The organism is Allohoeflea poritis, assembly GCF_027889715.1.
In the GTDB taxonomy this organism is placed as follows: Bacteria; Pseudomonadota; Alphaproteobacteria; order Rhizobiales; family Rhizobiaceae; genus Hoeflea_A; species Hoeflea_A poritis.
This window is the reverse complement of sequence record NZ_JAPJZH010000017.1, coordinates 1-107772: the sequence shown is the minus strand read 5'-3', so window position 1 is coordinate 107772 and position 107772 is coordinate 1. Positions and strand designations below refer to the sequence as shown.

The 107772-nt window shown below is 60.8% G+C and carries 99 protein-coding genes; 55 read left to right on the top strand and 44 right to left on the bottom strand.

All coding sequences use genetic code 11. From position 1 onward, the window contains the following. Positions 1-607 precede the first annotated feature (607 nt). Positions 608-2143 carry a globin-coupled sensor protein gene (locus OOZ53_RS21775; protein WP_271091850.1) on the top strand — a complete coding sequence of 512 codons (1536 nt, stop codon included), beginning with the start codon at positions 608-610 and terminating at the stop codon, positions 2141-2143. Positions 2144-2275: 132 nt separating this feature from the next. Here OOZ53_RS21775 and asnB read toward each other — a convergent pair whose 3' ends face one another. Together asnB and OOZ53_RS21765 are read right to left on the bottom strand one after the other, a co-directional pair. Next, entirely contained in the window at positions 2276-4138 is a 1863-nt protein-coding gene (gene asnB / locus OOZ53_RS21770) for an asparagine synthase (glutamine-hydrolyzing) (protein ID WP_271091849.1), read from the bottom strand. Positions 4139-4162: 24 nt separating this feature from the next. Further along, positions 4163-5221 (bottom strand): sugar-transfer associated ATP-grasp domain-containing protein, encoded by a 1059-nt coding sequence (locus OOZ53_RS21765; protein WP_271091848.1) that lies wholly within the window; start codon positions 5219-5221, stop codon positions 4163-4165. A 161-nt stretch (positions 5222-5382) separates the two neighbouring features. Here OOZ53_RS21765 and OOZ53_RS21760 point away from each other — a divergent pair, with 161 nt between their 5' ends. The 3 genes from OOZ53_RS21760 to OOZ53_RS21750 are packed head-to-tail and all read left to right on the top strand — an operon-like array spanning position 5383 to position 8850. Continuing rightward, positions 5383-6558, top strand: coding sequence for a hypothetical protein (locus tag OOZ53_RS21760; protein ID WP_271091847.1), 1176 nt, complete (start codon positions 5383-5385; stop codon positions 6556-6558). Next, positions 6555-7784 (top strand): ATP-grasp domain-containing protein, encoded by a 1230-nt coding sequence (locus tag OOZ53_RS21755; RefSeq protein ID WP_271091846.1) that lies wholly within the window; start codon positions 6555-6557, stop codon positions 7782-7784. The genes OOZ53_RS21760 and OOZ53_RS21755 overlap by 4 nt, the downstream gene beginning before the upstream one ends. A 13-nt stretch (positions 7785-7797) precedes the next feature. Continuing rightward, positions 7798-8850, top strand: a complete 1053-nt coding sequence (locus tag OOZ53_RS21750; RefSeq protein WP_271091845.1) for a GNAT family N-acetyltransferase — start codon at positions 7798-7800, stop codon at positions 8848-8850. Positions 8851-8868: 18 nt separating this feature from the next. Here the strand turns inward: OOZ53_RS21750 and OOZ53_RS21745 are convergent, their stop codons facing one another. Next, positions 8869-9927: a hypothetical protein gene (locus OOZ53_RS21745; RefSeq protein WP_271091844.1), complete on the bottom strand. Its 1059-nt coding sequence runs from the start codon at positions 9925-9927 to the stop codon at positions 8869-8871. 292 nt (positions 9928-10219) lie between these two features. On the opposite strand from OOZ53_RS21745, the gene OOZ53_RS21740 reads away from it, so the two are divergent. Continuing rightward, entirely contained in the window at positions 10220-11392 is a 1173-nt protein-coding gene (locus tag OOZ53_RS21740; protein ID WP_271091843.1) for a Mur ligase family protein, read from the top strand. On the opposite strand, the gene OOZ53_RS21735 is transcribed toward OOZ53_RS21740, so the two are convergent. Beyond that, positions 11383-12366, bottom strand: a complete 984-nt coding sequence (locus OOZ53_RS21735; RefSeq protein WP_271091854.1) for a formyltransferase family protein — start codon at positions 12364-12366, stop codon at positions 11383-11385. The genes OOZ53_RS21740 and OOZ53_RS21735 overlap by 10 nt on opposite strands. Here OOZ53_RS21735 and OOZ53_RS21730 point away from each other — a divergent pair. Further along, positions 12345-13202, top strand: coding sequence for a glycosyltransferase family 25 protein (locus tag OOZ53_RS21730; RefSeq protein WP_271091842.1), 858 nt, complete (start codon positions 12345-12347; stop codon positions 13200-13202). The two genes, OOZ53_RS21735 and OOZ53_RS21730, sit on opposite strands and share 22 nt — an antisense overlap. Before the next feature lie 15 nt (positions 13203-13217). On the opposite strand, the gene OOZ53_RS21725 is transcribed toward OOZ53_RS21730, so the two are convergent. From OOZ53_RS21725 to OOZ53_RS21715, 3 genes are all read right to left on the bottom strand, one after another. Next, positions 13218-14135, bottom strand: a complete 918-nt coding sequence (locus OOZ53_RS21725) for a polysaccharide pyruvyl transferase family protein (protein ID WP_271091841.1) — start codon at positions 14133-14135, stop codon at positions 13218-13220. A gap of 403 nt (positions 14136-14538) precedes the next feature. Continuing rightward, the gene (locus OOZ53_RS21720; protein WP_271091839.1) at positions 14539-15831 is read right to left on the bottom strand and encodes a lamin tail domain-containing protein; all 1293 of its coding nucleotides are present in this window, start codon (positions 15829-15831) and stop codon (positions 14539-14541) included. 161 nt (positions 15832-15992) lie between these two features. Then, positions 15993-18203 carry a CHASE2 domain-containing protein gene (locus OOZ53_RS21715; RefSeq protein ID WP_271091837.1) on the bottom strand — a complete coding sequence of 737 codons (2211 nt, stop codon included), beginning with the start codon at positions 18201-18203 and terminating at the stop codon, positions 15993-15995. A 150-nt stretch (positions 18204-18353) separates the two neighbouring features. Between OOZ53_RS21715 and OOZ53_RS21710 the strand changes: the two genes are divergently transcribed. Together OOZ53_RS21710 and OOZ53_RS21705 are read left to right on the top strand one after the other, a co-directional pair. Continuing rightward, complete coding sequence (locus tag OOZ53_RS21710) at positions 18354-19628, top strand: tetratricopeptide repeat protein (RefSeq protein WP_271091836.1); 1275 nt, start codon at positions 18354-18356, stop codon at positions 19626-19628. Positions 19629-19658: 30 nt separating this feature from the next. Continuing rightward, a complete protein-coding gene (locus OOZ53_RS21705) occupies positions 19659-20600 on the top strand; it encodes a FecR family protein (protein WP_271091835.1) in 942 nt (313 codons plus the stop codon). Between the two features lie 87 nt (positions 20601-20687). Here the strand turns inward: OOZ53_RS21705 and OOZ53_RS21700 are convergent, their stop codons facing one another. From OOZ53_RS21700 to OOZ53_RS21690, 3 genes are read right to left on the bottom strand one after another with little or no spacing between them, the layout of a single operon-like run. Then, on the bottom strand, positions 20688-21413 hold the full coding sequence (locus OOZ53_RS21700) for a copper homeostasis protein CutC (RefSeq protein ID WP_271091834.1): 726 nt from the start codon (positions 21411-21413) through the stop codon (positions 20688-20690). Then, on the bottom strand, positions 21410-22351 hold the full coding sequence (locus OOZ53_RS21695) for an ROK family protein (RefSeq protein WP_271091833.1): 942 nt from the start codon (positions 22349-22351) through the stop codon (positions 21410-21412). Before OOZ53_RS21695 ends, OOZ53_RS21700 begins: the two co-directional genes overlap by 4 nt. A gap of 11 nt (positions 22352-22362) precedes the next feature. Then, entirely contained in the window at positions 22363-22935 is a 573-nt protein-coding gene (locus tag OOZ53_RS21690; RefSeq protein WP_271091832.1) for a LuxR C-terminal-related transcriptional regulator, read from the bottom strand. Between the two features lie 362 nt (positions 22936-23297). Here OOZ53_RS21690 and OOZ53_RS21685 point away from each other — a divergent pair, with 362 nt between their 5' ends. The 6 genes from OOZ53_RS21685 to OOZ53_RS21660 all read left to right on the top strand — a co-directional run bounded on the left by OOZ53_RS21685 (position 23298) and on the right by OOZ53_RS21660 (position 29079). Beyond that, positions 23298-24500 carry a substrate-binding domain-containing protein gene (locus tag OOZ53_RS21685; RefSeq protein ID WP_271091831.1) on the top strand — a complete coding sequence of 401 codons (1203 nt, stop codon included), beginning with the start codon at positions 23298-23300 and terminating at the stop codon, positions 24498-24500. Positions 24501-24641: 141 nt separating this feature from the next. Continuing rightward, a complete protein-coding gene (locus tag OOZ53_RS21680; protein ID WP_271091830.1) occupies positions 24642-25409 on the top strand; it encodes an ABC transporter ATP-binding protein in 768 nt (255 codons plus the stop codon). Then, positions 25406-26128: an ABC transporter ATP-binding protein gene (locus tag OOZ53_RS21675; protein ID WP_271091829.1), complete on the top strand. Its 723-nt coding sequence runs from the start codon at positions 25406-25408 to the stop codon at positions 26126-26128. The genes OOZ53_RS21680 and OOZ53_RS21675 overlap by 4 nt, the downstream gene beginning before the upstream one ends. Positions 26129-26137: 9 nt before the next feature. Beyond that, positions 26138-27130, top strand: a complete 993-nt coding sequence (locus tag OOZ53_RS21670) for a branched-chain amino acid ABC transporter permease (RefSeq protein WP_271091828.1) — start codon at positions 26138-26140, stop codon at positions 27128-27130. A 9-nt stretch (positions 27131-27139) separates the two neighbouring features. Continuing rightward, positions 27140-28243 (top strand): branched-chain amino acid ABC transporter permease, encoded by a 1104-nt coding sequence (locus OOZ53_RS21665; RefSeq protein ID WP_271091827.1) that lies wholly within the window; start codon positions 27140-27142, stop codon positions 28241-28243. Next, a complete protein-coding gene (locus tag OOZ53_RS21660) occupies positions 28240-29079 on the top strand; it encodes an alpha/beta fold hydrolase (protein WP_271091826.1) in 840 nt (279 codons plus the stop codon). Before OOZ53_RS21665 ends, OOZ53_RS21660 begins: the two co-directional genes overlap by 4 nt. Here the strand turns inward: OOZ53_RS21660 and OOZ53_RS21655 are convergent, their stop codons facing one another. After that, complete coding sequence (locus OOZ53_RS21655) at positions 29080-29922, bottom strand: alpha/beta fold hydrolase (RefSeq protein WP_271091825.1); 843 nt, start codon at positions 29920-29922, stop codon at positions 29080-29082. 95 nt (positions 29923-30017) lie between these two features. Next, positions 30018-30599 (bottom strand): TetR/AcrR family transcriptional regulator, encoded by a 582-nt coding sequence (locus OOZ53_RS21650; protein WP_271091824.1) that lies wholly within the window; start codon positions 30597-30599, stop codon positions 30018-30020. 87 nt (positions 30600-30686) lie between these two features. Between OOZ53_RS21650 and OOZ53_RS21645 the strand changes: the two genes are divergently transcribed. Genes OOZ53_RS21645 through OOZ53_RS21635 form a run of 3 tightly spaced genes read left to right on the top strand, consistent with a single transcriptional unit; the run spans position 30687 to position 33169 of the window. Then, a complete protein-coding gene (locus OOZ53_RS21645) occupies positions 30687-30941 on the top strand; it encodes a hypothetical protein (RefSeq protein ID WP_271091823.1) in 255 nt (84 codons plus the stop codon). Positions 30942-30953: 12 nt separating this feature from the next. Continuing rightward, entirely contained in the window at positions 30954-32111 is a 1158-nt protein-coding gene (locus OOZ53_RS21640) for an aromatic ring-hydroxylating oxygenase subunit alpha (RefSeq protein ID WP_271091822.1), read from the top strand. Then, positions 32111-33169 (top strand): ferredoxin--NADP reductase, encoded by a 1059-nt coding sequence (locus OOZ53_RS21635; protein WP_271091821.1) that lies wholly within the window; start codon positions 32111-32113, stop codon positions 33167-33169. The genes OOZ53_RS21640 and OOZ53_RS21635 overlap by 1 nt, the downstream gene beginning before the upstream one ends. Positions 33170-33488: 319 nt before the next feature. On the opposite strand, the gene OOZ53_RS21630 is transcribed toward OOZ53_RS21635, so the two are convergent. Further along, the gene (locus OOZ53_RS21630; RefSeq protein WP_271091820.1) at positions 33489-34367 is read right to left on the bottom strand and encodes a LysR substrate-binding domain-containing protein; all 879 of its coding nucleotides are present in this window, start codon (positions 34365-34367) and stop codon (positions 33489-33491) included. Positions 34368-34439: 72 nt separating this feature from the next. On the opposite strand from OOZ53_RS21630, the gene OOZ53_RS21625 reads away from it, so the two are divergent. The 4 genes from OOZ53_RS21625 (at position 34440) to OOZ53_RS21610 (ending at position 40315) form a co-directional block, all read left to right on the top strand. Continuing rightward, positions 34440-36044, top strand: coding sequence for a trimethylamine methyltransferase family protein (locus OOZ53_RS21625; RefSeq protein WP_425499211.1), 1605 nt, complete (start codon positions 34440-34442; stop codon positions 36042-36044). A gap of 16 nt (positions 36045-36060) precedes the next feature. After that, on the top strand, positions 36061-37158 hold the full coding sequence (locus OOZ53_RS21620) for an aminomethyl transferase family protein (protein ID WP_271091818.1): 1098 nt from the start codon (positions 36061-36063) through the stop codon (positions 37156-37158). Positions 37159-37239: 81 nt separating this feature from the next. Next, on the top strand, positions 37240-39912 hold the full coding sequence (locus tag OOZ53_RS21615; protein ID WP_271091817.1) for a tetratricopeptide repeat protein: 2673 nt from the start codon (positions 37240-37242) through the stop codon (positions 39910-39912). Further along, positions 39899-40315, top strand: coding sequence for a hypothetical protein (locus OOZ53_RS21610; RefSeq protein ID WP_271091816.1), 417 nt, complete (start codon positions 39899-39901; stop codon positions 40313-40315). Before OOZ53_RS21615 ends, OOZ53_RS21610 begins: the two co-directional genes overlap by 14 nt. A 44-nt stretch (positions 40316-40359) precedes the next feature. Here the strand turns inward: OOZ53_RS21610 and OOZ53_RS21605 are convergent, their stop codons facing one another. Further along, entirely contained in the window at positions 40360-41259 is a 900-nt protein-coding gene (locus OOZ53_RS21605; RefSeq protein ID WP_271091815.1) for a LysR substrate-binding domain-containing protein, read from the bottom strand. 124 nt (positions 41260-41383) lie between these two features. Here OOZ53_RS21605 and OOZ53_RS21600 point away from each other — a divergent pair, with 124 nt between their 5' ends. From OOZ53_RS21600 to OOZ53_RS21585, 4 genes are all read left to right on the top strand, one after another. Next, entirely contained in the window at positions 41384-42895 is a 1512-nt protein-coding gene (locus tag OOZ53_RS21600; protein WP_271091814.1) for a trimethylamine methyltransferase family protein, read from the top strand. A gap of 24 nt (positions 42896-42919) precedes the next feature. Then, a complete protein-coding gene (locus OOZ53_RS21595) occupies positions 42920-45337 on the top strand; it encodes a GcvT family protein (RefSeq protein ID WP_271091813.1) in 2418 nt (805 codons plus the stop codon). An 11-nt stretch (positions 45338-45348) separates the two neighbouring features. Next, positions 45349-45573, top strand: a complete 225-nt coding sequence (locus OOZ53_RS21590; protein WP_271091812.1) for a hypothetical protein — start codon at positions 45349-45351, stop codon at positions 45571-45573. A gap of 288 nt (positions 45574-45861) precedes the next feature. Beyond that, positions 45862-46452 carry a Fic/DOC family protein gene (locus OOZ53_RS21585; protein WP_271091811.1) on the top strand — a complete coding sequence of 197 codons (591 nt, stop codon included), beginning with the start codon at positions 45862-45864 and terminating at the stop codon, positions 46450-46452. A gap of 16 nt (positions 46453-46468) precedes the next feature. Here OOZ53_RS21585 and OOZ53_RS21580 read toward each other — a convergent pair whose 3' ends face one another. Next, entirely contained in the window at positions 46469-47395 is a 927-nt protein-coding gene (locus tag OOZ53_RS21580; protein WP_271091810.1) for a LysR substrate-binding domain-containing protein, read from the bottom strand. A 303-nt stretch (positions 47396-47698) separates the two neighbouring features. On the opposite strand from OOZ53_RS21580, the gene katG reads away from it, so the two are divergent. Then, a complete protein-coding gene (gene katG / locus OOZ53_RS21575) occupies positions 47699-49900 on the top strand; it encodes a catalase/peroxidase HPI (RefSeq protein WP_271091809.1) in 2202 nt (733 codons plus the stop codon). Positions 49901-50013: 113 nt separating this feature from the next. Here the strand turns inward: katG and OOZ53_RS21570 are convergent, their stop codons facing one another. After that, entirely contained in the window at positions 50014-50628 is a 615-nt protein-coding gene (locus OOZ53_RS21570) for a hypothetical protein (RefSeq protein WP_271091808.1), read from the bottom strand. 51 nt (positions 50629-50679) lie between these two features. Beyond that, positions 50680-51081 (bottom strand): RidA family protein, encoded by a 402-nt coding sequence (locus OOZ53_RS21565; protein WP_271091807.1) that lies wholly within the window; start codon positions 51079-51081, stop codon positions 50680-50682. A gap of 311 nt (positions 51082-51392) precedes the next feature. Here OOZ53_RS21565 and OOZ53_RS21560 point away from each other — a divergent pair, with 311 nt between their 5' ends. Continuing rightward, the gene (locus tag OOZ53_RS21560; RefSeq protein ID WP_271091806.1) at positions 51393-51650 is read left to right on the top strand and encodes a hypothetical protein; all 258 of its coding nucleotides are present in this window, start codon (positions 51393-51395) and stop codon (positions 51648-51650) included. Between the two features lie 17 nt (positions 51651-51667). Here OOZ53_RS21560 and OOZ53_RS21555 read toward each other — a convergent pair whose 3' ends face one another. Genes OOZ53_RS21555 through OOZ53_RS21540 form a run of 4 tightly spaced genes read right to left on the bottom strand, consistent with a single transcriptional unit; the run spans position 51668 to position 54635 of the window. Further along, positions 51668-52780, bottom strand: coding sequence for a pyridoxal phosphate-dependent aminotransferase (locus OOZ53_RS21555; protein ID WP_271091805.1), 1113 nt, complete (start codon positions 52778-52780; stop codon positions 51668-51670). A 34-nt stretch (positions 52781-52814) separates the two neighbouring features. Continuing rightward, the gene (locus OOZ53_RS21550) at positions 52815-53027 is read right to left on the bottom strand and encodes a SlyX family protein (protein ID WP_271091804.1); all 213 of its coding nucleotides are present in this window, start codon (positions 53025-53027) and stop codon (positions 52815-52817) included. Further along, entirely contained in the window at positions 53024-53458 is a 435-nt protein-coding gene (locus tag OOZ53_RS21545) for an acyl-CoA thioesterase (protein ID WP_271091803.1), read from the bottom strand. Before OOZ53_RS21545 ends, OOZ53_RS21550 begins: the two co-directional genes overlap by 4 nt. 4 nt (positions 53459-53462) lie before the next feature. Next, positions 53463-54635, bottom strand: a complete 1173-nt coding sequence (locus tag OOZ53_RS21540) for an iron-containing alcohol dehydrogenase (RefSeq protein WP_271091802.1) — start codon at positions 54633-54635, stop codon at positions 53463-53465. Positions 54636-54808: 173 nt separating this feature from the next. On the opposite strand from OOZ53_RS21540, the gene OOZ53_RS21535 reads away from it, so the two are divergent. The 6 genes from OOZ53_RS21535 to deoA all read left to right on the top strand — a co-directional run bounded on the left by OOZ53_RS21535 (position 54809) and on the right by deoA (position 61164). Beyond that, on the top strand, positions 54809-56344 hold the full coding sequence (locus tag OOZ53_RS21535) for an ABC transporter ATP-binding protein (protein ID WP_271091801.1): 1536 nt from the start codon (positions 54809-54811) through the stop codon (positions 56342-56344). Next, on the top strand, positions 56341-57477 hold the full coding sequence (locus OOZ53_RS21530; RefSeq protein WP_271091800.1) for an ABC transporter permease: 1137 nt from the start codon (positions 56341-56343) through the stop codon (positions 57475-57477). The genes OOZ53_RS21535 and OOZ53_RS21530 overlap by 4 nt, the downstream gene beginning before the upstream one ends. A gap of 4 nt (positions 57478-57481) precedes the next feature. Next, the gene (locus OOZ53_RS21525) at positions 57482-58453 is read left to right on the top strand and encodes an ABC transporter permease (RefSeq protein ID WP_271091799.1); all 972 of its coding nucleotides are present in this window, start codon (positions 57482-57484) and stop codon (positions 58451-58453) included. A gap of 182 nt (positions 58454-58635) precedes the next feature. After that, positions 58636-59028: a cytidine deaminase gene (locus OOZ53_RS21520; protein ID WP_271091798.1), complete on the top strand. Its 393-nt coding sequence runs from the start codon at positions 58636-58638 to the stop codon at positions 59026-59028. Beyond that, positions 59025-59816, top strand: a complete 792-nt coding sequence (locus OOZ53_RS21515; RefSeq protein ID WP_271091797.1) for a purine-nucleoside phosphorylase — start codon at positions 59025-59027, stop codon at positions 59814-59816. Before OOZ53_RS21520 ends, OOZ53_RS21515 begins: the two co-directional genes overlap by 4 nt. A gap of 28 nt (positions 59817-59844) precedes the next feature. After that, the gene (deoA, locus tag OOZ53_RS21510) at positions 59845-61164 is read left to right on the top strand and encodes a thymidine phosphorylase (protein ID WP_271091796.1); all 1320 of its coding nucleotides are present in this window, start codon (positions 59845-59847) and stop codon (positions 61162-61164) included. A gap of 31 nt (positions 61165-61195) precedes the next feature. On the opposite strand, the gene OOZ53_RS21505 is transcribed toward deoA, so the two are convergent. From OOZ53_RS21505 to OOZ53_RS21475, 7 genes are all read right to left on the bottom strand, one after another. Next, complete coding sequence (locus OOZ53_RS21505) at positions 61196-61726, bottom strand: TIGR02281 family clan AA aspartic protease (protein WP_271091795.1); 531 nt, start codon at positions 61724-61726, stop codon at positions 61196-61198. 161 nt (positions 61727-61887) lie between these two features. Next, a complete protein-coding gene (gene upp / locus OOZ53_RS21500) occupies positions 61888-62517 on the bottom strand; it encodes a uracil phosphoribosyltransferase (protein ID WP_271091794.1) in 630 nt (209 codons plus the stop codon). A gap of 97 nt (positions 62518-62614) precedes the next feature. Beyond that, a complete protein-coding gene (locus OOZ53_RS21495; RefSeq protein WP_271091793.1) occupies positions 62615-63583 on the bottom strand; it encodes an adenosine deaminase in 969 nt (322 codons plus the stop codon). Beyond that, the gene (locus tag OOZ53_RS21490; RefSeq protein WP_271091792.1) at positions 63580-64800 is read right to left on the bottom strand and encodes a phosphopentomutase; all 1221 of its coding nucleotides are present in this window, start codon (positions 64798-64800) and stop codon (positions 63580-63582) included. The genes OOZ53_RS21495 and OOZ53_RS21490 overlap by 4 nt, the downstream gene beginning before the upstream one ends. Before the next feature lie 204 nt (positions 64801-65004). Continuing rightward, positions 65005-65613: a TadE/TadG family type IV pilus assembly protein gene (locus tag OOZ53_RS21485; RefSeq protein ID WP_271091791.1), complete on the bottom strand. Its 609-nt coding sequence runs from the start codon at positions 65611-65613 to the stop codon at positions 65005-65007. 36 nt (positions 65614-65649) lie between these two features. Next, positions 65650-66216 carry a TadE/TadG family type IV pilus assembly protein gene (locus OOZ53_RS21480; RefSeq protein WP_271091790.1) on the bottom strand — a complete coding sequence of 189 codons (567 nt, stop codon included), beginning with the start codon at positions 66214-66216 and terminating at the stop codon, positions 65650-65652. Between the two features lie 183 nt (positions 66217-66399). Next, positions 66400-66786 carry a pilus assembly protein N-terminal domain-containing protein gene (locus tag OOZ53_RS21475; protein ID WP_425499213.1) on the bottom strand — a complete coding sequence of 129 codons (387 nt, stop codon included), beginning with the start codon at positions 66784-66786 and terminating at the stop codon, positions 66400-66402. 434 nt (positions 66787-67220) lie between these two features. Here OOZ53_RS21475 and OOZ53_RS21470 point away from each other — a divergent pair, with 434 nt between their 5' ends. The 9 genes from OOZ53_RS21470 (at position 67221) to OOZ53_RS21430 (ending at position 76267) form a co-directional block, all read left to right on the top strand. Next, the gene (locus OOZ53_RS21470; RefSeq protein ID WP_271091788.1) at positions 67221-67385 is read left to right on the top strand and encodes a Flp family type IVb pilin; all 165 of its coding nucleotides are present in this window, start codon (positions 67221-67223) and stop codon (positions 67383-67385) included. Between the two features lie 162 nt (positions 67386-67547). Continuing rightward, a complete protein-coding gene (locus tag OOZ53_RS21465; protein ID WP_271091787.1) occupies positions 67548-68057 on the top strand; it encodes an A24 family peptidase in 510 nt (169 codons plus the stop codon). Positions 68058-68272: 215 nt separating this feature from the next. Further along, on the top strand, positions 68273-69067 hold the full coding sequence (gene cpaB / locus OOZ53_RS21460; protein WP_271091786.1) for a Flp pilus assembly protein CpaB: 795 nt from the start codon (positions 68273-68275) through the stop codon (positions 69065-69067). A gap of 15 nt (positions 69068-69082) precedes the next feature. Then, positions 69083-70621: a type II and III secretion system protein family protein gene (locus OOZ53_RS21455; RefSeq protein WP_425499209.1), complete on the top strand. Its 1539-nt coding sequence runs from the start codon at positions 69083-69085 to the stop codon at positions 70619-70621. 56 nt (positions 70622-70677) lie between these two features. Continuing rightward, positions 70678-71358: a CpaD family pilus assembly protein gene (locus OOZ53_RS21450; protein WP_425499212.1), complete on the top strand. Its 681-nt coding sequence runs from the start codon at positions 70678-70680 to the stop codon at positions 71356-71358. Between the two features lie 45 nt (positions 71359-71403). Next, the gene (locus tag OOZ53_RS21445) at positions 71404-72684 is read left to right on the top strand and encodes an AAA family ATPase (protein ID WP_271091785.1); all 1281 of its coding nucleotides are present in this window, start codon (positions 71404-71406) and stop codon (positions 72682-72684) included. A 34-nt stretch (positions 72685-72718) separates the two neighbouring features. After that, positions 72719-74200 carry a TadA family conjugal transfer-associated ATPase gene (locus tag OOZ53_RS21440; protein ID WP_271091784.1) on the top strand — a complete coding sequence of 494 codons (1482 nt, stop codon included), beginning with the start codon at positions 72719-72721 and terminating at the stop codon, positions 74198-74200. 44 nt (positions 74201-74244) lie between these two features. After that, complete coding sequence (locus OOZ53_RS21435) at positions 74245-75255, top strand: type II secretion system F family protein (RefSeq protein ID WP_271091783.1); 1011 nt, start codon at positions 74245-74247, stop codon at positions 75253-75255. A gap of 40 nt (positions 75256-75295) precedes the next feature. Beyond that, the gene (locus tag OOZ53_RS21430; protein ID WP_271091782.1) at positions 75296-76267 is read left to right on the top strand and encodes a type II secretion system F family protein; all 972 of its coding nucleotides are present in this window, start codon (positions 75296-75298) and stop codon (positions 76265-76267) included. An 80-nt stretch (positions 76268-76347) separates the two neighbouring features. On the opposite strand, the gene OOZ53_RS21425 is transcribed toward OOZ53_RS21430, so the two are convergent. Beyond that, positions 76348-77145 carry a tetratricopeptide repeat protein gene (locus OOZ53_RS21425; RefSeq protein WP_271091781.1) on the bottom strand — a complete coding sequence of 266 codons (798 nt, stop codon included), beginning with the start codon at positions 77143-77145 and terminating at the stop codon, positions 76348-76350. Positions 77146-77327: 182 nt separating this feature from the next. Between OOZ53_RS21425 and OOZ53_RS21420 the strand changes: the two genes are divergently transcribed. From OOZ53_RS21420 to OOZ53_RS21410, 3 genes are all read left to right on the top strand, one after another. Further along, positions 77328-78701, top strand: a complete 1374-nt coding sequence (locus tag OOZ53_RS21420; protein WP_271091780.1) for a leucyl aminopeptidase family protein — start codon at positions 77328-77330, stop codon at positions 78699-78701. A gap of 92 nt (positions 78702-78793) precedes the next feature. Further along, positions 78794-79144, top strand: coding sequence for a MarR family winged helix-turn-helix transcriptional regulator (locus OOZ53_RS21415; RefSeq protein WP_271091779.1), 351 nt, complete (start codon positions 78794-78796; stop codon positions 79142-79144). Then, complete coding sequence (locus OOZ53_RS21410) at positions 79141-80004, top strand: C40 family peptidase (RefSeq protein WP_271091778.1); 864 nt, start codon at positions 79141-79143, stop codon at positions 80002-80004. The genes OOZ53_RS21415 and OOZ53_RS21410 overlap by 4 nt, the downstream gene beginning before the upstream one ends. An 8-nt stretch (positions 80005-80012) precedes the next feature. Here OOZ53_RS21410 and OOZ53_RS21405 read toward each other — a convergent pair whose 3' ends face one another. The 9 genes from OOZ53_RS21405 to OOZ53_RS21365 all read right to left on the bottom strand — a co-directional run bounded on the left by OOZ53_RS21405 (position 80013) and on the right by OOZ53_RS21365 (position 93923). After that, positions 80013-82421 (bottom strand): fatty acid cis/trans isomerase, encoded by a 2409-nt coding sequence (locus OOZ53_RS21405; protein ID WP_271091777.1) that lies wholly within the window; start codon positions 82419-82421, stop codon positions 80013-80015. A 64-nt stretch (positions 82422-82485) separates the two neighbouring features. Further along, complete coding sequence (locus OOZ53_RS21400; protein WP_271091776.1) at positions 82486-84183, bottom strand: adenylate/guanylate cyclase domain-containing protein; 1698 nt, start codon at positions 84181-84183, stop codon at positions 82486-82488. Positions 84184-84238: 55 nt separating this feature from the next. Beyond that, positions 84239-85183: an oxidoreductase gene (locus OOZ53_RS21395; RefSeq protein WP_271091775.1), complete on the bottom strand. Its 945-nt coding sequence runs from the start codon at positions 85181-85183 to the stop codon at positions 84239-84241. A 115-nt stretch (positions 85184-85298) separates the two neighbouring features. Then, positions 85299-86927, bottom strand: a complete 1629-nt coding sequence (locus OOZ53_RS21390; RefSeq protein WP_271091774.1) for an ABC transporter ATP-binding protein — start codon at positions 86925-86927, stop codon at positions 85299-85301. Continuing rightward, a complete protein-coding gene (locus OOZ53_RS21385; RefSeq protein ID WP_271091773.1) occupies positions 86924-88069 on the bottom strand; it encodes an ABC transporter permease in 1146 nt (381 codons plus the stop codon). The genes OOZ53_RS21390 and OOZ53_RS21385 overlap by 4 nt, the downstream gene beginning before the upstream one ends. Before the next feature lies 1 nt (position 88070). Further along, positions 88071-89168 (bottom strand): microcin C ABC transporter permease YejB, encoded by a 1098-nt coding sequence (locus tag OOZ53_RS21380; RefSeq protein ID WP_271091772.1) that lies wholly within the window; start codon positions 89166-89168, stop codon positions 88071-88073. A gap of 39 nt (positions 89169-89207) precedes the next feature. Further along, positions 89208-91091 (bottom strand): extracellular solute-binding protein, encoded by a 1884-nt coding sequence (locus OOZ53_RS21375; RefSeq protein WP_271091771.1) that lies wholly within the window; start codon positions 91089-91091, stop codon positions 89208-89210. Between the two features lie 12 nt (positions 91092-91103). After that, positions 91104-92996, bottom strand: a complete 1893-nt coding sequence (locus OOZ53_RS21370; RefSeq protein ID WP_271091851.1) for an extracellular solute-binding protein — start codon at positions 92994-92996, stop codon at positions 91104-91106. 159 nt (positions 92997-93155) lie between these two features. Further along, positions 93156-93923, bottom strand: a complete 768-nt coding sequence (locus tag OOZ53_RS21365; protein ID WP_271091770.1) for a c-type cytochrome — start codon at positions 93921-93923, stop codon at positions 93156-93158. A gap of 152 nt (positions 93924-94075) precedes the next feature. Between OOZ53_RS21365 and OOZ53_RS21360 the strand changes: the two genes are divergently transcribed. Both OOZ53_RS21360 and OOZ53_RS21355 read left to right on the top strand, forming a co-directional pair. After that, positions 94076-94813: a 3-deoxy-manno-octulosonate cytidylyltransferase gene (locus OOZ53_RS21360; protein ID WP_271091769.1), complete on the top strand. Its 738-nt coding sequence runs from the start codon at positions 94076-94078 to the stop codon at positions 94811-94813. 34 nt (positions 94814-94847) lie between these two features. Next, a complete protein-coding gene (locus OOZ53_RS21355; RefSeq protein WP_271091768.1) occupies positions 94848-95714 on the top strand; it encodes a prephenate dehydratase in 867 nt (288 codons plus the stop codon). On the opposite strand, the gene OOZ53_RS21350 is transcribed toward OOZ53_RS21355, so the two are convergent. After that, positions 95696-96190 (bottom strand): DUF123 domain-containing protein, encoded by a 495-nt coding sequence (locus OOZ53_RS21350; RefSeq protein WP_271091767.1) that lies wholly within the window; start codon positions 96188-96190, stop codon positions 95696-95698. The two genes, OOZ53_RS21355 and OOZ53_RS21350, sit on opposite strands and share 19 nt — an antisense overlap. 118 nt (positions 96191-96308) lie before the next feature. Here OOZ53_RS21350 and OOZ53_RS21345 point away from each other — a divergent pair, with 118 nt between their 5' ends. Next, positions 96309-96773, top strand: a complete 465-nt coding sequence (locus OOZ53_RS21345) for a DUF302 domain-containing protein (RefSeq protein ID WP_271091766.1) — start codon at positions 96309-96311, stop codon at positions 96771-96773. Between the two features lie 9 nt (positions 96774-96782). Here the strand turns inward: OOZ53_RS21345 and OOZ53_RS21340 are convergent, their stop codons facing one another. The 3 genes from OOZ53_RS21340 to OOZ53_RS21330 all read right to left on the bottom strand — a co-directional run bounded on the left by OOZ53_RS21340 (position 96783) and on the right by OOZ53_RS21330 (position 99899). After that, positions 96783-98099, bottom strand: coding sequence for an adenylate/guanylate cyclase domain-containing protein (locus OOZ53_RS21340; protein WP_271091765.1), 1317 nt, complete (start codon positions 98097-98099; stop codon positions 96783-96785). Between the two features lie 40 nt (positions 98100-98139). Next, a complete protein-coding gene (locus tag OOZ53_RS21335) occupies positions 98140-99351 on the bottom strand; it encodes an MFS transporter (protein WP_271091764.1) in 1212 nt (403 codons plus the stop codon). 77 nt (positions 99352-99428) lie between these two features. After that, positions 99429-99899: a 2TM domain-containing protein gene (locus OOZ53_RS21330; RefSeq protein ID WP_271091763.1), complete on the bottom strand. Its 471-nt coding sequence runs from the start codon at positions 99897-99899 to the stop codon at positions 99429-99431. Positions 99900-100030: 131 nt separating this feature from the next. On the opposite strand from OOZ53_RS21330, the gene OOZ53_RS21325 reads away from it, so the two are divergent. Together OOZ53_RS21325 and bfr are read left to right on the top strand one after the other, a co-directional pair. Beyond that, positions 100031-100726 carry a DUF2161 domain-containing phosphodiesterase gene (locus OOZ53_RS21325; protein WP_271091762.1) on the top strand — a complete coding sequence of 232 codons (696 nt, stop codon included), beginning with the start codon at positions 100031-100033 and terminating at the stop codon, positions 100724-100726. A 378-nt stretch (positions 100727-101104) separates the two neighbouring features. Then, positions 101105-101590: a bacterioferritin gene (gene bfr / locus OOZ53_RS21320; RefSeq protein ID WP_271091761.1), complete on the top strand. Its 486-nt coding sequence runs from the start codon at positions 101105-101107 to the stop codon at positions 101588-101590. A gap of 234 nt (positions 101591-101824) precedes the next feature. On the opposite strand, the gene OOZ53_RS21315 is transcribed toward bfr, so the two are convergent. Next, the gene (locus tag OOZ53_RS21315; protein WP_271091760.1) at positions 101825-102292 is read right to left on the bottom strand and encodes a hypothetical protein; all 468 of its coding nucleotides are present in this window, start codon (positions 102290-102292) and stop codon (positions 101825-101827) included. 56 nt (positions 102293-102348) lie between these two features. Then, a complete protein-coding gene (gene recR / locus OOZ53_RS21310; RefSeq protein WP_271091759.1) occupies positions 102349-102957 on the bottom strand; it encodes a recombination mediator RecR in 609 nt (202 codons plus the stop codon). A gap of 129 nt (positions 102958-103086) precedes the next feature. On the opposite strand from recR, the gene gshB reads away from it, so the two are divergent. The 5 genes from gshB (at position 103087) to OOZ53_RS21285 (ending at position 107686) form a co-directional block, all read left to right on the top strand. Further along, positions 103087-104031, top strand: a complete 945-nt coding sequence (gene gshB, locus OOZ53_RS21305; RefSeq protein WP_271091758.1) for a glutathione synthase — start codon at positions 103087-103089, stop codon at positions 104029-104031. Positions 104032-104173: 142 nt separating this feature from the next. Then, positions 104174-104722, top strand: a complete 549-nt coding sequence (locus tag OOZ53_RS21300) for a MarR family winged helix-turn-helix transcriptional regulator (protein ID WP_271091757.1) — start codon at positions 104174-104176, stop codon at positions 104720-104722. Beyond that, complete coding sequence (locus OOZ53_RS21295; protein WP_271091756.1) at positions 104719-105681, top strand: tripartite tricarboxylate transporter substrate binding protein; 963 nt, start codon at positions 104719-104721, stop codon at positions 105679-105681. Before OOZ53_RS21300 ends, OOZ53_RS21295 begins: the two co-directional genes overlap by 4 nt. 52 nt (positions 105682-105733) lie before the next feature. Further along, positions 105734-106159, top strand: a complete 426-nt coding sequence (locus tag OOZ53_RS21290; protein ID WP_271091755.1) for a tripartite tricarboxylate transporter TctB family protein — start codon at positions 105734-105736, stop codon at positions 106157-106159. Between the two features lie 12 nt (positions 106160-106171). Beyond that, the gene (locus OOZ53_RS21285; protein WP_271091753.1) at positions 106172-107686 is read left to right on the top strand and encodes a tripartite tricarboxylate transporter permease; all 1515 of its coding nucleotides are present in this window, start codon (positions 106172-106174) and stop codon (positions 107684-107686) included. Positions 107687-107772: the final 86 nt, after the last annotated feature.

Genomic DNA, 107772 nt, shown 5'->3' with positions numbered 1-107772 from the left:
GACACCTCACGCAAAAGCGAAAAGTGTTACCTATGTGTCCGGTACGTTTTGTTACCTATCTCTCAGGCCGGGCAATGGCTCGCAAAGGCCAAATCAGTTTTCCAGAAAAGTTCCGGAAGCACGGGAGCCGTGGTCAGGACCGCGTCGGCGGTGCTCGCCCGCATGGAGGATGACAGGAACGTCGCCTGAACCGCCGGTAAGAGGTACGTGCGTTCCGGACTTCTCCCGCCCTGAAAGATCCCGGAAAAATATAGAAAAGTATAATTTGTAACTGAATATTTGTAATAGTTTCATCTATAGATTGAATTTGTTGAAAATCGTCATAAAGCCGACGTCCATTGGTTGTGTACAAATAATACTAAATTTTCTTTTAGTATTTGTTTACCATGGCTACGCAACATGAATGCGAATTTGCCGACTTGTCTTTCTGATGGTCGGCACCGGCGCCAGAATCGGTTGGCGACTATGGGTGCACCCGAATTATGATGACGGCGGTGTGCCGTGACCTGACGGTAGTTGAGGGTACGTTACGACGCGCCACGGCCTGACGCGGTGGCTGTTGTTCGCGCGACTGCGTGTCCTGATCACCGGCTATGCGGGAATTCTGATGGACAATTCGGCACACGATAACGGTTTGCAAGAGAGAATGGCGTTCATGGGCCTGGACGACGAGGCTTGCGCGCGCATTCGCGATCTCAAGCCGGTTGTTGACAGGGAACTCGGACGCGGTCTCGACAAATTCTATGAAAAGCTTCGCGAAACGCCGGACGTCAGGCGGTTCTTCTCGTCGGAAGATCAGATGCGGCGGGCAAAGGGCGCGCAGGAAGGGCACTGGAACAGCATTGCCCGCGGAAGTTTCGACAATGACTACATGGCCAAGGTCAAGACCATCGGATCGGTCCACGCGAAAATCGGCCTGGAGCCGCAATGGTATATCGGCGGCTACGCCATTCTGGTTGAACATCTCGTCAAATCGGTGATCAAGGAGCACTGGCCGCGGCAGGTTCTGGGCCGGCGCACCAAGTTGGACGCGGACACATTTGCCGACGCGCTCGCGGCGCTGATCAAAGGTGTTCTGCTCGATATGGATCTTGCCATTTCAGTCTACATCGACGAGGCCGAAGCGGCGCGCGAGGCGGCCCAGGAGGCCGGGATCGCCAAGGAGCGCGATCTGGTCACCGGCATATTCGGACAGGCGCTGTCTCACCTGTCGCAAAAGGATCTGAGCTTCGCGGTGAGCGATGACATTCCCGACGCCTACAGCGCCCTAAGGAGCGATTTCAACAATTCGGCTGAAACGCTTTCAACCGCGCTCCGGCAGGTTGGTCAGGCCGCCGGCGCGATCAAGGCGGGTTCGTCGGAGATAAGTGCCTCGGCGAGTGCTCTTTCGAAGCGCTCCGAGCAACAGGCCGTTTCCGTCGAGGAGACGGCATCTGCTGTTGAAGAGATCACGGCAACGGTCGAGTCGACCGCCAAGCGCGCCGAGGAAGCCAGCAGCCTGATCAGGCAGACGCGCGAAAACGCGGAACAATCCGGCGATGTGGTCAAACGGACCGTCGCAGCGATGAGCGAGATCGAGAAATCCTCCGACCAGATCGACAACATCATCGGCGTGATTGACGACATAGCCTTTCAAACAAACCTTCTTGCATTGAATGCCGGGGTCGAAGCCGCGCGTGCCGGCGAGGCCGGAAAAGGCTTTGCCGTCGTCGCGCAGGAGGTTCGCGAACTGGCGCAGCGTTCCGCCGTCGCGGCCAGGGAGATCAAGGAGCTGATCAGCAATTCGGGCAATCAGGTTCGCTCCGGTGTCGCCCTTGTCGCGGAAACCGGCGAGGCGCTGGAAGCGATAATCGGCGGGATCGGCGAGATCAGCGATCATGCAGCAACGATCCTTCAGAATGCCCGCGAGCAATCCAACGGGCTCAAGGAAATCAACCAGGCGGTCAACATGATCGACCAGAGCACCCAGCAGAACGTTACCATGGTGGAAGAATCGTCCACGGCGTCGGATGAGCTGGCAGCGCAAGCGTCGTCGCTCGCTGCGCTGCTCGACCAGTTCACCCTGAGCGGAAATTCCGCGGACCATGCGACCGCTGAATTTGATGCCATGCTGCCTGTCGAAGACAACAGATCCGTCGCATAGCGAAACCGGTATTTGCCAAGGCCATGGTTCGCGCTCCCAAGCGCGAACCGTGTCTGCGGCATCCCGGCCGCGCTACGAAATTGGCGGCGGGCAAAGGTGCACCGCGAATGTGCCGGATCGTAAGCCGCGAATCTAAGGCGTAGCGGCGCCGATCAGCCTTTCGCCCATTTCCTCGGCGGTGACGCCTGATGCATAAATGCGGACAAAGACTTCATGACCGACCAGGCGTGCGCGCAGAAAGGCATTTTGCCTGCACATTTCGACAAGGCGACCTGTTTCCACCGCGCTCCATCCCATCAACTCGCGCAGCACGCCCCCGTTCAGGAGCGTTTCGGTCCCAACAAAATAGTCGTTTGTTATCGGGAAGCCCCTTTTCCGGGCGAGAATGTTTTGCTTCGGCAGGTAGTTGGCCGCTACCTGCTTCAGAAGCCACTTTCCCTGCCGTTGACGGTATTTGAGCATGGGTGGAAGGTTCAGGGCAAAGTCGATGACGCGGTTCTCCAGAAATGGCACGCGCAACTCGACCGACGATGCCATGGAAACGCGATCATGGCGATGGATGATGCCTTGCATATGCCCGTAAAGATCGAAGATACCATTACCGGCATAAACGCGTTCGGATATCGGCCGCAGGTCCTGAAGCGCTTCCATGATATCGTTCTGGCGGAAGCTGTAGGCTGCCGAAAGGGACGATGCGAACTGCAAGGCTGCTCCTGACGCCAGTCCGCCCATGGCGTTGACGAAGGCGGAACCGATCAGGCGGTCCATCCGCCGCTCGCGTGCGTTGCGTGTGGGGCCGAGCACGGCAAGCAGGAAAGCATGGAATGCGCGCCGAGCCGAACGGGCGTGCCAATCATAGCCGCCAAACAGTTCGTCGGATCCTTCGCCGGTCAGCAGAACCTTTATGCCGTCTTCCTTGCAGCGCCTGGTCAGTGCGAGAAGCGCCGGTGTAGCGTTGCTGAGATTGCCATTCTCGACATGGCGGATTGAGTCTGCCGCCAGCCGCAAATACTGGTCTCGGTTCAGTGCAATTCGATTCAATGGCACACCCAGCCGGGAGCACGTGCGCTGCGAGTCTTCCGCTTCGCTGACGCCGGTATCGGGATCGATGACATAGGCGTGAAACGGCTTGACGAAGTCACGGGTCAAAGCCGTGACCAAGCCGGAATCAACGCCGCCGGAACAGGCGGTCGCAAGCGCTGCATCGGACTGGCAATGCATGCCGACACTCTCGCGCAGCAAGGTCTCAAGTTGTGACCTTGCTTGATCGACATCCGGCCGGCGATTGCCCAGCCGCTGCATATCGAGTGCTCTGAGCGCATGCCAGAACGAGCCTTCGTGCACGCCTTTATCGTCAATCCGCCAACAGGCGCCCGGCGGCAGCCTCCTTACGTCCTGGAATGAAGACAGATGCGAGTCGATGCTCTGAAATGCCAGGGCCAGGGTCAGGGATCGCGGGTCGATGCGCGTACCAAATCCGGACGCGCGGAGCACAGCCTTGTCTTCGGAGGCAAAAACATAGCGGTCGCCGGCAGCGGCAAAGGAAAGCGCCTTGATGCCCAGCCGGTCGCGGCATAGCCACATGGCCTTCTTGCGCCTGTCGAAATAGGCGAAGGCGAACATTCCGGTAAAGCGCTGCAGCGCCTCTTCCACGCCCCATTGGTGCAGTGCATGCAAAACGACCTCGGTGTCGCTTTCGCTGACGAAGCCGATACCGGTCTCTTCCAGTTCGGCGCGCAATTGCCGGAAATTGTAGACCTCGCCATTGTAGACGAGCACCCCTTTTTCGTCGGGTGTGATCGCCGGCTGCAAACCCCGGTCGGAAGGATCGAGAATAGCCAGGCGGCAGTGCCCCAGCGTCAGGCGCTCGTCAGACCAGAAGCCCTCGCCATCGGGTCCGCGATGGGCGATTGCGCTGATCATGGCGCGTATGTCGGCTGTATCGGCATCGGTCACGCGACCTGTGCGCCGCCAGATTCCGGCTATCCCACACATTCGGTTGCCCCTGTTTCCTGCGCCCTAAACCATGCGGAATTCAGCAAGAATGTCCCGCTTGGCTTCGGTGTCGAGCAGCGGGCTGGCACTCTGCACGGCATCGATCCCCGGCAGCGTATTCATCTCGACAACGGTGATTCCCTCCTCCCGCAGCGCGATATCCCAGCCCACCAGTCCAGGGCGCGGTAGGATGCCGGACAGTTCTGCGACCGTCTTGTGGATCAATGGCCAATGCGGCAAGGTTTCGCCCGCCACCAATGTCCCGGTTTCCGGATGCCTGTCGGATGTTATGCGTGCGAACTTCGCTTCATCAAAAGAGACACAGGGGCCGAGAACGCCGGAATCAAGGTCTACGCTTGATATCGTGCCCCCTTGTGCGACCAGGAAATTGTCCGTTGGTGCCGACCGGCTGGTTCCGCATTTAAGGACGGCGGCCAGAACGACCACCCTATAGTCCACTGACGAGGTCGCCGTCATCACACGGACGGTATTGACGGCACCGGGAAACAGTCGGCGCGCCCAGGCGGATTGATCGATAATATCGGAGATCATGAAATCCAGCGGAAGGGCGGCGATCTGGTCTTCCAGGCCCGATCTGTCCAGATATTGACCATTGACACGGAAACCAACTTCCTCGCGTTCTACCTGGTACGCTCCGGCGCCCTTGCCCGAATCTGCCGGTTTGATGAAGATCGCACGGCCCGACTCCAGCAGCGTTGGCACCTGTGACCGTTCGGTGATCTCCATTGCCCGATCATCGACTGTGACAACCCGGTTTCCGGCAACATAGTGGGTCACCGGCGGTGAAACCTCCGGGCGTATCTTGTCGAGCCACAGTTTTTGCGAAATCTTGTTGTGCAACGCCGCGTACAGCATACGATTGTAGTAGGCGCGCCTTCTGTAGAATTTGGTCTGGCAAATGTACTTCCCTGAACGGCGGAGGTCCGGTGGAAGAAGTGCAATTGATCGAGACGAATGGCCGGAGACAATTGACCGGATGCGCCATATGGGATGTGGTACATGATGCCTGAATTCTTCGGCAACAAGGTCAGAAAACACATTAAGACGAGTAGCTATCCCCATCCCCGACTTAAATCACAAGTATTGCGGCCGATCAATCGTTCCCCTATCTTGCGCAAATACTTGGAATGCCTTCGACATTCTGCCCCAATGACTGGTCCGGTCTCCCATGGTGAATGCGGCTGTTCGGCCTGTTGCCGATCGACATGAATGAAAGTGGCCGGATGGAGAAACCCGAACACCTGTCATTGTCCTATGTACAGTGCGAGGCTGAAAACCGGGACGGCGCATCTTCGCTCGCCATACGGTTTTCTGCCGGCAGTTATGTGCGTCATGCCCGTTTTTCCAGTCAGGGTGCGCCGCTTGCGGCGACTGGCGATGCGCTTCTTTGCCTGGGTTTGCCCCCGGCAATGGAACTGGGGCTGGATCTGCATATCGACGCCGAGGTCGATGCCGGCCTGATAGGCCAATCAGCCGACATACAAAGGCTCCTGTGTGAATGGTACGCCGGCTATAAACCGGTTTCTGTGAAAGCCGGCACGACCCGGCGTGAATATCTGCCGGACAGAGGCGCGGGTTTGTATTTTTCGGGGGGTGTCGATTCCTGTTTTTCGCTGGCAGCCGCACACAACGACCTTGCCGGCCTTGTCACGGTCATTGGAGCCGATGTCGATCCGGATGACCGGGACCGGGTCGAGCGGCTGAAATCCATCACCGGCGATGTCGCCGTTCATTACGCGTTGAAGACGGTTTTCGTGACCACCGACATCCGGCAGACCTCGGACCCGCTGATTGGCTGGGTTGAATATCACGGCGCTGTGCTTGCCGCGATCAGGCACATGCTGGCCGGTGAATTCGAGAACCAGCTTATCGCATCGTCCGCGGACGAATCATCCTGGAATCGGCGATGGGGTTCGCACCCTGCGCTCGACAGTCTTTGGGCGACGGCGGGCGCTCGCATCGAGCACCATGGATTGGTCGACAGGCTTGCAAAGATCGAAAGGCTGGCTCGTGAGCCCGCGCTGATGCGTCACCTCAGGGTCTGCAATCTCGCCTTCGACAATTGCGGAAAATGCGACAAGTGCCTCTTCATGCTGGCGGCGTTCGAGCTGCTGGACATGGGCGGTTCTGCACCGACATTTGCCGGCGATTTGCCCGCCTCGCCATCTTTGCGGGTAACCGGAGAAGGCTCGCTGTCCGATCTTGTGAAGATGCGGGAATACGCGCTGGAAAAAGGGGGGCATGACGATATCGTGGCGGCCATCGACAAGGGTTTGCGGAACTACAGGCTGAAAAAAAGCTTCAACCGTCTTGTGCCGGTCGCGGAGGCCAAGCGGCGTTTCAAGAGGCTCAAGCGGAAATTTCGATTCAAACGGGCAACCGCGGAGATGGGGGCATGAGCTTGCCGGCGCTCAGTACGATCTATCGGCCGGGCACATTCCTGGCACCGCGGCTGGAGGATGCATCGGCCCAATGGGTGCCGTCGGATCGTTCCACGGTGGAATTCATGACGGCAAACCTCATGGCGTGCGCCGGTGATTTTCCGATGCTCGTCCACAAGGCGACCATGTCTCCCGATGGGCTGGAACTGATGGATCGTTGCGGAGTGGAGGTCGGCTCGGCGATTGAAACCTATGAAACGCCCTCGCAATACCGGGACGCCCTGTTGAAACGCATCCGCGAGGGACAGACCGCGGCCTATGTCTATCCGTCCGGCGGCAAGGGCACTGACGGCGGAGCGCTGGTCGATGATCAGTGCCTTGAGTTTCTCAACAACAAGCAAAATATTGCGCAATTGGCGGGAAGTGGGAATGTCCCCCAACGCACCTTGATCGACAACGGAAACCGCGGGCAGCTGGATTCCCTCACCGTCCCGATTGCTCTCAAGATCGCAACCGACGAACCCAACGCGGGGGGCTTCGATGTTGCGATCTGCCGCAGGCGTCGCCACCTCGACCGTGCTCTTGTCCGGTTCAGGCAAGCGCAGACTCTGATCGCTGAGGAACTGATTGACGAAGTGCGGAACTGGTGCGTGCAGTTCGCCGTCATGGCGGACGGCAGCGTTTGCGAATTGGGCGCGACGGAGCAGGTCTGCATGAGCGGCGGAATACATGCCGGAAACCTTTACCGTGCAGATACATCACCGGCGGAAAATGTTACGTCGATCGGCCGCTCGATAGCGCAAGCCGGCAGCAAACTCGGGTTCCGTGGCCTTTGCGGTTTCGACATTCTCGTCGACCGGTTGGGGAAGGCCTATGTGATTGACCTTAATTTCCGGCCTGTATCCAGCACGGCCTTTATCTATGAGGCAACGCGGCGCAATAACATAAACAAGGGTGCGCGCATTGCCCGCCTCGCATTCTGCAGATCGGAAGGAACGCTTGCGCAGATGATCCGCCATTGCGATCATGGATTTCGTGAAGGCTGGGCAGTCCCGCTGGCCACATTCGAACCGCGCCGTGGCGGATTTGATTCCGAAACGGCGCGCATGCGTCTGATGATCATTGCCGAAGACCACAAGACCCTGCGAAAAAGGGAGCAAAGCCTCAAAGCCTGCGAGATTGATTTTGTACGGTTGCCAAGCAGCCTTGACCGGATGAAACGCCAGCTTCGGAACCTGATCTGATATGGAAGCGCGATTGCAGGGCAAGTCGGATTACGCCTGGGAAATCATTGATGACGAAGCCGGTCTCGACCGGATTGCGCCCGAATGGTCGGCACTGAACGCCAAGTGCGGACCTGAAGGATTTTTCACACGGCTTGAGGTTATCAGGGCGAATTGGGCGCGCCATCGCGGTGATCCTGGAAAATCACTTCACATTGCGGTCTTCCGGCAGGCGGGCGACCTTATGCTGTGCGCGCCGATGGTGAAGGTTCGCGAGCCGGTCGGGACCCATAAATTTCTCTGGCTGGATTCCAAGACGCCCCTTTATGACGACGTGCTTCTCGATCCGGATGTTGAAGTCGAGACTGCAGCCCGGCAGTTCATGAGGTTTCTTTCCTCTTCCCTTTTGACCCGTCTTTTGAAAATCGGCTTTGTGCGGGAAGGGTCGGCTCTTTTCAAGATGCTGCAAGCGGCCGGACTTCCGCTTCACTTTCGAACCGGCGCCCCGTCAGTCAGAATATCGCAATATCGGGACTGGGAGTACTATCTGTCGAGTATTTCGGCAAATAGGCGTCAACAATATCGAAACTTCTGCCGGAGAATAGAAAAGGCCGGCGCGCTGCCGGTTCGGTTCGTAACAGACCCGTCCGAGCGCCGGAGTCAAATGGCAGCTCTTTTCGCTGAAAAAAGGCTTTGGGTGGAAGCACGCGATGATCTTCTGGACTGGATCGTGCCTGCGGAAACCGAAGCCTGGTTTCAATATCTCTCCGATCAGGATGACGGCACGAACCGGTGCCACCTTATTCAAATGAACTCGGAGACAGAGTGGATATCAAGCATGCTGTTTTTCGAGCGCGGCGACCGTTTGTTCTTGTCCAAGTTTGTCCACAACAAGTCATGGGACCGTTTCTCGCCCGGCTGGCTGATCGTCAATGAAGTCGTGAAATATGGGATCGAACGGGGCTTCGATGAGGTGGACTTCATGATCGGCCGAGGTGTGTGGAAAGATCGTATTGCCGACAAGACGAGCGGAATCTACAGCTGCCGCGCTGGGCTGTTGCCCTGGCAGCGCGGGCGGTATTCGTGAGATGCGCGCCGGGCGCAACTATTCGAACCTGCCTCCCGCAAGGTGTTCGGGTATCAGATGTTGATCCGGTGCACGGCGGCATTGCGTGAACATATGATCCCGCGCGACCAGTGCGAGCGATGCCATCTTGTTGTAGTCGCGTTTTTCGCTCGTGCCTGTCGATTTGGTTTTGCCGCCCGCTTCGATTTTCTCCACAACGGCCTGCATGCGCTTGAAGGGTTCGGTTTCGAGGGTAGACATCGAAAAGAACGGCGTGTTGCGGCGCGCGACGATTGAAAGCGGCGCTGTCGGCACGCTGATATGGCCAGATTGGCCGAACCGCATCTCCACGAACATATTTCCGGCATAGACGTTGTTGGTCAAAACCACGAGCTTGCCCTGGTCAAGCAGGCCGATGATTTTCCGGGTTACGGCGGCGCCATGGTCGCGTTCAAATACAACGCGTTGCTTCAGATATCTGTTTTCGGCGCGGCGCAACGGAGCATTGATGACCGTATTTCCAAATGCGGTATCCGAGAACCCATGGTGGTCGGCGCTGACCTGCAGTGGCTCGAAACCCTGTTCCCAAAGGGCGCGCTTGCCGGCTAGGCTCTGAAATGAAAGCTGTGATGCCCAGACAATGGCGCCGTTTCCGCGTTCTAAGGCCTCCCGAAGTATCTCCGCGCCGACGAAATCAATCTTTGGATTTTTGTTGCGCGCGAGCATGTCGATCATGAACATTTGTTTGCGTCTTTGCAGGATTTCCAGATGCGATCGAAACAAAGATTCAATTTTGCTCTCATCATCAATGGAAAACACCGCCCGCATCGACTTCGCGAAACCTTCAAATTTTTTATTGCGGAGGTGACGGTAGCGAATAGATGAAGTAAACCGGTTGTAAGCAGGCCAGTAACGAACGGGAAAAACCGTTGCTAACGATGTCCCGGCGAGGTTCAGCATCTCGCGGATATCGTTCTCCGAGAAGCGCCGCTGGACCTGTGGCTTGAGTCGGCTCCGCCTGTAAAAGCGGACAGGATCGTCATCGCCGTGAGGGTGGATCTCTTTTGTCAGTTCGTATGAGAAAAAGCCTTCGGACATCATCCCAGTTTAAGCAGTTTTTCAGGGCTACGGACAGTGGTTTGCGACATGGAATTTGAAGCGCACATGAATTCCTGTTTTCTCGCTGTTGTCGCCAACACAAGACTGGTAATTAGCCGGCGAAAATAAAGCGGGCAAGGAAGAGCTGCAGTTGAGTGACAAGGGTACAAATCGGGCGAGCATCACCGATCGCATAAGGTCGCTTAACAGGCGCGACGGTACTTTACGTACTTCCATGAGGACCGTACGCAAAGGCTGGAAGAAACTGTATGCGCATTGGCGGCGCGGACGCATGCACCTGGACGCCGTCATAGCGATCACCGGCAGTTGCGGCAAGTCGACAACGGCCAAGCTGACCGCCGCCGCTTTGGAACGAAGGCAAGGTGTCTTTCTGGGGTACGGAAAGAACACGCCGAGCGGCATTCGCGGAGCCATGTTCAAGATGTCGTCGAGCGCCAGGATATGGGTGCAGGAGGTCAGCGGTCACGAGCATGATGCCATGAAGGAGGCGCTCGACTTCGTCCGGCCGACGATCGGCGTCGTGACCACCATCGGCATGGATCACATCTCGAATTTCGAATCGACCGAAGATATTGCTGTCTCCAAGGGTCAGTTGGTCGAGATATTGCCGCCCGACGGACATGCAATTCTGAACGCCGATGATCCGCTGGTGTCTGCCATGGCCGGCCGCACGCGCGCCGAGGTGATTACTTTTGGCAGCAAGGCCGATGCCGATATCCGCCTCGTTTCGAGCAGCAGCGCTTTCCCGGAACGGCTCGAATTGCGTGTTTGCGCCGGAAACGAGGTTGTTGACATTGCAACGCAATTTGTCGGCGAACGCTGGACAACGAGCATATTGGCCGCACTTGCCACCGCACATGTGCTGAATGTACCGCTCAAGCAGGCTGCCGCCGGGATCAAAAAGGTAGAGCCGCTGAGATTCAAGGACGAAGTCTACATCCACAACGGCATGACGTTCATAGCCGACACATTCAAGGCGCCGCTTTGGACAATGCAATCAAGCGTGGACATCGTCAAAACAGCCAGCGCAGCCCGCAAGGTGATGATCATCGGGACGATCTCCGATTATCGCGGGTCGGCACGGGCCAAATATGCGCGCACCGCGAAAGCGGCGCTGGACGCGGCCCAGCTTGTGATCTTTTTCGGTCACCATTCGCAACGCGTGCGACGATTGAAAGCCGACTATCCCGACCGGCTCTTCATGTTTGAGACCTACGAAGAACTCGCAGCCTTTCTGGGTGACGCTTTGAAGAAAGGCGATCTCATCTACATCAAGGCCTCGGGCGCCGACCATCTGGAGCGCATCGTGCTTGCCAGCGAAAAAAAACCAATCGCCTGTCATCTCACGAATTGCGGCCGATCGTACACCTGCAACCATTGCAAGTATCTGTACGGCAATAGGCGCTGGTACCGGCGTTTGCTCACGCGAAAGGCTCAGGCCTGATTCTCGCCGCGCCTGAATTGGTTTAGCCGGTACCGGGCAATCGATATTGCCGGGTTGGAAAAGATGGACAGCGCCTTTCGCTTGCGCAGCAATCTTATCCGGCAGTCGCGGATATCCATTTCGATGGCGAACCGTGTGACCCGCGGGTTATCTCCGGTCGGAGCGGAGATCACGGATATCTTGCGGTGAATCGGAAAATTGTCGCGTCGGCCAATCGGCGGATCGATCACCGCCCGCAGCGTCATGCCGGCGGGCATCGAAAGCAGTCGCCGCACGTCTTCAAGCGTCTTTTGCGCCTCGACACTAAACTCCAGACGACCGCATTTTCTGTAGTTGCCCGAGCCGGGCACCTGCGCGACCGCCTCAAGATCACCCTTGAGGTAAGCCTGCAGATCCGTGCGCGCGAGATCGGCGGCGGCGAGTGCGATCCGGTAAGTCCAGACGTCGACATTCTGGCCCGAAACAGCCGGAACCTTGCGTTGCCCGATAATCGCTCCCGTGTCGATGCCGGTATCCAGCCGGTGGACGGTTATGCCGCCATATCTGTCCGCCTGCCCGTCCGCCAGAAGGCTGAGCGTTGGCTTGGGTCCCTTGTAATGCGGCAGAAGGGCTGGATGGACATTGACCGCCCTCCTGCCGAACGCCTCGATCATCCAGCCCGGAATGATTTGATGTGTCATCAACGTTATCAGGGTGTCAGCCTGCACGCCTGACAGTAAACCGCTTGATTCTTCCGTATTTCTTAAGGGTTCGTTTCGAACTACAGGTATTTTATGCTTCTTGACCAGTTCTTGTAGTGTTGGTACTGAGCTTGCCAAAGAAACGACTTTCTGCACAGTGCCGGACGACAAAGATTTTTGATCTCTTGTCCAGAGAGCAGCAACAGTATTGCCGCTACGGAGCCAGGCATCGACGAAAGCGGAACTGACGAGGCTGTTTTCGACAACAACGAGTGCGTGAAATCTGTTCGGCATATCAACCAATTTCTTCTCCAGCGCAATCAGCGATACACAGAATAAGGGCGAATCGGGGACCTGTGTCAGAATTTTCATTTCCCGCCTATCTTATCAATCTGAATCGCCATCCTGAGCGGCTGAAAATCTCCAGCGATGAGCTGAAATCCGTCGGTATGCGATTTCAACGAGTTGCGGCCGTCGACTATCACGATCTGGACCCGCAAGCGCTGAGCGCGGCCGTCGACAAATCACCGAAAACAAGGATCAAGCGCGATCTCAGCCCGGGAGAGGTTGCGTGCTTTCTCTCGCATCTGCGCGTGTGGCGGATGATTGCCGAGGGTCCGGCGGAAATGGCCTGGGTGTTTGAAGACGATATCTCGTTTTGCGAAAATGCCCGGGACACGATGCTGCAGATCGAATCAGGCGATCGTGACTGGGACATCCTGCGCCTTTACAGTCACAAGGCGCTCGCGCTGGAACGGATCAAGCCGCTGAACGACCGTTATTCGGTTGCGCTTTCACGCAAGATTCCGATGTCGACCGTAGCCTATGCGATATCCCGGCCGGCGGCCGAGTATTTGCAGCAGGCCATGCAGCAGATAAGCATTCCTGTCGATTCCGCGCTCAAGCAATGGTGGGTTCACGGCCTGTGCACAAAAATAGTCTCGCCTTCGGTCTGCGCGCCGCGACAGGACACCGCAACCAACAGCACGCTGGATGGTGACAGGCGATCACACAAGTCAAGGAATCCGGTGGACCGGTTTCTGTCGAATCTGCTCTATCAGACGTATTTGCGCCGGATGCGATCGTTGCACGCGGCAGACTTTCCGCGGACAAGAAAATTTCCCTGGTAGATGCCGCAGGGGCTGTCAGTTCAGCGTAACGTCGGGCAGCAATTGCGGCCAGGTGCTGACATAAGCGCCGACTTTACCGGTCTTGTTGTCGGCCGCCGCGACCTTGCGCTTCATCAGTGAAGCCAGAATGACGCCATGCAGGCGATCCGTCACGACGTGATTGCCGCGGCCCAACAGTCTTGAAGCGGCGGCGACCTTGGCCTTGGCGACACGATCAAACGCCGCAAGCCGGAGCCGCGGGGCCGGAATAAAAGATGATATTTTTCCCAGCCGGTTCATCTGCTTGATGGAACTGTCATCGCGCCAGTCGAATATCGCGCTGTCCGGCAGATTGCCGCGGGAGCGCCTCGGCAGGGCCTCGTTGTCCTTGCGAAGAAGGCCGACGGCCTCGGTTGCCGGCGTGACGTCCGAGATGCTGCACCAGTGGGCTGTGTCCGGGCAAAGTTCCGCATCGATCCCGTAGGTTTCCCGAAGCCGCTTCTGGCTGTTTGTTTCGCGCGCGAAAACCTTCAGCTGACTGCAGCGCCCGAGTATGGCCCTGGTTTCGGCGATCAGCGACGGGTTGTCGGTATCCGAACCGCGTTCCGCGACGCTCAAAGGCAGCAGAACGATACGCATATCAGCTATTTTCTCCAGCGCGCGCAGGCGCATGCGGTGATGCTTGTCATAGAGCGATCCGAAGTTTCCGCCGCCGAGAAAGAAAACCGTGCCGCGGGAAATTCTGTCACGGCATTGACGGGCGTCGAATTGCCGGACGGTCGAAACATAGGCGGGCGCGTGCCCGTAAAGGCGCTCGAGGGCCGTCCGTGCTCCGATCCAGATCGCGCAGTCCCCCGGATTGGCGTAGTTGGGATAATCTACGATCGCGTAGGGCTTTCCCAGCGCTAGACCATCAAGAGCACGCGCGATATGCTGTCTTGCAGAAACGGTCATCTGTCCCATCCAGAATACTATTCCCGCCGAACCGCTTTCGACCCAAATGGATCGAAGAGATCAACTTTTCAGATTTCAGTATTTAGCGCGGCAATACGATAATTGATAGACAAATATACGTGTTGTCTCCGCAAAAATATGCAGATGGATAATATTTTCGGATAGCGTTGGCTTTGCTGTTTTTTTGAAGGCCGGCAATTTGGGGGGTGCCCAAGCTTTCAGCCACATTCGAGAGCAAGAGACCTGCACTCAAATGGCGGTCATTCCGGTCGTGTTTTTTCCGGCGGTGACCGCAAGACTGCCTTTTACATGAAACTTGCGACGGTTGTTTTATGCCCGCCGCCTTCCGCTTCCAGAGAAACGCCTCCGGAGCGAACGGCGGCGGTAATTGCTGTAGTCCGTCTCAACCGAAGATCAGGGTCCGATTCTGCGCCCGGACCTGCGCCTTCGTATAGCTGACCTGGTGCACCGCAGTGCCGTCGCCGCTTGCAAGCGCGATGGTGCCGCCCTTGTTGGAAAGCTGCGCGCCGCGCCCCGACAGAACAGCCATATGGGTGTGGCCGGGCGCCAGGCTGATGCCTTCGATCGCGTCGAAATTGCCGTTCTTGTCGATGACCCGCCAGTCGCCGAGATCGACCGGGACCGGACCGGTGTTGATGATCGTCACCATTTCCCGGCCCGGATCGTGACCCTGCGGATTGGCGAATGCCGCGACGATGCGCACATCACCGGCACCCCCATTATCCACCGGACGTGTCGTGACCGTCGTACCGCCGGTGACGTCCTCGCCGCCACCGACGGGATCGGCCGGCCCCTGGAACACCGGATAGAATGTGCGGATGTGCATGTTATTCGCCGAGCGAAACAGCTTCATCTGGTAGCGCGCGCCCTCGATCACCGCTGTCTTCGGCGCGTTGGCACCGAGATGCGCGCGCACCGTACCAAGCGCCATCAGCCCCTCGACCGAGCAGCCGACGAAGAAGCCCCCGATCTTTTTGTGCAGCGGCCGGCTTTCGCCGGCGTCGTAGTCAGGCGCGTTCCAGCGGAACTGGATGGTGACCGATTCCGGAAAGGCCGGCTGCTTGGGATGTGCCTTCGAGCCGACATAGACAATGCGGTCGTCGGACAGGCCCGGCACAACGGAAAGACCGTCATCGACTTGTGAGGCGAACCCGTCGTCGAGATAGTATTTGTACCAGAAATGATAGCCCTGCACCTTGCTGCCTTCTTGCTCTCCGACAACGACATGCTCGAAACCGGACAGATGCGGATCGGAAGACTGCTCGAAGCGCCGGAACCAGTGATCCATCAGCGTATTGTGCCAGCGTTCGTCCGACATGGTGGTGCTGGTTCTCAGCTCCACATATTCCCGGGCGACCTTCATCGGTGCGCTCGCCACGATAGCCTCGACGAACTCGTGCCTTTCGGCCCGCTCCTGCGGTGTGTCGGTTTCCCGCGCCGCTTCCGGCAGTGCGTAATTGTTGAACAGCCTGCGGCACAATTCGTAGCTCCGTTCTTTGTGAGGCGGAATGACGGCCATCGGCAGGATACGAAGGTCCGGGTCCGCGTTTCCGCTGTCATCGGCGTCGACCTTCACATAGCCGGTTTCCTTGTTGCCCTCCTCGGATGCGAGGATCGGTTCGATGCCGTTCTCGGCCTGATCGGCCGACCATATGTCCTGATAGATATCGCCCATTGTTCATGCCTTCCGTGTTGGGACGCGGATGAAAACTGCATGCACCTGTGGAATTCGGCCCCGTAGCGGGCCGGGTGGAAGGGTAGGGGTGGCGTTCGGCGAACGATGTAGCGAATCTCACAGTGGCGGCATGTAGCGGCCGCAGCAGTTAAAGCCGGGTGCTACTTCTCCGTGAACCGGTAGACGCCGTTCCAATTGTCGGGCGGGGCGGCGGCGAAAGCCGCGAGCCGGTCGAGATAGGTCGCGTAAAGGCCGCTCAGCACCGGCGGTGCGACCTCCTTCAGCGACCGTGCCTGCTCGTAGGCCGCTTCGAAATCACCGGCGCGGTAGGTGTCCAGGAACGCCGATTGGGCGGCCGTGAGCACCTTCGGGCTTAGCCCGTTCAGCCGGCTCTCGTCGAAGACCGTGTGCAGGACCAGCGGTTCCTCGCGGCCGACGACCTGTACGCTGTCCACTTCGAGAACGATCTGCGGTCCGGGCGCCGGGGCGTCTTCCAGCACGGACTCGGCCAGCAGGACCGGCAGGCCGTAGGCTTTTGTAATGCCCTCGATGCGCGCCGCCACATTGACCGCGTCTCCGATTGCCGAGTAGTTGAAGCGTTGCATCGAGCCGAGATTGCCGACGCAGCAGGCACCGGAGTTCAAACCGATTCCGATGCGGATGTCGAAATCCTTCTCGGCGTTCAGCCGGTCAAGTCGGCGGATCATCCCGAGCGCTGCCTGTTGCGCTGCCGCGCGGTGATGCGGAACACTCAGCGGCGCGTTCCAGAACGCCATGATGGCATCGCCCATATATTTGTCGATCGTCGCGCCGGTCTTCAGCAATTCGTCGGTCATCGGCGTCAGAAAATCATTGAGAAGCCGTGTCAGGCCCTCCGGATCCAGGTTTTCCGACAGGGACGTGAAGCCGCGAATATCGCAGAACAGCAGCGTCACGTCGCGCAACTCGCCACCGAGCTTGAGCGAGTGCGGATCGGTCGAAAGCTGGTTGACCATGGCCGGCGAGAGATATCGGCCGAACGCGCCGCGGATAAAGCGTTTTTCGCGCTCGCTGCTGAGATATTGCGCGATCGTGACCGAAACGAAGACGAGCACCACTGCCAGAGACGGCAGCAGGGGATCAAGCAGCACCTGCCGTGTTGAAAACAGATACCAGGAGACAGCCAGGATCACCGCCAGGAGTGCCATGGCGAAAGCTGCTGCCATGAAAGGCTGACCGGGCCGGATGGTGAAAATCAGCACCGCCGTGACAATGATGGCGAGGAAATACTCCAGGCCGACCATGTAATCCGGCCGGTTGAGGAATGTGCCGGAGAGGATCTGATCGATCAGCTCGGCATGGACGGTGACGCCGGGGACACCGGCGCCAAGCGGCGTGACCACAAGATCGCGCAATCCGACCGCGCTGGTGCCTATGAGGACGATGTGTCCGGCGATACGGGCTTCGAGCTGCGCGCGGTCCGGGGAGTCGCTCAGCAGTTCACGGGCCGGGATCGTGTTGTTCGCCATTTCGCCGGAATAGTACAGCCACAGCTGGCCGATACCGTCTGTCGGCGCCTCGAAGGCTCCGGCCCGGATGTCGACGACGGCCGGTGCTCCGGCTTCCGCCTCGCCGCTGGCCCCGGTGCTTCTGATGACGAAGTTTGCGGCCTGTTGCGCGACACGCAGCGCCTCCATGCCGAGGGATGGATAGATCGCATCATTGCCGATGGAAATGAGCGGAACCTTGCGGACCACGCCGTCCACGGCGGGCGGAAAGCTGAAAAATCCGATCCCCGTCGCCGCCTCGTCGAATGCTTCGAGATTGTGCAGCCCGCCATGATAGGACGGCAGAATATCCTTCGGATCGCGGCCGGCATAAGCAAAGCCTGCTTTGGGCTTGGGCAGCCCGGACGTGAATTCATTGGTCAGCGCAAATCCGGTCACGGTCGGATTGCGTTTCAGGACCTCGGCAAAGACAATGTCGTTGTCGAGGGCCGGAACACCCTCGGGAAAACTGATCTGCGCGCCCGCGCGATGCAGTTCCTCCAGCGTCCGGTTCAGCGACGTCCGGTCCTTCTCGGCAAACGCCATATCGAAAGCAATAACCGCTGCGCCAAGGGCGCCAAGCGTATCGACGAGTTGCGCCAGTTGCGAGCGTGGCCAGGGCCATTGCCCGATCGCATCGATGGATTCCTCGTCAATATCGACGATCAGAATCGGCGCACCGGCCGGCGCGCGTGGTTTGAAGCTTTGGTACTCATCGAAAACGAGCGAAGACAGCCTGTCGAAGAGCGGCTTGCCGAGCGATGCGGCAATAAAAAGCAGCGCCAGCGACAAAACTCCGGCGTAAAGCGCCATGAGCTGCGGGGAGCGGCTTTTCCAGAAATACAAGTCATTCCCTCTTAATTATTACAACAATGGCAAATTCTAACTGACAGAAACATTCGTTTGATTTACAAAAGTTCTCAAATCGTCCTACTATATTTCCGAGAGGGGCGCATGTTGAGTGGGGACATGCTGAAATTATTGAAGAAAACGGCTTTGTCTACGTTTTTTTCGCTGGCGATCGTCGTATCCGCCGGCGCGCAGGATGTCACCTATCAGGACATTCTGGACAATCCGGACGATCTCGAGCTCAACTATCTTTACGCGCAGCAACAGGTCATCAAGGGTGATCTGGAACAGGCGGCGGCCGCGCTTGAGCGCGTTTTGCTGCTGCAGCCGAACTGGGACAATGCCCGCCTCTTTTACGCGCTTGTTCTTTATCGCCTCGACGATATGGCCGGCGCCAAGCGGGAACTGACTCTGCTTTCCGACCGGCCGCTGAGCGCCAGCCAGTCCAGGGAAGTGAACAAATACCTGGCGCTCGCCAGCGCCAAATCCAAGAGCACCAGGCTGACCGGCCGGATCGCGGCCGGCTTCCGGGTCGACAGCAATCCCGACCTGACGACAAGCTCCACGGTCGATCTTGACGGAAACCCGCTCGATACCGACGCCCGGGTTGACGGAGCCTTCGCGGCCGGATCCATGCTTCGGCTCGAAAGCGACCTGCCCGGCGGAACGGGCAGCTACGGCTTCGTACAGCTCAACACCAATCTTAACGAGCAATTCAGTGTCAGCGAAGCGGACTACATAACCGGCCGGATTCGGGCCGGCGCGAGCCTCTTCCACGACGATTTGCAGTTCACGCCCTACGGCGTGACACAGGTTCTGGCTTTGGACGGACAGATTTACCGCACCGATTACGGCGGCGGCGGCAGGGTCAAATACACAGTCAATCCGCAGGTATCGGTCTTTGCCGGCGGCGAGGGCGTTTACCAGAACTACGAAGCCATCTCCACCGATTCGGTCGGCAGCGCGCGCGACGGCTGGCTGGCCAAGGCAACCGGCGGGGTTTCGCTTCGCCCGACCGAGAGAAACCGCATAACCGCCCGCGTGACCGGTTATTTCAAGGACGCGCGCAACGACAGCTACAGCTATGATGCTGTCGAGATTGCCGCAAGCAGCGTCTTCCTGCTCGGGCAGGGCCAGTATGTCCTGGCGTCGGCTTCCTATCGCTGGCAGGATTACGACCAGCCGGACCCGAACTACTCGCCAACCGTGACGCGCGAGGACGAGCTGTTCAAGGCGCGTTTGGCCTATGGCATTCCGCTTGACGTGATGCTTGAGAAATTCCAGTTGCCGTCGTCCGAGGTGACGTCGAACGTCAACTTCCAGGTCGGCGTCAACTACTTGAACCAGGATTCCAACATACCCAACTTTGTAGCTGACAGCGTTTCTGCCGATATCATGCTGATCAAGCGATTTGCGAACTAATCGGGGCGAGGAAACAGACGGAGACTTGTCATGGCCGCCCTATGGAGCCGTTATCTGATCATTGCAGTCGCCGCGCTTGCGGTCGCTGATATATTTGTTCCGGCGAAGGCGCTGGCGGAAGCCAAGATCGGCGTGAGCGCCGCTGTCCGCGGCAGTGTGTTCGTCAGAAGCGGAGACGCGACCGGCCAGCGGCGGGCCAAGGTCGACGAAAGCATCCTGCTGCAGGACGAGGTTCTGACAAAGCAGCAAAGCGCCCTGCAGATCCTGTTGCTCGACCAGTCGGTGTTCACGGTCGGCGAGAACTGCGAGATGATCATCGACCGCTTCGTCTATGATCCGGACCGAAACGCCGGCGAGATGAGTGGCACCGTCCTCAAGGGCGCATTTCGGTTCATGAGCGGGCGCATCGGCAAGGCCAATCCGACGAAAGCCAACATCAACACGCCGGCTGCCACGATCGGCATCCGCGGAACGATGTTCGAGGGAGTGGTCGGTACGGATGCGATCAAGCTCGCGGCGCTTCTGGGCCTGACGACCGCCGGCGCCGACCAGGACAAGGCGGTGCTGGTGATTTTGCGCGGTCCCGGCCGCAACACGAACTCGCTGTCGAAAAGCGGCATCATCAATGTCGGCAACAGTGCCGGCCAGAAGACCATCTCTTCGCCAAACTATGCGGTGTTCGTGCCGGGTCCCGGACAGCCGCCAATCGGCCCCGTCAAGGTGACGCAGGAAGTCCTGGACTATTTCGACTTCTACCTGCGCTCGCTTCCCAACGGTCCGACGTTCGGCAATGACGAAAGCTCGGGAGAGGGCGAATCCGGGCAGGACGTGTTCAACATTCCAGACGGCGATTTCCCGCCGCTCAACGACCTCTTCATCGACGAATTGTTCGACAATCAGTTCGAGGAGTTCGATGATCACGAGGAGCCCGACTGCGAATGCAGTGAATGCTGTTACTACGATACATTGTAGAGACAGTGCCAGGTCAGAACGCGTCCGTTGCTGCCTTCGCCCCGGCGACATCGACTATAAGACCTGTGTCTGCACGGTTTGAGGTGCTCAACGGGAGTTGAGCGCGTCCCTGACCGCCCTGATTGCGTCGTGATCGGTCGCGAAGAGTGACTCGCCTGCAGAAAACCCGAGCCCTGGCACCGCCGGCTCATAGTGTCTGGTGGCCTGGCTGAAGGAGCCGTGAACGTCGCGGACACCGGTCTGTTCGACGATGGTCGCGACATTGCCGGCATTGATGCCGCCGCCTGCCATGACAGACAGCCGGTCCTGTGCATGCTCCACGCAAAGGCGGATTTCTTCAGCCCCGGCGAGCGCGGATGATGCGCCGCCCGAGGTCAGGATGCGCGCGATTCCGAGATCAGCGGCAATGTCGATGGCCAGCACCTTGTCGTCGACGAGGTCGAAAACACGATGGAGTGTGATGCTGAGGCCGCCTGCCGCTTCGACGAGCGCCTCCATCGACGTTTCGTCGAGCCAGCCGCCGGCCCCCGCGCCGATCACCACACCGGCAAGGCCGACTTCGCGGCAAGCCTGCACATCGTCGATCATCTGCTCGACTTCGTCGCGGCTATAGTCGAAATCACCGCTGCGCGGCCGGATCAGCGCGTGCACCGGAACGGCGATCTCCGCGGCCGCCATCATGAAGCCGGCGCTTGGCGTCAGGCCGCCGAGCTCGAGCGCCGAACAGAGCTCGATGCGGTCGACGCCCGCATTCGCCGCGGTTTGCAGCGATACGAGATTGTCGACGCAGACTTCCAGGCTGATCGTGCTCATGCAGCGGCCCTATCCTTGAGGATTTGTGCATAGATACCCCACAGACCACCGTTTTGACCGGTTTGACCCCTGATGACCAGCGGTTCCGGGCGCGGCCGCAACACCTTGTGCCGAACGCCGCTGTCGATGGCCGAGATGAGTGCAGTGGCGCTTGACAGCCCGCCTCCGACCGGCACGATCTCGGCGCCGGTAATATTGAGCGTCACGGCCAGTGCGTCGGTCAGCAAGGAGACATAGGAGGCCACCGTGGCGGTACACGCCGTGTCCCCGCCGGCCCAGCCGTCGATGATCGCCTTGCTGTCGCGCAGCGGATTTCCCGCAGCGGCATGCATTGCTTCCAGCCCGCGCGCGCCGCCCATGGTGTTGATGCAGCCCTTCTGGCCGCATGCGCAGGCAAACTGAGGCACGAAACCCGGTGTCGACGGATCCTGTTTCTGGATGAAGGGACCATGCCCCCATTCGCCGGCGCTGCCGCCGAAACCGCGTATCAGTTCGCCGCGATAGACTTGCGATCCGCCGACGCCGGTGCCCAGAATAATGGCGAAGACATTGTCGAATGTCCGCCCGGCGCCGAACGTCGCTTCGGCCAAAGCAAAGCAGTCCGCATCGTTTTCGATGCGTATTGCACTCTTGAGGGGCGTGCCCAGCCTGACACCGATTGCCGCTCCGAGGTCGGAACCGAAATCGACGCTCGCCAGGAACGGCAACTGTGCCGCATGCACGGATCCGTTGTCGACATCGATGCTTCCGGCGATGGAGACGCCCAGGCGATCCCTTGGCCCGATCCCGGCCGCCGCCAGCAAATCGGCGGTGCGGTCGATGAACGCGCCGTATTCCGGCGGCGTCGCCACCGCTTCGACCTCCTGAAGGTCATCGCCATTGCCGGTCGCCAGCTTGATGAAAGAACCGCCGATATCGAGGCAGTATATTTTGCTCATGTCAGTACAGCCTAGCCCGGCATGCCGCCGACATTGGACAAGAGTTCGGCGACATTGGCGGCGCCCAGTTTCTTGAGCAGCCGCGCCCTGTACGCCTCGACCGTGCGCGGCGATATTTCGAGGATGCGCGCGATGTCCTTGCTTGTGCGTCCCTCGCCCAGATGCATGACGATCTGGCGTTCGCGCATGGTCAGCGCGATCACCGGCCGCTCGTGCGAAAGGTCCGCCATGCTCCACACCGCATGCGCAAGCGGTTCATCCCGGGTCAGCGAGTTGCCGCGCACCCGGCACCAGAACAGCGAGCCGTCGCGGCGCGCCATGATGCGCTCGTCGGAGTAGCGGCCCGTCTCGCGCAGCGGCTGCAGGCCGATATTGCCGATCTTCACGAACTCGTCGAGTGACGGATAGAGGATCGCGAAGGACTGGTCGCGCAATGCATCGCCCTCATAGCCGAACATCTCCGCAAAGGCCTTGTTGTAGAACCGGATGATCCGGTGCTGGGTCATCACGATTCCGACGGGCGCTTCGTTGAAGGCCATCTCGAGCATGTCCTGCGTAGCCATGGGCGAAAGCGGCGGTCTCATGTCGTTGCGATTACATTCAAACGGATCGTATGGCCATGTTATTCGTCTACCGACCGGTCGGGTTTACGGCAGAGCGTCCAGCGATATCAGCATATGTCCCAACGCGATGCAAACGGGAAAATACAAAAGAATCAAAATCTTGCCCACACACGAATTGTCGGGAACGGGTACACGGCCGCGCTGCACCGCCCTTGGTAACGTCACCACCGGCGGTAGCGTATTTCTACCATCTTGATCGTTATGCGCCAAACGCAGGATAATTGGCCATCCATCGCACACAAGGTCCGGCGATCCACGAACCCCGTTCACGAGACGTATCGGGGGCGGTGGCGTATTGCCGCCGGTCCGGGAGGAGGAGAAACATGAAGAAGCTGGTATCCACCCTTGCCGTGGCCACGGCGCTTTCGCTGGCCGGATTTGCCAATGCCGCGGACGATCCGGTCAAGATCGCGCTCGTCCACGGTCTTTCGGGCTCGACATTCGAAGCCTTTTCCAAGCAGAGCCATACGGGATTCAAACTCGGTCTCGAATATGCGACCGACGGCACGATGAAAATCAACGGCCGCGACATCGAGATCATTGAGAAGGACACGCAGTTCAAGCCCGATGTGGCACGCGCCGTGCTCGCCGAAGCCTATGGCGACGACGATGTGCTGATTGCGGTCGGCGGAACCTCGTCGGGCGTCACCAAGGGCATGCTGCCGATTGCCGAGGAATATGAGCGTATTCTTCTGGTCGAGCCGGCCGTCGCCGATTCGCTGACCGGTCCCGATTCCAACCGCTATGTGTTCAAGACCTCGCGTAACTCGTCCATGGATATGCAGGCTCAGGCGCTGGCGCTGAAGCCGGGGCCCGACCTGCATGTGGCGACGCTCGCGGAAGATTATGCCTTCGGCAAGGACGGTATCGCCGCCTTCAAGAAGGCCCTGGAAGGTTCGGGCGCGACCATCGTCGCCGAGGAATACGTGCCGCTGAAAACGACCGACTTCACGGCGGCTGCCGAACGCATGTTTGCGGCGCTGAAGGACAAGGAAGGCCGCAAGGTCATCCTGATCTACGTCGCAGGCGGCGGCGATCCCATGGGCAAGATCAAGGCGATGCAGCCCGAGCGCTTTGACATTGAGATCTCCACTGGCGGCCATATTCTTCCCGTTTTGCCGACCTACAAGCGCGTGCCGGGCATGGAAGGCGCCATCTACTACTATTTCGAGAACCCGGACAATCCGATCAATGACTGGCTGGTCGCGGAACACCAGAAGCGCTTCGGCTCGCCGCCGGACTTCTTCACCGCCGGCGGAATGGCGGCCGGACTGGCCGTTGCCAAGGCGCTGCAGAGCACCGATGACTGGGACACCGAAAGCCTGATCGAGACCATGCAGGGCATGTCCTGGGACACACCCAAGGGCCAGATGACCTTCCGCCCGGAAGATCACCAGGCGCTGCAGTCCATGTATCACTTCAAGATCAAGGTCGATGACAGTGTCGACTGGGCCATCCCCGAGCTTGTCCGCGAGATCAAGCCGGACGAGATGGAAATCCCTGTCGGCCGCAACAACCAGGAATAGGGTTTCGCGCCCTGGGCCTTCCCGTAGCCGCACCTGCGGCAGCGGGGAGGTTCGGACCCGCCGGATTGGCGATGGCGCCGATCTTCTGACCCTGCGATCCGACATCGGCCATTTGCAAAATCCGAAACAACGGTGGACGCCATGACCTCCGCATCCTTGCGCACCGAGGATCTGACCATCCGTTTCGGCGGCCATGCCGCCGTCAACATGGTGACCTGCGCCTTCAAGGCCGGTGAGCTGACTGTCATCGTCGGCCCGAACGGCGCCGGAAAGACCACCTATTTCAATCTGATTTCCGGTCAGTTGAAGCCGTCGTCAGGGCGCATCTTCAAAGGCGATGACGATATCACCGCGCTCAGTGCGTCAGCCCGCGCGAAATCCGGTATCGGCCGGGCCTTTCAGCTGACAAACCTGTTTCCGCAGCTTTCGGTGCTGGAGAATGTCCGCCTTGCGGTCCAGGCGCAGCACGGGCTGGGGCCGGTCATCTTCCGCAGCGCCCGGTCCTTCGCCAACCTGCGCGACGAGGCCTATGCCTATCTCGAGGCGACGCGCCTGCAGGCCGCTGCCGCACTGCCGGTCACGGCATTGCCCCATGGCGATCAGCGCAAGCTGGAGATCGCGCTTCTTCTGGCGCTCAAACCCGATATCTTTATGTTCGACGAGCCGACGGCCGGCATGTCCGTCGACGAGGCGCCGGTCATTCTCGAATTGATCGAGGAGATCAGAAAAGACACCGGCAAGACGATCCTGCTGGTCGAGCACAAGATGGACGTCGTGCGCTCGCTCGCCGACCGCATCATCGTGCTGCACAATGGGGAACTGGTCGCCGACGGCATGCCCGACGAAGTCATCGCCTTGCCGCTGGTTCGCGACATCTATCTCGGCATGCCGGCGGAGGATGCCGCATGACGTCCCCGATCCTCGAACTCGATGGCGTCAGCACCGACATCGCCCAGTACCACATCCTGCACGACATTTCGCTCACCGTGCCCGAAGGCGGCGTTCACGTGCTCCTCGGCCGCAATGGAGCCGGCAAGACCACGACACTGCGCACCATCATGGGCCTGTGGCAGGCGCGTGCCGGTGTCATCCGGTTCCGGGGTGACGATATAGCGGCCTTGCACACCAGCGACATTGCCCGAAAGGGCATCGCCTTCGTGCCCGAGAATATGGGCATCTTCGGCGGCCTGACCGTGGAAGAGAACATGCGTCTTGCCACCCATGACGGCAGCTTCGACCGCGATCGCCTGGCGCGCATCTATGCGCTGTTTCCGGCGCTTGAGACATTCTGGACCAAATCCGCCTGGTCGCTGTCCGGCGGACAGAAGCAGATGCTGGCGATCGCCCGGGCGATCATCGAGAAGCGTGACCTCATTCTCATCGATGAGCCGACGAAAGGTCTCGCGCCGGCGATTATCCTTTCCATGGTCGACGCCTTCCGGGAAATCGCCAGGGAAACGACGATCCTGCTGGTCGAACAGAATTTTCTCTTCGCCAAATCGCTGGGTCAGACGGTGGCCGTCATCGATGACGGGCGCATCGCGCACACCGGCACAATGGCCGAACTTGTCGAGGACACCGCGCTGCAGACACGGCTGCTCAGCCTGTCGCTCGATGCGCATCAGTAGGGGGCCGACATGAACTCAATCACCAGCGCATTCGAACGCTACGGCGGCATCAACCTTCTGCCGGTCCTGCTGGCGCTGATCGCCTTCCTGCTCATCGGCTCGCCTTCGACCTGGGTCACGCTGACGGTCGCCGGCCTTGCCATGGGCATGATGATCTTCCTCATGGCGTCCGGTCTCAGCCTCGTCTTCGGGCTGATGGATGTGCTCAATTTCGGCCATTCGGCTTTCATTTCCTTCGGCGCTTTCATCGCTGCGTCCGTGCTTGCGGCGCTGACGGCATGGGTTGCGGCGGACAGCGTCATTCTCAATCTCCTCGCCCTTCTTCTGGCAATCGCCGCGGCGGCGCTGTTCGGCCTGATTGCCGGCTGGGCGTTTGAGAAGGTCATCATCAAGCCGGTCTACCGCGATCACTTGCGCCAGATCCTGATCACCATGGGCGCGCTGATCGTCGCCGAGCAGATCATCCTGGCGATCTGGGGCGGCTCGCCCATTTCCGTGCCCCGGCCACATTTCCTGTCCGGCTCGCTGATCATCGGCGACGTCTCCATCGAGCTCTATCGATTGTTCGCCTTCGTCCTGGGTCTTATCGCCTATGTCTCGCTTTACGTGATCCTCAACCGGACCCGCGTCGGTCTTCTGGTGCGCGCCGGCGTCGAGAACCGCGAGATGGTCGAGGCGCTGGGCTTTCGCATCGACCGGCTTTTCGTCGGCGTCTTCGTGCTCGGCTCGGCGCTGGCGGCGATCGGCGGGGCCATGTGGGCGGGCTATGAGACGCTGATCACCGCCGCCATTGGCTCGGAGATGATGATCATCGTCTTCATCGTCATTATCATCGGCGGGCTGGGGTCCATCGAGGGCTCGCTTCTGGGCGCCATCATGGTCGGGCTGATGGGCAACTACGTTGCCTTCCTGGCGCCCAAGATGGCGCTGGCCTCCAACATGATCCTCATGATGGCAATCCTGCTGTGGCGGCCCTACGGCCTGCGGCCGGCGGTGAAATAGGGGCGGGACATGAGCGACATTGCCATCGATACCAACGCGAATGCCGCGCGCGGCCGCACCGGCCGCCTGGTCGTCTACGCCATCATCGGCGCGATCGGCATCTGCCTGTTCCTGGCGCCCTTCCTGTTTCCGGATGTACGCAGCCAGGAGGTGGCGGCGCGCATCTGTATCTTCATCGTGCTGGTCGCCAGCTACGATCTGCTTATCGGCTATACCGGCATCGTCTCCTTCGCCCACACCATGTTCTTCGGGCTCGGCGCCTACGGAACCGCGATCGCGCTGAAGCTGATGGGCCCCGGCTGGGATGCGATCCTGCTCGGCGGCGCGCTGGGTCTGGTGGTTTCCCTGATCCTTGCCGCGCTTGTCGGTCTCCTGTCCTTGCGTGTGAAGGCGATCTTTTTCGCCATGGTCACGCTTGCGGCCGCGTCCGTAATGGCGGTGATGGCCAGCCAGTTCTCCGATTTCACCGGCGGCGAGGACGGCATCATCTACAAGGTTCCGAAGCTCTTCTCGCCGGCGACCAAGCTGCTGACCGACGAGGACGGAAAAGTGTTGCGCATCTTCGGCGCCAAGGCCAACGGCAAGATGGCGGCCTATTATTTCGTCTTCTTCGGCTCGCTCATCCTCTATTTCATCATGCTGCGGATCGTCGCCTCGCCCCTCGGCACGGTTCTTGAAGCCATCCGGGAGAACGAGATGCGGGCCGAGGCGCTCGGTTACCGCGTCGTCCTCTATCGCACGGCGATCTTCTGCATCGCCGCGCTGATCGCGGCAGGCGCCGGGATCCTTCGCGCCGTGTGGCTGAAATATACCGGCCCCGAGACCTCGCTTTCCTTCGCCATCATGATCGACATCCTCCTGATGGTCGTTATCGGCGGCATGGGCACCATGACCGGCGCGATTATCGGCGCGACGCTCATGAGCCTCGCCCAGTTCTACCTGAAGGACCTGATGCAGCTGGCATCCGAGGCAACCGCCGGCATTCCGCTTCTGCCGGAACTGCTGGCGCCGGACCGCTGGCTCCTGTGGCTCGGCGTCCTCTTCATCCTGCTCGTCTATTTCTTCCCGGCGGGCATTGTCGGAACACTCAGCAGGAAAGGCGGGCACCCATGACCGGTCGGCGTTCCGTTTATATCGAGGCCGGCGGCCATGAATTGCATGTCAGCGAATGGGGCGACCCGGCCAGACCCTTCGTCATGATGTGGCACGGCCTTGCGCGCAACGGCCGTGATTTCGACGAGGTCGCCTCGGAGCTCTCCAATGACTATTTCGTCGTCTGTCCCGACACGATCGGCCGTGGTCTCTCAAGCTGGTCGAAGTCGGGCGGCGCCGATTACAGCCTTCCGGTCTATGGCGAGAACGCCGTTGCGATCCTCGACCATTATGGCGCCGGGAGTTTGCGCTGGGTCGGCACCTCCATGGGTGCGCTGATCGGCATAAGGCTGGCGGCCGAGGCCCTGAAGGGCCGCATGACCCACCTCGTCATCAACGATATCGGGCCGGACATCCCGCTGGCGGCGCGCCTGCGCATTGCCGCTTATGTCGGCAAGCCGCCCGCCTTCGACACGATTGTCGAGATGGAGGACTGGCTGCGCACCAGCTACGCGCCCTTCGGTGACAATCCGGACAGCTTCTGGCGCCGCCTGATCGACACGTCCGTGCGTCGCGACAATGCCGGCCGCATCACCGTGCACTACGATCCGCTGATCGCGTCGCAATTCACCACCCACAAATCCGATCTCGATGTCTGGCCGCAATATGATGCGATCGAGGCGAAAACCCTTTTGATCCGCGGTGCGCTTTCGGACGTTCTGCCGAAGTCGGTCGCCGATGACATGCGCGCCCGTGGACCCCGCCCGGACTATGTCGAGATTCCCGGCGTTGGCCATGCGCCGACATTTGTCGACGCCGAACAGCAGACGCTGTTGAAACGGTTCCTGGCGGAATGATCAGGCCGGGTTGGCGCTTTCGGTACTTTCGGCATCGGATGTCTCAACGCCGGCCAGGAATTGCTCCAGTGCGCGATTGACCTCCTGTGGCGCCTCGATCGTCGATGAATGACCGGCACGCTCGATCCTGACGAGTTTCGAGCCGTCGATCGCCGCATGCATCCTCTCCGACTTCTCAGGAACCGTTGCGACATCCTCTTCGCCGACAATGATCAGGACAGGCATGTCAATCTGTTTGATTTCATCGGTGACGCCCGCCCGCTCGACGACACCTTTCACCGCCCGCGTAATACCGATCCTGTCATTGGAGGTGATGGATTGGCGCCATTTGGCTTTTTCCGCCGCGCGATCCGGATCGTTGAGGAAAGTCTTTCCGAACATGATTGGCATGACCTGGCCCGCGACAATATTCAACCCGAACCAGCGCGCAATGAAGTTCAGCATCCGGTAGCGCGGAACGTTTGATTTTTCCTCCGGTTCGGCCGATGTCTCGACCAGGGTCAGCGACCGCAACAGTTTCGGACGCCGTGCGGCCAGACGCATGCCCACAAAGCCGCCCATGGAAAGACCGACGAAGTGGCAGGGTGCGAGGGAAAGGGTTTCGATCAGGCCGGCCGCGTCTTCGGCCAGCGTTTCCATATCGTAACCGCCCTCGGTCACGGCGCTTTTGCCTTGTCCGCGATGGTCAAACGCGATGCAGCGATATTTGCTTTTCAGTGCCGCCACCTGTGCGGCAAACATGCCGCCATTCATCAGCAGCCCGTGTGAGAAAACCACTGTTTCGGCACCGGCGCCCTCATCGGTATAGTGGATGTCCGCGCCGTTTATGTTGATTATGGGCATGATCAGCCTCCCATCGAAGTGTAGCACGATCCGCCTGATCCGGACATTCCAACGGCAGCCGCGATGGAGCTGAAGGCATCATCGGCGTTTCGGGGTCAGTCTTCCAGCGTGCAGACCAGAAGCAGCGCCGCCTCCTTTGAATTGCGCCTCAGATCGGTCATCCCGCCGAGCATCGCCAGTGAATCGACGTTGAAATAGATTCCCGTCACGCCCGTCGCCACGGCCGTAACACGTCCCTGGGCGGCGTCGGGATAGCTGTGCCGCAACACGGCGGCAATGGCCGATACGAAATCGTCAATCCAGTTTTTCATTCGCTTGGCGAGCGCCGGCCTGTCGGCCGCCGCCGCAATCAGCGCTTCAGCGACGAGAACATGCGTGTCATTGCCGTGACGAACGTCAAACAGAATATCGATCAGCACCGGCGCACGGTCGCGCTCCGGCAGTGCGGCGATCAGATCGACGACGCGCTGCTCGGATACGTCGAAGAAACGTTCCACAAGTGCATCGAAGAGAGCGTCGCGGTTGCCCACATTGTGGCGGATCAGCGCCCGGGCAAGCCCGGCCTGGCTGGCGACGCGCTCAAGCGTTGCACCCTCGATGCCGAACCGCGCGACGCATTGCTCATAGGCATTCAGGATTTCGGCGGTCCGCTCCGCCTTGATGCTCGGTCGTCCCATATCTGCTCCCGCATGATTGTCGGCCTTGACAATAAAAAATTAGTGCATATCTGTAAATTATCAATTTTGATAATAAAAGAGGATCGCATGACCGAGCTCATTGCGTACAAACCGTTCACTGTTCTGGCGATCATTGTTCTGGCTGTCGCCACGGCGATGGGCTGGATATGGATGTGGGGGCTGCTTTACATGTACTGGGCGGTGATGGGACCGCTGACCGGCAGCGCATTTGTCGTGGAATCCGTCGACAGAGACGATAATCCGGTGCTTTTCTGGATCATAAGCGCCGCCTGGTTCGCGGCCGGCATCTGGACATTCGTCAATGGGCTTGGTCTCGTCTGACAGGACATGCGCATGACAGAAGAGACAATGCTGCACCGGCTCCCGGTGGATGCCTATACGTCGCAGGCCTGGCTCGACCGCGAACAGAAAGCGATCTTCTCAAGCACCTGGCGTTACGCCGGTTTCGTCGAGGACATCTCGGAGCCAGGCCAGTACATGGCCGTCCAGGCCGGGCTCAACAACATCTTCATCGTCATGGGCCGGGACCGGCGGCTGCGGGCCTTTCACAACATCTGCCGCCACCGCGGCACACAGCTCATCCGCGCCGTTGGCAGGACACAGAAGGCGCTGACCTGCCCCTATCACGACTGGACCTATGACCTTGAAGGCAATCTGGTCTCGGTTCCCGACGAGGATCATGAATACGGCTCCGTCGACAAGTCCTGCCTCGGCCTGAAGCCGGCTGCCGTCGACTTGTGGCGCGGCATGCTTTTCGTACATCCCGATCCCGATGCGGGTTCGATCATCGAATGGTTCGGCGACGTCGAACCCATGCTGGGTCCCCACAATGTCGAGGAACTGGTCGAATATGCCGATGCCCGCAAGACCTACGAGGTCAGGGCCAACTGGAAGATCGTCGTTGAAAATTACATCGACGTCTATCACCTGTCGCATCTGCATTCCGGCACGCTCGCAATGTATGATCACGCAAAGGCCGAATACGGCTTCGTCGGGCCGCATTTCGCCTTCTGGGAGCCGCCCTCGGACGCATACGGGGCCGATATTCAGAAAAACGCGCCCTATCCGCTGGTCGTGCCGGTCGAGCAGGCGGGCGCATGGGTGCCCATGCTGTTCCCGGGGATCGGGCTTGGCGAAAGCGAGTCTGCCTGGTCGGTATTCGTCATCACGCCGCTTGCTCCTGATCTGACCCGGGTCGAAACCCGAACGCGCGTCGCCAATGCCTCCGAATGGTCGTTCGGCAAGCAGGCCAGCCGCTCGGTCGCCTTCTGGCGCGACCATATCACCGGCAAATACGCGCCCGAGGACGGCGCCGGCGAGGATGATCCGATGGTCAGCGGCGACTTCACGGCCGAGGACATCTATGCCTGCGAGCAGCAGCAGAAATCGTTGCAGAGCCCGTATTTCGAGACCGGCCCCGCCGCGAAGGGCGAGGGCCCGGTCCTCGGTCATCAGCAAATCGTGCTCGATTATGTCGAGGGACGGCGCTGATGCGTGACTTTCACCGGCTTCAGGTGCTCGAAACCCGCGAGGAAATCGACGGCCGCGCAAAGACAGTCGTTTTCGAAGTGCCGCCGCAGCGCACCGAGACGTTTGCCTGGCGGCCCGGTCAGCACATCACGCTGCGCTTCCGGTTGAACGGCGAGGAGCTCCGCCGGTCCTATTCGGTCTCCGCCTCGCCCTTTTCGGGCGAGCCGATGCGGATCACCGTCAAACGCGTGAAGAGGGGCCGCGTTTCCAACCACATCAACGATCATGTGAAAAGGGGCGATACGCTCGAGGTCATGCCGCCCTTCGGCGGCTTCTGTCTCGATCCCGGCCACAGGTTGCGGCGCACCCACTATTTCTTCGCCGGCGGCAGCGGCATCACGCCGCTCTTTGCGATGCTGAATTCCGCGCTTTGCGCCGAACCGCATTCATTTTGCCATCTTGTCTACGGCAATCAGGATGCGGGCTCCATCATCTTGCGGAGCGAGCTCGACGCGCTGCTTGTGGCGCATCCGCGCAGGCTGACAGTGTCGCATGTGCTGTCCCGGCCGTCTCTCTTCTCCTCCTTCGGCTTCTGGCGCCGCGGGCGGATCGACCGGGCGGCCATCGATGCGCATTTCAGCGAGAACCCGCCCTACGCACAGGATGCGCAATATTACGTTTGCGGTCCGGGCGCCATGAACGGCGCCGTCCGCGCCGGGCTGATGGATCTCGATGTGCCGGTGAACCGCATTCACATGGAGAGTTTCGGCGGCAACCAGATGATCGACGACAGCGTTTCCGGTGTCGCCGCAAACGCTTCCGTGCGGCTGAACGGCTCGGTGACGAATGTGCCGGTCAAAAAAGACCAGACGCTTCTTCAGGCCATGCGCGACGGCGGTCTTGATCCGCCCTTTTCCTGCCAGTCGGGCGTCTGCGGCGCCTGCGCGGCGAAACTCACCGGCGGCAAGGTCCACATGCGGGCCCGCATGGCGCTGGAGGATGCCGATGTCGCCAAAGGCAGGATCCTCACCTGCCAGTCGGTGCCCGTGACCGAGGAATTGAGCGTCAGGTTCGGCTAGAGCAATTCTGAGCTAGATTGGATCATTTGACCGTGGCGATTTTGGTTTCTGGCAAGGCGGGTTGCGCGCCGTGGTGCCAACCCACCACAAGCGCGAGCCAACGACGCCAGGGGCCAAAATCGCCCGGCCCATTTGTCTCTGATTTTCAATACGATAATCCTCTCAAGGGTGGAGAAAATCGGCCCATCGGCGTTGTTGCGCCACTTGCCCGATGCGCTGCATCGCGCTGCGCGACGCGCCTAGCCGACTGAACCGATTTTCCGCCATCAAATGCTCCAAGCTAACTCAGAATTGCTCTAGGTCGAACGGGCAAAGCTGCTCACATATCGCGCACGCTCACCGATTTGAGCCAGCGCCGGAAGGCATCGGCATCCGGATTGTTCATCGCGCCCGCCTCATAGGCGAGAAAATAGCCATAATCCGACAATTCGAACGTGCTCAGCCGCATAAGGCGGCCGGCTTCGATCTCGGGCATGACCAGCGCGTCATTGAGCGCGACGCCCTGGCCGTCCATCACCGCCTGGACGCGCACATTCGGATCGGGAATGATCAGCGTGTCCGCGCGTCCTTTATGCGGAAGCCCGGCAACTCGGTACCATCGCGACCAGGCATCGCTGTCTTCCCGGTCGCGCAGCAGGGTGAACGCATCGAAGGCCGCTTCCAGACCGCGTTGCTGCACCAGCTCCCACGCCTGTCGGTCTCCGCTCGGCCAGGCCGGGCAGGGGAAGAGGCGCTCGATCGCGACATCATTCCAGTTGCCGTCGCCCCAGCGTATGGCAAGGTCAATGCCCTCGCCGCGCAGGTCCTGGAGGTCGATCATCGGCTGGATGCGCAGACGGATGCCGGGATGAGCCCGCATGAAGTCCATCAGCCTCGGTGATAGCCAGCGCGAGGCGAAATAGGTGGTCACGCCTATGGTCAGGGTGCGGTTGTCGGCATGCCGCATCTCCGCGATCCTTTGTTCGACATTCTCGAACGCGGCTTGAACCGTCGCCAGCAGTTCCTGCCCCTTCGACGTTAGCGATATGCCGCGCGCATGCCGTTGAAAAACCGCAAATCCGAGTTCCGCCTCGAGCTGCCGCATCTGGTGGCTGACGGCGCCCTTGGTCAGCCGCAGCTCGTCGGCGGCCGACGAAAAGCTGCCGTGCTGCGCCACGATGGTGAAGACCCTGAGATTATCGTAGTGACGGAAACGCATGTTTAGAGACTAATTTCATTAGCCGCTCAGTGCAAAATTTTTCGATTTTTTTGGCTGATTTTTTGATCAAGGATGGTTTCCGGCATTTTGAGGCCGCTTTGCCGACTTTTAGGAGTAACCGAATTGAACATTGATACGGTGAGCGAACCGGTTGCTTCCCTGCCCGTCAGGCGCGGGCGTCGGCGGCGCTCCGACCGCCCCGGTGCCATGCCGACAAGCGCACCGCAGGTCCGCTCGATACCGGCCTATGATCTGCTTGGCGAGCGTGCGCTTGCCGCGATTGAAAGCCAGGCCGACTGGATCCTTGAGAAGGTCGGCGTGGAATTTCGCGGCGACGCCGTCGCCCGTGATCTGTTGCGCGAAGCCGGTGCGATGGTCGACGGGGACCGCGTGCGCTTTGAGGTGGGCCACGCGCGCGCACTGTGCGCCACGGCGCCGCGTCAATTCGCGTTGCACGCGCGCGATCCGCGCCGCACCGTGACCCTTGGCGGCGACCACATCGTTCTCATGCCCGGATACGGCTCGCCCTTTGTCACCGACCTCGATCGCGGTCGCCGCTACGCCTCGCTCGAAGACTTCCGCAACTTCGTCAGGCTGAGCTACATGGCGCCGGCGCTGCATCATTCCGGCGGGACCGTGTGCGAGCCTGTCGACATTCCGGTGAACAAGCGCCATCTCGATATGGTCTACGCGCATCTGCGCCTGTCCTCGAAACCGTTCATGGGTTCGGTGACGACCCCGTCGCGAGCGGCGGATTCGATCGAGATGGCGCGCATCGTCTTCGGCCGGGACTTCGTGGAAGCCAATGCCGTCCTGCAGGGCAATATCAACGTCAACTCACCGCTGGTGTTTGACGAGACCATGTCCGGATCCCTGCGTGTTTACGCCGAGGCCAATCAGTGTGTCTGTATTTCGCCGGCTATCTTCGGCGGCGCCATGGGGCCGGTCACCCCGGCCGCGGTCGCGGCGCAGACCCTTGCCGAGGCAACGGCCGGCATCGCGCTCGTCCAGGCGATAAGGCCGGGATGCCCGGTGGTCTTCGGCAGCTTCCACTCGACCATGGACCTGCGCACCGGAGCGCTGACTTTCGGAACGCCCGAGGCCGGTCTCGTGACCATGGCGCTGTCACAGCTCGGGCGGCGGCTTGGCGTACCGGTGCGCTCCGGCGGCGGCCAGATCACCTCCGCCAATGCGCCGGACGGCCAGGCGATGCGCGACAGCGCCAATGCGCTCTGGTCGACGATGATATCAGGCGCCCACCAGGTCTGGCATGCGGCGGGATGGCTCGAGGGCGGCCTGACCATGTCCTATGAGAAATTCATCATGGATGTCGACAATTGCGGCGCCATGCTGCGCCTGCTGGAAGGCATGGCGGTGGATGATGACGCCTTTGCCCGCGAGGCCTACGACGAAGCGGCACCGGGCGATAATTTTCTCGCGACGGCCCATACTCTGCGCCACTGCACGACCGCGAATTACAGCCCGATCCTGCCGTCGCCGGGCCCCTATGAAACCTGGCGGGAACGCGGCGGCAAGAGCGCCGAGCAGCATGCCAATTCAATCTGGAAGTCGATGCTCGCGTCCTATGAACCGCCCGAGCTTGATGCGCAAATCGACGAAACGCTGAAACAATTCATGGCCGAGCGCAAATCGGCCATGCCGGACGAATGGTACTGAATATCTGGAGAAAAACATGACCGAAGAACTCAGCCGCACATCTGCGCTCGCCTCGCGCCACACCGCCCTCGGCTCCGGCCTCGAGGACTGGAACGGCATGGGTACCGCCTGGTCCTATGACACCGATCCCGATGCCGAACATGATGCGGTCCGCGAGGCGGCGGGCATGTTCGACATGTCGCCGCTCAAGAAGATCATCGTTTCCGGACCGGATGCGGCGGCGGTGCTCGATCATCTGGTAACGCGCGACGTCAGGAAAATCGCGCCGGGCACAGCCGCCTATCTGTCCGTCCTGACCGACAAGGGCACCATGGCGGACGATGCGATCCTCTACAATAATGGCGACGGCCGGTGGATGATTGTCCATGGCTCAGGCGATACGATGGCACTGCTCCGGGCCTCCGCCAGGAGCAGGACCGTGTCGATCGAATTCGACGACGACCTGCACGACCTGTCGGTTCAGGGCCCCGCCTCCCTTGCGATCCTCAATGAGCATTGCAACGTCGATTTGGGTGCGCTGGCCTATTTCCGGCACGCGCCCATGACGCTTTTCGGCCAGCCCTGCCGCGTCTCCCGCACCGGCTATTCCGGCGAGCGCGGCTACGAGATCTTTGCCGGAAGTAAGGCGATATGCGCAATCTGGGACGGGCTGGTGGAAGCCGGCGTCATGCCCTGCTCGTTCACGGCCCTGGACAAGCTGCGCATTGAGGCGGGGCTGTTGTTCTATGGCTACGACATGACCGCCGATCACACGCCCTATGAGGTGGGTCTCGGCTTCACGGTGAACAGCGCGAAAGGCGATTTTCGCGGTCGCACGGCGTTGATGGCTGCAAGGGGAAACGAAAAGATAGCCAATGTCTGCCTCGACATCGATCACGGCGACATGGTCGCCGGCGGCGAGGAACTGTCTGTGAACGGCGAGACCGTCGGCACCGTCAACAGCCCCTGCTATTCCCGCAGGCTCGGCAAGTCGCTGGCCCTTGCGCATGTCGCCCCCTCGGCGGCAGCGCCCGGAACGCGGTTCAAGTTGAACGGCGGCCCCATATGCACGAGCGCCACGGTTGTTTCGATGCCCATCCACGACCCGCAAAAGCGCCGCACGCATCAGGCGTGAAAAGAAAGGTGTCTAGGATTCGATACTTGACACCATAAGTAGCGCGGTGATTTCCTGTTCAACCAGTTCCGGGGGAATGGGATGGCTGACAGATCGGTTTCTGCTGGAGGCGACATCAACCGAAGCGTTGTGGTTTCGGGAGACGGCAATGCCGTCGCTCTTTCATTCGGGCCCGAATTCAAGGTTCCTCTCATTCGCAGGCAAATTCGCGCCAACGAGCGCCGGCGACGACCGCGTGAACTGGATATCCTGGATCCAACGCGTGGCGGGCTGCCGCTGATTGGTCGCGAGGGCGACATCGAGAATCTCAAAAAATGGCTGAATGCCGATCCTGATATCTCGGTCCATGCCCTCATAGGGCTGGCGGGTGCCGGCAAGACACGACTCGCAATCGAACTGTGTTCCCGGATCGACAACGGCAAGGCGCCGGGAGACCAAGGTTGGGTGGCAGGCTTCTTGTCGCCTACTGAACTACCGGCACTCGCCGGTTCATATGCGTTGCATGAATATGGCTGGGAAAACTCGACCTTGTTGGTAATCGACTACGCTGCCCAGCATTATGAGGAGTTGGCCCGCTGGCTGGATCAACTGGCGGTTCAAACCCTCGATGATGGTGCCAGACTACGCATATTACTACTTGAGCGGACGGCACCGGAAGAGTTCGGCTGGTGGCGTGAACTAACGGGCTCGAAGCTCGGATCGTCACGTGAGCGACTGGACCTTTTTTGGGATGAAAGTCTGCGCCCGGAAACACTGCCTGGATTTGAAGATCTGGAGGTCCGCCGTCAAATCGTCAGTGCAGCCTTGCTGGCAGCAAAGAAATTTCATGGCGATGAAGGCTCAACAAAAGAAGTACCGAATGTGGGCGACGATGCTGCCTTCGATGCCGAGCTTTCGAAACCAGTATTTGCTAATCCTCTTTCACTTGTCATGGCAGGAATGATTGCGCGGGAATCCAATACGACGGCCGCTCTGTCGCTCAGACGGCTGGACGCAGCGCGTCATCTTGCTAGTCGCGAACTCGAACGATTGCAAGGACTTGGCGCCGAGGTGGACGGTAAATCCGTCGTACATCTTGCAGCATTCAACGTGCTTGTCGGTGGTCTGCCTCTTGAGGGATTGACCAGCGCTGTTGGCGCGGAACTAAATGCTGCCGGCTTGTCCGGTAATCCGGATGCCATCGCCGACCTCTTTCAACAGGAGTTTCCGGTCTCAGGATCTGAGGATGCCGAAGCAGCGCAGCCAAAACTTGGTACAATACAGCCCGACCTCATTGCCGAGGGCGCCGTAGTCGAGGCGTTCGAAAAAGCCTCACCGGCGTACCGTGACCAAGGGCCTGCATTTGTTCAACGCGCCTATGAGGTTGGAAAGGAAACAGCGGCGGCGGCGATAATTCGTCTGTTGCAGGACTACGCCTTCGCGCTGGAGGATATTTCCGCCGGGGAAGAAGAGAAATTAGCCGCGCAACGATTGTTAGGCTGGCTAAGTTCGCTGGCCGATGGTCTCCAGGAACCGGAGGCTTTGGAGCCATTGGCATTTGCTTTGCCATCGCAAACGCTCGTTTTGCGTGAAGATGCACTTAAGATAACCTCCCGACTTGCTGAGCATTGGATGGCTCATTTTTCGGAAAACAAGGATATGACAACAGCCTACCGAGCAAAGGTATGGGCAAATAATCATGCGCTTCGGTTGTCAGATTTGGGAATGTATGACGAAGCGCTGAGTGTTGTTGAGACCGCATTGAATCTAGCTCGTCTTCTTTTCGATATCGATGCAGACGCATTCCGTGATGATCTCGCGGGTTCTCTGAACAATCTGGCTGGTATTCTGAGCGCCGTTGGCCGGCGTGAGGATGCCCTTGCCGCCGGGGAAGAAGCCGTCGAGCTTCATCGGGCGCTGGCCGCTGCCCGCCCGGATGCCTTTATCCCGGATCTCGCGGGTTCTCTGAACAATCTGGCCAATATGCTGAGCGACCTTGGCCGGCGTGAGGATGCCCTTGCCGCCGGGGAAGAAGCCGTCGAGCTTTATCGGGCGCTGGCCGCTGCCCGCCCGGATGCCTTTATCCATGATCTTGCGATGTCTCTGAACAATATGGCCAATATGCTGAGCGACCTTGGCCGGCGTGAGGATGCCCTTGCCGCCGGGGAAGAAGCCGTCGAGCTCTATCGGGCGCTGGCCGCTGCCCGCCCGGATGCCTTTATCCAGGATCTTGCGATGTCTCTGAACAATCTGGCCAATATGCTGAGCGACCTTGGCCGGCGTGAGGATGCTCTTGCCGCCGGGGAAGAAGCCGTCGAGCTTTATCGGGCGCTGGCCGCTGCCCGCTCGGATGCCTTTATCCCGGATCTCGCGATGTCTCTGAACAATCTGGCCAATAGGCTGAGCGCCGTTGGCCGGCGTGAGGATGCCCTTGCCGCCGGGGAAGAAGCCGTCGAACTCAGAAGGACACTGGCCGTTGCCCGCCCGGATGCGGCATCGGTAGACCTGTCAATGTCTCTGGGAGTGATCAGTGACATAAAAAATGCCTGTGGAGACAAGACGGGTGCCTTTGAAGCGATATCCGAGGCCATTGATATATTGAAGCCGGTCTTTCTTGAATTGCCCCAAGCGGTTGATCGCTGGATGGTAATGCACTTGCAGCGCTACTTTATGCTTGCAAAGGAGTTGAAAATAGAGCCGGACAAGACCAAGGTCGCTCCGATCTTGGAAATGTTTGAAGCTTTGAAACGGGAGTCCGATGATGACAACAGGTAACGGTGATCGTTCCGTGAAGGCCGGTAATGCTGTCGGCTCTCAAATCATCACAGGTGACAACAACACAGCCATAATGAAAGGCATTACGGTTCAGTGGCCGCAAGCCGAGAACGTTTCGATAGCCGACGAAATTGCTGCCTTGAAAGCGGATCTTGCCTCGCTTCGTTCACCTGAACAGTCCAAGCTTGAACGCGCATTGGAAGATGCCTCGGAAGAGGCGGGCAAGGCGGAACCGGACAAGGACGAGATTGGCGGTGCGATAGAAAGAGTTATCAAATATGCCAAAAAGGCGGACGACCTTTCTTCTCAGGCTGAAAAGCTGGCGCCACGATTCGCAGCGATCATCGCTTGGCTTGGTCCGACATGGAATAAACTAGCAGGCATGATTGGCTTGGGTGCTTAGGTAAATCTAAATCGCCCACCCCGATACCAGACGCAGCAATTAACTCAAACCACCTGCTTCATCAGCCAGTCCAGCACCCGTTCGGCCTTGGGGCCGTGCGGCCGGTTCTCCGGCCAGACTACATAGTGGCCAAGGCCGACATCGAAGACGCCGATATCGAGCCGTTCGAGCAGGCCCTGCCGCACCACGGTCTCGACAATATGGTCCCAGCCATAGGCGATGCCTTCGCCGGCGATCGCCGCCTGGATGACCAGCGCATAATCGTTGAGCCGCAGGCCACCGCCGGTGTCGACATAGTCCAGCCCTTGCGCCACGAACCAGTCGCGCCAGCCGGCGCGCGGCCGGAACGGCTCTTCCAGATGGATGAGTTTGTGCCCGAAGAGCTCGGCGGCGTCTTCCGGCCGGCCGGCCTTTTCGAGATAGGCCGGGCTGCAGACCGGATAGATCACTTCCGGGCCCAGCCGCAGGCCCTGATAGCCCGGCCACTGGCCGGAGCCGAGCCGCACGCCGAAGGAAAGGCCTTCCTCGGCGATATCGACATCCTTGTCGGTCGTCTGCAGCCTGATTTCGATATCCGGATTGCCGCGCCGGAAGGTCGCCAGCCGAGGCAGCATCCAGTAATGGGCGAAGGCGGTGGAGCAGGACAGCGATACATGATCCTCCGGCCGGCTCGCGACCGCGTCGGCGGAATTCAGGATGTGCATTAACCCAAATGATACGTCGGCATAGAAGCGTTCACCGGCTTCGGTCAGGCGGATGCTGCGGTGCCGGCGTTCGAAGAGCTGCGTCCCGAGCGCTCCTTCCAGTTTCTTGACTGAGAGGCTTACGGCTGGCTGGGAAACGTTGAGCTCCGCCGCTGCCTCGGTGAAGGAAAGGTGCCGCGCCGCCGCCTCGAAAGCAAAGAGCGCGGCCGGCGACTGGATACGCTGATAAAGTTTTCGCATAAATACAGTTTATTCAATGACAAAGATTTTTCAATCGTCACAGCATTGCCAAATGCGCGTATTCTTCTTACCCGAACTGTCGCGACGGTAATCCCATAAGAGTTGCATCCTTAAGAGCCGCAACATGAGAGCTGCATCCAGAAGGTCCCGGCGCACGGAGCGCGCAGCGCCCGTCATGCCCGCCTACATCACCCGCAGGATTCCTTACTTCGAATATATGCGCGAGGAGGGTCTCGTGCGCATCGAGGAACAGGCCGACCGGCTGATCGAGGAGGTCGGCATCGAGTTCCGCGACGATCCGGAGGCGCTGCGCATCTGGAAAGACGCGGGGGCAGACGTCAAGGACACCAGGGTGCGCCTGCCGCGCGGCATGGCGCGCGAACTGCTCAAGACTGCGCCGTCGAAATTCACCCAGCATGCCCGCAATCCGGCGCGCAGCGTCGAAATCGGCGAGACGAGCACCGTCTTTGCCCCCATCTATGGCGCACCCTTCACACGATGCCTCGAAAAGGGGCGCCGCTACGGCAGTTTCGAGGATTTCGACAAGCTGTCGAAACTCGTCTCCATGCTGCCTTCGCTGCATCATATGGGCCTCGTCATCTGTGAGCCCTGCGACCTGCCGGTCAACAAGCGCCATCTCGACATGGTGCTTGCCCATATGCGCAATTCCGACAAGCCGTTCCTCGGCGCGATCACCGAAAAGAGCCGGGCGCGGGACAGCGTCGATATGGCGCGCATCCTCTTCGGCGAAGCCTTCATGCGGGACAATTGCGTGATCATGGGCAACGTCAACACCAACTCGCCGCTGCATGTCGACAAGGTGGTGACCGAAGCGATCCAGGTTTATTGCGGCGCCGGCCAGGGCATTGTCGTTGCGCCCTTCATCCTGGGCGGGGCGATGGGACCGGTCACGACCGCCGCCTCGATCGCCCAGGCGCTCGCCGAGGCGATGGTCTGCGGCGCCTTCAGCCAGCTTGTCAGGCCCGGCGCGCCTTTCGTGCTCGGCAATTTCCTGTCCTCGATGAGTCTGAAGAGCGGCGCGCCCACCTTTGGCATGCCGGAGCCCGTCGCCTCCAACTACATCATCGGCCAGCTCGCCCGCCGTCTCGGCGTGCCGCTGCGCTGCGGCGGATCGCTCACCGCCTCCAAGCTGCCCGACGCGCAGGCCGCCGCCGAAAGCGCTGACAGCATGCATTCGACCGCCATGGGCGGCGCCAATTTCGTGCTGCATTCGGCCGGTTGGATGGAGGGCGGCCTTGTCAGCGGCTTCGAGAAGCTGGTGATCGACGCCGACCGGCTCGGCGCCTATCAGAAACTGCTCGGCGGCATCGACACGGACGACAATGCGCTGGGCGCTGACGCCTATGAGGATGTCGAGCCGGCCGGCCACTTCCTCGGCTCGGCCCATACCATGCGCAATTACGAGACGGCCTATTACGACGCCGTGCTGTCGGATTCCGAAAGCTTCGAACAGTGGACCGAGCGCGGCGGCAAGGATACCGCGCAGCGCGCCTTCGAGCGCTGGAACAAGATGCTCGACGAGCACCAGCCGCCGCCGCTCGACGAGGCGGTTAATGAGGCGCTCGCCGAATTCGTCGAAAAGAAGAAGCAAAGCATGCCCGACGCCTGGTACTGAGCGGGGAGCAGGAGGAACCGAACAATGCAGACCCATGCGAAAGTGGTCATCATCGGCGGCGGCGTTGTCGGCTGCTCGATCCTGTTTCACCTTGCCAAGTTCGGCTGGCGCGATGTCGTGCTGCTGGAGCGCAACGAACTGACCTCCGGCTCGAGCTGGCATGCCGCCGGCCAGATCCACACGATCAGTTCCGATCCGAATATTTCGCGCCTGCAGGGCTATACGATCAACCTCTACAAGGAGATCGAGGAGCTGTCCGGCCATTCCTGCGGCATGCATTCGACCGGCGGCTTCTATCTCGCCTCCAACCAGGACTGGTACGATTATCTGAAGCGCGAGCGCTCCAAGGCCCGCTATATGGGCCTCGACCAGGAGTTCATCTCGGTGGAGGAGGCGGCGCGCCGCCACCCGCTGATCGATCCGAGCCGCTATGTCGCCGCACTCTGGGATCCGCTCGACGGCGATATCGACCCGTCCGGCGTCACCTACGCCTATGCCAAGGCGGCCCGCCACCATGGCGCCACCTATCACACCCACACGCCGGTGATCGAGACGAACCAGAAGCCGGACGGCTCCTGGGACGTGGTGACGCCCAATGGCACGATCAATGCCGAATACATCGTCAATGCCGGCGGCCTTTGGGCGCGCGAGGTGGGGCATCTGTCGGGCGTCGATCTTCCTGTCCAGCCGATGGAGCACCACTACCTCATCACCGAAGCCATTCCCGAGATCGTCGAGCGCGATCCGGAGGATCGCCTGCCGGCCGGCATCGACTATGAGGGCAATATCTATTTCCGTCAGGAGCGCCAGGGCATGCTGCTTGGCACCTACGAGCCGCGCTCGACGCCCTGGAAGGTGGAAGGCACGCCGCAGGATTTCGGCCATGAGCTGCTGGCGCCCGACCTCGACCGCATCGCCGACCGGCTGGAACTCGGTTTCGAGCGCATTCCGGCGCTTGGCCGCGCCGGCATCAAGGATATGATCAACGGGCCCTTCACTTTCGGCCCGGACGGCAATCCGATGATCGGGCCGGTACCGGGCATGAAGAATTACTGGGTCGCCGTCGGCGTCATGGCGGGTTTCTGCCAGGGTGGCGGCGTCGGCCTGTGCATGGCCGAATGGATGATCGACGGCGAGCCGTCCATCGATGTGTGGGCGATGGATGTCGCCCGCTTCGGCGAATTCGCGACGCCCGAATACGGCACCATCAAGTCATCGGAAAATTACGAGCGCCGCTTCGTCATGACCTTCCCCAACGAGACGCTGCCGAAAGGCCGCCAGCAGAAGACGACGGCGCTCTACGACCGGCTGACCGCGAAGGGCGCGGTGATGGATGCGAGCTTCGGTCTCGAACATGTGCTGTGGTTCGCAAACGGGCCGGAGGATGCCCATGAGGAGCCGACCTTCAAGCGTTCGCGCGCCCATGATTACGTCGCCGCCGAGGTCAACGCCGTGCGCGAGGCCGTCGGCATGATCGAGATCGCCAATTTCGCCAAGCACGCGGTATCAGGCCCCGGCGCGCGGGCTTTCCTCGACCGACTCTGCGCCGGGCGGGTGCCGAAGCCCGGCCGGCTGTCGTTGACGCCGCTTCTGACCGAGGCCGGCCGCCTTTACGGCGATCTCACGGTTGCCTGCCTCGGCGAGGAGAGCTTCATCCTCTTCGGCTCCGGCGCGGCGCAGGAGATGCACCGCCGCTGGTTCGAGAAACATCTCCCGGCCGAGGGCGTTTCCTACCGCAACGCTTCCGACGAATGGCACGGCATGGCGATTTCCGGCCCGAAATCGCGGCAATTGCTGCAGCGCCTGTGCCGCGACGACGTGTCGGGCGAGGCGCTGAAATTCCGCGATATTCGCCGCACCTATGTTGCCGGCGTTCCGGTGCTTCTGGCGCGGGTCTCCTTTTCCGGCGAGCTTGGCTACGAAATCTATTGCGCGCCGCAATATCTCATCAAGCTCTACCAGAGGCTCGAGGAGGAAGGCGCCGATCTTGGCCTGAAACCCTATGGCAACCGGGCGCTGATGTCGCTGCGGCTTGAGAAGAACTGGGGCGCCTGGACGCTCGACTTCCGGCCGGATTTCACGCCCGCCCAGTCCGGTCTCGATGCCTTCATCAACTGGGATAAGGAGTTCATCGGCAAGGAAGCGGCGCTCGCTGAACGGCAATCCGGCCCTGACAAGAAGCTGGTCGTCATGACCGTCGAAACCGACGATATCGATGTCAGCAATGACGAGGCGATCATGAAGGACGGCGCCTGCGTCGGCTATGTCTCTTCCGGCGGATTTGCCCACCATGTCGGCAAATCCATGGCCTTCGGCTATGTCCCGCCGGAACTCAGCGTCGACGGCACCGAACTGGAGGTGGAAATCCTGGGCAATCTTTACCCGGCTAAGGTAACGGCGAAACCGCTGTACGATCCCGATGGCGCGAAGATGCGGGGGTGACGGGATAGACAATGTTTTCGCTTGAAGGACATACCGCAATCGTCACGGGCGGCGCCAGCGGCGATGATGCGTGTCATGTCCGTGGAATGGGCGAAAAGCGGCGTGACCGTGAACGCGCTGGCACCGGTGCCATCGAGACCGCTCTGGTCAGGAAGATGCATGACGAAGAAACCCGCCGCGCCTGTCTCGCCCTGCCGCAATCAAGCTATATCACCGGCGTAACTCCGCCGGCCTGATCAAGCGCGGGTGAACAGTACCTCAGCATTCCAGTGCTGCATTATATCAATGTTCACCTAAGGGTGCTAAATTAGGCAAATGAGCAAAAACTGGGTCACAAAGCGCTCGGCCGTCTCCGGCCGATTTGTTACGAAGCCGCTTGGCAAGGCTAAAGCATCCAAATTCTCCGCCGTTGAAGGCATCGCGCTTAGTCGGGAGTCGAACCAGACACTAAGTCGAATTAAGTCGAGCGGGTTGACGGGAAACGACTTGCGAGCCGCAATCACTAGGTCCTTTAACAGAAGCAAATGAGTCGCTACGACGCGATCGAAGATCCCCTGTGTTATCCGGGTACACAGGTCTTGATTAATAAGGCCGACCTTCGGGATCAGGACGAGCTTGATCAGTTTGAACAGCTTATGTTCTTGTCACGCGCTGAGGAAGAGTTGCCGGCGGGGGTTCTGGATTTTGAACACTACAAAACTATCCACCATCATTTCTTTCAGGATGTTTATGAATGGGCAGGTGAGATCCGGCGAATCCGAACTGGTAAAGGGGGCAACTGGTTTTGCTATCCTGAATACATTGATAGAGAGATGCATAAACTCTTTGCGCAGCTTGCCGATGAAGAACACCTGACCGGCGTCGAAGATTACAAATTGTTTTCCGCACGTGCCGCGTACTATGTCGCTGAAATCAACGCTGTGCACCCATTTCGCGAGGGGAATGGACGGTGTCAGCTCACATTTCTCAATATGCTGCTCAGGAATTCCGGTGTCGAACTAAATGAAGACAATCTGGATCCCAAACGCTTCATGGAGGCGATGATCGATAGCTTTCACGATGACAATCGTCTTCTTGCAAAAGAGATCGAGACAATGATTGCGGAAGTCCCTTGAATGGATCTGCCGGTATTTAAGCCGAATCGGATACCGCATCCCACCGCTTCCGCATCGTTTCAGCCGATTGTCGGACGACCTCGGAAATCTGCCGCAACTGTCCGGCAAGCGGGCTGGTCTTGCGCCAGACCATGCCGATGGTGCGCGACGGCTGCGGGTTCTTGAACTGTGCGATCGAGACGGGCGCCGAGCGGGTCTCCACGGCGACCGCCATTTCCGGAATGAGGGTAACCCCGATGCCGGCGCTGACCATCTGCACCAGTGTCGACAGCGAACTGCCGTCAAGCAGCTCCCGCGGCCGGGTCGTGCGCATGTCGCAGAAGGACAACGCCTGATCGCGAAAACAGTGCCCTTCTTCCAGCAGCAGCAGCCGCATCTCGCGCAGCATCTCGCGGCTCGGCACCGGCTTGCCGGCATCCTCGCCCGGGCGCACCAGCACGAAGTTCTCGGAAAACAGCGCGACTTCGCTCAGCGACGGTTCGGAAACGGGCAGGGCAAGGATTGCCGTGTCGAGCCGGCCGTCCGCGAGCTCCCGGATAAGCTTCGGCGTCACGGTTTCGCGCATATGGATGTCGAGGCCGTCATGCATATTGGAAAGGTCACCGATAATCGCCGGCAAAAGGTACGGCGCAATGGTCGGGATAACGCCGATCCTCAGGCGACCGACCAGTCGGTCGCGCGAGGCGCGGGCCAGATCCGTCAGCTCGTTGACCGAACGCAGAATGTCACGGGCGCGGGCCGCGAATTCCTCGCCGAAATGGGTCAGACGCACTTGGCGCGCGCCCCGCTCGAAAAGCTCGGTGCCGAGATTTTCCTCCAGTTCCTTGATCTGCATCGACAGCGCCGGCTGCGAGATCGCACAGGCATCCGCGGCGCGCCCGAAATGTCCGTGACGCGCCAGGGCGTCGAAATAGCGAAGCTGTTTGAATGTCAGATTGTTCATAAGAACATCTTATCGTCACAATCAAATAATTCAACTTAGACTAATTATAAACTTCTGCTATAGGTAGCGAAGCGAAACCGGGAACCGGCCTGCGCCTGGGGCGCCGCATTTGGGCGGCGGACCCATGCGAAACGGGTTTTCGGCATTCCGGAATACCGGTGCCCCATACGCTCCTGCGCCAGGATTATTTCGCCTGGGACACTGCAGCCGGAGCGGATGGCGGGACAGCCGGGTTATCGCAGAAGATCAATCAAGACCGTTCGATGAACGGTTCAATTCATAGAGCCTTTACGGGAGAGAACGATGGACGGAAGCAATCCTGAAACCTCGGGCGGATGCCCTGTCATGCACGGCGCCACGTCGCTTGGAACGCTGTCGAATCGGGACTGGTGGCCCAACCAGCTCAACATCGGCATCCTGCGCCAGAACTCGTCCCTGTCCGATCCCATGGGCAAGGGTTTCGACTACGCCAAGGCGTTCGAGAGCCTTGATCTCGACGCGGTCAAGCAGGACCTCTACGCGCTGATGACCGATTCCCAGGACTGGTGGCCCGCCGATTTCGGTCACTACGGCCCGCTCTTCATCCGCATGGCCTGGCACAGCGCCGGCACCTACCGCACCGGCGACGGCCGTGGCGGCGCCGGCACCGGACAGCAGCGCTTCGCGCCGCTCAACAGCTGGCCGGATAATGTCAATCTCGACAAGGCGCGCCGTCTGCTCTGGCCGATCAAGCAGAAATACGGCCGCAAGATCTCCTGGGCCGACCTGATGATCCTGGCCGGCAACTGCGCCCTGGAATCCATGGGCTTCAAGACCTTCGGCTTTGCCGGCGGGCGCGCCGATGTCTGGGAGCCGGAAGAAGATGTCTATTGGGGCAAGGAAACCGAGTGGCTCGGCGACAAGCGCTATAGCGGCGACCGCGATCTCGAAGATCCGCTCGCCGCCGTGCAGATGGGTCTCATCTATGTGAACCCGGAAGGCCCGAACGGCAATCCGGACCCGGTGGCCGCCGCCAAGGACATTCGCGAGACCTTCGGCCGCATGGCCATGAACGACGAGGAAACCGTCGCGCTGATTGCCGGCGGCCACACCTTCGGCAAGACCCATGGCGCCGGCGATGCCGCAAATGTCGGCCCCGACCCGGAGGCCGCCGGCATCGAGGAGCAGGGCTTCGGCTGGAAGAACAGCTTCGGCAGCGGCAAGGGCGGTGACCAGATCGGCAGCGGCCTGGAAGTCATCTGGACGACGACGCCGACCAAGTGGAGCAACAATTTCTTCTGGAACCTGTTCGGCTATGAATGGGAACTGACCAAGAGCCCGGCGGGCGCACAGCAGTGGCAGCCGAAAGGCGGCATGGGCGCCGGCACGGTGCCGGATGCGGCCGATCCCGACAAGCGTCACGCCCCCTCCATGCTGACGACGGACCTGTCTCTGCGCTTCGATCCGGATTACGAGAAGATCTCGCGGCGCTTCTATGAGGACCCGGACGCCTTCGCCGACGCCTTCGCCCGCGCCTGGTACAAGCTGACCCACCGCGATATGGGTCCGCGCGCCCGCTATCTGGGCAAGGAAGTGCCGGAAGAGGAACTGCTGTGGCAGGATCCGATCCCCGCGGTCGATCACGCGCTCATCGACGATCGGGATGTCGCCGATCTCAAGGCGAAGATCCTCGCATCGGGTCTTTCGATCCCCGAACTCGTCTCCACCGCCTGGGCCTCGGCTTCGACCTTCCGCGGCTCCGACAAGCGCGGCGGCGCCAACGGCGCGCGCATCCGCCTTGCGCCGCAGAAGGACTGGGAAGCCAACCAGCCGGCCCGGCTCGCCAAGGTGCTTGAGGCGCTTGAGGGCGTCCAGGCGGCGTTCAGCGGTGCGCAGTCCGGCGGCAAGAAGGTCTCGCTTGCCGACCTGATCGTCCTCGGCGGTTGCGCCGCCGTCGAACAGGCCGCCAAGGCCGCCGGCCATGACGTGACCGTGCCCTTCACGCCCGGCCGCATGGACGCGGCGCAGGAACAGACCGATGTGGAATCCTTCGCGGTTCTCGAGCCGGTCGCCGACGGTTTCCGCAACTACCTGAAGACCAGATACGCCATCTCGACCGAAGAACTGCTGGTCGACAAGGCGCAGCTCCTGACGCTGACCGCGCCGGAGATGACGGTCCTCGTCGGCGGCTTGCGGGCCCTCAACGCCAATGCCGGCGGCTCGCAGCACGGCGTCTTCACCGACCGCTCCGAGCAGCTCACCAACGACTTCTTCGTCAACCTGCTCGACATGGGCACGGAATGGAAGGCCACTTCGGACGATGAAGAGGAGTTCGAGGGACGCGACCGCGAGAGCGGCGAGGTCAAGTGGACGGCGACACGCGCCGACCTCATCTTCGGCTCCAATTCCGAGCTTCGTGCTCTGGCCGAAGTCTATGGCAGCGGCGATGCGAACGACAAATTCGTCGCCGATTTCGTCGCCGCCTGGGACAAGGTCATGAACCTCGACCGCTATGACGTGAAGTAGGTCTGACGCTTCAGACAAAGAGGGCGTGGCCGCATTCCGGCCGCGCCCTTTTCCATGGAAGCGCTAATCCGGCCGTTCCATGCTGGCAATCGCCCTGATTGTTTCAGAACCGGTCATGAGGCGGTTTTGTAAAATCGGCTGAATCTTGTGATCTCTATATCGATCTCGGTCAAACTAGTGTTGAGTCCGAACCTGTTTATCGAAACGGCATATCCACGACCCCAAGGGAATTTGAACAGGAGTTTGGCTGCCCTGTTGTTCTGGGTCACCCTTTCGATGAACGCGTCAAGATCATTTACCATGACTCCGATGTATTTCGCGCCGTTACCGCGAAACTTATATCCCTCGTAAACCTCGTGGCCCTTGTATTCTGACCAGGCAATTTTGATGGGCTTGCCAAATCGATGCTGTCCGTAGGTTATGCCGTCAGGTGTAAGCACCAGTTCCATCGCCGGTGCAATGAGGCGCTGAACCCGGCCAAGGGCGCTCAGGAAAAGCAACGGAAGAAACGGCATGGATACAAACTTGATGGTCTCCGATCTCCGCGGTCCAAGCACGTAAAACATATCAAGATACACGGGCTGCCAGCCTAAGTCGTGATTCCATGGCGCCAATAGAAATGATGCCAAAACGCCAATGAAAATTAGTGCGAAGAACTGAACAAGCCGAGACGATCTGTAAACGAGCGTGTCTCTCTTTTTGAATATCGGGAAAATTGAATCCTGCATGGGTCGCAACTTAATGGACATCGCGCTCTGAGCAAACAATCGCGCCCTTTTCTATGGTGCGGACTGTTCGGTGCTCGCGATGACACGGATCTCGACAATCGCGCCCTCGCGGCGCAGCCCGGCCACCTCGACGGCCGTCCATGCCGGATAGGGCGCCACGCAATAGTCGAGGCGCACCCGATCGAACAGTTCGAAATGTTCGCGCAGACCCACATGGTAGGTCGTCATTTCGACGATCGCGCCGAAATCGAGGCCTGCTTCGTGCAATATATGCCCGATCTTGTCGAAGGCGTTGCGCATCAGCGTTTCGGGGTCGTCCGGCATGACCCCGTCCGCATCGCCGCCAGTCGAGCCGGTCAGGAACAGATGATTGCCGGACAACATCGCGGGCGACATTTTCAATTTCTCCGCCGCGGCCCGCAGCGCCGGCGGCACGATGGCCCGTTTGGTCATGGGAGTTCCTCGTTCTGGATATGGCGATTTCCTAGTCCAGCCGGCAGCAGATCACAATCTCCGGCATGGCTGAAATCGTTAACACCTTGTTAACCAATGGGGCGCAAACTGGACGGATTAAGTTGTTCCGGAGTTATTGCATGAACCATGAATGTACTGGTTCAGCTACCAAGTGCGTCTGACGCATGTAAATGAATATACCTCTCGTCAGACAAGCTTTATTGGCTGCGAAAGGTATGAAGATGCGGAAATCAAGACTTAATAATCCAGGAAAATTACTGGGTATTACTTTAGCATCGGCGATCGTATGCTTGTCGACACAGGCGCCGGCTGCCGGTTTGGCCTGCGGTGACAGGACATCGCTTCTGAAAGCACTTGCCGACAAGTACAAGGAAGCGCCCCGGGCGCTCGGGCTTGCCTCGTCCGGCAAGGCCGTGTTCGAGGTCTACACGTCGAAAAACGGCACCTGGACGATCCTCATGACGACGACGACGGGCATGACCTGCATCATGGCCGCCGGGCACTCCTGGGAAGAAGCCGTCGAGGTCGCGGAAGGTCCGCAGGCTTAAACCAAGAGAACCTGTGTTCAGGACGCTGCCGCCAGAGCATGCGGCAGTTCCGCTTCGAAGATATCGAGCGCCTCGTCGGGGCCGACGCTGATCCTGATACACCGGTTGAGAGGCGCGACGCCGGGCATGCGCACGAAGACGCCGCGTTCAACAAGGGCGCCCATCAGCGCCGTCGCGAACTCGGCATCGCGGCCGCAGTCGATGGCGACGAAATTGGTCGCCGATTGAAGAGGCTCGAGCCCGTTTGCGCGGGCAATCTCTCCGATGCGCTGGCGGGCGGCGTCGATCCTGCCGCAGACGGATTCCAGATAGGCCTGATCCTCCAGCGCCGCGAGCGCCGCGATCTGCGCCATCTTGTTGACCCCGAAATGGTTGCGCACCTTGTTGAACGACGCGATGGTGCCGGGCGCTCCGAAAGCATAGCCGCAGCGCAGGCCCGCAAGACCGTACCCTTTTGAAAATGTGCGCATGCGGATGACATTCGGCCGGTCGATGAGCCGCGCGACCGGCGGCAGGGCGCTTGGCGGCGCCATCTCGCCATAGGCTTCGTCGAGTACGAGCAGTGTTTCCTCCGGCAGCGCCTCGGCAAAGGCCGCGACCGTTTCGCCATCGTGCCAGGTGCCCATCGGATTGTCCGGATTGGCGAGATAGACCAGCGGCGCGCCCTCACGCTTGACCGCATCGAGCAGACCCTCGAGGTCCTCGTAGTCGTCGCGATAGGGCACCGTGACGAGACGTCCGCCGAAGCCGGCGACGTGGAAATTGAAGGTCGGATAGGCGCCGAGCGAGGTGACCACCGGCGTGTCAGGTCCGGCGATCTGGCGCACGACAAGTCCGAGCAGCCCGTCAATGCCCTCGCCGACAACGATCCGGTCCATGCCTATGCCGAGATGCGCGGCCAGCGCCGAGCGCAGGTCGTGATTTTCCGGGTCGCCATACTTCCACACCTCGTCCGCGCCCTCGCGCATCGCCGCCTTGACGGACGGCGCCGGGCCGAAACCGCTCTCATTGGCACCGATACGGGCGCGGAATGGTTTGCCGGCGGCACGCTCCTGCGTCTCCGGCCCGACAAAGGGTACGGTCGCCGGCAGCGAGCGGACAAGCGGAGTGAAGCGGGAAAATTCGGTCATCGGTTGTTGTTTTCCGGTTTTAAAATGAATTGGTTCAGTAATGCGGTGGCCTGGTGACGGGCGGTGCCTCGCCGGATTGCTCCTCCAGTGCCATCAGCCGGTCGATCAGCTTTTCCTGTTGCGCCTTGAGAAGGTCGATCAGTTTCCACTGTTTCTCGACCTGGTCCGAGAGTTCCTCGATCGTGCGCGTCTGGTGGGCGATGTGCTCCTCGAGCCGGGCGATCTGCTGCGCTTGCGTTTCCGTCATAGCAGGGCACTCTCAAGCGTTTCGCGCCAATGCGCGTCGAGCGGCTTCGGACGGCGCGTCTCGCGGTCGACATAGACATGCACGAACCGGCCCTGCGCCGCCGCCGTTGCGTCCTCGTCGCGGAACAGGCCGATGCGGTAGATCACCGAGGACGAACCGATGCGCTCGACGCCGATGCCGGCATCGATGCGGTCCGGAAAGGCAAGCTCGGCGAAATAATGACAGCCGGTCTCGACCACGAGGCCGATCGTCTTGCCGTCCTTCAGCTTGAGCAGGTCCCTTTCGACGAGCCAGCCATTGATGGCCGTGTCGAACAGCGCATAGTGCACGACATTGTTCATGTGGCCGTAGATATCATTGTCGGCCCAGCGGGACTGAAGCTGGCGGAAAACGTGGAAACTCTCGCGTCCGAGCGGGGTGGGGCGGCTCATGGCGTCACCACGCGGCGCGGTAGATGGCAAGCGCGTCGTCTTCCGCCACATGGCGCGGATTGTTGACGAGCAGCCGTGTCTGCTTCATGGCGTCGCTGGCCATTTTCGGCAGCGCCTCCTCGCCGATGCCGACTTCGCGCAGCCTTTGCGGCAGACCGATCCTGGTCGACAAAGCCGCGATACGCTCGATAAAGACGGCGCAGCCTTCCTGCGTTCCGCCGGGATCTTCTAGATCGGCGAAGGCGTAGGGGCTGAGTTCCGCATAGAGCCGGTAGGACCCGTTCTCCGGCTCCGCCGCGTTGAACCGCAGCACCTCCGGCAGAACCAGAGCGTTTGAAAGCCCGTGCGGGATATGGAATGTGCCGCCGATCGGATAGGCGAGCGCGTGTACCGCCGCGACGGGCGAATTGGCGAAGGCCATGCCGGCAAGCGTCGAGCCGAGCAGCATGGCACCGCGCGCCTCGAGGTTCTCCGGCGAAAAGACCGCCGTCTCGATATTGGCACCCAGCAGCGTCAGCGCTTGCGTGGCGAGCATGCGCGAGACCGGATTGTTGTTGGCGTTTTTCGATGCATAGGCCTCGATCGCGTGCACCATGGCGTCGATACCGGTTGCCGCCGTGGCCGGAGCCGGCAGGCTGACGGTGAGTTCCGCATCGAGGATGGCCGCGTCCGGCAATATGACCGGCGACGAGACGCCGCGCTTTTCCTCGCCGTCGACGGTGATAATGGAAACCGGCGTCACCTCGGAGCCTGTTCCCGCAGTTGTCGGGATCAGCACCAGCGGCAGGCGCGGGCCTTTGGCGTTGCCGACGCCCCAGGCCGCGTCGATATCCTCGCCGGAGCCGGCAAGCAGCGCCGTCAGCTTCGCAACGTCGAGCGAAGATCCGCCGCCCAGTGCGACCACGCCGGTTGCGCCGCATGCGTGCGCCGCCTCGACCGATTTCATCAGCGTGTCGAGGCTCGGATCGGCCTCCACGGCATCGAAGACGGTCACTTTATGGCCGGCATCTTCGAGCGAGCGGATGGCGCTCTGGTCGAGGCCGGCATTGCGGATGCCCTTGTCCGTGACGAACAGAACCGATTGTCCGAGCTTGCCGCCGGCGATCTCGGCGATTCCGCCCGCCGCACCGGGCCGCACGACGATCTGCGGGGTCGTATGAAACGCGAATGCCGACATGTTTCCTCCACTGTGTCGAAGCCGGCACCCACATTAGAGCGCTTCCGCTTTAAATGAAATCGTGCAACTGTTTATGCGGGAACTGTGAAAAAAGCCGGGTTTCGGGCTGGTATCGCCTTTTGGGGGTGAATAAGGTGGTCCGTTATACCAATTGATAAAAAAACGGATGGCGCATGAGCGATCTTGCTATCGAACTGAGGGGCATCGACAAGAGTTTCGGTCCGGTTCATGCCAACAAGAATATCAATCTGAGTGTCAGCAAAGGCACCATTCACGGGATCATCGGCGAAAACGGCGCCGGAAAATCGACCCTGATGTCGATCCTCTACGGCTTCTATCAGGCCGATGAGGGCAAGATCCTGGTCAATGGCGAAGAGATTACCATTCGCGATCCGAATGTGGCGATCGCCGCTGGCATCGGCATGGTTCACCAGCACTTCATGCTGGTCGACAATTTCACCGTGCTTGAAAATGTCATGCTGGGCGCGGAGGAAAACGCCATCCTCAATCGCGGCATCGTCAACGCGCGGGCCGAGCTGAAGCGCCTGGAAGACGAATATGCGCTGGAAGTCGATCCGGACGCGGTGATCGAGGAACTGCCGGTCGGGCTGCAGCAGCGCGTGGAAATCCTCAAGGCCCTCTATCGCGGCGCCGAAATCCTCATCCTCGATGAGCCCACCGGCGTGCTGACCCCGGCCGAGGCCGACCACCTGTTCCGCATCCTCGAACAGCTGCGCGACCAGGGTAAGACCATCATCCTGATCACCCACAAGCTGCGCGAGATCATGGCGATCACCGACGAGGTATCGGTCATGCGGCGCGGCGAGATGGTGGCCACCCGCAAGACATCGGAAACCAATGTCGAGGAACTGGCCGAGCTGATGGTCGGACGGCGCGTCCTTTTGCGGGTTGAGAAAGGTCCGTCCAACCCGTCCGATGTGAAGCTTTCGGTCGACGGACTGACGGTGCGCGACAATCGCGGCGTCGTCATGGTCGATGATGTCTCGCTCGAAGTGCGGGCCGGCGAGATCGTCGGCATTGCCGGCGTTGCCGGTAATGGCCAGTCGGAACTGCTGCAGGCGATCACCGGCATTCGCCAGGCCGAGAAAGGCACCGTGCTGCTCGCCGGCCAGCCGATCGATGTGACGGGCGATGCCGATCCGCAGGATCTGCGCAAGCGCGGTCTCGCCCATGTGCCGGAAGACCGGCATCATATGGGCCTTGTTCTCAGCTTCGAGGAGAACGAGAACGCCATTCTGGGCTATCACTATGACGAAGAATATCTGAACGGCCCGATGCTCAAGCTCGATGCGGTCCGCAGCCATGCGGCGCAAAGCGCCGAGAAATACGACATCCGGCCTCCAGATGTGCGCCTGAAAACGGCGAATTTCTCGGGCGGTAACCAGCAGAAGATCGTCCTGGCGCGCGAGATGGAGCGCGATCCGGCGGTGCTCGTCATCGGCCAGCCGACGCGCGGCGTCGATGTCGGCGCCATCGAGTTCATTCACAAGCGCATTATCGAGATGCGCGATGCCGGCAAGGCCGTGCTTCTCGTTTCGGTCGAGCTCGACGAGATCCGTTCGCTCTCGGACAGGATCCTCGTCATGTTCGCCGGCCGGGTTGTCGGCGAGCGAACGCCGGAGGCGACGGAAGGAGAGTTGGGACTGCTGATGGCCGGTGTCGAGGAAGGGCAGGAGGCGGCCCAATGAGTGTTCCCTACGCAAAACTGCCGCTTTGGGTCGAATACGGCCTGATCCCGCTGATCAACCTCGTTGTCGCATTCCTGGTCGCCGGCCTCGTCGTGCTGATCGTCGGCGAGAGCCCGATCAAGGCCGCGACGCTGCTGGTGCAGGGCGCGTTCGGCTATGGCGAGGGGCTGGGCTTCACGCTCTACTACGCAACGAATTTCATATTCACCGGGCTGGCGGTGGCCGTCGCGTTCCATTGCGGTCTGTTCAACATCGGCGGCGAGGGCCAGGCCTATATCGGAGGCCTTGGCGTTGCGTTTGCCTGTCTCGCGCTTGACGGGATCTTCCCCTGGTTCCTGACTTTTCCCGTCGCGGTACTTGCCGCGGCGATGTTCGGCGCGGCCTGGGCGTTCATCCCCGGCTATCTCCAGGCCAAGCGCGGCAGCCATGTCGTCATCACGACGATCATGTTCAACTTCATCGCTTCGAGCCTGATGGTCTATATGCTCGTCGAGGTGGTCAAGCCGCTCGGTTCCATGGCGCCGCAGACGCGCACCTTTCTTGAAGGCGGCCAGTTGCCGCGCCTTGACTGGCTGCTGTCGATCTTCGGGCTGGATATCGGCGGCGCGCCGTTCAACCTCTCCTTCATCCTCGCGCTCGTCGCGGCGTTCCTGGTCTGGCTGCTGATCTGGCGCACGCGCCTTGGCTACGAAATCAGGACGATGGGAGCGAGCCCCACAGCGGCCCGATATGCCGGCATCAAGGAAGCCCGCATCATCATCATCACCATGCTGATTTCCGGCGCGCTGGCAGGCATGATGGCGCTCAACCCGATCATGGGCGACCAGCACCGCCTGCAGCTCGACTTCGTCACAGGCGCCGGTTTTGTCGGCATCGCCGTGGCGTTGATGGGCCGGTCCCATCCGGTCGGCATCATTCCGGCGGCGATCCTGTTCGGAATGCTCTATCAGGGCGGCGCCGAAATCGCCTTCGAGATGCCGCAGATCTCGCGTGATATGATCACCATCATCCAGGGTCTCGTGATCCTCTTCGCCGGCGCGCTCGAACACATGTTCAGGCCGGCGATCACGACATTCTTCGCCACGCTCGGCGGTGCGGGAAAACAGTCCGAAGCGACGGCGGCGGGAGAGTAGGGCGATGGATTATTTTCAGATTGTAATGGTCACGCTCGAAGCCACCATCCGCCTGTCGGTTCCGCTCATTCTAGCGGCCCTTGCCGGGCTCTATTCCGAGCGCTCCGGCATTTTCGATATCGGGCTTGAGGGCAAGATGCTGGCGGCGGCCTTTGCCGGCGGCGCCGCGGCGGCGGTCTACGGATCGGCCATCATCGGCCTGACCGCCGCGATTGTCGTTTCCGTCGCGCTTGCCATGGTGCATGCCTTCGCCTCGATAACCCAGCGCGGCAACCAGATCGTGTCGGGCGTTGCGATCAACTTCATTGCGCTCGGCTCCACGGTGATCCTCGGCCAAGCCTGGTTCAGGCAGGGCGGGCGAACCCCGCAGCTCAATGAGGACAGCCGTTTTCAGGCGATCACCCTGCCTTTTGCCGAAACGCTGGCCGATGTACCGGTGCTGGGCCCGATTTACGCCAACCTGATTTCTGGCCACTTCCTTCTGACCTATTTTGCCTTTGCCATGGTGCCGATCACCTGGTGGGTTCTTTATCGCACCCGTTTCGGGCTGCGGCTGCGGGCGGTCGGCGAAAACCCTGGCGCGGTCGACACGGCGGGCATTTCCGTGACGAAGATGCGCTATCTCGGCGTGCTTTGCTGCGGCATATTGTGCGGCTTCGCAGGCGCCTATCTGTCGATGGCGGTCGCCGCCGGCTTCGTCAAGGGCATGACGGCGGGCAAGGGCTTTATCGCGCTTGCGGCGCTGATCTTCGCCAAGTGGAAGCCGGTCAATGTGATGCTTGCCTGCCTGCTGTTCGGTTTCCTCGATGCGCTGGCGATCCTCCTGCAGGGCCAGCAGCTGCCCGTGGTGGGCGAGGTTCCGGTCCAGTTCATGCAGGCGCTTCCCTATGTGCTGACGGTCATTCTTCTGGCCGGCTTCATCGGCAAGGCGATCCCGCCAAAGGCCGGCGGCAAGCCCTATGTGAAGGAACGCTAGTGTCCTGAACCTGAAGTTCGTCACATCAGGCTGCATCCTCTGCACGAACTTCAGATTCAATCAGGACACTGGCAACATTATGAATCTAGTGTGGTTTACGGATTTGAAGTTCCTTGCTGAGAGCGCTGCAATCGATGAGAGGAACTTCAAATCCTCCACGCTGGTAGATTTGGAGCGCTCGCATGTCTGAAGATCTGTTCATTGCGGCCCGCGATGCAATGCGCCGCTGCCACGCGCCCTATTCCGAGTTTCCGGTCGGCGCCGCCCTGCGGGCCGATGACGGGAAAATCTATACCGGCGCCAATATCGAAGTCGCGTCCTATCCGGAAGGCTGGTGCGCCGAGACGACGGCTATCGGCCACATGGTCATGGCCGGCGGGCTCGAGATCAGGGAGGTTGCCGTCATCGCCGAGAAAATGGCCGCCTGCACGCCCTGTGGCGGCTGCCGTCAGCGTCTGGCCGAGTTTGCCGGCCCAGAGACGAAGATCCATTTGTGCGACCAGAACGGCATCGTCAAGACGGTGACGCTTGGTGAATTGCTCCCCTACGCTTTCGACGCGGATGCTTTGAAATGAACAGTGCCCTTTCCATTCTGGTCAAGCAGTTGAACGGCCTGATGCCCGAAACCGCGATCGTGCTCGGCTCCGGCCTCGGATCCCTGGCCGACGCTGTGGCTGATCCCGTCAGGGTGCCCTATTCGGACCTTGAAGGCTTCCCGCACAGCGGCGTTTCCGGCCATGCGGCAGAGGTCGTCGCCGGTCATCTGGGCACAACGCCGGTCATCATGCTGTCCGGCCGCGCGCATTACTACGAGAAGGGCGACGCCTCGGTCATGCGCGCCCCGCTGGAGACATTGCACGGCCTTGGCGTCAAGCGGCTGATCCTGACCAATGCGGCCGGTTCGCTGCGCGAGGACATGCCGCCGGGCTCGGTCATGCAGATCACCGATCACATCAATTTTTCCGGTTCAAACCCGCTCTTCGGTGAGCCGAGTGACCGGCGCTTTGTCGGTCTTACCAATGCCTATGACGCGGAGATGGCCGGCGAAATGCGCGAGGCGGCCGCCGCTGTGGATGTCGACCTGCACCAGGGTGTCTATATGTGGTTTTCGGGACCAAGCTTCGAAACGCCGGCCGAAATCAGGATGGCGCGCACCATTGGCGCCGATGCGGTCGGCATGTCGACCGTTCCCGAGGTGATCCTGGCGCGCTTCCTTGGCCTGCGCGTTGCTGCCGCGTCCGTGATCACCAATCTCGCGGCGGGCATGAGCGGCACGGAGATATCGCATGACGAGACCAAGGAAATGGCGCCGCTCGGCGGGCAACGCCTGGCCGCAATCCTGAAGACGATGCTGGCGCGCTGATCGTCGCCCGCACGACGGAGACGCGAAAATGAGCTTTTTACCGCAGGAACTCATCCGTCGTAAGCGCGACGGCCAGGAACTCGGGCAGGGCGAGATCGCCGAATTCGTCCGCGGGATCACCGATCATTCGGTCTCCGAAGGACAGATCGCTGCACTGGCCATGGCGGTGTTTTTCAACGGCATGACCCGAGAAGAAGCCGTGGCGCTGACCCTCGCGATGCGCGATTCGGGCGATGTCCTGGCTTGGCCCGAGTTGGACCGGCCGGTCGCCGACAAGCATTCGACCGGCGGCGTCGGGGACAATGTCTCCTTGATGCTGGCGCCGATCGTGGCGGCCTGTGGCGCGGCTGTGCCGATGATCTCGGGACGCGGCCTCGGCCACACCGGCGGCACGCTCGACAAGATGGAGTCGATACCCGGCTACCAGGTGGTGCCGTCAAACGCACTGTTCCGCGAAACGGTTGCGAATGTCGGCTGCGCCATTATCGGCCAGACCGGCAGCCTGGCTCCGGCCGACAAGCGCTTCTACGGTATTCGCGATGTCACCGCGACAGTTGAATCGGTGCCGTTGATCACCGCCTCCATCCTGTCGAAAAAGCTGGCCGCCGGCCTGCAGGCCCTTGTGCTCGACGTCAAGACCGGCAACGGCGCCTTCATGTCGGATCCCGAGGCGGCGACGGAACTGGCAAGGAGCCTGGTTTCGGTGGCGACCGGCGCGGGCCTTGCCACATCGGCGATCATCACCGACATGAACGAGCCGCTCGCCAGCGCCGCCGGCAATGCCGTTGAAGTGCGCAATGCCGTCGAATTCCTGACCGGCGTCCACCGGGACGCCCGGCTTGAGGAAGTGACGGTCGAACTTGCCAGACAGATGATCTTTGACGCCGGTCTTTCGGACAGCCTGGAGGCGGCGGCGCAATCGGCGCGGGAGGCGCTCTATTCGGGCAGGGCGGCGGAGAAATTTGCCGCCATGGTGGGCGCGCTCGGCGGCCCGGCCGATTTCATGGCGCGTTACGAGCACCATCTTCCGCCGGCGCCGGTCGTGCGCGATGTAACCATCGATCGGGCAGGTCACGTAAGCGCCATCGATGCGCGCGGCATCGGACTTGCGGTTGTCGCGCTTGGCGGCGGCCGCACCCGGCCGCAGGACGATGTCGACCCGTCCGTCGGCCTCACCGATCTTGTTGCACACGGCACCGCGCTGCAGCCGGGCGACCGCATAGCCCGCGTGCACGCGGCCAGCGACGAGGCGGCGGAACGCGCTGCGCGGAATGTCGTCAAATGCTATCGGCTGTCGGACGACCGGCCTTCGGCGGCGGACGTGATCCTGTCGAAGATTGAAGGTTAGAGCAACGGGCGGCAATATGGCGCCATTTGCTTTAGCGCGTGAGAACCAGCTTCCCGTCGCGCGCCCTATAGGATGACAGCCGGTTCAGGAAGCTCATGCCGATCAGGGTGCCGGCAAGCGAATCGTCATCGAGCACATAGGCTTCCACATTGCGGATGCGGATGGATTTGAGTTCTACCGATCCCAGTTCGACCCGGGCGGCCTTGACGGCGCCATTGGCTGTCATCACGCGATATTTGAACATGGCGGGGCTGACGAAAACGCCCACCTTTCGAGCCGTCGAGCGGTTGATCGCAATGGCTGTCGCCCCGGTATCGATCAGGCCCGCCACGCTTCTTCCATTGATCCGGAAATCGCCATGGAAATGGCCGCGTGAATCGGCGGTGAGAACGACGTCCCTGCCGCCGACATAGGCGGCCTCGGGCTCCATTGCCGCTGCTTCGGTGACCGTAGCGGTCTCCTGCTTTTGCGGGCTCGGCAGGGTCAGCTGGCCATCGACAATCTTCGGGACCGCGATCGCGACCCCGGAAACGATGCCCGCCAGCAGAAAAATCCGCATCATGATAAGCGCCCTTGTGCCTGTTTGCACGCAGTACAGCAGGAGATTCCTAACGGACTGTAATCCGGGTCCTGCATGCGCACAGTGTGTGCGCCACTGGTTAGGGAAGCGTTAACTTTTGCGGGCAGATTGCGCTGATGCGGCCAATAGGCCCCGAACGGGGCTTACTTCGTTCCATACATCCGGTCGCCGGCATCGCCGAGACCGGGAACGATATAACCCTTCTCGTTCAGATGGCTGTCGATGGAGGCCGTGAAGACTGGCACGTCCGGATGCGCCTTGCAGAAGGCTTCGACACCCTCCGGCGCTGCCAGCAGGCACAGGAAGCGGATATTATGCGCGCCGCGTTCCTTCAGCTTCTCGACCGCCGCGATCGATGAATTCGCGGTCGCCAGCATGGGGTCGACGACGATAACGAGCCGGTCGCTGATGTCCTCTGGCGCCTTGAAATAATACTCCACCGCTTGCAGGGTCTCGTGGTCCCGGTAAAGGCCGATATGGGCCACCCGCGCCGAGGGGACGAGGTCGAGCATGCCCTCAAGAAGACCGTTTCCGGCCCGCAGGATCGAGGCGAAGACCAGTTTCTTGCCGGCAAGAACCGGTGCGTCCATCTGCGCCAGCGGCGTTTCGATATCCTCATGCGTCAGCGCCAGCTCACGCGTGACCTCGTAACACAGCAGCGTCGAGATTTCGCGCAGGAGGCGCCGGAACCCGGCGGTCGACGTATCCTTCTTGCGCATGATGGTAAGCTTGTGCTGAACCAGCGGATGGTCGATGACGGTGACGCCGCCCATGTTTCTTATCCTTTTGTTTCCTGAGCCGCATTCTGCATTTCCGGCGATGCGGCGGCAAGGTGCGTCGGCGCCCAAATATCCCGTGACCGTCGGTTTGTCACAGTTTTGCGAGCAATGCGGCGCGCGTTTCCTCATCGACGAAAGCCGCTTCCAGCGCCGTTCTCGTCGTGGCGACGAGATCGTCGTCGGAAAGGCCGAATGCGTTCTGGGCAAGGGCGTATTCCCGGCCGAGGCTGGTGGCGAAGAAGGGCGGATCGTCCGAGTTGAGCGTCACGCGAATGCCGGCTTCCCGCAAAGCCGGGAAGGGGTGATCTTCGAAGCCGGCAAAGAGTGAGAGGGAGACGTTCGATCCCGGACAGATTTCGAGAACGATGCCTTCTTCGGCAAGGTGTTCGACGAGGGACGGGTCCTCGATCGCACGCACGCCATGGCCGAGGCGGGTCGGACGCACGTGCTGCAAGGCATCGCGGACGCTGTCGGGACCGGCCACTTCTCCGGCATGGGTGGTGATACCGAGACCGGCGTCACGGGCAATGTCGAAGGCCCGTGCGAAATCGGCGTGGGACCCCATCCGTTCATCGCCGCCCATCCCGAAGCCGGTGACAAGCGGATGCGGCCGCGAGGCCGCGAACCGTGCGACATCGATTGCCGCATCGGCGTCGAAATGGCGCACGCAGGTGATGATCAGTCGCCCTTCTATCCCGTGCGAAGCGCGGGCGCGCCGCATGCCTTCGCCAAGACCGTCGACATAGGCTTGCGGATCGAGGCCCGCGCGGCGTGCATGATCGGGTGAAATGAAGACTTCGCTGTAAATTGCACCCTCTTCGGCGATCGAGGTCAGATAGCTCTGCGCCAGAAGCGCGTAGTCCTCCTCCGTGCGAAACAGGGCCGCTGCCGCATCGTATGCGGAGAGAAAACTGGTGAAATCCTTCCAGACATACCGGTCGCCATCGATCAGATGGTCCATGTCGACGCCGTATTTTTGCGCCTGGCTGCGCACCAGCGCCGTCGGCGCGGCGCCTTCGATATGGCAGTGAATTTCAGCCTTGGGTATGTGGCGGGTCAAATGAAGCTCCTTCCGTGCCGGCCGGGCGCCAGACCGAGATGGGCCGCGACGCTTTCCGCGATATCGGCGAAGGTCTCCCTTATGCCGGCGGAACCGGCCGTCACGGCCGATCCGAAGCAAAGGATCGGCACCCGTTCGCGGGTGTGATCATTGCCGCGCCAGGTCGGATCGCAACCGTGGTCCGCCGTGATGATGACGAGGTCGTTGCGCCTCAGCTTGCGGGCGATTTCCGGCAGGCGGGCATCGAACCGCTCCAGGGCCGCCGCATATCCGGGAACATCCCGGCGGTGTCCGTAGAGCATGTCGAAGTCGACGAAATTGGTAAAAACGATGTCACCGTCATCGGCATCGTCCATTGCCGCCAGCGTCGTGTTGAACAGCGCATCGTTGCCCTCGGCCTTGCGCATTTCGCTGATTCCCTGATGGGCGAAGATGTCGCTGATCTTTCCGACGGCGATGACCAGGCGGCCGGCGTCGCGCGCGCGGTCCAGCAGCGTCGGCTCCGGCGGCGGAACGGAATAGTCGCGCCGGTTTCCCGTGCGATGGAAATCATCTGGCGATTCGCCGATGAAGGGTCGCGCGATCACGCGCCCGATATTCAGTGGATCGACAAGCTTGCGAACGGCTTCGCACAGTCTGAAGAGCCGCTCGAGACCGAAATGGTGCTCATGGGCGGCGATCTGGAAGACACTGTCGGCGGAGGTGTAGAATATGGGTTTACCCGAACGGATATGGTCTTCGCCAAGCGCGTTGATCACGTCGGTGCCCGATGCATGGCAATTTGCCAGGCTGCCTGGAAGCTCGGCGATTTCGTAGATCTTCTCCAGCAGGTCGGTCGGAAACGTCTCCTCGCCTTCGGGAAAATAGCCCCATTCGAAACGCACCGGCACGCCGGCGATCTCCCAATGTCCGGACGGGGTGTCCTTGCCGAGCGAGACTTCGTTGGCGCAGGCATAGCGGCCGATCGGGCGAACGGAATCGTCCATCTCCGCCGGGACGCGACCGGTTGCCAGCCGGGCCGCCTGGACAAGACCCAGCGAAGTCAGGTTCGGCAGCAAGAGCGGTCCCTGCCGCAGTCCCTGCCGGTCGCCCAAGCCGATGGCGCACTGCTCTGCAATATGCCCCAGCGTGTCCGACCCGGCGTCGCCGAACCGGTCGGCGTCCGGTGCGCCGCCTACGCCGAAGGAATCGAGTACGAGAATGATCGCGCGGGCCATGGAAGTCCTGTTGCTTATTATTGTTCAATGCGCCTGGGGCACACCGCGCAACGGATCGATGACGCGGCGCGCCACAAATTATTACGCCACAGGCCGTGCGACAATAGGATTTTTAGCAGGACATCCGGCGCGCCCCACCTGTGCGCATGCACTTGGGGGCCGCCGGTTCAGCGGATTGATGGGCTGCGGCAACAGCCGCCAGTGTCAGGTATTGCAGTCGTCGCAGGTAATGGTCGTGCCGAGGCGTGGCCGCATGAAATAGGTCTCGGTCAGATCGAGCGAACTCATCGTCCGGCCCGTGAACGGGATCGAGGTGATAAAATTGTGCGTATTGCCGATTTCGCCGCGGACATAGAATGCGTCGGCAATCAGCAGGCTGGTCGGCATCTCTGCGGTTACGTCGGTTCCAACCGCCGGCGGTATCAATGCGCCATTGGCCCATGACCAGGTCACGGTCGCCTTGTCGCCCGCTGCGTTGATGGTGATCGCCGTATAGACAAGCTCGACATTATCGGGCGTGTAGGGCGCCAGAATGCTGGCGGCGACATCTTCCATATCGTCAAGCTCGTCCTTGGATGTGGAGGTTGCCTGCGTAATAAGGTCGAGTGTGATGTTTCCGGCGCGCGAGACCTTGGTGTCGACTGACAGCGCGACCGTCATCTCGACGGCGCCGATATAAAGGACGACCAATATCGGTGCGACGAACGCGAATTCGACGGCGCCGACGCCTTTCTTGTCTCCAAGCAGCGCGCCGAAACGGGCCCACAAATGTTTCAGTGGCAGCTTGCTGTCCGGTTTTGTTGTCGGGTTCATCGGCGCGTCTCCGCAATCAGGTTCATCGTGTGGCCGCTATTCGTCATAGGCTTCGTTGCGATATGCGGTCGTGGCCACGATGAGGTAGTAGTTTGCCTGGGATTCTGAGTCCGCCGTGATGTTGGCGATATACGGTCGAAACAGGTCGACGGTGACCCTCCAGGTGTAATAGGCACGCAGGACATTGATCGTCGATGCGCCGCCGGGGTCGAAGTCGAAGCCTGTATCATCGAGTTTTCCGGCAACGATCGGAACATCCGTCGGTATCGAGGCGAAGTCCCCGTAATTCTGCAGGTCGACATAGAGCCGGTCGTCGACATCCGTGCCGCAGGTGAACATGATGGACACTTCACTGCACAGCCTGGTCCGGAATTCCTCTTCGGTAATGTCCGTCGACTCGCCGGTCGCGAAAGTCAGCTGTCCGGTCCGCAATTCGCGGCCGAGCTTGTCGACCGCGTAGTTGAGCGTCTGCTCGGCGGCAAAAGCGATGCAGGTCTCGATGATCGCGAAGATGAGCAGGAAGAAGGGAATGGCCAGCAGCGCGAATTCAATCGCTGCGCCACCGTTCTCGTCACGTTTCAGCCGGAACCAGGAGCGTTTCAATATACGCTTACGCTCAGCGCTTCTTTGCGCTCTGCTAAAGAGGACCCGCATGACAACCCCGCTACATGGACCTGTCGGCAAATCCTAAGGCAAAGGAGTTTACAATCCGTATCCGAATTGGCCGGCATTCGACATATTATGTTTGCCGAATGTTAACCATCAGCGTTTGGAAGCGTGTTGCCGCTACTCCAGGTCCAGCGGCTCGCAGGCGGGCGTGCAGGACATGACGGTCCGTTCGTCCTGCCGGTAGATCTGCACCGTGTTGTTATCTTCGAGCGAAACGAGAACACGTTCATCGACAATCGCGTTGCCGTCATTGTCGAGGATGACCAGGTTGGTCGTTCCGAAGCTCTTGCCGGTGAGGATTATGGTTTGCGCATCGCTGACCGTCGCGTCGGCGATCTCGGCATTGCCGACAATGACCCGGCTGACGGGACGGTCGAGCTTGATGATCCGCGCATAGTCGAGGTCGACCCTGATCGTGTTTTCCGCTTCGGCCGGCGCGATCGCGGATGTCAGAGCAGCCGTGCACACGGTCAGCGCGAAGATCGGCCTTGCCATCATTCGCATGTCTAGCAGTTTGAACATGAATTGCTCCTCGAGCCGCGCCTGAGATGAATCTGCCCCTAAAAGTCGCCCGGAATGGTGAACGAAGGCTTAATGCACGAAACAATGCGCCAAAAAAAGATGATCGGCACCGGGAAAACGGGGCGGCCGGCAATCGGGTGGGCGAAGAGACGAAACCCGGCAGCGGTGTTTCCACATTATATAATATATTGTCTGCTGTGTCGGATTCCCGGTAGTTCCGATGCGATCGGTTGCAAGGTCAAAATTGTGCTCAGGCCTTAATCAAGCGTTCACCAAACGACAGCTCGGTTGCCGTAAAGAATTCGCTAACCAAGTTTTTTAAGGGGTTTTCAAATCCTGTTCGCTAGCTTGCTCGCATCCGATCAGCGCGAAACAGTTGACGGAAGTGCTGAACAAGTGGAGCAAGGAGTATTCCAATGACTAAGGTTTTTGCACGTTTCATGAAAGACGAGTCCGGCGCGACCGCCATCGAATATGGCCTGATCGCTGCTCTGATCGCTGTTGCTGCTATCACGGCCATGGGCCTGGTGGGCAACGGCCTTGAAAACACCTTTAACGCTGTAGCCAACGAGCTCGAGTAGTCGGCTCTGGCGCCGTTGATACATTTCGACGGTCGAAGCGAAAGAATTTGCCGCCGGGATCGAAAGGTCCCGGCGGTTATTTTTTCTTAAGGCATGTGCGCTCATATCGAAGTGCTGGTGTTTTTTGGTCATGACGGTGTTCAGGCGCATTAGGAGATGGCGATGATCGAGGCGGCGATAATGGTGATTTTTCCGTTGTGTCTCGCATTCGCGGCATTGACCGACACCCTGACGATGACGATACCCAATCGCGTATCGCTGATTCTCCTCGTTTCCTTTGCGGTTCTGGCGCCCCTGGCCGGTATGGGCTGGGCGGATTACGGCCAGCATTTCCTCGCCGGGTTGGTCGTTTTCGCCGTCTGTTTTGCACTGTTCGGTATCGGCGCGATGGGAGGAGGCGATGCGAAACTGCTGACCGCGACATCGGTCTGGTTCGGTTTGAACATGCAACTGCTCAATTTTCTGACCTATGTGGCCGTCTTCGGCGGATTGCTCACCGTCGTTCTGCTTGTCATGCGAATCGACAGGTTTGCAGCATTTCGGCTCGGCCCCGTCGACCATCTGCTGGATCGCAAGCAGGGTGTTCCCTATGGCATTGCGATCGGCGCCGCCGCATTGTTGTGCTACCCGTCTTCGGTAATGGTTCAATACGCGCTTGCCGGTGGCAACTGACCGCGCCCGCTTTTCGGGCAAGTAAGTACAGTGCTCGTAATAATTGCAGTATCAAAATATATTCAATCAAGTGATTGTATAATTCGGCTTTGTCCCGCCAGCCAGGCGCATTAATTCGCCGTTAAGTAAGATTGGTAGCCCCGCATTAACCATAAGTACACGATTGGTCCGGCATTGTTCGGCCAACGATTGGAATAGTGTCTCGGGGAAACGGTATGAAGCCCGCACGTTTGATAGTCATGGTCGTCGCTCTGGTTGCCGCTGTCGCAGCCGGATATCTGATTTTGAACATCACCGGCAAAGACGGCGAACAGCCTGTTCGCCAGGTGGTCAAGAAGGTTCAGACCGATGAGGTTCTTGTCGCGTCGAGCAGTTTGCCGATCGGCTCACGCCTCGACAAGAAGAACCTTGGCTGGCAGGACTGGCCTGAGGACGCCGTAAAAGACGGCTTCATCACCCGTTCGACGCGTCCCGATGCCGTCCAGGAACTGACCGGCTCGATCGTCCGTCTGCCGATCTTTGAAGGCGAGCCGCTTCGAACCGAAAAGGTCGTCGATTCCGGCACGAGCATCATGTCGTCAATCCTGCCCTCCGGTAAGAGAGCAGTGTCGACCGCGATCTCGGTCGTAACGAGCGCCGGCGGTTTCATTCTGCCAAACGACCGGGTTGACGTGATCATGGTCCGCAATTCGGACGAGGCTGGTTTCCTGACAGAGACCATTCTTGAAAATATCCGGGTTCTGGCGATCGACCAGCGCATCCAGGAAGACGAAGACGGCAAGAAGACGGCTGTGGGCTCCACTGCCACGCTCGAGCTGACGCCCGAGCAGGCAAAGATCATCGCCGTTGCACAGCAAATGGCCGCGCGCCTCACACTCGCACTGCGCAGTGTCGCTGATGTCCAGGATCCGGACACAGGCGGGGCGGACTATCTCCTGAGTGGTGAAGCGGGGGGCACGATTCAGCTCATTCGCTCGGGAACGATCACCAATGTCGGCGCAGCAAATTAGACCGGGGATAAAACAGTGCGTAGATCAAATCTTTCAGCTCTTGCAGCAACCTTTGGTCGCCAGACTCTGCTTGTCGGTGCGGCTGTCGCATTGACCACTGTGCTGACCGCGGAGTCCTTTGTCAGCCCAGCCCAGGCCAATCCGCCATCCATCAAGGTCCGCAAGTCGGGTTCCGGAAACGTCAAGGAAGTCAAGCTGGGGCTGAACAAGGCGGTCGTCGTCGACCTGCCTGTCGATGCCCAGGACATTCTGGTTGCCGACCCGTCCGTCGCAGACGCCGTGACCCGGTCCTCGCGGCGCATCTATCTCTTCGGCAAGGCGGTCGGCCAGACCAATATCTTTGTCTTCGGTGCCGACGGAAAACAGATCGTCAGCCTCGATCTCGCCGTTGAACGGGACATCACCGGCCTGCAGAGGCAGCTTGCGCGCTTCATTCCGGATTCGGATATCTCCGTTGAAATCATCAGCGACAACATTGTGCTGACCGGAACGGTGCGCACGCCCCAGGACGCCTCGCGCGCCAGTCAGCTTGCCGAGATCTTTCTCAAGGGCGGTGAAGCCACGACACGGAACATCACCGCGGTCGGTGATGGCGGCGATGCTGCCATCTTTGCGGAACAGCGCCAGGTCTCGCAGATCATCAACCTGATCGACATCGAGGGCGAGGACCAGGTCACGCTCAAGGTGACGGTGGCCGAGGTCAGCCGGCAGGTGCTCAAGCAGCTCGGCTTCAACACCTACCTCATCGGAGCAAGCGGCTCGGCGGCGTTCTCGTCCGTCAATCCTGTCGGGCTCGGAAAAGCCCTGAGCAGCACCTTCGGCCGTTCGGAGTTCAATCTGGGCAATTCCACCGTGGAAGCCTATGTCCGGGCCATGGAGCAGGCCGGCGTGATGAAGACGCTGGCTGAGCCGAGCCTGACGGCGATTTCCGGCGAGCCGGCGACATTCTTCGTCGGCGGCGAATTCCAGCTGGTGACCGGCCAGGCGGTCGATGCCGATTCCGGAACGATCACCTACACATACGAAGCCAAGGAATGGGGTATCGGCCTTGAATTCATCCCGGTGGTCCTGTCCGCCGGACGGATCAGCCTGAGGGTCAAGACCGAGATCTCCGAGCCGACCTTCGAGGGAAGCGTGTCCCTGAGCGGCGCCAACGGCTTCGGCGGTGTCACCGTCAACGGCATTCGCCGGCGTGAAGCCGATACGGCCGTTGAACTGCCCTCGGGCGGCTCGATCGTCATCGCGGGACTGGTTCGCGACGATCTGCGCCAGGTGATGGGTGGATTTCCTGGTCTTTCGAAAGTGCCGGTTCTCGGAACGCTGTTCCGCAGCCGTGATTTTGTCCGCAACGAGACGGAGCTGGTCATCATTGCGACACCCTATCTCGTCCGTCCGGTGGCCCGCAACAAGCTGGCGCGTCCGGATGACAATTTCAACGCATCCAGTGACGGCGCGGCAAACTTCCTCGGTCGCGTGAACCGGGTCTACGGGCAGATGGAAACCGATCTGCCGCCGGGCCGCTACCATGGCGTCGTCGGGTTTATCTACAAGTAATGAGGGGCTGGAGTCACATCATGACGCATAGGAACACTGTCTCGATGAAACGGCCAATGCACCATCCCCGGGGTCGTAAGTCACCGGTCTCGATCAAGGTGGCGATGGTCATGGCGGGCGCTCTTTTGGCCGGCTGCGCGAATGTTCATGACATTGAGGTCGGTTCGGTGCCGGACGACTACCGCACGAATCACCCGATCATGATTGCCGAGAAGCAGCACACGGTCGACATTCCGGTTGCCAGCGGCGAGCGCAATCTGAATCACGGCCGGATTTCCGCGGTGCGCGGATTTGCATCCGACTATCGGGAAACGGCGTCCGGAGCGGTGCAGATCATGACACCGGTCGGCTCGCCCAACGCCGGTGCCACGTCGCGCATCGCCAAACAGGTTCGCAAGATCCTGGTGGAGGAGGGCATTCCGGCCCGGCGCATCACCTACACCTCCTATCAGGCGGCGGCGCAGAACGACGCGGCGCCGATCCGACTGAGTTTCGTCGCCATCAGCGCGCATACCAATCAGTGCGGCAAATGGCCGGAGGACCTGGTCACCAATACGATGGAAAACAAGCACTACCAGAATTTCGGATGTGCCACGCAAAACAATCTGGCGGCCCAGATTGCCAATCCGTCGGACCTGATCGCACCACGCGGCATGACCCCGATCGACGCGCAGCGCCGCGACGAGGTGATCGGGAACTATCGTAAGAACGGTTCCACCGCCACGCCCAGCGAGTAGCTGAGGGCTTGAGTGAATCTGGAGAACGCAAGGCAGGATGACGAAATGAGTGAGGTTGCTGAAAATCAGGGTGCGGATCATAGCCTGCTCGACACAGGCGGCGATCATGACGCAATGGACAATCTTCGTCCGTTGCCCCGTATTTCCATACAGGCCTTTTGCGAATCGGACAGCCTGATGCAGACCATCAGCGCCATGGCCGACGACAGGCGGCTGGCGCGCGTGCATATGCGCACGATCACCGGTGGCCTGGAAAAGGCCTGCACGATGTACGCCTCATCTCCGACGCCGAACCTGATTATTCTGGAGAACGCGTTGAGCGGCGATGAACTGCTGAACCAGCTGGCCGAACTCGCCGATGTCTGCGATCCGACCACGAAGGTCATTATCATCGGCTATGACAATGACGTGTTCCTCTATCGCGAGCTGATACGCAGGGGCATTTCCGAGTATCTCGTCGGTCCCGTCTCCATCGCCGACATCATCCATGTGGTGTCGACGATATTCGTCGACCCGGAAGCAGAGCCGCTCGGCCGGACGATTGCATTTGTCGGCGCCAAGGGAGGCGTCGGCGCGTCCACCGTAGCCCACAACTGCGCATGGGGTATCTCCAGCCTGTTCGAGACCGAAGTCATCCTGGCGGATCTGGACCTGGCGTTTGGAACGGCGAACATCAATTTCGACCAGGACCCGCCGCAGGGCATTGCCGAGGCGGTGTTTGCGCCCGAGCGGCTCGATGACGTCTTCCTCGAGCGGCTCCTGTCGAAATGCGCATCGCACCTGTCGATGCTGGCCGCGCCTTCGATGCTCGACCGGACCTATGATTTCAGCGGCTCGACCTTCGAGCCGGTTCTCGAAATTGTTCAGCGAACCGCTCCGGTCGCGGTGCTCGATGTGCCGCATATGTGGACCAACTGGACCAAGTCGGTGCTTGCCGAGGTGGACGATGTCGTGGTTGTCGCAACACCCGATCTGCCCAACTTGCGCAATACCAAGAACCTCATCGACACACTCGGCAAACTGCGACCCAACGATCGTACGCCGCGCCTTGTCCTCAATCAGGTCGGGGTGCCGAAGCGGCCGGAGATTTCGGTTGCCGATTTCTGCGAACCGCTCGAAATCGATGCAACGGCAATCATCCCGTTCGACGCCCAGCTCTTCGGAACGGCTTCGAACAGCGGTCAGATGATCGCTGAAACGGATGCCAAGGCGCCGATCGCCGAGACCTTCTCGCAGCTTGCGCATGTCTTGACGGGTCGTGCGGAAGTCAAAGCCCAGAAAAAGTCCGGGCTGACGGGCCTGCGGTCCCTGTTGGCGCGCAAATAGGCTGACCGAGAGTTCCAAGTTTCAGGGGTAATCAATGTTTGGCAAACGCGGAAAAGACGGATTTGGAAGGGTGGAGGACACGGCTGTCCAGACGCCCCCCCTTGCGCCGGAGCTCGAGATGGAAAAGGCCCCGGAAGAGGCCCCGCCCGCCCCTGAGCCGGCACCCATGTCAAGCAACACGCCAATCGCCCCGGGCGGCAACCGCCCGGAGAAAAAGCGCGCGTCCAAGAAGTCGGACAATTACTACACGACCAAGTCGCAGGTCTTTTCGGCGCTGATCGACACGATCGATCTTTCGCAGCTTTCCAAGCTCGACAATGAAAGCGCGCGCGAGGAAATCCGCGATATCGTCAACGATATCATCACCATCAAGAATTTCGCGATGTCGATTTCCGAGCAGGAGGAACTGCTCGAAGACATCTGCAACGACGTTCTCGGCTATGGCCCGCTGGAGCCGCTGCTGGCCCGCGACGAGATCGCCGATATCATGATCAACGGCTCCGGCACGAGCTACATCGAGGTCAACGGCAAGGTCGAGGAAACCGATGTGCGTTTCCGCGACGAAAGCCAGTTGCTGTCGATCTGTCAGCGCATCGTCAGCCAGGTCGGCCGCCGTGTCGACGAATCGAGCCCGATATGCGACGCGCGCCTGCCTGACGGCTCGCGCGTCAACGTCATCGCGCCGCCGCTGGCGATCGACGGCACCGCACTGACCATTCGTAAGTTCAAGAAGGACAAGCTCACCCTCGATCAGCTGGTCAATTTCGGCTCGATCACGGAGGCCGGCGCGACGATCCTCCAGATCATCGGCCGCGTTCGCTGCAATGTCGTCATCTCGGGCGGCACGGGTTCGGGCAAGACCACCTTGCTCAACTGTCTGACCCGCTACATCGACGAGACGGAGCGTGTGATCACCTGCGAGGACTCTGCGGAGCTTCAGCTTCAGCAGCCCCATGTCGTGCGCCTTGAGACACGGCCCCCGAATATCGAAGGCGAAGGCGAGGTCACCATGCGCGACCTGGTCAAGAACTGCCTGCGTATGCGTCCCGAGCGGATCATCGTCGGCGAGGTCCGTGGACCGGAGGTCTTTGACCTCCTGCAGGCGATGAACACCGGCCATGACGGTTCGATGGGCACGATCCACTCGAACTCGCCGCGCGAGTGCCTGAGCCGTATCGAATCGATGATTGCCATGGGCGGCTATTCGCTGCCGGCCAAGACCGTGCGCGAAATCATCGCCGGTTCGGTGGACGTCATCATTCAGGCGGCCCGCCTGCGCGACGGTTCGCGCCGCATCACCCACATCACCGAAGTCACGGGCATGGAAGGTGACGTCATCATCACCCAGGACCTGATGACCTTCGATATCGATGGCGAGGATGCCAACGGCAATATCATCGGCCGCCACATGTCGACCGGTATCGGCCGGCCGCATTTCTGGGAGCGCGCGCGCTACTTCAACGAGGAGCGCCGGCTCGCCGAGGCGATCGACAGCATGGAACAGACAGGTGCGTAAAAGCCCGGTTGGCTGGAAAGTGAGAGTAGGAAAGGGCGGTCGACATGTTCGGAATTGAGATGCCGGTTCTGGTAATCATAGCGCTGGTGGCCGTTGCCGCCGGCGGCTTTGCCTATACGTTCCTTTTCACGTCGATCGAGACCCAGAATAAATCGGATCAGCGCTACAAGCAGGTCAAGCGTCAGGAAACCGACAGCAAAGCCCTGAAGATGGCCCGCGACAGCGTCAATGAAGCGGCCAAGCGGCGCAAATCCGTTCAGGAATCGCTCAAGGACCTGGAAGAAAAACAGAAAAAGAAGGTCAATTACGCCTCGCCGCCGTTGAAGATCGCCCTCTACCAGACCGGTTGGGGCATCAATGTCGCACAGTTCTATATCGCCAGCGTTTTCATGGGCCTGGCCTTCGGCCTGGCCGCGCTGCTGGTCGGCACGCCGCTGTTCGTGGTTGCCGGCATGGTGATCGTCGGTTTTCTGGGCGTTCCGCGATGGATCGTTTCGTTCAAGCGCACACGCCGCTTCAAGGCCTTCCTTGATGAATTCCCGAACGCTCTCGACATCATCGTGCGTTCCATCCGCTCGGGCCTGCCGATCAACGATGCGCTGAGGATGATTGCCACCGAGGCGCAGGAGCCGCTGCGCACGGAATTCAAGCGCATCGTCGAGGCCCAGCAACTGGGCATGACCGTACCGCAGGCCTGCGAGCGTTTGCACGAAAACATCCCGTTGCCGGAAACCAGCTTCTTCTCGATCGTCGTGACGATCCAGGCACAGGCCGGCGGCAACCTTTCCGAGGCGCTGGCCAATCTTTCGCGCGTCATTCGCGACCGCAGAAAGATGAAGGCAAAGGTCAACGCGCTGTCGATGGAGGCCAAGGCATCGGCCGTCATCATCGGCTCGCTGCCTTTCTTCATCATGGCAGCCGTTTACATGACGTCGCCCGGATACATCATGCCCCTTTTCACGGACCCGCGTGGACACCTGATCCTGGGTGTTTCGGCCGTCTGGATGGTGATGGGCGTGCTGGTCATGCGCAACATGATCAATTTCGACATTTAAGGCCTGAACCGAAGCTGGCGATACAAAGAGTAGCCCTGTCATGATCAAGACGCTCACAGACCCAACACTTGTTTCAGCGGTCCTTGTCGGCATCGCGGTTTTCGCCACGATGGTCACGATCTTCATGCCTTTCTTCGAGCGCGGCGACCTGAAGGCGCGCATGAAATCGGTCGCGCTGGAGCGTGACGAGATCCGGGCACGCGAACGCGCCCGGCTGAATGCAGAGGCAAATTCCCGCGGTTCGCTGCGGCACGACAACAACACCTCCATCCGTCAGTTCGTGGATCGGCTCAACCTGCGCGAAGCCCTGGTTGACAGCACCACTGTCAAGAAGATGAGGATTGCCGGCTTTCGAACCCAGAACGCCCTGAACATATTCCTGTTCGCGCGCTTCACGCTGCCTTTCCTTTTTCTGGCGGCGGCTGTGGCCTACGTGTTCTGGCTGGACGGACTTTCAGAACAGCCGACGGCAATGCGGGTTCTGTTCTGCGTCGGCGCCGCATATCTTGGATTCTATGCGCCCAACATCTACGTCTCCAACAAGACCCAGAAGCGCCAGAAGTCGATCCGCATCGCCTGGCCCGATGCGCTTGACCTTATGCTGATCTGTGTGGAATCGGGCGTATCGATCGAAGCCGCATTCCGGCGTGTTGCCGATGAGGTCGCAAACCAGTCGGCGCCGCTGGCTGAAGAACTGGTTCTGACCACCGCCGAGCTTTCCTATCTGGACGAGCGGCGCAAGGGCTTTGAGAACCTCGGCGAGCGCACGGGGCTGGAGCCGGTCAAGTCCGTCTGTCAGGCACTGATCCAGGCGGAGCGTTACGGTACCCCGGTTGCCCAGGCGTTGCGGGTGCTGGCCCAGGAAAGCCGCGACATGCGCATGACTGAGGCTGAGAAGAAAGCCGCGGCCCTGCCGCCAAAGCTGACCGTGCCGATGATCCTGTTCTTCCTGCCGGTGATCTTCGGGGTCATCCTCGGACCGGCGATGATGAGCGTGTTCGATACGATCTGATACGGCAAGCGAAACACGGACGTAAAAAAACCCGGCTTTGTCAGCCGGGTTTTTTTGGTTCTTGAATTGTTTCGGGCTTGTCAGCTCTTCTTGTCCTTGAGCTTCGCCCATGCGTTCTGCTGCGCCATCATCGAGCGAAGATAGGCGACATTGGCTTTCGCCTGTTCGCGAGAGAGTTCGGCCTTGGCGATCTGTTCGGCTTCCTCGAAGCGGCCCTGCAGTCCGACGACGAGCGCCAGGTTCTGGCGGACGCGGCTGTCGGCGCCGGGTTTGCCGACGGCTTGTTTCAGATAGTTCTCTGCCGTCGGCAGGTCGCCGGAAAGCAAATAGGACATGCCCAGATTGGAAAGGACCGACGGCTCGCCCGGCACCATATCGAGTGCCTTGCGGTAGAAACGGCGCGCCTCGTTCGATTTTCCGAGCTGATCAAGGATGGCGCCTTCGGCCGACAGCAGTTTCCAGTCCGGCTGGTCCGGTGTCTGGGCGCGCTGGATCGTGCCGAGCGCTGCTTCCAGCTGCCCGGCGGAGGCCTGGGCCTTGCCGTAGCTCGCCAGCACGTCCCGGTCGGTCGGGTGGTGGATGGCGACCTGCTGCATGACCGCGAGCGCCTGATCGTCCCGTCCCGTCATGCGCAACAGGGTGGCATAGTTGATGCCGACGGCCTTGTCTTTCGGATTGGCCTTGTAAGCCGATGCATATTTGCCCTCGAAGCGTGAAAGCTCCGAGCTGTTCATCTCGGAGATCGGTTTGTTGCCGGTGGGGATGGAACCCGTCTTGATCTTGCTGACATTGGCGCAACCGGCCAAGGTGGCCACCAAGGCGACGGCGCAAACCGTTCTGCCAAGCTTCGCCCGATATTTGTTTGCAGAATTCCCCATTTGACGACCCCGTTTCCGTCTATCCCGCGCGGTGGCCGCGATATTCCGCGACCTCGAACAATCTTTCAGCGTGCCGATTCCACTTTGCCGCGGAATGCACTAGCTTCTGATGATCTGCCCACCGTTCAATAAATATTCTGTTAACCCTAATGGATGGTTAACGAAACCAGCCGAGGTGACCCATGACGACCAACTGTTTTGTCGATGCAGGCGAAGCCAGCCTTCCGGTGTTTCTGATCGGCAAGGATGACATCGCGCAACAAAGTCTGGATCCGGCCTTGCAGGCCTGGATCGGTCAGACCGGGTTCGCCGCTTCGCAGGGCGAGTTTCAACTGTTTCCGGGGCCGGACGGTGCTTTGGCGGGCGCGTTGTTCGGTATCGGCGAGGGGATAGACGACAGGCCTTTCATGACCGGCGCATTGGCCCGGAAGCTGCCCGCCGGCACCTGGCATTTTGAGAACACCGCAGGCAAGGACGCGTTGATGGCCCTGGGCTTCGGCCTCGGCGGTTACCGCTTCGATCGCTACAGGAAGCAAGACGGGGCGGGCGCAAAGCTCGTCTGCCCGCCCGGCGCGGAACGCCCCGTACTTGAGCGGATCCTGCGTGGTTGTAACCTTGCACGGGACCTCGTCAATACGCCGGTCAACGATATGGGCCCCGATGAACTTGAGCAGAGCCTGCGGGCGCTGGCATCGGATCATTCGGCTGAAGTCACCAGTATCGCCGGGGACGCGCTGCTTGAAGAGAATTTTCCCATGATACATGCGGTGGGGCGCGCGAGCCGCTCGGCGCCGCGTCTGCTCGATCTTTCCTGGGGCCCGGAGGACGCGCCGAAGGTCACCCTCGTCGGCAAGGGCGTGTGCTTCGACACCGGCGGCCTCGATATCAAGCCGGCTTCCGCGATGCTTCTCATGAAAAAGGACATGGGCGGGGCGGCAAATGTGATCGGACTGGCTTCGATGATCATGGATGCCGGTCTTCCCGTGCGCCTTCGAGTTCTGATTCCGGCGGTCGAGAACGCCATTGCGGGCAACGCCTTCCGCCCCGGCGACGTTCTGACGAGCCGCAAGGGACTGACGGTCGAGATCGGCAACACTGACGCGGAAGGAAGGCTGGTGCTGGCCGACGCCCTGTCGCTCGCCGACGAGGAGGCGCCGCAGCTGATGATCGACATGGCAACGCTGACCGGCGCGGCGCGGGTGGCGCTGGGGCCGGATCTGCCTCCCTATTACTGCCACAGCGACACCCTGGCGGCGGCACTGGACAGTGCCGCGGAGCAGGTTCAAGACCCGGTCTGGCGCATGCCTCTGTTCGGTGCCTACGATCGCAACCTGTCCTCGCCGATCGCCGATCTGAACAACGCACCGGCCGGCGGTATGGCGGGATCGATCATAGCCGCCCTGTTCCTCGCCCGCTTCGTTGAAAATGCTGAAGAATGGGCGCATTTCGACATTTACGCCTGGAATCCGAAGCAGAAACCGCATGCGCCGGTGGGCGGCGAGGCGCAGGCCATCCGCGCGCTGTTCCAGCTGCTGTGCCAACGCTATCCGGCCTGATGCGTCCGTTGACCGGCGCATGTTTTGACCCGGATAACCGCAAATGATACGGTAGCGAAACAATTACCGGTTTCGGGGTACGGATTGCGGAAATGAGTGTGGCACTCAGCCCATCGCAGGCACTGCATCTGTGGCACAGCGCCACGCTCAGGCTGGTGCAGTCCGATGCCCATGACCTGACATTGCGTCAGCTGTGCATCTTGCTCCATATCTATCTCGTGCCGCCGCCGCATACGGTGCGCGGGCTTGCGGCAACGCTGGGCGTGACGAAGCCGGTGATCACGCGCGCGCTCGATTCCATGGGCTCATTGGGTCTCGTGCGGCGCACGCGCGACGAGAAGGACAAGCGCAACGTGATCATACAGCGCACGGTCGAGGGCGCGCTCTATCTCGAACGGCTGGGCGACATCATCATCGACGAGGGACGGGAGCTGGAGCTTTGAGCGCGGCTCCCGACCGGCGGCTCAATGCTTATCGCGACGACCTTGCGGATATTGCGCTGGAGGGCCAGGTCAATGCCGGCAAATTCGTAGCCGGCGAAAAACGGGTGGTGGCCGAACCCGTCCTGGATATGCGCGATCATCCGAGCGCCGGTTCCAGCATCGGCACGCAGGCGCTGATGGGCGAGACCGTAACGGTGTTCGAGGAAAAGGACGGGCTGTCCTGGGTCCAGCTGGAAACCGATCGCTATGTCGGCTATGTGAATTCCGATGGCCTTGCTGTGCCGGGCGCTGAGCCGAACCATGTGGTGGCCGTGCCCCGGACCTTCATCTATGAGACTGCCGACCTTCGCAGCCCCGTCCGCATGGTCTGTTCCATGGGCAACCGGCTGGCGCTGGGCGGCAGCCAGACGACACGGGGCACGGATTATCGCCTGCTTGATGGCGGCGGCGCCGTGATCGCCGCGCATGTGGAGCCGTTGACCTACCGGGCTTCCGATTATGTCGCGGTCGCCGCGGGCTTCCTGAACACGCCCTATCTATGGGGCGGCCGGTCCGGTTTCGGGCTCGATTGCTCCGGGCTGGTGCAACTCTCTCTGGCGATGTGCGGAAGGCCGGTCCCGCGCGACACCGACATGCAGGCCTCCGGTCTCGGTGAGTCGATCGAGGCCGGTCCCGGCTATGCGCGGTTGCAGCGCGGCGATCTCGTTTTCTGGAAAGGGCATGTGGCGATCGTCGAGGATGAACGGTGCGTGCTTCACGCCAGCGGTCACGCCATGCAGGTCGTGCGCGAGCCTCTGTCGCAGGCCATAGACCGCATAGCAAGGCTGTATGGCCCGCCGACGCAGACGCGCCGGCCGTAACGGCTGAATCATCGCACGGGATCGCCGGACCTGGGGTCCTTGTAGCGGTTGAGGTCCAGAAGCCCGGCCTGCAGAGCGTTCTGGGCGTTCATCGCCGCTTGCACCCTGTCCACGCTTGTCCAGAAACCGGGGCTGGAACGGCGCACGCCGTATTTTTCGACAAGCCGCATGTAACCGGCCTGACTGGTAACCGTTTGAAGTTCGGCCACAAATGCAGGCAACGTGTCTTCGCCGACCCTGAAATGGAAATTCGGATAGCTCGCGAACTGGCCCGGCACGATGGTCAGTCGATCGTTCTCCGGCTCGCGTCGGTTTTCCTCGCGGAACAGGAAGGCCACATTGCTGTGCGCCTTGTCGTGCGCCAGCGTGAAGACCAGGGGCGAGGCAGGGGTTTCGACCAGAAGCAGCGCGATGTCGGGCATATATTTGACCCATGGTCCCTTTCGGCTGGCTATGGCCCGCAACCGGCCCTGCGGCGTGTCCGGCTTCGCACAGTCGGCGCCGGAGCATCGGTTGATGGGATCGAAGACCGGCCAGAGGCGCGGTCCGATGGTGAGCAGCGTCTCCAGGAACTCGGCTTTCGGATCGTCCGTCGCAAATTCGATTGCCGTCGGCGCGCTGGTGTCGACGGGCTGTTCCTTCCAGCGGTCCACCAGCTCGGCGAGCGGGCCGCGATACCAGCGTTCGTGCAGCGGTTCACGCACATCCGGCGGCAGGAAGGACAGGAAGATTGTCTCGCCCTCACGCCGCAGATTGTCCATGTAAAGCCGGGTGGTCAGCTGATGTTCGATATTGCCGAACACGTCGAAACCGGCCACGAGGTCGTAATAGATCCGCTCGAACAGCGGATAGTCGATCACCCATGCGGTCTCCGGCACGGCACCGACAAAGCCGGTGACCACGGAGGCGTTGTCGAAATTCCTGTAAACGGTCAGGCGCGCATCCAAATTGCCGCCGCCGCCGTCCCAGATATCGGTATAGGCCGGTCCGTCCGCATAGGACGGCGCCGAGCGGTAGCGCAGGTCCCTGAACTGCAGATATTTCACCGGCCCCCTGGAAAGGAAGCCCGAAAGCCGGGATTTGAGATCTCCGCCTGTATTGGCGACGGGCAGTTCCAGCAGCGGTGCCGCCTCGCGCAGATAGGAGGGATCGGTCACCGAAAGATCGGACGCCGGATCCAGGAAGGAAACCCAGAACCGGTCCTCGATCACGTCGACCGCCACCTGGCCATAGCAGACCGGACCGCGGATGAAGCTGCGCACGAAAAACAGCGCATCGTCGAGCAGGAACCGGTAGCGCCCGTCCGCCGGCAGTGCGGCGAAGGTCGAAAAGGGGTTGCCGCCGGCGGCCGCGGAGTAGGGCGGCAGCGTTTCGACGTCCTTGTCGCCGGACAGGAACAGGGCACGATAGCGGGCGATCCGTTCCGGTCCGATCTCATAGACCATGTGCTCCTTGTGCAGGATCGTCCCGTCAATAGGAACGATGCGGTAATAGAACGGCGCTTCGCCCGGATCGTCGAAGGGTCGTCTTGTCGCGATTTCGTCCGCCGCTTCGCCGGGCGGCGTCCGCGAACGGATCACCCGGAAAAACCGGTCCGGCGTGTCGCTCTCGATATGCAGATGGGCAAGGAAAAGGTGCTCGAAAATGTAGCGCGCCGCCAGCCTTTGCCGCATGTCGTCGCCATTGAGAAAGGCCTCGACTGCGGCAATGTTCCGGCTCACCTGCTCCGGCAGTGCATTGTGCCTCATCGGCAGCGGTGCGCCGGACGCCGCCCATTCGGAAAGCAGGCTGAATTCGGCATCGCTCAGCGGTGCGGTGCCATACGGCATGCCGCCATGTGGATGGTCTGCCATGTAGTTTTCCAGCTCATCGGGAGCCGGACAGCTCAGCTTGCGGTGAATATCGAGGTCGATCTCGTCCGGAAGAGGTTTGTCGGCGGGTGGCGGATTGGCCCGGCCGAGCGTCAGCAGGCCGGACACGATGGACGGATAGGCGTCCGGTGTATCCGGATTTTTCACCACGGGATAAAAGCCGAGCTTTCGCCAACCGGCCTCAGTGGTGGCATCGATGCCGAGGCGGGTCAGCGGTGCATCCTTCAAGCGCGACGGATCGTAGACACGCTCCTTGCTGGCGCCGCGCAGCAGGCCGTCGGGAGAGGAGAGTTTGAGTTGGCAAGGCGCGTCGTAGCAGCCGTGACAAACGACACAGCGCTTTTCAACGACATCCTGCACGCCAGACCATCTCTGATCCGAGGCTGCGCGCTCCGCCGCATCCAGAACGGGCATTGGCGGATAGCCGTCCGCTTCCGTCGCCGGCCTGTCGTCGCCGCAGGCCGAAAGCAAGAAAAGCGCGGCGATACACAGCAGATATCTCAGCGGCCGGATATGAAAAGCGTTTTCCGTGTAGCGGCGAACCATCCGCCAAGTCTAGAGCGTGTCCGGCTTGGATTGAAGCATTTGATGGTGTGGTTGTCTCTGGCGCTCACGCAGGCACGCCTGCCGCCTCCAGCCGCGAGTGCAGCAATACACGGTCCGCCTCTCTGGCGAAGGGGTAATTGTCGACGACCGACAGATCGAGACCGAGCCGGCTGATCATCTCCTTGAAGTCGCTTGCGTTTGTGATCTCCGGCTTTTCCGCTGCGGCGGCTGCGTAGATCATGCCGCAATTGCTGATCAGGGGCGCGCGCTCATAACTCTCGCGGGCGTATTGAAGCGATTTTTCGCTTTCACCCGTTATCAGATAGGCAAGACCGATCGAAAACAGCAGGACAGGAAACACCATGCTTTCAGACATCATGTCGAGATTGTCGATCAGGTATTTGGCGCCCTTTTGCGCATCTCCCTCGAAGATCTCCACCAGCCCAAGGGCGGCCTGCAGTTCCTGATAGCCGGGATTGATCTGCAGAGCGCGGTCGATATCCGAGCGCGCGCCGTCATAGTCGCTGTGCAGCCACAGCCGGTTGAAGGCCCTTGCCATAAAGACCACATCCGACTGCGATCCGAGACTGACGGCCCGGTTGGAAAGGTCCATGATCCGCGCCGTATCGACCTCCTGCCGGCGGCCATATCCGGCAAAGAGCGGGCTTATCAAAGACATGGCGAGCATCGCCAGGGCCATCGGATTGTCGGGTGATTTGGAGAGCGCCGTTTCGAGCGAAGCCTGGGCGCCCTCGGCACCCTCGCGTGTCCAGCGGGCATTGAGAAAGGCGGCCTTGGAAAGCAGCTCCTGGACTGACAAATCCGAATCGGGCCGCTCGGCATACTCTTCGCCGTCCCGTGAGGTCGTGAAGCTGCGCACCATGACAGAAATGCGTCGCGCGACCTGCTCGATGAAGTCGTCGCGATCATCTGTGTCGCTTTGGAAGCGCTCCGTGCGGATTGTTTCGCCGCCCCTGCCGCTCGACAGCGTCATGTCGAGCCGCACTTTCGTGCCGGAAACGCGGCAGCGGCCGCCGATGACATATTTGGGTTCGGTCTTCTCGTTGCGTTCCGAGACCACCTTGATGCCGGTGCGGCGCGACATGAGCAGCAGCAATTCGTAGCGGATTTCCTCGGCAAGCTCCGCGGCCTCGTCTTCGGAGCCCGAGATGTGCAACTCCTCGATCAGCACGACGGGTACGGTGTTGGCGGCCTTCTCCTCCGTCGGAGCCGAAAGCAGGGATTGCCCCTTGATCGTTTCCGGTGCCCATCCGTAAACGGCGGTGTCCACGGTGATGTTCTTCAGCCGCTGGATGCCGAGATCCTCGAAATCCGTTCCGGTCTTGCGATCGACGAGCTTGAAGACATCGCCGGACACGATGACGGCGCCGGGCGCGGCGATCTGTTGCAGGCGCGCAGCGATATTGACGCCGTCGCCGAAAATGTCCTCGTTTTCATGAATGATGTCGCCGACATGGATGCCGATGCGGATCTCCAGGCTTCCGTCCTGGCTGAGGCGCTGCTGGATGGCGGTGGCGCAATTCACCGCACCCACGATGGAATCGAATTCGGCCAGCCATCCGTCACCCATATTCTTGATGATCGAACCGGCATGTTCGGTGACCGAGGGCTCCAGCAGATCCCGGCGAAAGGTCCTGAGCCGAGCCAGCGTGTCCGCCTCGTTTTCGGCCATCAGCCGCGAATAGCCGACAATGTCTGCCGCCATGATCGCTGCGAGTTTGCGAGACTGCTCCTTGGACATGGATTCAACCCAGTTTCATATCCGCCGCATGAGGCCCGCGACGCCGCGAGGCCGGTCAGTCCTGAATTTGTGGTTCGAGGCCGTCAATTACAACCGCAAACCGTTCGCCCGTGAGCTGTTCGGACAGTTCCCAAAGCCGTTTGGCGGCGTCTGCGTCCCGGGCCTGGGGCCGCATGCGGGCGAGCCCGGTTGGACCGCGCATCTCCATAACGCCCTGTGGACCGAAATACTGTCCGCCCTCAACATCCGGATCCAGGGCTGCGACGAGGGTCGGCTGCGCGCCCTGGGCCGGCGCGTGGGTGAAGAACGGCATCAGAGTGATGCGCAAAAGGGTGTAAAGGACCGGGTTCATATGCCGTACCAGTTCGGTACCGGAAACGCCCGGATGGGCGGCGACGGAGAGTATTTGCCTGCCCGCCTTACGCAGTCGGCGGTCGAGTTCCAGCGCGAACATCAGGCAGGCCAGCTTGCTCTGGCCATAGGCGCGCCCGCCCCGCTGACCCTGCCCCGACCGCAAGCCCTCGAAATCGATCGCAGCGTTCTTGTGGGCAATGCTGGCGAGCGAAACCACGCGGCTTTGCGGTGTGTCCGGCATCAGGTCGATCAGCCGTGCCGTCAGGACGAAATGCCCGAAATAATTGGCCGCCATCTGGATTTCGAAACCGTCCTCGCTGACTGCATGCGGCGGTATCATGACCCCGGCATTGTTGATCAGCAGGTCGAGGCGACCATGGGTCTGGACAAATGCATCGGCGAACTGCCTTACCGATGCGAGGCTCGAAAGGTCGACTGTCATGATTTCGACATCGCCGCCCGGCGCTGATTTCAGAATATCCGTCCGCGCCGCCTCGGCACGTTCGCGGTTTCGGCAGGCCATCACGACTTTCATTCCGGTAAGGGCGAGCCCGATCGCGGTTTCCTTGCCAAGGCCGGCATTGGCGCCCGTTACGATCGCTATACGACCGGTCTGATTCGGAATGTCGCTCAAATCGAATGCCATTCGTCCCGCTTTCTGAGATGTCGCGTGCGAACACGATGCGCAATAATATGGACATATTGACGAATTTTGTCAATATGTGGAATCCCGGAAGTCGTGCGGGTACAGGCCGAGGACACTAGTCGCTGACAATGCCGGATGTCGTCGCCACCAGGTCGAACGCTGCAGCCATCAGCGCCTTCGTATAGTCGGTCTGCGGATCGTCGAAGATCTGGTGGGCCGGTCCCTGCTCGACCACCTTGCCGAAACGCATGACGATGACATTGTTGGCCAGTGCCCTGACAACCTTCAGGTCATGACTGATGAACAGATAGGCGAGGTTGTGGTCGCGCTGCAGCTTGCGCAGAAGGTCCACCACCTGCGCCTGCACGCTCATGTCGAGCGCCGAGGTCGGCTCGTCCAGCATGACGAAGCGCGGGTTGAGCACCATGGCGCGGGCAATGGCGATGCGCTGGCGTTGTCCGCCGGAGAATTCGTGCGGATAGCGCCAGCGTGTCGAAGGATCGAGGCCCACCTCCTCCAGCGCCGACGCGACGCGGTGGTCGCGCTCCTCGCGGCTGAGCCCCGGCTCGTGGATGCGCAGGCCCTCCGAGACGATCTCGGCGATCGACATGCGCGGCGACAGCGAGCCGTACGGGTCCTGGAAGACCACCTGCATCTGGCTGCGCAGCGGCTTCATGGCTGAGAAGGAGTAACTGTCGATATTCTTGCCGACGAAGGCGATCTGTCCCTGCGATGAGATCAGGCGGGTCAGTGCCAGGCCCAGCGTCGTCTTGCCGGAGCCGGATTCGCCGACAATGCCGAGCGTCTGGCCGGCCCGCAATGTCAGGTCGATGCCGTCCACCGCCTTGATATGGTCGGCGGTGCGTCTGAGGAAGCCCTTCTTGACCGGGAACCAGACCTTGACCTGTTTGCCCTCGATGACGATCGGCGCGCTGTCGTCGGATTTCGGCGGCTCGCCCCTCGGCTCGGCCGCCAAGAGGTGCTTGGTATAGTCGTGCTGCGGGTTCTCGAAAATCTCCCGCGTCGGGCCGGCCTCGACGATCTTTCCCTGCGTCATCACGCACACCCGGTCGGAGATCTTCCGCACGATGCCGAGATCGTGGGTGATGAACAGCATCGACATCTTGTGGTCGGCCTTGAGCGTGTTGAGCAGCTCGAGGATCTGCGCCTGCACAGTCACGTCGAGCGCCGTGGTCGGCTCGTCGGCGATCAGCAGTTCCGGACGGTTGGCAAGCGCCATGGCGATCATGACGCGCTGGCGCTGCCCGCCGGACAATTGGTGCGGATAGGACCCGAGGCGTTTTTCCGCTTCACGGATACCGACCTGGTTCAACAGCTCCAGCGTGCGTTCGCGCGCCGCAGCGTCGTAAAGCCCCTGGTGCAGCCCGAGAATCTCGCCGATCTGCCGCTCGATCGTGTGCAGCGGGTTGAGCGAGGTCATCGGTTCCTGGAAGATCATCGTCACGTCGTTGCCGCGCACGTCGCGCAGCTTGGCGTCATCGGCCGCAAGCAGGTCCTCGCCCTTGAACAGCACCGAACCGGATGGATGGCTGGCCGCCGGGTAGGGCAAGAGTTTCAGCACCGATAGCGCCGTCACGGATTTGCCGGAGCCGGATTCGCCGACCAGGGCCACCGTCTCGCCGCGGTCGATGTCGAAGGACACCCGGTCGACGGCCAATGTTTCGTCCTCGCCCTGGCGGAAGGCAACCGAGAGATCGCGTATGGAAACCAGCGGCGCGCTCATTGGAAAGTCTTTCTCGGATCGAAGGCATCGCGCGTCGCCTCGCCGATAAAGATCAGCAGCGACAGCATGATGGAGATGACGAAGAAGGCGGTCAGACCCAGCCAGGGCGCCTGCAGGTTGTTCTTGCCCTGGGCGATCAGTTCGCCGAGCGACGGCGAGCCGGGCGGCATTCCGAAGCCGAGAAAGTCAAGCGAGGTCAGCGTGGTGATCGATCCGGAGAGAATAAAGGGCAGGAAGGTCAGCGTCGCCACCATGGCATTGGGCAAAAGATGCCGGAAGATGATCGTGGTGTTTCCGACGCCGAGCGCCCGCGCCGCGTTGACATATTCGAAATTGCGGGCCCGCAGGAACTCGGCCCGGACCACGCCGACAAAGGCCACCCAGGAAAACAGCAGCATGATTCCGAGCAGGATCCAGAAGCCCGGCGGCAGGATCGCTGCCATGATCAGCAGAATGTAGAGCACCGGCATCGATGACCAGATCTCGATGAAGCGCTGCAGCAGAAGATCGGTCCAGCCGCCGAAATAGCCCTGCACCGCGCCGGCCGAAACACCGATGATCGCCGAAAGGCTGGTCAGCGCCAGCCCGAACAGGACGGAAATGCGGAAGCCGTAGATCATCCGCGCCATCACATCGCGGGCCTGATCGTCCGTGCCCAGCCAGTTCATATTGCCGATGATGCAGTCCGGGTCCTCGACCCCCAGCGGATAGGCCGAGCAGCGCTCTTCCTTGCTCATCAGCCAGAACGGGCGCGTCGGCGCCGAGCTCGGGATGTAGGAATTGGCGGTCCGGTAGGAGTAGCGGACCGGCGGCCACAGCATCCAGCCATTGGCCTCGATCTCGTCGCGGATGAACGGATCGCGGTAGTCGGTGCGCGCCAGGAAACCGCCGAATTTCTCCTCCGGATAATCGACCAGGACCGGCACCAGCAGCTCGCCCTTGTAGGAGGCGAGGATCGGCTTGTCATTGGCGATCAGTTCCGCGCCGAGGCTGAGCACGAAAATGACGAGGAAGATCCAGAACGACCAGTAGCCGCGGCGGTTGGCCTTGAAGTTGCGCCACCGCCGCTTGGCCGTGGGCGAGAAGAACCCGGATGGACGCCCGCTGGGCGCTTCGACGGTCTGTTTGACACGCTGTTCCATATCACACGTCCCGCCGCTCGAAGTCGATACGCGGATCGACCCATGTGTAGATGAGGTCGGAGACGAGACTGACGACAAGGCCCATCAGCGAGAAGATGAACAGCGTGCCGAAGACCACCGGATAGTCGCGGCTGAGCACCGACTGGTAGCCGAGGCGGCCGAGCCCGTCGAGCGAGAAGATGGTCTCGATCAGCAGCGAACCGGTGAAGAAGGCGGTGATGAATGCCGCCGGAAAACCGGCGATAATGATCAGCATGGCGTTGCGGAACACATGACCGTAAAGCACCTGCCGCTCGGTCAGGCCCTTGGCGCGTGCCGTCGTCACATATTGCTTGCGGATCTCGTCGATGAACGAGTTCTTGGTCAGCAGTGTCGTCGTGGCGAAAGCCGCCAGCGACAGCGAGATCAGCGGCAGCGTCAGGTGCCAGAAATAGTCGATGATCTTTTCCCACCAGGAGAGTTCGGAGAAATTGTCCGATACCAGGCCGCGCAGCGGGAACCAGTCGAAGAACGAGCCGCCGGCGAAGAGAATGATCAGAAGAATGCCGAAAAGGAAGCCGGGCACCGCATAGGCGACGATGATGACGCCCGAGGTCCAGATGTCGAAGCGCGAGCCGTCGGTGACCGCCTTGCGCACGCCGAGCGGAATGGAAATGATATAGGATATCAGGAGGATCCAGACGCCCAGTGAGATCGAGACCGGCATTTTTTCGATGATCAGGTCGATCACCGTGACGTCACGGAAATAGCTTTCCCCGAAATCGAAGCGGATATAGTTCCACATCATCGTCAGGAACCGTTCGAGCGGCGGCTTGTCGAAACCGAACTGCTTTTCGAGCTTGGCGATGAATTCCGGGTCGAGGCCCTGGGCGCCGCGATATTTGGACGAGAAATCCTCGCCGCCCGCAGCCGGCTGCGCCTGGAAATCGCCGCTTCCGGAAATGCGGTCCAGTGCAGAATTGCCCTGGCCGGTCAGTTCCGCGATCACCTGTTCGACCGGCCCGCCCGGGGCGAACTGGATCACGAGAAAGGTGATTCCCATGATCCCGATGATCGTCGGGATCATCAACAGCAGCCGCCTGACAATATAGGCGCCCATTAGTGCATTATCCCCTGCTTGTTCTTATTGTTGTTGGTCTCAGGCCTTGCCAATCTTAATTGCCTTTTCCCGGTCAAGCCACCACAGACGTTCCACAGGCCATTCGTAATCGGGCTTCGGTTCCTTGAAGCCGAACATGTCCCAATAGGCAACCCTGTGATCGGCCGAATACCAGTTGGGTATCCAGTCGAGGCGCGCCCGATTGACGCGGTCCAGAACCCGCATCGCGGTTGTCAGGTCCGCCCTGTTATCGGCTGCTTCCACGTAATCGAGCAACTGCTCGTAGACCGGCGCGTCGACGCCCGGAAGGTTCATCGAGCCTGGCCGGTTGGCGGTCTGCGGTGCAAATATCGTCCTCAGATTCTCGGCGGTCGGCGTCGCTTCAAACGACACGGCATAACCGACCATGTCGAAATCGAACTCGTCGAGCCGTAACTGGAACTGCGCGGGATCGACCAGCCGGATCGAGGCGTCGATACCGATGCGCCGCATGTTCTCGACAAAACCCGAAAGCAGCCGCTCGAAGACCGGCGACCGGATCATCACTTCGACGCTGAGTGTTTCTCCGTTCTTCTTAAGAACCGTACCCTGACGGCCCCATCCTGCGTCGTTCAGCAGTTTCACGGCCCGCCGGAGCAATTGCCGGTCGCGTCCGGAACCGTCCGACACGGGTTGCATCACGGCCTCGCCGAAAGCTGCCGCCGGCACCAGATCGCGCACCGGTTCGAGCAGCGCCAGTTCCGCCTCACCGGGCATGCCCGTGGCAACGAATTCGGAGCGCTGGAACAGCGACTGCGAGCGCGCATAGGCGCCGTAGAAGATCTTGTCGTTGGTCCATTCGAAGTCGAAACACAGATTGATCGCCTCGCGGACCCGGATATCGTCGAATTTCGCGCGGCGCTGGTTCACCGCCCATGCCTGCATGATAGGTCGTTTTTCGGCCGGGAACGTTGTCTTGATGACGCGGCCGTCATTGATGGCCGGAAAATTGTACTCCAGCGCCCAGGTCTTCGAGGTGAATTCCTCGCGATAGACAATGTCGCCTTTCTTGAACGCTTCGAAGCCGGCCTGCCGTTCGGCGAAGAACTCCAGCCTCAGCGCATCGAAATTGTCGAGGCCGCGCGCCGTCGGCAGATCGCGTGCCCAGTAGTCCTCAACCCGAACAAAATCAATGAATTTGCCCGGTTCGAAACGTCCCGGCCGGTAGGGTCCCGACGACAGCGGCACGTCGAGCGAACCGTTGTCGAACTCATGGGTTTCGTAATAGGCAGCGGAAAGCACCGGAATATTTGCCGCCGACAGGATCGACTGCGCCGACTGATCGCCGGAAAAGCGGATCTCGACCGTATGTGCGTCAAGGGCGACGGCTTCGGTCAGATCCCGCAGGGTCGTCGAGATGTTGGGATGGCCTTCCTCCTTAAGCGTCAGGAAGCTGAAGACGACGTCCCGCGATGTCACCGGTGTGCCGTCGTGGAACCGTGCCTGCGGGCGGATGCCGAAGCGCCAGATATTGCGGTCTTCCGAACACTCCACCCATTCCGCCAGGTGGCAGTAAAGCGCGTCCGGCTCGTCGATCGCCCGGACCATCAGCTCATCGAAGCACAGCTCCATGCGCGGCGGCGCATCGCCCCGCAGGATGAACGTGTTGAGCGTGTTGAAGGTCTGGTAATTCTGGTTGTAGTACCAGTTGGGCGGCAGGAAGGAAAACATGCCGCCTTTCGGGGCGTTCGGATTGACGTAGTCGAAGTGCCGGAAATCCGGCGGATAGCCCAGCTCGCCGAAAGCCGAGATCCCGTGCAGCTTCTCGCCGGCCGGATTGTTGGCGAATGCCAGCCGGGCCGGGATCATCAGGCCTGCTGCGGCGGCGCTTGAGCCCGCGAGGAAGCGGCGGCGGGTGAGGGGCGGTCTCGTTCGGTCGGCCATGCGGGTCATGGCCTATTCTGCCGCGTCTTTCGACCACCAGATCGTCGGGAATCCGATCCCGTAGGTCGGCAGCGGATCGGGATGCGCCAGCCGGTCGGAATAGGCGATCCGCGCCACCCGGCTTGTGTAGCTCGGAATGATGTACTGATGGGCGAGCAGCACGCGGTCGAGCGCCTGTGTCGCCGCGATCAGCTCTTCGCGGTCCGGCGCGAAAACCACTTTTCTGATGAGTTCGTCGATGCCCTCATCCGCTATGCCTGCATAGTTTGCCGAGCCGTCCCGGTCGGCCGCGGCCGATCCCCAATATTCGAACTGTTCATTGCCCGGCGACAGCGACTGCCCCCACGCATTGTAGATGATGTCGAAATCCCGGCTGCGTTCGCGGTTGGCATATTGCGCCGCATCGACCGAGCGGACCGTCGCATCGATGCCGATCTTCTTGAGATTTTCCACATAGGGAAGCGCGACGCGTTCGATGATCGGTCCGTTGAGCAGGATTTCGAAGGTGAATGGTTCGCCCGTCTCGGCATTGACCATATTGCCGCCGCGGATTTCATATCCGGCCTGTCTGAACAGCTTGACCGCTTCGCGCAGATTGGCGCGCTGTTTTTGCGGATCGCCGCCGACCGGGTTGGTGTAACCGCCCATGAACACCTCGTCAGGCACCTTGCCGCGAACGGATTCAAGGATTTCCAGGACCCGGCCCTCCGGCTTTCCGCTGCCGGCGAGTTCCGTGCCGTAAAAGAAACTGTCGATGCGCTGGTACTGGTTGAAGAAGATCGTCCGGTTCAGATCCTCGAAATCGAAGGCGAGGTTGAGCGCCTTGCGCACCTGGGGGTCCTTGAACTTGTCGCGTCGCAGATTGGGGATGAAACCGACCATGACGCCTTGCGACCGGTACGGGTTCTCCAGTTCCTCGCGCACGATGCGTCCCTCCCGCGCGGCCGGGAAATTGTACTCGTTCGCCCAGCGCTTGGCGGCGTTCTCCACCCAGAAGTCGAGTTCGCCGGCCTTGAAGGCTTCGAACTCGACATTGCGGTCGGCGAAATAGGTGTAGTTGATTTCGTCGAAATTGAAGCTGCCGACATTGACCGGAAGGTCTTTGGCCCAATAGTCATCGACACGTTCAAAGAGCAGCGTCGAGCCGGGCGAAACCCGGGCGATTCGGTAAGGACCCGATCCCAGCGGCGGCTCGAGCGTGGTCGCCTCTATGGACCGTTGTCTGCCTTCGGCATCCGTGCCTTCCCACCAGTGTTTGGGAAGAACCAGAAGCTGGCCGATGATCTGCGGCAGCTCGCGGTTGTTCTTCTCGTCGAATGTAAAGGTGACTTCGTTCTCGCCGGTCTTTTCCGCGCCGGTCACGTGCTGGTAATAGAACTGGCGCTGCGGATCGAGCTCGACGGCCTTTTCGAAGCTCCAGATCACGTCCTCGACCGTGATCGGCTCGCCATCGTGCCAGCGCGCCTCCGGCCGCAGCCTGTAGCTGACATAGGAATAGTCGTCCGGAAAGCTCACGGCTTCCGCGATCAGCCCGTACTCCGTCGATATCTCGTCCTCGGACGAGGACATCAGCCTCTCATAGACAAGGCCCATGCCTTCCGCCAGTTCACCCTTGGCGAGGATCGGGTTCAGCGTGTCGAAGGTTCCGCTTCCCGAAACATTGATACGCCCGCCCTTCGGCGCGTCCGGATTGACGTAGTCGAACCGCTCGAAACCTGGCGGATATTTCGGTTCGCCAATCAATGACGAGCTGTGACGCCAGACCTTGTCGTCGGCGTTTGCAGGGCTCGAATCGATTGTCGTGAATAGTCCGGTCAACAGTAGTGCGGCGAATGCCGCGGCGGGCGCTTTGCGTTTGAACAGCAAATGAACCGTCAAAACAGTCTCCTGATTGTCCGACCACATCATGCGATTTTGCCGGAAGGGCGGACGGTGTTCAATGCGTCGCCCGCGTCAGACAATAGGGCAAATTGTGACAAAGAACAGGCATGATTGACCGCTTGCCGCCGATAGCAACAAAAAAGCCGGGCTGAGCCCGGCCTTTCGGTACACTTTTGTGTGAGACTACTCGGTCGCCGTGCCTTCCGGCTTGTCTTCTTCGCCGGCCGAGGATTCCTCGGTCGCGGCCGGTGTTTCGGCATCGCCGGTCGAGGCATCATCGGTCATTGCGGGTTTTTCCGCATCGGATGCGGCGGCATCCTCGCTCGCCGGAGCCGTGTCCGAAACGGCGGCTTCCTCGGTGGCCGGTTCCGTCGCTTCAGCGGCTGGCGCCATGTCCGCTTCGGACGGCAGCGGTGCCGGCGAATCGCTCAGAGAACGCATATAGGCGATCAGGTCGGCGCGCTCGTCCGCCTTCTTGACGCCTGCGAAACCCATCGCCGTGCCCCGCATATAGCGGCGCGGCGCTTCCAGGAAGGCATTGAGGTTCTCATATTCCCACTTCTTCTCGCCGCCCTCGGAATAGTCCTGCATCGCGGTCGAGTAACCGAAGCCGGCGGCTGCCGCGACCGGGCGGTCGACAACGTCCCACAGGTTCGGGCCGACGCGGTTGGCGCCGCCGTTCTCGACGGTGTGGCATGCCGCGCATTTGCGGAAGGCCTTCTGGCCGCCTTCGATGCTGGCGCTGGCAAGCAGGGGTGAAATCGGCTCAAGCGCTTCCTCCTCGGCCGCCGCCGCGGTCGCCGCTGTGCCCTCGCGGACCTCCAGCGCGTAGCCTTCCGCTTCCGGCTCGCCGGAATGGAAGATCGCGTCGGATGCGATGGAAACGGTCATTACAACGAATGCGACAGCGAGAAATGCGCCGGCCGCGGCGTTGAAGAATGAGGAGTTCATTCGCACGGGCTCCTTGTCCAACCGGCTCATCCCCGAAACCGGCACAGTCTTGATTTCGCGCGGAACCTATGTCTTTTGCTTGGCCGTTGCAACACTGTTTATAACGAGTCCAATAAGTCATTGATCTCAAGGGCTCACTTTTGGAATCATTCATGGCGTCCCAATCAAATCTGGTCCTTATCCCGGCGCGTATGGGCTCCAGCCGGCTGCCCGGAAAAGTGATGGCGGATATCGCCGGCGAACCGATGATCGTGCACGTCGCGCGCCGCGCCCGCGAGGCCGGTATCGGGCCGGTGATCGTCGCCACCGACAGCCCGGAAGTCGAGGCGGCGGTGCGCGCGGCGGGCTTTGACGCCGCAATGACCCGATCGGATCACCCCTCCGGCTCCGACAGGATATATGAGGCGCTGCAAGCTGTTGATCCTGAAAAGAAATTTGATGTTGTCGTCAATATCCAGGGCGATCTGCCGACGATAGAGCCGCATGTCATCCAGGCATCGCTCGCCGCGCTGGAGAATCCGCAGGCCGATATCGGAACGCTGGCCGTGGTCATCACGGACGAGGAAGAAAAGACCAATCCCAACGTGACCAAGGCCGTCGGCTCGCCGATTTCGGAAAACCTCCTCAGGGCGCTTTATTTCACCCGGGCGGCGGCGCCTTTCGGGGACGGGCCGCTCTATCACCATATCGGACTCTATGCCTATCGCCGCGACGCTTTGTCTCGCTTTGTCGCGCTGCCGCCCTCAGCGCTTGAAAAACGCGAGAAGCTGGAACAGTTGCGGGCGCTGGAGGCCGGCATGCGCATCGATGTTGCTGTCGTTGACTCGGTTCCCCTCGGTGTCGATACTCCCGCCGACCTGGAGCGGGCAAGGCAGTTGCTGAGCCGCTGACATCGCCCCATTCCATTCATTAACGGATTAGCAAATGGCTGAAATGAAGAAGAAAATCGCCTTCCAGGGCGAAATCGGCGCCAATTCCGACATGGCCTGCCGTGACATGTTTCCGGACATGGAGCCGATCCCCTGCCGCACCTTCGAGGATGCCTTCAATGCGGTCACCAGCGGCGATGCGGAATTGGCGATGATCCCCATCGAGAACACGATCGCCGGCCGTGTCGCGGACATCCATTACCTGCTGCCAGAATCCAACCTGCATATTGTCGGCGAATATTTCATGCCGATCCATTTCCAGCTGATGGTCGTGCCCGGTGCGACCCGCGAGGGCATCGACACCGTGCACAGCCACATCCATGCGCTCGGCCAGTGCCGCAACATCGTGCGCGAGAATGGCTGGCGACCCGTGGTGGCGGGCGACACGGCCGGCGCCGCAAGGCTGATCGCGGAAACAGGGGATCCGTCGATGGCCGCCTTTGCGCCGCGCCTGGCGGCCGAGCTTTACGGCCTGCAAATCCTGCAGGAGGATGTCGAGGACAGCGACACGAATGTAACGCGCTTCGTCGTGCTCTCGCCCGGCGATCACTGGGCGCAGCGCGACGATCCGGACGACCTCATCGTCACCACCTTCGTCTTCAATGTGCGCAACCTGCCGGCCGCGCTCTACAAGGCGATGGGCGGCTTTGCCACCAACGGCGTCAATATGACGAAGCTGGAAAGCTACCAGCTCGAAGGCAAGTTCACGGCGACGCAGTTCTACGCCGATATCGAGGGCCATCCGGACGACAAGGGCGTCGCACTGGCGCTCGAGGAGCTTCGCTTTTTCTCCACAAAGGTGCGCATTCTGGGTGCCTACAAGGCGCATCCCTTCCGCACCGCTCAGGCGCGGGGCGAGTAGAGCAGATCCGGGTCCGGATCGACCGCCGCCAGCAGATGCGCGGTACATTGGCGGCAGTCGCTGCTGCCGAAACCTCTGACGGGCATTGCAAAGTGGCCGGTCTTGAGGAGGTGCGCGACGAGCGCGCATTCCTTACCATCCGGGACCGCCAATGCCGACATCTCGACGGCCCGCGTCGTCAACTGGTCGATATGCCATCGGATGGTTTTTTGTTTCCGCAAATGACGGGCAGTTCGCGCGCCGATACCGCCGCCGCCCCGAGCGCTGCCGGCATAGACATACCAGCCGGGCGGCAATGCGTGGGCGGTGCCACGAAGATCGATTTGCGCAGCCACTGCCAGGCGAAGCAGCAGCAGATAGGCGCCCTTGTGCCGTGGCGCTTTCGCAGGACCGGCCGCCGTAATCCACGTGCCGTCGATACCCGAGAGGGTTTCGGCGAGTCGGCGCGGAACGGTATCGGGACAGGTATTTTGCATGGCAGATCGGCCGTTTCGTCGGGAGTAAGCGAAATGTTACCGCGCGCATCAGAGTTCGGCCACAATCGATTGCCGCAATGGCGAAATTGCTCCGAATATCAACTCGCAGGAGGCTGAATTGCCCACGAGATCCTATATTCTCAGCCTGGTCGCACTTGCCTTTGCCGGCTTGTTCTGCGGCTCCGCTCTTGCCGACGAAACGCTTGTCGAAGTGCCGAGCCCGCATTCCGTTGCGCAGACGATGGACCGCCTGGAACAGGCTGTGGAAGCCGCCGGGGCGACCGTTTTCGTGCGGATCGATCACCAGAGGGGCGGCCGCACGGTCGGCATGGACATTCCGGACAATGAGTTGCTGATCTTCGGAAATCCGCGGCTCGGCACGCCGGTGATCCGCGATGCGCCCGCCGCCGGGCTGGACCTGCCGATCCGCGTGGTCGCGGTCGAAACACCGGACGGAACAGTGCTGATTTACCGTGCGCCCGCAGCCGTCGCGAAGCAGTTGGGGCTCGCGCCCGACCACCCGAGCATTGCGCTCATGACCGGTGCGCTGAAGAACCTGACGGCGAAAGCGGCGGAAGAATAGGACCGCCGGTCAGGAGGCGGTATCGGCGAAGGTCAGCACATTGACCGGCTCGCTGCGCCCGCGCACCGGTGTCGTGGCGATATCGCGAAATGCGAATTCGCCGCCGGCGGCCTCGGCTGTCGCCTGCAGGAACATGGCCCTGGTTCCGTGCTGCTTGTTGAGTGCCTCCAGGCGCTGGGCAAGGTTCACCGTATCGCCGTAGACCGTATAGGCCTGACGCTGGCCGCCGCCGACGCAGCCGGCCGCCACCGGTCCCGTGGCCACGCCTATGCGAATGCGGATGGTCTCCCCTTCGAAGGTTCGCGAGGCACAAATGTCCAGCAGCGCACGCGCGGCCCTGACGGCCTGCCGGGCGTGTTCTTCTACCGGAAGCGGCGCGTTGAACGCGGCGACGACCGCGTCTCCGACAAAGCTGATCACCACGCCGCCCTCGTCCGAAACGATGTCTGTAACCGCGTCGAAATAGGTGTTGAGAAGCGCGATCACGCCTTCGGGCGGCTTGTTCTCCGACATTCTTGTGAAGCCTTCAATATCGGCGAAAAGCACGGTTGCGGTGCGGCTTTCGGGAAGCAGCGAGGTTTCGCTTTCCAGAAGACGTTGCGCAATCTGCGGCGGCACATACTGACCGAAAACCTCCAGTGCCCGGCGCCGTTGCCGGTCCGCCGTCGCGCGCGCCCGCACCACGCCCCTGGCCCGGTAGACGACGAGGGCGATCACGGCGGTACAGGACAGGATGAAGAATGTTTCGACGAACCGCGAGCCCGTGCCGATGAAATCCGGGTTGAGGAACAGATCGAGAAATTGCTCCCGGCTCGGCCCCACCGGCAGGTCGTCCCAGTCAAGCGTTCGTTCCATGCCGCTGACGATCCACCAGTGGGTCGTCCACATCAGCACCGTGATCAATGCGCCGACCCACAGGACCAGCCTTGGCGTCAGGGACAGTGCGGAAAGCGCCACCAGAGCGAAGGCGTATTCCACACCAATGGCCCGAAAGACGAAAATCTGCGGAATTTCACTCGTCCCGAGGCTGAGGGGCATGAATGTGAACATGAAAGCGATGGCGACGATATCGACGGAAAAGAACGCGTATCGATGCCACCAGCGTTCGAAGCCCGTTCCCACCATCTGATGTTGCAGAACGCCGCTGAAAAGGAAAAGCGTCAGAACGCCGGCACTGATGACATTGGTGGGATAGTTCGCGTTGAACAGGCCGATGACGATCATCAGGGCCAGGACGACCGTGCGCGTCTTCAACATCAGCCTCAGGCCGGCTTGCTCCGCCAGGGCAAGGTCCTGTTCGACATCGGCGGGGGCGATCGTGCTCATCGGCTATACATAATCAGCGCCTGGCCGCTTTCAAAGGCTGTCATGCGGGCTGGGTGCGGCTGTGCGACTTGAGGAAGATCATCGCCATGATGGCGATGTTCATGACATTCCACAAAATGCCGTTGATGAAGGCCATCTGGTAGGACCCGGTCTGATCGTAGATCCAGCCGGACATCCAGCCGCCGAGTGCCATGCCGATGATCGTTGCCATCAGAACGGTGCCGACCCGTGTTCCCGCCTCGCGCGCCGGCAGATATTCCCGCACGATCAGCGCGTAGCTCGGAACGATGCCGCCCTGCGACAGGCCGAAAACCAGACTGACGATGTAAAGCGAGACGAGCCCGTCAAAGGGCAGATAGAAGAACAGCGCGATACATTGCAATGTCGAGCCGATCAACAGCGTGAGCACGCCGCCCAGCCGGTCGGCAATGATTCCGAAGACGATGCGCGAGGCCACTCCGCCCATCAGCATGAGCGACAGCATCTCCGCGCCTGCGACGGGGCCGTAGCCGAGATCGACGCACAGCGAAACGAGATGCACCTGCGGCATCGCCATGGCGACGCAGCAGCCCAGCCCGGCGAAGACCAACAAAAACTGCAGGGCACGCGGAGAAAACGCCACGGACCGGGCATTGGCCGCCGCGAGGCTGTCGGCCCTTTGCGTCGCCTCGAACGGAATGCGGCGGCGCAACAGAAAGGATAGCGGTACAAGGATCACGACCATGCATATGGCGAGAATCACATAGACCGCCTGCCAGCCCGAGCCGCTGAGCACCGGACTGAGAAGGGTCGGCCAGATGGCTCCGGAAAGGTAATTGCCGCTGGCAACGATGGCGACCGCAATGCCCCGACGGCGCAGGAACCAGTGAGAGATGTCGGCGATCAGCGGCCCGAAACCGACGGCGGTGCCGAAGCCGATCAGCAGTTGGTAGGCTGACAGCGTATAGACCGATCCGCTCTGCGCCGCCAGCAGGTAGCCCGCCGCCATGCAGAGCGCCGCCCCGTTGAGCGCCCCGAAGATCCCGATGCGATCCACCATCCGGCCGATGAAAACGCTGCCGATCGCGAAACCGATCATCGATACCGAATAGGGCAGGGACGTGTCGGCGCGGTCGATGCCGAATGTCTGCTGGACCGCCGGCATGATCACGACGATCGCCCACATGCCGACATTGGCTGTTGCCGCGATTACCAGCGTCACGGCCAGCCGTCGCCACGAATAGGCGCTGTCGAGCTCTATGGGATTGGTCATGCGCGGACACTATTGTCACCGTCATGGCTTGTCTAATGATTTGACGCGCCAACGCCGGCGAAATTTGGCCGGCAAAGTTATGTCCGATTGCGCTGTAGCCGTTTCTCGACCTGTCTTTTTTCCCACTCAACGCCAAAAAGGGAAAAAACTTCGAAAACGGAAACCCCGTGTGAAAGGACCCCGAGACCCCAACCAAGCGCCGGCCAGAGAAACCACGGATAATTCGGGTGGATAAAGAGATTGGCCACGGCCATCATGATCACGGCGACGACATAAACCGCCAGATGGCTGTAGAAACCCTTTATGTCGCGTACATATTCAAGGGCTTCGCGCTCCACTTCCGTCATATCCGCTTTGCTGTACATTTCCATCTCCCGGGTCAGCGTGGCGATGTCCGTTTCGAAGACCGCGGCCAGTGCGCCGAGTGTTTCCAGGCTGGCCGGCCGGCCGCGCTCGATGCGCTGTATGGTGCGCACGCTCAGCCCGCTCAGCTCCGCCAGAGTTTCCTGCGGCCAGCCTCTTTCGATTCGCAACTTCCGAATGAACATCGCAATTCTCCATGGGTTGCACAGCCATTCAACGGCAATCATACATGAAGGCCACGCCGTCGCCCCGACACCGACACGACACGGCCCCGTTCGCTACCGTTTTGTTTATAAAACGACCCTATCTTTGCGGCATGGCCGAATCAAAACCACGCGAAACCGATCTCTATGTCCCGGTCAAAACCCTGCTCGAGGACCAGGGCTATACGGTCAAGGGCGAAGTCGGTGCGGCCGACATCGTCGCGGTGCGCGGCGAAGAGGATCCCGTCATTGTCGAGATGAAGACGGGATTTTCGCTCGCCCTGCTGCATCAGGCGATCGACCGGCAGGGCATGAGCGACGCGGTCTATGTCGCAGTGCCGCGCGGAAGCGGCCGGGCCTTCGCCGTGTCCTTGCGCAAGAATATGAAGCTGTGTCGCCGTCTCGGGCTGGGTATCATCGTCGTGCGCCTGAAGGACGGGATGGCCGAAATCCTGCTCGACCCGGCGCCCTACAAGCCGCGCAAGGCGCCGCGGAAGAAGGCGCGCCTGCTGCGCGAATTCGCCCGGCTGGCCGGCGATCCCAATACCGGCGGCGCGACACGGCGCGGGATCGTCACCGCCTATCGCCAGGATGCGTTGCGCTGTCTTTTTTATCTGGACCGCAACGGTCCGACAAAGGCCGCGCACGTGGCCGAGGGCGCCCGGGTTGAAAAAGCCCGCCGTCTCATGGCGGATAATCACTATGGCTGGTTCGACCGCGTCGATACCGGCATCTACGCCCTCAGCCCCAATGGCTGCCGCGCGCTGGGCGACTATGCCGATGAGATCGCGCGAATCGCCGCACAATAGCTCCGATCGGTCAGACAGTTCGCCAAGACGACTGCCGTCCGGACGGTAACATTCGGCGGCGGGATTGTAAGGTGAATGACCGGCTGCGACGAGCCGCGGCACAGCGGATCCGCTACAAACATCCAGATGATGGAATTGGGGTATCGCGAACGCACGCTGCGCCCGTATTTTGCAACGACAGTACTGGAATTTAGAATCGTTATAATCTAGATTCGCGATGAGCCGGGAAACAACGGATCACCGTTGGACATTGAAAATTGACACGATCCGTTGAATGGTTTTTTGCACACTTGCTGAGGCGCGCAACCGAACGGTAGATTGCAATTGAGTATTGCCATGCGGCGGAACATCCGCAGGGTCAAAGAAGAGGAGTTTCCGATGAAAGGCAACAAGAAGGTCATTGACTATCTCAACCAGGCCCTGAAGCACGAGCTGACGGCTTCCAGCCAGTTCTGGCTGCACTATCGCCTGCTGGACGACTGGGGCTACGGCAAGATGGCCGCGAAGTGGCGCGAGGAGTCGATCGAGGAAATGGAGCATGCGGACAAGCTGATCGTGCGCATCATTTTTCTTGAAGGCCACCCCAACCTGCAGACCCTCAATCCTCTGAAAATCGGCGAGAACATCCGCGAGATCCTGGACGCCGACCTGAAGGCGGAATACGAGGCGAGGGATCTGTACAAGGAAGCGCGCGACGTGTGCAAGGACGAGGGCGACTACGTCTCCATGGGCCTCTTCGAGGAGCTGATGTCCGACGAGGAAGGCCATATCGATTTCCTCGAGACACAGATCGACCTCTACGACACGATCGGCGACAAGCACTACGGCCTGCTCAATGCCTCGTCCGCAGGCGAGGGCGACTAATCGGCACGTTCAACTGCGTTGCATGAACACCCGCCGGCGCCTGTGGCGCCGGCGGGTGCGTGTCTGACAGGCACTTGAAGCGACCTCAATCCCGGTTGCAGGGTAAATCGGGTCCGTTTGCCTAAGGTCCTGGCAGTCGTCAGGGCGACTATCGGTCCGCGAAAGGGGTTGAACCCACCTTCAGCTTGCCCGCACTTACGGCTTTTCCAGTTGGCGCGGCATGAAGCAATCTCGCTAGGACAAGCTGACGGTGCGCATGGCCCGTTCCGATGCAAGCTTGTGGTCTTTTCTAGACAGGAAGCCCCGTGCGCGCTGCAGTGGATCATGCAGATATTGGTCCGGGCCGAGCATTTTCCTTGCGTTGAGCGCTGCGGTGTCCAGGAGATCGAAATCCACCCTCTTTATCGTGGCGTTCCAGCCCGGATAGCGCTTTGACCAGCCGCGCCAGTGATGGGCAAGCAACCGTTCACGTCCCGAATATCCGTGAAAATCAAAGGCGATTGCTCCGTCCGTGACGTAGACGTGATTGCCGGAGTATCCCTCATTCGGAACGATTCGCTCGGCGTAGAATTCCCAAAGCGGCTGCATGTCGAGATAGACACCAGCGAGGACGTGACAGGCCCCGTAACCGAAGAAGATTCGATCAGGGCGGTTCCAGCGCAGCACTGGGTCGCTTTTGGTGCCCGGTTTCGGCCAATACATGCGGACGATCCTCCCGTAAGCGCTCAGGTTCGCCGTTCCGGCTCATACACCCCCGACTAAAGCGTCGTGCGTGATCTGAGCGCCGCCGTCAGCGTGCCCTCGTCGAGATAGTCCAGTTCGCCGCCGACGGGAACGCCGTGGGCGAGGCGGGTGATGGTCACGTCCAGCCCGTCGAGCTGGTCGGTGATATAGTGGGCGGTCGTCTGGCCTTCGACGGTGGCGTTGACCGCGATGATGATTTCCTTCGCCCCGTCGCCCGCCGAAATCCGCTCCACCAGCGACTTGATGTTCAGATCGTCGGGCCCGATGCCGTCGAGTGGCGACAGCGTGCCGCCGAGCACGTGGTAGAGGCAGTTCATGGCCGACGCCCGCTCCAGCGCCCAAAGATCGGAGACATCCTCGACGATGATGATGGTTCCATTGTCGCGCCGCGGATCGGTGCAGATGGTGCAGGGATCGCGCGTGTCGACATTGCCGCAGGTCGAGCAGACGGTCACGCTGTCACGCGCAGCGGCCAGCGCCTCCGCCAGCGGACCCAGCACCTGCTCCTTCTTCTTGATGAGATGCAGTGCCGCGCGCCGCGCCGAACGGGGCCCGAGCCCCGGCACCCGGGCCAGGAGCTGGATCAGTCTTTCGATTTCCGGTCCGGCGACGTTCTTTGCCATTTGCTCTATTTAGCGCGATTCGCAAGGAAAGGCAGGCCCCGCCGGCCCCGGCGCATGCGCCATGGCCGTTGCATTTGCGGCCGGCGGCTTTATGTGTGTTGGTCACCGAATGCAGGACAGGAAGCAGGAATGGCGCAAAGTCTGAAAGTAGCGGTCCAGATGGACCATGTCTCGACCATTCAGATCGAGGGCGATTCCACCTTCGCCATGTGTCTGGAGGCGCAGAACCGCGGCCACCATCTGTTTCACTACACGCCCTCGCAACTGTCGCTGCGCGACGGCACCGTCTATGCCCAAATGGAGCCGATGGTCCTGCGCGACACGGCCGGCGATCACTATACGCTGGGAGAGGGGGTTCGCACCGACCTGTCGGAAATGGATGTCGTGCTGCTGCGTCAGGACCCGCCCTTCGACATGTCCTATATCACCTCGACCCATCTGCTCGAGCGCGTCCATCCGCAAACGCTGGTGGTCAACGATCCGGCCTGGGTGCGCAACTCGCCGGAGAAGATCTTCGTCACCGAATTCCCCGATCTCATGCCCGAAACGCTGATCACCAGCGATCCGGAGGAGATCGCGGCCTTCCGCCGCGACATGGGCGATATCATCATCAAGCCGCTCTACGGCAATGGCGGCGCCGGCGTCTTTCACCTGCGCGCCGACGACCGCAACCTGTCCTCGCTGCTGGAGATGTTCGAGAGTCTCTACCGCGAGCCGCTGATCGCCCAGCGCTACCTGCCGGCGGTGCGTGCCGGCGACAAGCGCATCATCCTCGTGGATGGCGAGCCCGTCGGCGCCATCAACCGGGTGCCGGCCGAGACGGATGCGCGTTCCAACATGCATGTGGGCGGGCGCGCCGAGCCGGTCGACCTGACCGAGCGTGAGCGCGAAATCTGCGCCCGTATCGCCCCGTCGCTGAAGGAACGCGGCTTCCTCTTCGTCGGCATCGATGTCATCGGCGACGTCATGACCGAAATCAACGTGACCTCCCCGACCGGCATCCGCGAGGTCGCCAGGTTCGGCGGCGCCGACATCGCGGCACTCCTGTGGGACGCTATCGAGGCCCGGCGCTGAGGCGGACATTGCAGCGGAACTTAGCCTGCAAACGGTAATGTCAAGTAGCGTCTTTCCGGCAATTGCATGATATGTCATATGGTTGTATGATATGTCATAAGAATTGACATGCCAAAGGCATGCGGGCCGAGGGAGGAGCTTGTTGGCGCAGGCAACGCAGCGCTTGAAAGCCATGAATCTGGAAGATCTGCCGAACGGCGTCAGTGTTCTGGCCGTCGCCGTCTTTCGGCTGTCGCGGACCTTGCGGCTGGCGGTCTCGCAGATCGTTTCGCAGGAAGACGATATCGGGCTGGTCGCCTGGCGGGTCCTTGTCGGCCTCAATCTGGTTCCGGACGCAACGCAAACGGAGCTGGTGGACTTCACCCGCACGGAGCAGGCGCAGCTTAGCCGGGTTCTGAAGGACATGGAGGCCCGCGACCTGATCCGGTCCGATCCGGCCCCGGGAGACCGGCGCTCCAAGATTTTCTCGCTGACCGAACGCGGAAGGTCCAAGCATGGCATCCTGCTCCCGCATGTCAAGCAGTTGACCGACGCCCTGGACGCTGCGCTTACTGCCGAAGAACGCGAACAGTTTCTATCGATGTGCGGGCGCATTGCCGCGGCATCGCAAAAAGCCGGACCGAACCGGATTGCAAGGGCAGGCCGCTCCGGCGGTGTGCCGGCACAAACACAGATGGAGGTAACGAAATGAAGCGCATATCGAATGCCCTGAAAATGGCGGCGGCAACGCTGATGGCCGCCAGCCTGTCCGTGGCGACCGTCGCCTTTGCCGCGGATGATTGGAAACCCGACGGCTCCCTGACCATGCAGATCGGCTTCGGCGCCGGCGGCTCGACCGATACGATGGGCAGGGTTCTCGCCAAGGTCATCGAGGACCAGACCGGCTGGAACGTGATTGCGGAAAACAAGACCGGCGGCGGCGGCGTCGCCATGTTCACCGGCATCGCGAAAATGCCGCCGCGCGGCAAGGTCATCGGTCTCGGCGTGAACATGCCGATCCTCGTCAATCTGGTGAACCGCGGCGACGAGCTGGGTTTCGATCTGAGCAGCTTCGATTACCTCGGCACCATTGCCAAGGCGGAACTTGCCCTCGTCGCCAGCAAGGACGCGCCGTTCGACAATCTGATGGAACTGGTCGCCTATGCCAAGGAGCAGGGCAACATGCCCGTCGCCTTCGGTGCGCCGCCCCAGAAGCTCTTGATGGATGTCACGTCCCGTGAGACGGGCGCCAAGTTCAACATGGTCTCCACCAAGGGCGGCGCGGAAACCATGAAGCTGATCCTCGGCGGCCAGGTGCTTGCCGGCTTCGGCTCGGGCGAGCAATTGCCCTATCTTGAATCCGGCGACATGAAGATCATCGCAGCGGCGAACGAGGAGCGTCTGAGCTACGCACCCGATATCGAGACGTTTCGCGAGGCGGGCGTCAACGCCTATGTCGATCCCTATTTCTTCCTGGCGATGACCAAGGGCACGCCCCCGGAAGCCGTCAAGGCGATCGCCGCCGCGATAGACAATGCGATGAAATCGCCGGAGATGGCCGAGATCGTCAAGAACGCCACAGACGGAAGCCCGCTCAATCTCGGCACCGAAGGAACCGAGAAAATGATGGTTGGCGGTCTGAAGAACGTCGGCGTACTCTTCCAGAAATGACGACACGGCCCCGGCGCCTTTGCGCCGGGGCCGGCAATCGAGGGAGGAGTGCATGGGCCTGTCGGCAGACCGTATTTCGGGCACGTTTTTTCTTCTGTTCGGTCTCGCGGCCTATTTTCTCGTAATCCCTGCCTATGTCGAGCAGGCTGAAGGCGGGAATATCGCGCCCGACACGCTTCCCAACGCGGTGGCCATTGTCATCGCGGCCTGCGGGTTCCTGCTCGTGGTCAGGCCGACGCCGCAGCGGCTTCCCGATTTGCGCTATTTCGCAGTGACCGGCGCCTATGTCCTGGTGCTGGCCTTGGCCATCTATGCGATGTCCTGGTTTGGCTTCATTTACGTCGCGCCCTGCCTTGCTCTGGCCGTCATGCTGATGATCGGCGAGCGAAGACCGCTCTGGCTTGCTTTCGGCGCGGTCGGCATGCCGGCGCTCATCTGGGTGTTCGTGATTGTCGTTCTCGATCGGGCATTGCCGTGAGGGTCCGGCGCGATGGTTGATCTGTCCGTCATCCTTGCCGGTCTGGGCGATGCCTTTTCGCTGAACAACCTATTTTTCGTGGTGCTTGGCGTCGTTGTCGGCCAGTTCGTCGGCGCGGTGCCGGGGATCGGGCCGGTCATGGCGATGGCCATTGCCGTTCCCTTCACCTTTGCGCTCGACCCGCTGGTGGCCATCGCCTTTCTCGTCGGCGTCAACAAGGGCGGTCTTGTGGGCGGCGCGGTCCCGGCGGTGCTGATGAACACGCCCGGCACCCCCGACGCCGCCGCGACGGCGCTGGACGGATTTCCGCTGGCCAGACAGGGCAAGCCGCTGAAGGCAACCAAGATGGCGCTGTTTTCGTCGGTCACCGGCGACACGTTCAGCGATATCGTGCTGATTACCGTCTCGGCGCCGCTTGCCATCCTGGCCCTTCGCATGGGGCCTGTGGAAATCCTCGCGCTGATGATCTTCGCCTTTTCGGTGCTCGCCGGGCTGGTCGGCAAATCCTTGCTCAAGGGCATCATCGCCGCCGCGCTCGGGCTGCTCTTCGCGTCTGTCGGCAGCGATCCGGAAAACTACACGCCAAGGCTGATCTTCGGTATGTGGGATCTTTATGACGGCCTGCCGCTGGCATCGGTCGCCATCGGCATGCTTGCCATTTCGGAGATTTTGCGCCGCCTGTCGGAGGCTGGCGGCCGGGTGAAATCGGCCATCGAGATCAAGGACACGGGCGATCCGCTCGACCGCAAGGTGACATGGGCGGAATACTGGTCGTGCCGCTACGTGATGCTGCGCGGCGCGGTGACCGGAACGATCCTCGGCGCTCTTCCGGGCATCGGCTCGACCGCCGCCGCCTTCATGTCCTATGCCTTCACGAAGGCCGCCTCGAAGGAGCCGCAGAGTTTCGGCAAGGGCAATATTCAGGGCATAGCGGCGACGGAATCGGCCAATTCGGCCGTCGTCGGCGCCAATCTGATACCGCTGCTGACCCTCGGCATTCCCGGAAGTGTCGGGGCGGCGCTGATCATCAGCGCCTTCATGATCCACGGCATGCAGCCCGGCCCCCTGCTTTTCGAAACGCAGGGCAGGCTGGTCTACGGCCTGTTCGGTGCCATGATCATGGCCAATTTCGTCAATCTTTGGGTCGGGCAGATCGGGCTGCGCATCTGGGTGAAGGTCGTATCGGCGCCCGAATCGGTGATCTTCGCCTCCGCACTGCTGTTGTGCTTCGTCGGCGTGTCCATGGCGGCCAGCGGTCTTTTCGGCGTGGCCGTGATGCTCGTCTTCGCGGTTATCGGATATCTCCTGTCAAGCTTCGGCTATTCCCTCGTCATCCTCATCATCGCCTTCTTTCTGGGGCCGCGATTTGAGATATCGATTGCCCAGTCCCTGGCGCTCATGAATGGCGACCTGACACGGATCTACCAGTACCCGGTGGCCGTCGCGCTGCTCGTCCTGTCCGTGGTGTCGGTTTTCTGGTTCCTGGCAAAGAGATCGCCCGAAGACCACGAACCGTCAGAAAAATAGGGCCAGACACGCTCTAGGTCTAATCGACATTCAGGATTCATTTTTGGTTTGATGTGTGATTCATGGGTATCCAGATTCGATTGTCT

What these genes read in the sequence shown, in the direction of transcription:
- gshB (WP_271091758.1), top strand. Translation starts at nt 103,087, where the DNA reads ATGGCGCAAAGTCTGAAAGTAGCGGTCCAGATGGACCATGTCTCGACC.
- OOZ53_RS21540 (WP_271091802.1), bottom strand. Translation starts at nt 54,635, where the DNA reads ATGTCGGCATTCGCGTTTCATACGACCCCGCAGATCGTCGTGCGGCCC.
- cpaB (WP_271091786.1), top strand. Translation starts at nt 68,273, where the DNA reads ATGAAGCCCGCACGTTTGATAGTCATGGTCGTCGCTCTGGTTGCCGCT.
- bfr (WP_271091761.1), top strand. Translation starts at nt 101,105, where the DNA reads ATGAAAGGCAACAAGAAGGTCATTGACTATCTCAACCAGGCCCTGAAG.
- OOZ53_RS21550 (WP_271091804.1), bottom strand. Translation starts at nt 53,027, where the DNA reads ATGACGGAAACGCAAGCGCAGCAGATCGCCCGGCTCGAGGAGCACATC.
- OOZ53_RS21485 (WP_271091791.1), bottom strand. Translation starts at nt 65,613, where the DNA reads ATGAACCCGACAACAAAACCGGACAGCAAGCTGCCACTGAAACATTTG.
- OOZ53_RS21735 (WP_271091854.1), bottom strand. Translation starts at nt 12,366, where the DNA reads ATGCCGAACAGATTTCACGCACTCGTTGTTGTCGAAAACAGCCTCGTC.
- OOZ53_RS21720 (WP_271091839.1), bottom strand. Translation starts at nt 15,831, where the DNA reads ATGGGCGATATCTATCAGGACATATGGTCGGCCGATCAGGCCGAGAAC.
- OOZ53_RS21530 (WP_271091800.1), top strand. Translation starts at nt 56,341, where the DNA reads ATGAGTGTTCCCTACGCAAAACTGCCGCTTTGGGTCGAATACGGCCTG.
- OOZ53_RS21700 (WP_271091834.1), bottom strand. Translation starts at nt 21,413, where the DNA reads ATGAGCACGATCAGCCTGGAAGTCTGCGTCGACAATCTCGTATCGCTG.
- OOZ53_RS21610 (WP_271091816.1), top strand. Translation starts at nt 39,899, where the DNA reads ATGACAACAGGTAACGGTGATCGTTCCGTGAAGGCCGGTAATGCTGTC.
- OOZ53_RS21525 (WP_271091799.1), top strand. Translation starts at nt 57,482, where the DNA reads ATGGATTATTTTCAGATTGTAATGGTCACGCTCGAAGCCACCATCCGC.
- OOZ53_RS21395 (WP_271091775.1), bottom strand. Translation starts at nt 85,183, where the DNA reads ATGGCATTCGATTTGAGCGACATTCCGAATCAGACCGGTCGTATAGCG.
- OOZ53_RS21660 (WP_271091826.1), top strand. Translation starts at nt 28,240, where the DNA reads ATGACCGGTCGGCGTTCCGTTTATATCGAGGCCGGCGGCCATGAATTG.
- OOZ53_RS21505 (WP_271091795.1), bottom strand. Translation starts at nt 61,726, where the DNA reads ATGATGCGGATTTTTCTGCTGGCGGGCATCGTTTCCGGGGTCGCGATC.
- OOZ53_RS21765 (WP_271091848.1), bottom strand. Translation starts at nt 5,221, where the DNA reads ATGGGGATAGCTACTCGTCTTAATGTGTTTTCTGACCTTGTTGCCGAA.
- asnB (WP_271091849.1), bottom strand. Translation starts at nt 4,138, where the DNA reads ATGTGTGGGATAGCCGGAATCTGGCGGCGCACAGGTCGCGTGACCGAT.
- OOZ53_RS21680 (WP_271091830.1), top strand. Translation starts at nt 24,642, where the DNA reads ATGACCTCCGCATCCTTGCGCACCGAGGATCTGACCATCCGTTTCGGC.
- OOZ53_RS21685 (WP_271091831.1), top strand. Translation starts at nt 23,298, where the DNA reads ATGAAGAAGCTGGTATCCACCCTTGCCGTGGCCACGGCGCTTTCGCTG.
- OOZ53_RS21695 (WP_271091833.1), bottom strand. Translation starts at nt 22,351, where the DNA reads ATGAGCAAAATATACTGCCTCGATATCGGCGGTTCTTTCATCAAGCTG.
- OOZ53_RS21595 (WP_271091813.1), top strand. Translation starts at nt 42,920, where the DNA reads ATGCAGACCCATGCGAAAGTGGTCATCATCGGCGGCGGCGTTGTCGGC.
- OOZ53_RS21535 (WP_271091801.1), top strand. Translation starts at nt 54,809, where the DNA reads ATGAGCGATCTTGCTATCGAACTGAGGGGCATCGACAAGAGTTTCGGT.
- deoA (WP_271091796.1), top strand. Translation starts at nt 59,845, where the DNA reads ATGAGCTTTTTACCGCAGGAACTCATCCGTCGTAAGCGCGACGGCCAG.
- OOZ53_RS21380 (WP_271091772.1), bottom strand. Translation starts at nt 89,168, where the DNA reads ATGGGCGCCTATATTGTCAGGCGGCTGCTGTTGATGATCCCGACGATC.
- OOZ53_RS21580 (WP_271091810.1), bottom strand. Translation starts at nt 47,395, where the DNA reads ATGAACAATCTGACATTCAAACAGCTTCGCTATTTCGACGCCCTGGCG.
- katG (WP_271091809.1), top strand. Translation starts at nt 47,699, where the DNA reads ATGGACGGAAGCAATCCTGAAACCTCGGGCGGATGCCCTGTCATGCAC.
- OOZ53_RS21615 (WP_271091817.1), top strand. Translation starts at nt 37,240, where the DNA reads ATGGCTGACAGATCGGTTTCTGCTGGAGGCGACATCAACCGAAGCGTT.
- OOZ53_RS21555 (WP_271091805.1), bottom strand. Translation starts at nt 52,780, where the DNA reads ATGACCGAATTTTCCCGCTTCACTCCGCTTGTCCGCTCGCTGCCGGCG.
- OOZ53_RS21440 (WP_271091784.1), top strand. Translation starts at nt 72,719, where the DNA reads ATGTTTGGCAAACGCGGAAAAGACGGATTTGGAAGGGTGGAGGACACG.
- OOZ53_RS21775 (WP_271091850.1), top strand. Translation starts at nt 608, where the DNA reads ATGGACAATTCGGCACACGATAACGGTTTGCAAGAGAGAATGGCGTTC.
- OOZ53_RS21365 (WP_271091770.1), bottom strand. Translation starts at nt 93,923, where the DNA reads ATGAACTCCTCATTCTTCAACGCCGCGGCCGGCGCATTTCTCGCTGTC.
- OOZ53_RS21420 (WP_271091780.1), top strand. Translation starts at nt 77,328, where the DNA reads ATGACGACCAACTGTTTTGTCGATGCAGGCGAAGCCAGCCTTCCGGTG.
- OOZ53_RS21475 (WP_425499213.1), bottom strand. Translation starts at nt 66,786, where the DNA reads ATGCGAATGATGGCAAGGCCGATCTTCGCGCTGACCGTGTGCACGGCT.
- OOZ53_RS21645 (WP_271091823.1), top strand. Translation starts at nt 30,687, where the DNA reads ATGACCGAGCTCATTGCGTACAAACCGTTCACTGTTCTGGCGATCATT.
- OOZ53_RS21740 (WP_271091843.1), top strand. Translation starts at nt 10,220, where the DNA reads ATGCACCTGGACGCCGTCATAGCGATCACCGGCAGTTGCGGCAAGTCG.
- OOZ53_RS21600 (WP_271091814.1), top strand. Translation starts at nt 41,384, where the DNA reads ATGAGAGCTGCATCCAGAAGGTCCCGGCGCACGGAGCGCGCAGCGCCC.
- OOZ53_RS21745 (WP_271091844.1), bottom strand. Translation starts at nt 9,927, where the DNA reads ATGTCCGAAGGCTTTTTCTCATACGAACTGACAAAAGAGATCCACCCT.
- OOZ53_RS21620 (WP_271091818.1), top strand. Translation starts at nt 36,061, where the DNA reads ATGACCGAAGAACTCAGCCGCACATCTGCGCTCGCCTCGCGCCACACC.
- OOZ53_RS21405 (WP_271091777.1), bottom strand. Translation starts at nt 82,421, where the DNA reads ATGGTTCGCCGCTACACGGAAAACGCTTTTCATATCCGGCCGCTGAGA.
- OOZ53_RS21565 (WP_271091807.1), bottom strand. Translation starts at nt 51,081, where the DNA reads ATGACCAAACGGGCCATCGTGCCGCCGGCGCTGCGGGCCGCGGCGGAG.
- OOZ53_RS21425 (WP_271091781.1), bottom strand. Translation starts at nt 77,145, where the DNA reads ATGGGGAATTCTGCAAACAAATATCGGGCGAAGCTTGGCAGAACGGTT.
- OOZ53_RS21290 (WP_271091755.1), top strand. Translation starts at nt 105,734, where the DNA reads ATGGGCCTGTCGGCAGACCGTATTTCGGGCACGTTTTTTCTTCTGTTC.
- OOZ53_RS21585 (WP_271091811.1), top strand. Translation starts at nt 45,862, where the DNA reads ATGAGTCGCTACGACGCGATCGAAGATCCCCTGTGTTATCCGGGTACA.
- OOZ53_RS21545 (WP_271091803.1), bottom strand. Translation starts at nt 53,458, where the DNA reads ATGAGCCGCCCCACCCCGCTCGGACGCGAGAGTTTCCACGTTTTCCGC.
- OOZ53_RS21470 (WP_271091788.1), top strand. Translation starts at nt 67,221, where the DNA reads ATGACTAAGGTTTTTGCACGTTTCATGAAAGACGAGTCCGGCGCGACC.
- OOZ53_RS21285 (WP_271091753.1), top strand. Translation starts at nt 106,172, where the DNA reads ATGGTTGATCTGTCCGTCATCCTTGCCGGTCTGGGCGATGCCTTTTCG.
- OOZ53_RS21295 (WP_271091756.1), top strand. Translation starts at nt 104,719, where the DNA reads ATGAAGCGCATATCGAATGCCCTGAAAATGGCGGCGGCAACGCTGATG.
- upp (WP_271091794.1), bottom strand. Translation starts at nt 62,517, where the DNA reads ATGGGCGGCGTCACCGTCATCGACCATCCGCTGGTTCAGCACAAGCTT.
- OOZ53_RS21465 (WP_271091787.1), top strand. Translation starts at nt 67,548, where the DNA reads ATGATCGAGGCGGCGATAATGGTGATTTTTCCGTTGTGTCTCGCATTC.
- OOZ53_RS21350 (WP_271091767.1), bottom strand. Translation starts at nt 96,190, where the DNA reads ATGCAAAATACCTGTCCCGATACCGTTCCGCGCCGACTCGCCGAAACC.
- OOZ53_RS21725 (WP_271091841.1), bottom strand. Translation starts at nt 14,135, where the DNA reads ATGACCGTTTCTGCAAGACAGCATATCGCGCGTGCTCTTGATGGTCTA.
- OOZ53_RS21445 (WP_271091785.1), top strand. Translation starts at nt 71,404, where the DNA reads ATGAGTGAGGTTGCTGAAAATCAGGGTGCGGATCATAGCCTGCTCGAC.
- OOZ53_RS21450 (WP_425499212.1), top strand. Translation starts at nt 70,678, where the DNA reads ATGCACCATCCCCGGGGTCGTAAGTCACCGGTCTCGATCAAGGTGGCG.
- OOZ53_RS21520 (WP_271091798.1), top strand. Translation starts at nt 58,636, where the DNA reads ATGTCTGAAGATCTGTTCATTGCGGCCCGCGATGCAATGCGCCGCTGC.
- OOZ53_RS21605 (WP_271091815.1), bottom strand. Translation starts at nt 41,259, where the DNA reads ATGCGAAAACTTTATCAGCGTATCCAGTCGCCGGCCGCGCTCTTTGCT.
- OOZ53_RS21490 (WP_271091792.1), bottom strand. Translation starts at nt 64,800, where the DNA reads ATGGCCCGCGCGATCATTCTCGTACTCGATTCCTTCGGCGTAGGCGGC.
- OOZ53_RS21760 (WP_271091847.1), top strand. Translation starts at nt 5,383, where the DNA reads ATGGAGAAACCCGAACACCTGTCATTGTCCTATGTACAGTGCGAGGCT.
- OOZ53_RS21415 (WP_271091779.1), top strand. Translation starts at nt 78,794, where the DNA reads ATGAGTGTGGCACTCAGCCCATCGCAGGCACTGCATCTGTGGCACAGC.
- OOZ53_RS21360 (WP_271091769.1), top strand. Translation starts at nt 94,076, where the DNA reads ATGGCGTCCCAATCAAATCTGGTCCTTATCCCGGCGCGTATGGGCTCC.
- OOZ53_RS21390 (WP_271091774.1), bottom strand. Translation starts at nt 86,927, where the DNA reads ATGAGCGCGCCGCTGGTTTCCATACGCGATCTCTCGGTTGCCTTCCGC.
- OOZ53_RS21640 (WP_271091822.1), top strand. Translation starts at nt 30,954, where the DNA reads ATGACAGAAGAGACAATGCTGCACCGGCTCCCGGTGGATGCCTATACG.
- OOZ53_RS21435 (WP_271091783.1), top strand. Translation starts at nt 74,245, where the DNA reads ATGTTCGGAATTGAGATGCCGGTTCTGGTAATCATAGCGCTGGTGGCC.
- OOZ53_RS21625 (WP_425499211.1), top strand. Translation starts at nt 34,440, where the DNA reads ATGGTTTCCGGCATTTTGAGGCCGCTTTGCCGACTTTTAGGAGTAACC.
- OOZ53_RS21590 (WP_271091812.1), top strand. Translation starts at nt 45,349, where the DNA reads ATGTTTTCGCTTGAAGGACATACCGCAATCGTCACGGGCGGCGCCAGC.
- OOZ53_RS21515 (WP_271091797.1), top strand. Translation starts at nt 59,025, where the DNA reads ATGAACAGTGCCCTTTCCATTCTGGTCAAGCAGTTGAACGGCCTGATG.
- OOZ53_RS21335 (WP_271091764.1), bottom strand. Translation starts at nt 99,351, where the DNA reads ATGACCAATCCCATAGAGCTCGACAGCGCCTATTCGTGGCGACGGCTG.
- OOZ53_RS21665 (WP_271091827.1), top strand. Translation starts at nt 27,140, where the DNA reads ATGAGCGACATTGCCATCGATACCAACGCGAATGCCGCGCGCGGCCGC.
- OOZ53_RS21385 (WP_271091773.1), bottom strand. Translation starts at nt 88,069, where the DNA reads ATGGAACAGCGTGTCAAACAGACCGTCGAAGCGCCCAGCGGGCGTCCA.
- OOZ53_RS21675 (WP_271091829.1), top strand. Translation starts at nt 25,406, where the DNA reads ATGACGTCCCCGATCCTCGAACTCGATGGCGTCAGCACCGACATCGCC.
- OOZ53_RS21355 (WP_271091768.1), top strand. Translation starts at nt 94,848, where the DNA reads ATGGCTGAAATGAAGAAGAAAATCGCCTTCCAGGGCGAAATCGGCGCC.
- OOZ53_RS21570 (WP_271091808.1), bottom strand. Translation starts at nt 50,628, where the DNA reads ATGCAGGATTCAATTTTCCCGATATTCAAAAAGAGAGACACGCTCGTT.
- OOZ53_RS21650 (WP_271091824.1), bottom strand. Translation starts at nt 30,599, where the DNA reads ATGGGACGACCGAGCATCAAGGCGGAGCGGACCGCCGAAATCCTGAAT.
- OOZ53_RS21375 (WP_271091771.1), bottom strand. Translation starts at nt 91,091, where the DNA reads ATGGCCGACCGAACGAGACCGCCCCTCACCCGCCGCCGCTTCCTCGCG.
- OOZ53_RS21370 (WP_271091851.1), bottom strand. Translation starts at nt 92,996, where the DNA reads ATGTGGTCGGACAATCAGGAGACTGTTTTGACGGTTCATTTGCTGTTC.
- OOZ53_RS21690 (WP_271091832.1), bottom strand. Translation starts at nt 22,935, where the DNA reads ATGAGACCGCCGCTTTCGCCCATGGCTACGCAGGACATGCTCGAGATG.
- OOZ53_RS21430 (WP_271091782.1), top strand. Translation starts at nt 75,296, where the DNA reads ATGATCAAGACGCTCACAGACCCAACACTTGTTTCAGCGGTCCTTGTC.
- OOZ53_RS21630 (WP_271091820.1), bottom strand. Translation starts at nt 34,367, where the DNA reads ATGCGTTTCCGTCACTACGATAATCTCAGGGTCTTCACCATCGTGGCG.
- OOZ53_RS21670 (WP_271091828.1), top strand. Translation starts at nt 26,138, where the DNA reads ATGAACTCAATCACCAGCGCATTCGAACGCTACGGCGGCATCAACCTT.
- OOZ53_RS21705 (WP_271091835.1), top strand. Translation starts at nt 19,659, where the DNA reads ATGGCCGCCCTATGGAGCCGTTATCTGATCATTGCAGTCGCCGCGCTT.
- OOZ53_RS21635 (WP_271091821.1), top strand. Translation starts at nt 32,111, where the DNA reads ATGCGTGACTTTCACCGGCTTCAGGTGCTCGAAACCCGCGAGGAAATC.
- OOZ53_RS21315 (WP_271091760.1), bottom strand. Translation starts at nt 102,292, where the DNA reads ATGTATTGGCCGAAACCGGGCACCAAAAGCGACCCAGTGCTGCGCTGG.
- OOZ53_RS21400 (WP_271091776.1), bottom strand. Translation starts at nt 84,183, where the DNA reads ATGTCCAAGGAGCAGTCTCGCAAACTCGCAGCGATCATGGCGGCAGAC.
- OOZ53_RS21340 (WP_271091765.1), bottom strand. Translation starts at nt 98,099, where the DNA reads ATGAGCACGATCGCCCCCGCCGATGTCGAACAGGACCTTGCCCTGGCG.
- OOZ53_RS21655 (WP_271091825.1), bottom strand. Translation starts at nt 29,922, where the DNA reads ATGCCCATAATCAACATAAACGGCGCGGACATCCACTATACCGATGAG.
- OOZ53_RS21755 (WP_271091846.1), top strand. Translation starts at nt 6,555, where the DNA reads ATGAGCTTGCCGGCGCTCAGTACGATCTATCGGCCGGGCACATTCCTG.
- recR (WP_271091759.1), bottom strand. Translation starts at nt 102,957, where the DNA reads ATGGCAAAGAACGTCGCCGGACCGGAAATCGAAAGACTGATCCAGCTC.
- OOZ53_RS21330 (WP_271091763.1), bottom strand. Translation starts at nt 99,899, where the DNA reads ATGTTCATTCGGAAGTTGCGAATCGAAAGAGGCTGGCCGCAGGAAACT.
- OOZ53_RS21325 (WP_271091762.1), top strand. Translation starts at nt 100,031, where the DNA reads ATGGCCGAATCAAAACCACGCGAAACCGATCTCTATGTCCCGGTCAAA.